This is a genomic window from Pseudomonas sp. LBUM1653, from assembly GCF_059716115.1.
The window spans coordinates 6,456,162-6,571,504 of record NZ_CP166803.1; the positions used below are offsets into that span (position 1 = coordinate 6,456,162).

Below are 115,343 nucleotides of genomic sequence, written 5' to 3' on the forward strand. Positions count from 1 at the left end.
TTCAATGGTCGACCTGTAGCACTCAAGCGCGACCTGTCGCAGGCTGATGCGCAGACCTATCTTCAAGCCCTGAAGAATACTGGCGTCGATGCCCGGATCGAGGCGGAACCTTCGATCGAGCTTGACCTGGCCGATGTTCACGACCATGCCGCCGAGGCTAAGCCGCAATCGCCTTATTCGCCGCCACAGGCCAGCGTCGGCGAAAAACTGCCGGAGTTCGCCGCACTCAAACCCTTCGGCGTCGAAGGTCGAATCGGACGCCTGCGTTTTCTGGCGTGGACGATGGTGCTGAGCCTGGTGACATTGCCCATCGTTGGCGTGTTTGCGCTCATCGCCTTGGGATTGGTCAGTGACAACTCCACCACAGGGCTGATCATCGGCGGCATCTTTGCCTTCTGCCTGTTCCTGGCGTTCCTGGTTGTCAGCGTTCTGTTCTGCGTTCAGCGTTTGCACGATATTGGCTGGTCGGGCTGGCTCTGGCTCCTGAATCTGGTTCCGTTCGTAGGCAGTTTCTTCCCGCTGGTGATCATGGTCATGCCAGGCAACGCCAGTGCTAACCGCTATGGCCCGCCTCCCCCGCCTAACAGCACGGCGGTCAAGGTTCTGTGCGCATTGTGGATTGTGTTTATCGGGTTGTTTTCGGTCGGTGCGATGGTGGGTGGAATCTCGGCAATCCAGCAAGGGTATGAAGACACCCTGGAAAGCAGCTACCAAAGCGGCTCGGTGAGCACCGACGAAATCGATGTCGAAGTCGAACCGCAAGCAAATTCGGCAGCCGAGGCAGCCGAAGAAGCCCCGCCCCCTGTAGACTCTGCGAAAGAATGAACAGCGCTCCCCGCCCGTGACACCTGCGTCGCGGCGCGGAGCTGTTGCGATGGAGAATGGCATGACCCGTTACGCTCTGATCACTGGCGCTTCCAGCGGCATCGGCCTGGCGATGGCCGAAGCGCTGGCCCGGCGCGGCCGCAGCCTGATTCTGGTGGCCCGACAGCGTGATCAGCTGGAAAGTATTGCGATTGAACTGACCCAACGTTTTGGCGTGGAAGTGTTGTTCCGTGCCTGCGATCTGGGCGAGCCGCTGCGCCTGTCGGGCTTCCTGCTGGAGCTGGAGGAAGGTGACCGGCAGATCGACCTGCTGGTCAACTGCGCCGGCATCGGCACTTGCGGCCCGTTCCTGGCTCAGGACTGGATGACCGAGCAGGACCTGATCGAAGTGAACATCCTGGCGCTCACTCGTCTTTGTCATGCCATCGGTAACAGCATGGCGTTGCAGGGTGGCGGCCAGATCCTGAACGTCGCTTCGGTCGCAGCATTCCAGCCCGGCCCGTGGATGAGCACTTACTACGCCAGCAAGGCCTATGTGCTGCACTTTTCCGAAGGCCTGCGCGTCGAGCTGAAAAAATGCGCGGTCAAGGTGTCGGTACTCTGCCCCGGTCCCACTCGCACGGCGTTTTTCCGCACCGCGCAACTGAACAACGACAAACTGGCCAACAGTAAAATGCTGATGAGTCCGGAGGAAGTCGCGCTCTATACCGTGCGGGCCCTGGAGAAAAATCGCGCAATCATCATTCCCGGACGGCGCAACCGCTGGTTCGCCAGCCTGCCCCGGTTCGGTTCGCGCTGGCTGATCCGGACAATCACCGGCATGGTCATCAAGGCTCATTGCCCACGCTGAATTGTCATACGGTAAAACACTGGGCGGGTGCAGCCTCCATGGGTACACTCGGGCCAGCTCAAACAACGGAGAAAACAGCTGTGGATACTCTGTTCACCAAGATCATCAACCGGGAAATCCCGGCGAATATCATTTACGAGGACGACCAGGTACTGGCCTTCCACGACATCGCCCCGCAGGCACCGGTGCATTTCCTGGTGGTCCCGAAGAAACCGGTACGCACCTTGAACGACCTGACTGAGGACGATAAGGCTCTGGCTGGACACATCCTGTTCACCGCCCAGCGCCTGGCGCTGGAACTGGGTTGCGAAAAAGGTTTCCGCGTTGTCATGAACTGCAATGAAGAAGGTGGGCAGACTGTCTATCACATTCACATGCACGTACTGGGTCAGCGCCAGATGCACTGGCCGCCGGGCTGATTCGTAGCGTCCCTTGTAGGAGCCCGGCTTGCCGGCGATGGCGTCACTGAGATCGCCATCGCCGGCAAGCCGGGCTCCTACAGGGCAAGCCTGCGTCGCAATGTCCCAGCGCAAACCTTCCCCGGCCGATTGGGTTAAACTGGCCGCCGAGATTCCTCCGGAGGTCAGCATGACTACCCAACGTCACTACTCGCCGATTGACCGCCTTCTGCTGCAAGCCGACGCCGCGATGCGGACCTTGCTGCCTTTCAGTGGCCAACCCTACCGTCCGTCGCCCGCCATCGTGCAGCCCGATGCGAAATTGAGCGACGATGACACCCGACACGTTGCCGGGCTGATGCGCATCAACCATACCGGTGAAGTCTGCGCCCAGGCGCTGTACCAGGGACAGGCCCTGACTGCCAGGCTACCGCAGGTGCGCGTCGCAATGGAGCACGCCGCCGAAGAAGAAGTCGACCATCTGGCGTGGTGCGAGCAACGGATCCATCAGTTGGGCAGCCACACCAGCATTCTCAATCCACTGTTCTATGGCATGTCGTTCGGGATCGGTGCGGTTGCGGGCCTGATCAGCGACAAAGTCAGCCTGGGCTTTGTCGCAGCGACGGAAGATCAGGTGTGCAAGCACTTGAATGAACACCTGGAGCAACTGCCGGCCGAGGATGAAAAATCCCGGGCGATCCTGGAGCAGATGCGCATCGATGAAGAACAGCATGCCGAAAGCGCACTGGAGGCTGGCGGTTTCCGCTTTCCGGCACCGGTGAAGTTCGGGATGAGCTTGATGGCCAAGGTCATGACCAAGAGCACTTATCGGATCTGAGCTCTCGTTTGTCTATCCGGGCCCCATCGCGGGCAAGCCCGCTCCCACAAGGTTTTGCGACAGACATGAAAAAGGCGACTGCCGTGAGGTAGTCGCCTTTTTTATTGTCAATCAACCGAGTTCGATGATCTCGTAGTCGTGAGTGATCTCTACACCTGCCGCACCGAGCATGATCGAAGCCGAGCAATACTTCTCAGCAGACAGTTCGATGGCGCGCTTGACCTGCGCTTCCTTCAGGCCACGGCCCTTGACCACAAAATGCATGTGGATCTTGGTGAAGACCTTCGGATCTTCAGTCGCACGCTCGGCTTCGAGAAAGGCCTCGCAGCTCTCGACTGCCTGACGGGACTTCTTGAGGATGCTGACCACGTCGAAATTGCTGCAACCGCCTACACCCAGCAGGAGCATTTCCATCGGCCGGACACCCAGGTTACGACCGCCGGCATCGGGCGGACCGTCCATGACCACGACATGACCGCTGCCGGATTCGCCGAGGAACATGGCTTCGCCAGCCCATTGGATGCGTGCCTTCATCGCCAAGACTCCACTGTCTAAAAAAGGGTCGCCAGCTTAGCACAGGCCCCTTGATTGACAGTGATTGGCGTCCTAGGACATAACCATCGGCGCTGTAGGTAAAATCTCGAATATTGCAATAAGTGTCTGGTAAGCTGGCGCCAATTCGCTGGCGCCTGGCCAGCTATGCCGCAATTTCCGCAATTCATAACAAACCCAACACACCGTGCAGTCTTTTCGGGATACAACCATGGTTGCTATTGCCCCCACCCCCAAGATGAAAAACCTCGACAAGCTGTTAATGCATTGCCAGCGCCGTCGATATCAGGCCAAGAGCAATATCATTTGTGCCGGTGACCGCTCGGAGACGCTGTTCTTCATCATCAAGGGTTCGGTCACCATACTGATCGAAGACGACGACGGTCGGGAAATGATCATCGCCTACCTGAACGCCGGGGATTTTTTCGGTGAGCTGGGTCTGTTCGAGCAGGCCGGCCTCGAACAGGAACGCAGCGCCTGGGTGCGGGCCAAGGTCGAATGCGAAGTGGCGGAAATCAGCTACGCGAAGTTCCGCGAATTGTCGCAGCAGGACCCGGACATTCTTTACGTATTAAGCGGACAAATCGCACAACGCCTGCGCAACACCACCCGCAAGGTCGGTGACCTGGCGTTTTTCGACGTCACCGGTCGCGTCGCCCGCTGCCTGCTTGAATTGTGCAAGCAGCCAGACGCCATGACCCACCCCGATGGCATGCAGATCAAGGTGACCCGTCAGGAAATCGGACGGATCGTCGGTTGTTCCCGGGAGATGGTCGGACGTGTGCTCAAGGATCTGGAAGAGCGCAACCTGGTGGATGTCAAAGGCAAGACCATGGTGGTCTTCGGTACGCGCTAAGCTCGTAGACTTAGCCGCTGAACATCTGCGCCAGCATCAGGCGGTAGAGTTCATCGAGACGTTCCAGCGCATCCGGCGCGGTGAACTTCTCATGCAAGGCGATGTGGCTTTCGGCGCGCACCCGCTGCTCCAGACCGCACGCCTCATTGAAGCGATTGACCGCCGCGACCATCGATTCGCGCTCGTTATCCAGCAACATTGCACCGTGCACCAGTCCTACCGGGCGTTGGCCACCCTGGCTCTGGCGCCAACGCTGGGCAGTACCGACCATCTTGCGCCCATCCAGATTGACGTTGAAGCGGCCATCACAGAACGCGCCTTCGATTTCCCCAAGTGACGAAGTCCCGCCAAGCTCATCCAGCAACTGGCAGATCGGATCGCACAAACGCCGGTAGCCGGTCTCGATGCGGTTCAGATCCCCTTCGCTGCGCGGCGGCGCGTAAACCAGGGCGATGTTGATCGTCGAGGCGGATTGCGGCACCGGTTCGCCGCCGGTTTCGCGCAATAGAACCGGCCAGCCGGCAGCGGCGGAGACTTCGCAGGCATGTTCGAAACCCGGCAAACGATTCAAGCGGCGCGGCATGACCAATGCGCGATCGCTTGGCTGCCAGAACAGCAAGCCGAACTCCGCGTCGCCGGCACAGACCGATGCCAACAGATCCTGTTCGGCCTGCAGGCCGGCTTCGATGGTCAGAGAAATAGGTGAGGTCACAAGGTACTCCGTAAGACAAAAAAGTCTATGGTGTTTCTTATGCCGCTATCGCGAGCAGGCTCGCTCCCACAGTTGAGTTCGGCAGTACACATACATTGTGGCCACCCTCAAACCCTGTGGGAGCGAGCTTGCTCGCGATGCTTTTTTAGTCGAGGGTCGAACCGCTGACAGGAATGCCGCGCTCAGGGAAGAACAAGCGTTGCAGTTCAGTCCCCGGATTTTCGGCGCGCATGAACGCCTCGCCCACCAGGAACGCGTAGACGTCGCTGATTTCCATCAACTCGACATCGGCGCGATTGAGGATGCCACTTTCGGTGATCACCAGACGATCGCGCGGGATACGCGGCAACAGGTCCAGTGTGGTTTCCAGGCTGACCTCGAAGGTGTGCAGGTTGCGGTTGTTGATGCCGACCAGCGGCGTGTCGAGGGTTTTCAAGGCCCGCTCCAGCTCATCGCCATCGTGAACTTCCACCAGCACATCGAGGTTGACGCTTTTCGCCACGGCCGCCAGTTCGGCCATTTTCACGTCGTCCAGGGCGGAGACGATCAACAGCACGCAGTCGGCCCCGAGGGCACGGGCTTCAACGATCTGGTACGGATCGATCATGAAGTCTTTGCGGATCACCGGCAGGTTGCACGCGGCACGCGCCTGCTGCAGGTACGCATCGGCGCCCTGGAAATAATCGATGTCGGTCAGCACGGAAAGACAGGTCGCCCCGCCCTTCTCGTAACTCTTGGCAATGTCAGCAGGGACGAAATTCTCGCGGATCACGCCTTTGCTCGGTGAGGCCTTTTTGATTTCGGCAATCACCGCTGGCTGTTTCGTCTTGGCCTGCGCCAGCAATGCATTGGCAAAACCACGGGGTGCATCGGCCGCCTTCGCCAGACTTTCCAGCTCGCTCAGGCTCACACGGGCGCTACGCTCGGCGACTTCCTGAACTTTTCGGGCCAGAATGTTTTCCAGAACCGTCGGTACACTCATCCCTCATTCTCCACTTTGAATACCGCGGTAAATGCACCCAGCTCCTCGAGCTTCTCCCGAGCGAGGCCGGTGTGCAGCGCATCGTGCGCCAGGGCTACGCCTTCTTTCAGACTGCTGGCATGGTCGGCCGCATACAGCGCGGCACCGGCATTGAGCATGATCATTTCGGCAGCTTTCTGACCGTTTTCAGTTTTGCGCTTGCCCAACGCATCGCGAATCAGCTCAAGGGAAGCCGCCGGGCTTTCGACTGCCAGGCCATGCAGGCTCTGGCTTTTCATGCCCAGATCTTCCGGCTCGACCCAGTACTCGGTGATCTGGTCGTTTTTCAGTTCCGCCACGAACGTCGGCGCGGCCAGACTGAACTCGTCCAGACCATCCTTCGAATGCACCACCAATACGTGCTTGCTGCCCAGGCGCTGTAAGACCTCGGCCAACGGCCGGCACAACGCCTGGGTAAATACGCCAACCACCTGATGTTTCACACCGGCCGGATTCGTAAGCGGGCCAAGCATGTTGAACAGAGTGCGCAAGCCAAGCTCCTTGCGCGGGCCGGCAGCGTATTTCATGGCACTGTGATGAGTCTGGGCAAACATGAAACCGATGCCGACGTTATCGATGCAGCGCGCCACCTGGACCGGGGTCAGGTTCAGGTAGATACCGGCCGCCTCCAGCAAATCGGCACTGCCGCTTTTACCCGAGACCGCGCGGTTGCCGTGTTTGGCCACCGTGCAACCGGCCGCTGCGACCACGAAGGACGACGCGGTCGACACGTTGAAGATGTTGGCACCGTCACCGCCAGTGCCGACCACATCGACTACACCGTCGAGGGTCTTGAGTTCGACCTTGTCCGCCAGCTCACGCATGACCGACACCGCACCGACGATTTCGTCGATGCTTTCGCTCTTCATGCGCATGGCCATCATGAACGCGCCGATCTGCGCGTCCGTGCATTGGCCGGTCATGATTTCGCGCATCACGTCGCGCATTTCATCGGTGCTGAGGTCGAGCTGCTCGACGATACGGCCCAGGGCTGTCTTGATATTCATGAAAAGTCCTTAGCGCGTGCCGCCGGTTTGTTTGAGGAAGTTCGCGAACAACTCGTGACCCTGTTCGGTGAGGATCGACTCAGGGTGGAACTGCACGCCTTCGATGTTCAGGGTCTTGTGGCGCAGGCCCATGATCTCGTCGACCGAGCCGTCTTCCAATTGGGTCCAGGCGGTCAGCTCGAGGCAATCAGGCAGGGTTTCGCGCTTGACGATCAATGAATGATAGCGGGTGACCGTCAGCGGCATGTTCAAGCCTTCGAAAACACCTTTGTCTTCGTGGAACACCGGGCTGGTCTTGCCGTGCATGACCTGGCGCGCGCGAACCACATCGCCACCAAAAGCCTGGCCGATGGACTGATGGCCCAGGCAGACACCGAGAATCGGCAGTTTGCCGGCGAAGTGCTTGATGACGTCGATCGAGACGCCGGCTTCGGTCGGGGTGCAAGGACCGGGAGAAACGACGATGCGCTCAGGATTGAGGGCCTCGATTTCGGCGACGGTGAGTTCATCGTTGCGCACGACTTTGACCTGGGAGCCCAGCTCACCAAGGTATTGCACAACGTTGTAGGTAAAAGAGTCGTAGTTATCGATCATCAGCAACATGGCGTTAAGAACCTCTTGAATTCACTGACTTGATACAGCCTTCGAATGATTTACCCGCAGCGTCCTGCTCTTTGACGGTCGCTGGAATCGCGAAGCAAAGGGCAATGTCTTGCGAGTAAAGAAGGCGAAGCGGTAAAGATCCGGCCGGGCCGGCAGAAGGAGTCAGGCGCGCCAACGCCAGCGGGCGTGTGCCTTGATGACTTGATCCAGAAGTTTGCTGACGATCAACACGGGGAAGGTCTCATTTATACGTCCTGGCACAGTAACTTAGCTGGGCAGAGCGTGCAATATGGGGCGATCGAAGCGAGTGAAACATTCGGCAGGTTCGCGCCGAATGGCATCAGGCTCTATAGTTTTTTGGCACTGTCGTTTCATCCACTAAAACAATAAACAAACGGACTTGCTCATGATCAGACAGACGCTGTTTGCACCACTGGCCGGTTGCTTGCTCGCCATGGCCTGCGCTCAGGCGATCGCGGCGCCCAATCCTTATTCGAACTTCATCGTCTTTGGTGACAGCCTCAACGATGCGGGGCAGTTTACCGACACGGGCGGCCCTCCCGGCTCGACCCTGCGCTTCACCAACCGGACCGGGCCGACTTATCAGGACGGCAGCGGCGAAGCCTATTCCGCCAACTCAACCCAGTTGCTTGGGGACAGACTTGGATTCTCCGCGGACCAGACCGCCGCTTCGACTTCAGCCGCACGCGCCGCCCAAGGCTTGCCGGATGGCAATAACTGGGCCGTCGGCGGTTACCGCACCGATCAGATCCTCGAATCAATCACCACGGTATCCGCCACGGGTGAACGTGCGCGAGCGGGATACTTGCCGGCCAACAATTTGCGCGCCGATCCGAACGCGCTGTATTACCTCTCCGGCGGCGGCAACGACTTTCTTCAGGGCCGTGTGCAAAGTGGCGCCCAGGCGAATGCCGCTGCGGACCGACTGGCCAACAGCGTTCAGGTTCTGCAAACCGCCGGCGCCCGGTACATCATGGTCTGGCTGTTGCCTGACCTGGGTTTGACACCTGCCATCAATGGCTCCCCACAGCAGGGACCTACCTCGCAACTGAGCGCGGCCTTCAACCGGCAACTGGTCACTCGACTGGCGGGCATCGATGCCGAAATCATTCCACTGAACATTCCACTGTTGTTGCAGGAAACCTTCGCCGATCCAGCGCGATTCGGTTTTGCTACCGGCCAGAACCTGACGGCGACTTGCTTCAGCGGCGACGGCTGCACCGAAAACGCTACTTTTGGCATCAACAGCGCCACCCCGGACCCCAGCCAGCTGATTTATAACGATGGGGTGCATCCGACCGAAGCCGGGCAAAAGCTAGTGTCCGACTACGCCTATTCCTTGCTCGCTGCGCCCTGGGAGCTGACGCTGCTGCCAGAAATGGCCCACGCCACGCTACGCGCGCATCAGGATGAACTGCGCAGCCAATGGCAATCCGACTGGGAGAACTGGCAGGCCGTTGGCCAATGGCGCGCCATAGTCGCCGGCGGTGGCCAGCATCTCGATGTCGATCACCAAAGCAGTGGCGCCGATGCCGATGGCAGCGGCTACAGCTTGAACATCGGCGGCAGCTATCGCCTCAATGAAGCCTGGCGCGTGGGTGTGGCGGCAGGCTTCTATCGTCAGGAGCTGGAGGCAGGCGATAACGATTCGGACTACAAACTCAACAGCTACCTGGCCACGGCATTCGCCCAGTTCCAGCAGAACCGTTGGTGGGCCGATGCCGCGCTGACCGGAGGCAAGCTGGATTACGACAATCTCAAACGCAAATTCGATCTAGGCGCGGGTGAAGGTGCGGAGAAAGGCGACACCGATGGCTATCTCTGGGCCTTCAGCACACGCCTGGGCTATGACATTGCGCAGCCGGGCAGTGAGTGGCACCTGTCGCCGTTCATCAGCGCCGATTACGCGAAAGTGGAAGTTGATGGTTACTCGGAAAATACCAGTCGCTCCACGGCGCTGACCTTTGATGACCAGAAGCGCGATTCGAAACGACTCGGTGCCGGGTTGCAGGGTAAATACCAAATTACTGCGCAGACTCAAGTGTTTGGCGAATATGCCTACGAGCGTGAGTATGAAGATGACGTGCAGAAGGTGAACATCGCCCTCAATAGCCTGCCTTCCCTCGACTTCACGCTTGATGGCTATACACCGCAGAGCCATTTGAATCGCGTGAGCCTGGGAGTCAGCCACAAGTTGACGGCCGATCTGGCGCTGCGTGGCGGTTACACCTTGCGCAAAGACGATGATTTTACCCAGCAAGGGATTACCGTTGGGGTCGCGCTGGATTTCTGATTCAGCAAACAGCAGCCATAAAAAACGCGGCGCCCTTACAGGTGCCGCGTTTTTTATGCTGGTGAAGTCTTTGTGGGAGCGAGCCTGCTCGCGATAGCGGTGGGTCAGACAGCATCAATGTTGGCTGTGCTGGCCTCTTCGCGAGCAAGCTCGCTCCCACAGGTATTGCACGAACTCAGGCGTCCGGGGTTTGTTCGGCCAGCGCCACCGCACGGAACATCGCGCGGCGTTTGTTCAGGGTCTCTTCCCATTCCAGCGCCGGCACCGAGTCGGCGACGATGCCGCCACCAGCCTGTACATGCAGTTCGCCGTTCTTGATCACCGCCGTACGGATGGCAATGGCGGTGTCCATGTTGCCGTTCCAGGCGAAGTAGCCGACGGCGCCGCCGTAGACACCGCGCTTGACCGGTTCAAGTTCGTCGATGATTTCCATCGCACGGATCTTCGGTGCGCCGGACAAGGTGCCCGCCGGCAGAATCGCCCGCAGTGCATCCATTGCCGTCAGGCCGGCCTTCAATTGGCCGGTAACGTTGGACACGATGTGCATCACGTTGGAGTAACGCTCGATGACCATTTTCTCGGTGAGTTTCACCGAACCGATTTCCGAGACTCGACCGGTGTCGTTGCGGCCCAGGTCGATCAGCATCAGGTGCTCGGCGATTTCCTTGTCGTCCGACAGCAGGTCTTTTTCCAGTGCCAGATCGGCCTCTTCGTTCGCACCCCGTGGGCGGGTGCCGGCGATCGGGCGCACGGTGATCAGATTATCTTCTACCCGCACCAGCACTTCCGGCGAACTGCCGACGACGTGGAAGTCGCCGAAGTTGAAGAAGTACATGTAAGGCGTCGGGTTGAAGCAACGCAACGCCCGGTACAGATCGATGGGTGCAGCCTTGAAGTCAATCGACATGCGCTGGGACGGCACGACCTGCATGCAGTCACCGGCCAGGATGTACTCCTTGATGGTGTCGACGGCTTTTTCGTAATCGTTCTGGGTGAAGCTGGAGCGGAACACCGGGTCAGCCGCTTGCTGCTTGCTGAAGTCCAGGCCACGGCGCGGGGTGATTGGCTGACGGAGTTTTTCCAGCAACTCTTCCAGGCGCGCGCGACCTTGCTCGAAGGCATCTTCCCGGGCCGGATCGGCCAGGACGATCGCATGCATCTTGCCGGCGAGGTTGTCGAACACCACCACCGCGTCGGACACCATCAGCAGGATGTCCGGCACGCCCAACGGGTCCGGGTTCGGGCACTTGCCCAAACGCGTCTCAACATAACGCACGCAGTCATAACCGAAATAGCCCACCAGGCCGCCGTTGAAGCGCGGCAACCCGGCAATGGTCGGCACGTTGTAACGGGCCTTGAAGGATTCGACGAAGGCCAGTGGGTCTTCTACATCGTGGCTTTCAGTCTCGACACCGTCGATGGTCACGCTGACGTGATGGTCATGCACTCGCAGCACGGTGCGGCACGGCAGGCCGATGATCGAGTAACGGCCCCACTTCTCGCCGCCATGTACGGACTCCAGCAAGTAGGAATTGGGCTCGTCAGCCAGCTTCAAGTAGATCGACAGCGGCGTGTCGAAGTCGGCCAGGGTTTCGCAGGCAAGCGGGATGCGGTTGTAGCCGGCAGCGGCCAAACGCAGGAATTCTTCGCGGATCATGAGGTGCCTCGTGGCTTGAGGGTCAAACAGTCAGGTATGCAAACGCGCCGGACAACCGGCCAGGATCAGTCAGGCGCGCCAACGCCAGCGGGCCAGGGCCTTGATGACTTTCATCCAGAGTTTACGAGTGACCACCACGATGGCGTTTCCAGAAGGGGGTTGAACAGCGTCGGCCAACGTTATCTCAGCGGCCGGGTCCAGGCAACCGCGAATTAGCTTGCGCAGATCGTCGATCACCAGCGTCGGTGACTCTTCGGCAATCGGCCGGCCGTGGTTGTAGCCGTAACTGAGCGCCACACATTTGACCCCTGCCGCTTTCGCCGCCTGCACATCGCTGCGCGAATCGCCAACGAACAACGACTGGGACGCCGGAATGTTGGCCATTTTCATCACGAAAAACAGCGCGGCCGGGTCGGGTTTCTTCTGTGGCAGGGTGTCGCCGCCGATGATCCATTTGAAGTACCGGCCGATTTTCATCTGATCCAGCAGCGGTGCTACGAAGCGCTCCGGCTTGTTGGTGATCAGGGCCATTTCCACACCTTGCTTACTCAGCCACTTGAGGGTGTCACGCACGCCGGGGTAAACAACCGTCAGCTCATGACCGTCCTCATAGAAACCGTTGAACAACTCCAGAGCATGCTCGGCCTCGACTTCATCGACACCCTCTGCGTCGATGTGGTTGGCCAACGCACGGCGCACCAGCATCGGGGCGCCGTTACCGACCCACTCGCGCACCAACTCGAGGCCGGCTGGTGCGCGACCGAGTTTGAGCAGCATGTTATCCACAGCCGCTGCAAGGTCAGGGACCGAGTCGATCAACGTGCCATCCAGATCGAACATCACCAGCCTTGGCAGACGTCCCGGGAACAGCTGCTCAAAGCCACTCATGGGCGAGCCAGCGCCAGTTCGGAACGCATTTTTTCAATCACTTCCTGGTAGTTCGGTGCATTGAAGATCGCCGAACCGGCAACGAAGGTGTCGGCGCCCGCCGCAGCGATTTCACGAATGTTGTTCACGTTGACGCCGCCGTCGATTTCCAGGCGAATATCACGACCCGAAGCGTCGATCAGCGCCCGCGCCTCACGCAGCTTGTCGAGGGTGCCTGGGATGAACTTCTGCCCGCCGAAACCCGGGTTGACGCTCATCAGCAGGATCATGTCGACCTTGTCCATCACGTACTTGAGCACGTCCAGCGGCGTCGCCGGGTTGAACACCAGGCCCGACTTGCAGCCGCCTTCGCGGATCAGCTGCAGGGAGCGGTCAACGTGCTGCGTGGCTTCCGGGTGGAAGGTGATGTAGGTCGCGCCGGCTTCGATGAAGTCACCGACGATGCGGTCTACCGGGCTGACCATCAGGTGCGCGTCGATCGGCGCGGTCACGCCGTACTTGCGCAGCGCCGAGCAGACCATCGGGCCGATAGTCAGGTTCGGCACGTAGTGGTTGTCCATGACATCGAAGTGCACGAAGTCGGCACCGGCGGCCAGGACGTTGTCCACTTCTTCGCCCAGGCGGGCGAAGTCGGCGGAAAGAATCGACGGAGCAATTACGAAGGGCTGCATGACGCACCTTTTCTGAGCAGAATCACGATGGCGCGCATTGTAGCCTCATGCTTTGGCGCGCGCACTGTGACTGCGATAATCAGTAGGCCGCTCGGTAAATCTTCTCGATGTCGACGGAGTTCAGTTTGCGCGGATTATTGCGCATCAGACGCTCGATCCCGGCGGCTTCGGCGGCCATGGCCGGAATGGCGTCCTCGGGAACCCCGAAACTGCGCAGTCCCGACGGGATTTCCACGGCCGCGCACAGCTCGGTCATAGCCTCCACGGCTTTGTCGGCGGCTTCATTGGCGCTCAGATGACCAGTCTGTATACCCATGGCCTCGGCAATATCCTGCATGCGTTCAATACAGGCCATCTTGTTCCAGGTCATGACATAGGGCAGCAGCAAGGCATTGCTCACGCCATGGGCAATGTTGAAGCGCCCACCCAAGGGGTAGGCCAGCGCATGCACCGCACCCACCCCGGCGTTGCCGAACGCCATGCCGGCCATCAGGCTGGCGGTGGCCATGTCTTCACGGGCCTGCAGGTTGGACGGGTTGGCGTAGGCCTTGGGTAGCGCCTTGGCTATCAGTTTGATGGCGCCGATAGCCAGGGCGTCGGTAATCGGCGAGGCATTGACCGACAGATAGGACTCAATGGCATGCACCAACGCATCGACGCCGCTGGCCGCCGTGACACCGCGCGGACAGGTCAGGGTCATCTGCGGACTTACCAATGCCACGTCCGGCAACAAGTAATCGCTGACAATGCCCTTCTTCAACTGCGCGACCTTGTCGGAAAGGATCGCCACGTTGGTGACTTCCGAGCCGGTGCCGGCCGTGGTCGGGATGGCAATCAATGGCGGGCCTTTGCGCGGTACCTGATCGACACCGAACAAATCTTCGAGCGCACCGTGGTAGCCGGCGTAGGCCGCCACACTTTTGGCGATGTCGATGGCACTCCCACCGCCCAGGCCAATCAGCCCGTCATGCCCACCGTCGCGGTAAACCCGCATGCAGTCTTCGACGATGGCGATTTCCGGGTCCGGCAGCACCCGGTCGAAGATTTCGTAGGTGCGGCCGCCCAATTGCGCCAGCGCCAACTCTACCGTGCCGGACTTGACCAGGGCGGCGTCGGTGACGATCAGCGGATGGTCGACGTCCAGCCGTGTCAGCTCGGTGGACAGTTGCTCGATGGCCTCTGCGCCGGTGATCAGTTTGTGAGCAATTTTGAAAGAGCAAAGACCCATGTGCGCAGCCTCTTATAGATGTGGGAGCTGGGCACAATAGTAGCTGGGGATTGGGGGATGTCTGGTATTCAGGCCATGAATGACCACAACCCCTGAAAACACCAAAGATCACTGTGGGAGCGAGCTTGCTCGCGATAGCGGACTGTCTGGCGACATCAGTGGTGAATGTCAGGCAGCCATCGCGAGCAAGCTCGCTCCCACAGGAAATGATGTAATCTGTCAGACCTGTGCGGTGCGCAGTTTCTCGCTGCGACCACGCAACCATTCCAGGGTCAGCAACAGGATCACCGAGAAGGCGATCAACAGCGTCGCGGCGGCGGCGATGGTCGGGCTGAGGTTTTCGCGGATGCCGCTGAACATCTGCCTTGGCAAGGTCGCTTGCTCAGGGCCGGCGAGGAACAGCGTCACCACCACCTCATCGAACGAAGTGGCGAAGGCGAACAAAGCACCGGAAATCACACCGGGCGCGATCAACGGCAAGGTCACCCGACGGAACGCCGTCAGCGGCGAAGCACCGAGGCTGGCCGCCGCACGCACCAGGTTCTGGTTAAACCCCTGCAATGTCGCCGACACGGTGATGATCACGAACGGCACGCCCAGCACCGCATGCACCACAATCAGCGAGAAGAAGCTGTTGCCCAGACCCAACGGCGCAAAGAACAGATAGCTGGCCACACCAATGATCACCACCGGCACCACCATCGGTGAAATGACCAGCGCCATCACCAGCGGTTTGCCGGGGAAGTCGCCACGGGTCAGGCCGATGGCCGCCAGCGTACCGAACACCATGGCCAGCACCGTAGCCGCCGGGGCGACGATGATGCTGTTCTTCAGGGCGCGCATCCATTCCGCCGAGGCGAAAAAGTCGTGGTACCACTGCAGCGAGAAGCCTTGCAGCGGGTACACCAGAAAACTGCCGGAGTTGAACGACAGCGGGATGATCACCAGCACCGGCAGGATCAGGAACAACAGAATCAAGCCGCAGAGGATCCGCAAGCTGTAGAACCACACCCGCTCAATGGGCGACATATAAGGACTCAGCATTTCATTCTCCCCTTAGCTCAGGCGCAGGCGACTGGCGCCCACCAGCCAGCTGTAAATCAGATAAAGCACCACGGTCGCCAATAGCAGCAGCCCACCGAGTGCGGTGGCCATGCCCCAGTTGATGCTGGTGTTGGTGTAGAAGGCGACGAAGTAGCTGACCATCTGATCGTTCGGGCTGCCCAGCAACGCCGGGGTGATGTAATAGCCGATGGCGAGTATGAACACCAACAGGCAACCGGCGCCGACACCGGCATAGGTTTGCGGGAAGTACACCCGCCAGAAGCTGGCGAACGGGTGGCAGCCGAGGGAAATGGCGGCACGCATGTAGGTCGGCGAAATGCCTTTCATCACGCTGTAGATCGGCAGGATCATGAACGGCAGCAGGATGTGCACCATGGAGATGTAGACACCTACCCGGTTGAACACCAGCTCTATCGGCTTATCGATGATGCCCATCGCCATCAGGCCGCTGTTGATCAGGCCACCCGATTGCAGCAACACGATCCACGCTGCGACACGTACCAGGATCGACGTCCAGAACGGCAGTAGCACCAGAATCATCAGCAGGTTGCTCTGGCGCGACGGCAGGTTCGCCAGCAGATAAGCCAATGGATACGCGAGCACCAGGCAGATCACGGTGATGATCAGGCCCATCCAGAAGGTGCGGGCAAAGATGTCGAGGTAGATTGCCTGATCCGGGGTAGCCGGGGCGATTTCGCCGAGGTCGTCGATGCGGTGATCGACGGCGGCCAGCAAATAGTACGGAGTAATGCTGCTGGTGTTGCGGCGTACGGCTTGCCAGTAGGCCGGGTCACCCCAACGCTCGTCGAGACCTTCCAGCGCTTCTTTATAAGAGGCCGGTTCAGTGGCGAACGGCAAGGCGCGGGCGGTTTTGGTCAGCAGGCTGCGATAGCCGGCCAACTCCATGTTCAAGCGTTTGGACAAATCGCCCAGGGTCTGATTCTTGCGCGCTTCGGCGAGGTCTTCGCTGGCCGCCTTGTAGACCGGCTCGGCAGGCAGGCCTCGGCCATCCCAGCTGGCAATGGCTGCCACGGTGCGCGGCATACCGCCGACCACTTCCGGGTTACCCACGCTTTTGTAGAGCAGCGCCACGATTGGCACCAGGAACACCAGCAACAGAAACAGCACCAGCGGCGCGATCAACGCCTGGGCCTTCCAGCGGTTGACCCGCTCGGCATGCTTGAGCCGCTGCTTCAAGGTGGGGTCAGTGCCCGCGTTCACGGGAACGGCGATAGCCATGGCGTACTCCGGAAATCTTTGATCGTTACAGAGGTGACATATCACCTCGAACTTTTAGTGTGGGAGCGAGCCTGCTCGCGAAGGCGTCGGCACATGCGAAATCATTGCCGTCAGATCTACCGCTTTCGCGAGCAGGCTCGCTCCCACAGGGTCGTGCGTTTATTTTGCAGCCCAGGAATTGAAGCGCTGTTCCAGTTGCTCTCCGTTGTCAGCCCAGAAGCTGACGTCGATCTGCACCTGGTTGGCGATGTTTTCCGGGGTGGTCGGCATGTCTTTCAGGACATCCTTGGACAACAGTGGAACGGCCTGGGTGTTGGCCGGGCCGTAGGCGATGTTTTCCGAGTAGGTCTTCTGCTGCTGTGGCTGTACCGAGAAGGCGATGAATTTCTTCGCCGCTTCGGCGCGCTTGGGGTCCAGACCTTTTGGAATCGCCCATGCGTCGAAGTCGTAGATGCCGCCGTTCCACACCACTTTCAGGTTGCTTTCTTTCTGCACGGCAGCGATGCGGCCGTTGTAGGCCGAGCTCATGACCACGTCACCAGAAGCGAGGTATTGCGGCGGTTGTGCGCCGGCTTCCCACCACTGGATGTTGGGCTTGAGTTCGTCGAGTTTCTTGAACGCGCGGTCTTGACCGTCTTTGCCGGCCAGCACCTTGTAGACGTCTTTCGGCGCAACGCCGTCAGCCATCAGTGCGAACTCCAGGGTGTACTTGGCGCCTTTGCGCAGGCCGCGCTTGCCCGGGAACTGCTTGGTGTCCCAGAAATCCACCCAACTGGTCGGTGCGGTTTTCAGCTTGTCGGCGTTGTAGGCCAATACGGTCGACCACACGAAGAAACCCACGCCGCATGGCTGGATAGCGCCTTTGACATAGTCTGAAGTCTTGCCGAACAGCGCCGGGTCGAGCTGTTCGAACATGTCTTCGTCGCAACCGCGGGACAGTTCTGGCGATTCAACTTCCACCAGGTCCCAGGACACGCTCTTGGTGTCGACCATGGCCTTGACCTTGGCCATTTCGCCGTTGTATTCGCCCGCCACGATCTTGCCGTTGCCTGCCGCTTCCCACGGTGCGTAGAAGGCTTTGACCTGCGCGGCCTTGTTCGCCCCGCCAAAGGACACCACGGTCAGGTCCGGGCCAGCCGCCATTGCGCTTGCTGCCCCCATCATGCCCAGTGCCAGGGCGGTGAATTTCAGGGATCTCAACATTTATTGTTCTCTCCACGTGCAGGGTTAGTGTTGTTGAAGCCGGGGCGATCAGTGCGCCTCTAGAAGTGGGTCGAGCGCACGAACGTGTTCGACCTGCCAGCCAAGCGGTACCACGTCACCGACCGCGAGCGCAGGATCGAGCTCGGCAATCGGTTGCTTCACGAAGAAGTCGGTCTTGCCACAGACTTCCAGGCGAACCCGGACGTGGTCGCCCAGATAGATGAATTCCGCCACCCTTCCCGAGAAGCGGTTGACGCAGGACTCGCTGGAGCCATTGAGGCTCACGCGTTCCGGACGAATCGACAGGGTGACGGGTTCGCCGGTCTTGCCGACATTCACCGCCAGTGCTTCAACTTTTTCACCACGGCTCAGTTCGACCACACAGCGGTCGCCGGTCTGGCTGTGCAGACGGCCATTGAGGCGGTTGTTCTCGCCGATGAAGTTGGCGACGAAGGTATTTTTCGGCTCTTCATAAAGGGTTCGCGGCGGTGCGATCTGCTGGATTTCGCCTTGATGGAACACCGCCACACGGTCGGACATGGTCAGGGCTTCGCCCTGGTCGTGGGTCACGTAGACCACGGTCACGCCCAGACGCTGGTGCAGGTGCTTGATTTCCATCTGCATGTGTTCGCGCAGCTGTTTATCGAGTGCGCCAAGGGGTTCGTCCATCAGCACCAGCTGCGGCTCGAACACCAGTGCGCGGGCCAGTGCCACACGCTGCTGCTGGCCACCGGACAGTTGCGCCGGATAACGCTGGGCGAACGTATCGAGCTGCACCATGCTCAGGACTTTTTTGACTTTGTCGCTGACGTCGCTTTTGTTCAAACCGCGCACGGTCAGCGGGAACCCGAGGTTCTCGGCGACCGTCATGTGCGGGAACAACGCGTAATTCTGAAACACCATGCCGATGTCACGCTTGTGCGGCGGCACGTTGTTGATGGCGCGTCCGGCCAGCAGGATTTCGCCCGCTGTCGGTGTTTCGAAACCGGCGAGCATCATCAGGCTGGTGGTCTTGCCGGAGCCGGAAGGCCCGAGCAAGGTGAGGAATTCGCCCTTGCGAATGTCCAGGTTGAGGTCCTTGACGATCAGGTTCTCGCCATCGTAGCTCTTCTGCACTCCACGAAAGCTGACCAGAACATCATTGGCCCCTGCGCTTGAATCGACCTGGCTCATACCCACACCCTTGTTGTTGATGACTGCTGTGGACTAAGCCTAGTGGACGCTGGGGACCACGCAAATCGGGGCGCAAGAGAGAATCGCCTCAGCCTTATGGAAGACTGGGGGTAGGGATTGCCCTACAAGGATGGCGCGTTTTGGCAAACGCAGTGGCAAGCTGTCAGCTAGAAGCAGCAAGTAAAGGCAAAAACGCTGTAACTATGTGTCGCAAATGGGTATGCGAACACGAAACCTGTGGGAGCGAGCTTGCTCGCGATGGCGTCCTGCCAGTCAACACATGCATATCTGACAGGACGCCATCGCGAGCAAGCTCGCTCCCACAGGTTCAGAGAAGCTTATGTTCCATCGCGTATTTCACCAGCTCCGCCAGCGAGGTGATGTTGAGCTTCTGCATCAACCGCGCCTTGTGAGTGCTGATGGTTTTGCTGCTCAGCGCCAGTTGCTGGGCAATGTCGTTGACGTTGGCGCCTTGGGCAAGGCGTTCGAACACGGAAAACTCACGTTCCGAGAGCAATGAGTGCAACGGCCGCGAATCGGTCAGGCCGACCTCGAAGACCATACGGTCGGCCAGGTCCGGGTCGATGTAACGACCTCCCGCGGCTACCCGGCGGATGGCCGTCAGCAACAGGGCCGGATCACTGTCCTTGGTGGCATAGCCCGCCGCACCGACCTTCAAGGCCCGTGCCGCCATCTGCGCCTCGTCATGCATCGACAACACCAGGATCACCGGTGGGTTGTTCAAGGCACGAATCCGCGGGATCGCCTCAAGGCCGTTGACTCCCGGCATGGAGATATCCAGCAGCACCACTTCGCAGGGAACATGCCGCAGGGTCTCGAGCAACTGTTCGCCATTGCTCGCCTCCCCCACCACCAACAAGTCCTTGGCCAGGCCGATCAATTGCTTGATGCCTTCGCGGACGATGGTGTGGTCTTCGGCTACCAGTACACGGATCACTTACGTCTCCTTATCCAACGGTACTCGCACAGTCAGGGTCGTGCCCTCACCCGGCTCACTCTCAAGGGACAGTTGCCCGCCCATGATCAACACCCTCTCGCGCATGCCGACCACCCCAAAGGATGTCGGCCTGCAGCTTGAGGGGACAAATCCTACGCCATCATCGCTGACGGTCAGACACAGGTCATTGCCTTCAAGGGCCAGTGTCAGCTCGACAGTATGCGCCTGGGCGTGACGCATGACATTGGTCAGCGCTTCCTGAAGGATACGAAACAGGCCGATGGCCTTGGCATCACTGAGCACCGGTAAATTTTCCGGCACCTGTACCAGACACGGAATCTGCGTGCGCGCCTCGAAGCGGCGCGCCTGCCATTCGATGGCCGAGGCAATCCCGGCATCCAGAATCGGTGGTCGCAACGCCGTCGCCACATCGCGTACCAGCTGGAACAGCTGGGCGATCAAACGCTTCATGCTGTTCAAGCGCTCGTTCAATCCGGGGTCGAGTTGCGAATAAGCCAGCTCGCACATGGACGTTTCCAGCTTGAGCACCGTCAACATCTGGCCCAGTTCGTCGTGAACTTCCCGGGCAATGCGCGCCTTCTCCTCTTCGCGCACGCTCTCCAGGTGCGCGGACAACTCGCGCAATTGCTCACGTGAGCTGGCCAGTTCCAGTTCGATGCGCTTGCTCTCGCTGATATCCCAGACAATGCCATCCCAAACGTAGGCGCCGCCCTCAAGTCGACGGGTAATCGCCTTGATTTCCGCCCAGCGTTGTTCCCCCTGACGCGTGAGAATCCTCCCTTGCCAGGACCAGTCGCTGTCAGTGTCCAGCGCATGGTCCTGGGTCTGGTGATAGCTGGCCTTGTCGTCTGGGTGCACCAGACTGCGCAGGCCTTTGTCGCGATGGGCCAGGGTCGCTGGCGAGTAACCCACCAGACTCTCGCTGCCTTCACTGATGTAGGCAAAGTCGATCTGACCTGTCACCGGCGCCCGCTCCAGGCGAAAGACCAGGCCAGGCACATTCGCCGCGATCCCTTGCAAACGCGCTTCACTTTCCTGCAACGCTGCCAGGGCACGACGCCGTTCGGTGACGTCGGTCAGGTAGACCACCAGGTACTCGCCCTCGCGAAAGCGCAGAAAGCTCAAGGAGACATCGGTCGGCAGGATGCTGCCATCGGCCCGCAGGCAATTGGTTTCGAAACTTTGCGGCGCGTCGTCACTGGCCCTGGCACGCTTCCACAGGTTCAACCAGCGATCCATGTGCAGGCCGGGCTCGAACTCGATCAATGGCCGGTTGATAATCCCTGCGGGCGGATAGCCCAGCATGCTTTCAGCAGCTCGGTTGGCGTAGCGCACGTGGCTGTCCCAGTTCACCCAGAGAATGCCGACGGTGCTCTGGTCGATGGAAAACTGCGTGAGCCGCAGGGCCTCTTCGCTGGCAGCGCGCAAAGCGATGTCAGCCTGCGCCGCCGCCAGTCGTTGCTCCAGGCCGTGCTGCTGGCGCCGCTGCCAGAACACGATGGCCATGGCGCTGAGCGCCAACACCAACAACAGCAGGCAGAGGTTTTGCCAGAACCCCGGGGATTCGCTGAGCCGTGGGTACTTGGGTTGCAGCCACTGGTTGTGCAGCGCCTCCAGGTCCTTGGCCGGGATCGCACGCAGCGCGCTTTCGACAATACCGGCCAACTCCGGCAGGTCGCGCCGCGTGGCCACCCGCAGCAGTTGTGGCAAGCCGACATCACCGACCACCACCAGCCCGGCGAACTCAGGTTCGACGGACAGGCGCCCCAACTGCGCCTCGTCGACCACCGCGTAGGCAGCTTGCTGGCTCAGCAACAGTTGCAACGCCTGGCGTTCGACCGGTACACCCTGCAGGTTCAAATGGGGATAATTGCCGCGCAGGTAGTCGGCGGTGGCACTGGGCATACGCACGGCGACGCGGGTTTGGCTGTCGAGTTTTTCCAGCTCAATCGCACCGGTGCTTTTCTGGTCGCTGACCACCAGCTGCGGCACCCGCATGTACGGATCGGAAAACTGCCACAGGCGCAGACCGCCAGGGGTCTGGGTCAGCCCTGGGGCCATGTCGATTTCGCCTGCGCGCGCGGCCGCTTCCAATTGCTCGAGATCGGGAAAGTTGCGCCAGCTCAGTTCGACCTTGAGCGACTTGGCCAGCCACTTCATCAGCTCGACATTGACCCCGGACAGGCGCTGCAAGCGGCGGTCGTACTGGGCGTAGGGCGCTTGCAACACCAGTCCGACACGCAAATCGCCCTGCTGCGCCAGCCATTGTTGCTGACCTGCCGACAATGGCGCGACATGCGCCGGTAGCGCGGCCGCCGCCCAGCCCATCAAGGGCAACCACAAACAGCCGATAACCCACAGGCAGCGAAAACGCATCATCGAACTCTCACACACTGACAAAAACTGACCAACCCTTTAGGCTGCCGGAATCACTTCTGGCCTGGAATATCCGATGCCCCCTGTCTACCGCCTGGCACTGCCAGCATTGTGCCTGTCGCTGATCCTGCCATGGGCTTTTTCCGTTGAGGCGGCCGATCCGGCAACTGCCGCAGCGGAAAAAACCGAAGGAAAACCGCTCGAACGCCAGCCGTTGCCTGAGCGTAGTCAGGAAGAAGCCACTGCACTGGAGCGAAAAATTCCACTCCAGGAACAGCAACCATTGCAAGCGGGCAGCGATACGTTCCTGGCCCTGTGGAAGCCGGCCAACTCCGCTGACCCCAAAGGCGCAGTCATTATCATCCCCGGCGCTGGCGAAACCGTTGACTGGCCGCAAGCAATCGGTCCGCTGCGTCGCCAATTGCCGGATGCCCAATGGAGCAGCCTGAGTATCACCCTGCCTGATTTGCAACGTGATGCCATTGCGCCACGCGTGGTGGACGCCGTTCCAGCACCCAAGGCGCCAGATGTCGGCAGCAAAGATTCGACCACCGCGGGCCCCATCGAACAGGCGGCGGGCGGTGAAGCCGAAGTGGCAGACAGGGCTGTAGCTGAAACCGCCGACGAGCAGACCAAGGCTGACGCCGAGCGGATTTTCGCCCGAATCGACGCGGCCATCGCTTTTGCCGAACAGCAAAGCGCTCGCAGCATCGTGGTGTTGGGGCACGGCACGGGGGCCTATTGGGCCGCGCGGTATCTGAGCGAGAAGCAGACGGCGCAAGTCGAGCGCTTCGTCATGGTCGCCGCGCAGACGCCAGTCAAAGTGACACCTGAACTGGACGAACTCGCGCCAACCCTCAAGCTGCCCACCGCCGACCTCTTCTATATGGACAAGCAGCTGGATCGCAACGCGGCGCTGGCCCGCTTGCAGGCCAGCAAACGCCTGAAGACCTCGGCCTTCAGCCAGGTCTCGCTCAAGGCTTTGCCAGGTAATAACAAGGCACAACAGGAACAACTGGTACGCCGGGTGCGGGGCTGGTTGAATCCGCAAAATGCGCCGGGCTGATTGACCGAGTCGCCCCCCATTGATCTGTAATCCATACAAATCCCTGTGGGAGCGAGCCTGCTCGCGAAGGCGGCATCACTGGCGAGACAAATCTCTGCTAGCGAAAATCCCGCCGCTGACGAATCAACGTATAGGCATTGTGCAGCTCGCGCGTCTTGTCGGTGGCCTCGCGAACCTGTGACGCCGTTGCGCCACTGCCGGCAATCTTGTCCGGGTGATGGCGACTGAGCAGGCGTCGATAGGCGCGCTTGATCTGGGCGGGCTCACTGGTGGCAGACACACCCAACAGCCGCAAGGCGTCCTGATAGGTTGTCACACTGCTCACCAACGGTCGCTGCTGTGGCTCGTAATCGGCCGCCAACGCCTTGACCTGTCGCTCGCTCCACCCCAGCCAATGGCCCCACTGGAGCAGCAGTTCACGCTCGCGGGTGCCCGCATGCCCATCGGCCCAAACCATCCGCCAACAGGCGCGCAAAACCCCTTCTGCGGCAAAAGGCTGCGAACGCAGCCGGCGTAAATGACCACGCAACCGGTCACTGCCCGATTTGCCACGATTGAACGCGGCAATCGCCCGACGCTGTACAGATTCGGACATTTCCAGGGCACGCATCTCCGCGCGAGCCTGCTGGATATGCCCCTCCACTACCCTTCCATCACACTTGGCCAGGCGCCCCAGCAACACAAACAACAACTCGTCGTTGCGCAGGACAGGTCGACCCCCGAGCTTTTCGCGCAGATGCGCCCAGCTTTGCAGATGCAGGTGCCTATCCAGCACCTGCCCCAGCAAGGCCCCGAGCATGGCCCCCGGAATGCTGGCGATGGCAAAGCCCGCTCCGGCCCCGATCAGAGTCCCTGGCCACAGCATGTCAGCGGCTCGCTTCGATCAGGGCTTCAGCTTCGGCCAAGCGCTCGTGGGTGCCGACATCGACCCAAAGTCCCTTCAGGCGTTCGCCGGTCACTTGCCCGTCCGTCATGGCCTTGCGCAACAGCGGCGCGAGCTTGAAGGCCCCTGCCGAGCAACCATCGAACAGCTGTGGATGCAGCACGGCGATACCGCTGTAGGTCAGGGTTACAGTGTCCGGCTGACCGTCCCGGACCTGGTCGCCGGTCAGGCTGAAGTCACCGGCGAGGTGATGGGGCGGGTTGTCGGCCAGCACCAGGTGCGCCAGCCCGGTGATGGGCTGATGCAACACGCTGAAATCGTAGTCGGTCCAGATATCACCGTTCACGACCAGGAAAGCCTCGTCACCCAACAACGGCAACGCGCGGAAGATTCCGCCACCGGTTTCCAAGGGTTCGCCTTCGGCCGAATACTCAATGCTGACGCCGTAGCGCGAACCATCGCCCAGAAAGTCTTCGATCTGCTGACCGAGCCAGGCATGGTTGATCACGATCTCGGTAAACCCTGCAGCGGCCAGCGCTCGCAGGTGATACTCGATCAGCGGCACGCCACCGGCGCGAACCAGCGGCTTGGGCGTGGTCAGGGTCAAGGGACGCATGCGCTCGCCCTTGCCTGCCGCCAGAATCATCGCCTTCATGCCGTCACTCCAGCACGCAGGCTGGCCAGCAATACATCCAGTTCAGCCAGTTCTGGACGACGCGCAATCACCGCATCTATATACGCAAAGAAGCGTGGCACATCGCCCAGGTAGCGCGGCTTGCCGTCGCGGTGGCAAATGCGCGCGAAGATTCCGATCACTTTCAGGTGACGCTGCACGCCCATCAGGTCGCTGGCGCGCAGGAAGTCTTCGAAGTCGGGCTGCACCGGAATATCCAGAGCACCCGCTTGCTGCCAATAATCTTTCAGCCAGCCGCGCACGCGCTCCTCGGGCCAACTGAGGAAGGCATCCTTGAACAGGCAGGTCACGTCGTAGGTGACAGGACCATAGACGGCGTCCTGGAAATCCAGCACACCGGGATTGGGTTCGCTGAGCATCAGGTTGCGCGGCATGTAGTCGCGGTGCACCAGGACCTTCGGCTGGGCCAGGGCACTGTCGATCAACAGATCGCTGACCTGCTGCCAGAGCACTTGCTGCGCCGCATCGAACTCGATGCCCAACTCATGCTTGACGTACCACTCGGGGAACAATTCCAGCTCGCGTCGCAACAACGCCACGTCGTAACTCGGCAGCGGCGCAACCATCGGCAATTGCTGGAACGCCAATAGCGCTTGCAGGGCATCCTTGAACAAATCGTCGGCGTTTTCGCTGCCGATCACGTCCAGGTACGTCTTGGTGCCCAGGTCGTTGAGCAAAAGAAATCCGCGCTCAAGGTCTTCGGCGTAGATTTTCGGCACATTTATTCCGGATTTCGCCAGTAGAAAGGCGATATCCACGAAAGGCTTGCAGTTTTCCTGGGGCGGTGGCGCGTCCATCACGATCAAGCTTCTACCGGCGCCCTCCCAACGGAAATAGCGCCGAAAACTCGCGTCGCTGCTGGCCGCAGTCAACGTGGCCGGGGGGACGGCACCCCATCCCTGTTGCGCAAAAAGGATTGCCAATTGTTCATCGAGCCAAACTTTCAGGTGTTGCAAACGTATATCTTGGTCAGGCATTGCAAGGGTCTCCGACGGCGCTAGCCGTCAAGCGGGTCATGCTTTATTATCCAGCATCTTTTTCAGACCATCGAGAGGCGTGCGGCCCACACCGCGGGCAGATGGCACGCAGGAAGCCCGGACTAATAAGATGGCATTGAAATCCCCCGCGTTTCGTAAAAAATTTCCGTTGTTGATGACCGGCAGTTTGCTGGCTCTGCAACCCCTGGCCACCCCTTTCGTGGTCGCCGCGGAACAGTATGACTGCTCGGTCTCCGCTTCGGGTGCCTGGAATTGTGCGCCAAAATCGCAGGCGGCTGCATTGCCACCGCGTCCAGTCCATGAAGGCAGCGCAGTCTCCGCCACCGGCGAGTCGCCAGCCCAGACGGGCACCAGCGAAGACACAGGTGCAAAACCTGCACTGGTCACCGAATCCAAAGGCCGTGGCCTGAAGTCGCGTAGCGCAGACTACAGCCACCTCGACTGGGTTCCGCGCGAGCAGCTCACTGCAGCACAATTGGCCGAAACCGGTCCTTATTGCTCTGGCTCCTATATCGAACCGATTCGTCCTGGCATGAATGACAAGACGAATAAAAGTGACGCCCCTACCTTTATCGGCGCCAAAGCCTCCCGCTACAAGCAGGATGAGCAGGTCGCCACCCTGGCCGGTGACGTCGTCATGCGACAGGGCAGCATGCAGGTCGAAGCCGACGAGGCCAACCTTTACCAGGCCGAGAGCCGTGGCGAACTGGCCGGCAACGTACGCATTCGCGACAACGGCGCACTGATCGTGGGCGACCACGCCGACGTGCAGCTCGACACCGGTGAAGCCAAGGTCGATAACGCCGAATACGTGATGCACAAATCCCGTATCCGCGGTAATGCGCTGTACGCCAAGCGTGCCGAAAACGCGATCATCCGCCTCAAGGATGGTACGTACACCACGTGCGAGCCGAACAGCAACGCCTGGCAGCTCAAAGGCAACAACATCACCTTGAACCCGGCTACCGGCTTCGGTACCGCGACCAACGTGACATTGCGGGTCAAGGACATTCCGGTCCTGTACACGCCCTATATCTATTTCCCGATCGACGACCGTCGTCAATCCGGCTTCCTGCCGCCGACCATCGGCACCGGCAGCGATACCGGCTTCCTGCTGGTCACGCCGTACTACTTCAACCTGGCACCGAACTACGATGCCACGTTGTACCCGCGCTACATGAGCGATCGCGGCCTGTTGATGGAAGGCGAGTTCCGCTACCTGACCAAGTCCAGCGAAGGTCAGTTCGGCGCCGCGTACCTCAACGACGAGAACGACGATCGCAAGCTGCAGACCGATTACGAAAAAACCCGCTACATGTACAACTGGCAGCACAAGGGTGGTCTCGACTCGCGTGTATTCTCGGAAGTCGATTACACCAAGATCAGCGACCCTTATTACTTCCAGGATCTGCAGACCGACCAGATTGGCGTGAAGAGTGCCGACTACGTCAACCAGCAGGGCGCCGTTACCTATCGTGGCGACAGTTACACCGCCCGCGTGAATGCCCAGGCTTATCAACTGGCGACTGTGTCGAACATCACTCCGTACGACCGTTTACCGCAGATCACCTTCAACGGTGCGCTGCCGGATCGTCCAGGCGGCCTCAATTTCACCTATGACACCGAGCTCGTGCGGTTCGACCGGGACTTGAAGAACGGCAGCTTCACCGATGAAGACGGCAATGTAGAGCCACGCCTCGACACCAACGTTCAGGGTCTGGCCCGCGCCAATGGCGATCGCCTCAACCTTGCGCCAGCGGTCAGCTTCCCGATGGAGGCCAGCTATGGCTTCCTGACGCCAAAACTCAAGTACCAGTACACGCAGTACCAACTGGACCTGGACAGCATCGGCAAAAGCCAGGTTGCCGCGCAGAATGCAGAACAGGACCGGCTCAACGGCACGTTCGACAGCAACCAGAACCGTGGCGTGCCGATCGCAAGTATCGACAGCGGCCTGTATTTCGATCGCAAGACCAACTGGTTTGGCAAAGACTATAACCAGACCCTTGAGCCACGCCTGTTCTACCTCTATGTACCCGAGAAGGACCAGGAAGACATTCCGGTATTCGATACCAGCGAATACACCTTCAACTATGCGTCGCTGTTCCGCGACAACCGTTTCTCTGGCTCCGACCGTGTCGGCGACGAGAACAAACTGTCCCTGGGCGTGACCAGCCGCTGGATCGAAGAAAACGGCTTCGAGCGCCAACGCATCAGCGTCGGCCAGGCTTTCTACTTCAAGGATCGCGAAGTCCAGCTGCCGGGCATCGATGCAAAAACCCGCGAAGACGCGCACTCTGACGTTTCTCCTTATGCGCTGGAGTACGAATATCGCTGGAACCGCGACTGGCGCACCACTGCCGATTACAACTGGGACCCGGACAGCCGCAGCCCTCGCTCGGGTAGCGCGATGTTCCACTACCAGCCAGAAGACAACCCGAACAAGGTCATCAACGCCGGCTATCGCTATCGCAATGACCAGGTCCGTTACGACCAGAACTCCGGTACATGGCAAGTGGGCGGCGGTGACTACGGCACCCCTGGCCAGCCTGGCTACGTGAAGGACTACTACAAGATCGAACAGCACGACTTCTCGGTGATCTGGCCGGTCGTGCCGCAATGGAACGTCATCAGCCGCTGGCAGTACGACTACAACCGCAACCGTACCCTGGAAGCCTTTGGTGGCTTCGAGTACGACAACTGCTGCTGGAAACTGCGCCTGATCAACCGTTACTGGGTCGATTATGACGAAACCAGTCAAGACGCTCCGGAAAACGAAAAAGGCGACCATGGCGTCTTCCTCCAAATTGTTCTGAAGGGACTCGGCGGCCTCACTGGCTCCAAAGTAGAGAGTTTCCTCGACAAAGGCATCCAAGGTTATCGTGAACGTGAAGACCAAGCTTTCTGATTGTCTGCGCCCGCTGTTGCTGGGCGCGCTGTTCCTGGGTACCGCGGCCAACGCCGCGGTTCAGTCCATCGATAAAGTGGTGGCCATTGTCGACAACGACGTGGTCATGCAGAGCCAACTGGACCAACGGGTTCATGAAGTTCAGCAAACCATCGCCAAGCGCGGCACCGCCGTGCCACCGGCCAGCGTACTGGAGCAACAGGTGCTTGAGCGCCTGATCGTCGAGAACCTGCAGCTGCAGATCGGCGAACGCTCCGGCATCCGTATCACCGATGAAGAACTGAACCAGGCTGTCGGCACCATTGCCCAACGCAACAACATGTCGGTCGAGCAATTCCGCGCCGCCCTGACTCGTGACGGGCTGTCCTATGACGACGCACGCGACCAGATTCGTCGCGAAATGGTCATCAGCCGCGTGCGCCAGCGCCGCGTCGCCGAGCGCATCCAGGTCTCCGAGCAGGAAGTGAAGAACTTCCTGGCGTCGGATCTTGGCAAAATGCAGCTGTCCGAAGAGTTCCGCCTGGCCAACATCCTGATTCCTACACCGGAAAGCGCCAACTCCGACGCAATCCAGAATGCCGCCAAGCAGGCTGACGCGGTTTACCAGCAGCTCAAGCAAGGCGCTGACTTTGGTCAGTTGGCAATCGCCAAGTCCGCCAGCGAAACCGCGCTGGAAGGCGGCGACATGGGCTGGCGTAAAGCCGCTCAACTGCCACCACCCTTCGATCGCCTGTTGAGCACCATGGCGGTTGGCGACATCACCCAACCCATGCGCACGCCGGGGGGCTTCATCATCCTGAAGATCACCGACAAACGTGGCGGTGAGGCGCAGGTGCGTGACGAAGTGCACGTACGTCACATCCTGGTCAAACCAAGCCCGATCCGTGACGAAGCAAAAACCAAGGCCCTGGCCGAGTCGCTCTACACCCGCATCGAAGCAGGCGAAGATTTCGGCGAACTGGCAAAAAGCTTCTCGGAAGATCCGGGTTCCGCTCTCAATGGCGGCGACCTGAACTGGATCGACCCGAATGTATTGGTTCCTGAGTTCCGCGAAGTGATGGCCAAGACCCCGCAAGGTCAGCTGTCCAAGCCATTCCAGACTCAATACGGCTGGCACGTCCTGGAAGTCCTCGGTCGCCGCGCCACCGACAGCACGACCCAGGCTCGCGAACAGCAAGCGATGACCGTGCTGCGTAACCGCAAGTACGACGAAGAGCTGCAAACCTGGCTGCGTCAGATCCGTGACGAAGCGTACGTTGAAATCAAGCTCCCTGGCGCCGACCAGGCAACGCAGTGAAACCCAAACGTTTCGCGCTGACACCCGGCGAACCGGCCGGCATAGGTCCCGACCTGTGCCTGCTGCTCGCCGCGCACGCCCAGCCACATCCCCTGATTGCCATCACCAGCCGCGACCTGCTCCTTGAGCGGGCCGCGCAGCTGGGTGTGGCTGTCGATGTGCTGCCCGTCACGCCGGACAACTGGCCGGATGTTCCCGCTCCCGCCAACAGCCTGTACGTCTGGGATACACCGCTCAACGCCAAGGTGGTCGCCGGGCAACTGGACAAGGCCAACGCCGCTTTCGTCCTGGAGACCCTGACCCGCGCTGGGCAAGGGTGCCTGGACGGGCATTTTGCCGGCATGATCACCGCCCCGGTGCACAAAGGCGTGATCAATGAATCCGGTATCGCGTTTTCCGGGCACACGGAATTCCTCGCCGACCTGACCCATACCGAGCAAGTGGTCATGATGCTCGCCACTCGCGGTCTGCGCGTGGCGTTGGTCACCACTCACCTGCCCCTGCGCGAGATTGCCGATGCAATCACGCCGGAGCGCCTGGAGCGGGTCACGCGAATCCTGCACGCCGATCTGCAGGACAAATTCGGCATCGCCCAGCCACGCATCCTGGTGTGCGGGCTCAACCCCCATGCCGGTGAAGGCGGACACCTGGGCCATGAAGAAATCGATATCATCGAACCCACGTTAGAGCGCCTGCGCGGCGAAGGCATGGACCTACGCGGCCCCTTGCCCGCCGACACTCTGTTTACCCCCAAATATCTGGAGCACTGCGATGCAGTGCTGGCGATGTACCACGACCAGGGCCTGCCTGTGCTGAAATACAAAGGCTTCGGCGCAGCAGTCAATGTGACCCTCGGCTTGCCGATCATCCGTACATCGGTCGACCACGGCACCGCCCTGGACCTGGCCGGCAGCGGCAAAATCGACACCGGCAGCCTGCAAGTCGCCCTGGAAACCGCCTACCAGATGGCCGAGACCCGTTTATGACCGAGCAATACCAACACAAGGCGCGCAAGCGCTTTGGCCAGAACTTTCTGCACGATGCTGGCGTTATCGACCGCATCCTGCGCTCCATCCATGCCAAGGCCGAAGACCGTCTTCTGGAAATCGGTCCTGGCCAGGGCGCGCTGACCCAGGGCCTGCTCAGCAGCGGCGCCCAGCTCGACGTGGTGGAACTGGACAAGGACCTGATCCCGATCCTCAACCAGCAGTTTGCCGGCAAGAGCAACTTCAACCTGCATCAGGGTGATGCGTTGAAGTTCGATTTCACCAGCCTGAACGCTGCACCTGCCAGCTTGCGCGTGGTCGGCAACCTGCCATACAACATTTCCACACCGCTGATTTTCCATCTGCTGCACAACGCCCACCTGATTCGCGACATGCACTTCATGCTGCAAAAGGAAGTGGTCGAGCGTCTGGCGGCAGGGCCAGGCGGCGGTGACTGGGGCCGGCTGTCGATCATGGTCCAGTACCACTGCCGGGTCGAACACCTGTTCAACGTAGGTCCTGGCGCGTTCAATCCGCCACCGAAAGTCGACTCGGCCATCGTCCGCCTGGTGCCCCACGCGGTACTGCCGCACCCGGCCAAGGACCACCGTTTGCTGGAGCGCGTCGTGCGCGAAGCTTTCAACCAGCGCCGCAAAACCTTGCGCAACACCCTCAAGCTGTTGCTGAGCAACGCCGAAATCGAAGCCGCCGGCGTCGACGGCAGCTTGCGTCCCGAGCAGCTCGATCTGGCGGCCTTCGTGCGCCTTGCCGACAAGCTTAGCGAACAGGTCCTACAGAAAGCTGCGGACGCCTGACAGAACTGAAGCGTTATCGGGTAGGACACCAGCGCCCATGTCTGGTTTACTATCCGATACCTGGCCTAGACTGACTTATCAGTTACGCCCCGCGTTCCGCTTCGTTTTTAAGGCCCTTTGCATGTCCGATCCTCGTTATCAGGTCGACGTCAGCGTCGTCACTCGCTATCTGGCAGAACAATCGCAACCCGAGCAAGAGCGTTTTGCCTTCGCGTACACCATCACCGTGCAGAATAACGGCCTGCTACCGGCCAAACTGTTGTCACGGCACTGGGTCATCACCGATGGCGATGGGCATGTCGAGGAAGTTCGCGGTGCGGGCGTGGTTGGCCAGCAACCGCTGATCGAACCGGGTGAAAGCCATACCTACAGCAGCGGCACCGTCATGACATCCAAGGTCGGCACCATGCAGGGCACCTACGAAATGCTCGCCGACGACGGCAAACATTTCGACGCCATCATCGCCCCATTCCGCCTGGCGGTGCCCGGAGCCTTGCACTAATGGCAACCTATGCCGTCGGCGACCTGCAAGGCTGCCTCGAGGCATTGCAATGCCTGCTCAAGAAGGTCGCCTTCGACCCGGCAAAAGATCGTCTGTGGCTGGTAGGCGACCTGGTCAACCGCGGCCCGCAGTCGCTGGAAACCCTGCGCTTCCTCTATAGCATCCGCCACTCGCTGGTGTGCGTACTCGGCAACCACGACCTGCACCTGCTAGCGGCCGGGAAGAACATCGAGCGCCTGAAGAAAGCCGACACCCTGCGCGAGATTATCGAAGCCCCGGATAGCGCCGAGCTGCTGGAATGGCTGCGTCAGCAAAAACTGATGCATTACGACGAACAGCGCAACGTGGCGATGGTGCATGCCGGCATTCCGCCGCAATGGTCGCTGCGCAAAGCGCTGAAATGCGCGGCCGAAGTCGAGACGGCCCTGCGCGATGACAACCTGCTGCCGCCCTACCTCGACGGCATGTACGGTAACGATCCGGCGAAATGGGACAGCGACCTCAAGGGCGTGACGCGCCTGCGGGTGATTACCAACTATTTCACACGCATGCGCTTCTGTACGGCCGAGGGCAAGCTTGACCTCAAGAGCAAGGAAGGCCTGGGCACGGCACCTGCCGGCTACAAGCCCTGGTTCCAGCACAAGGAACGCAAGACCAAGGGCCTGAAGATCATCTTCGGCCACTGGGCAGCACTGGAAGGCAAGATCCAGGAGCCGGGCATCTCGGCCCTCGACACCGGCTGTGTCTGGGGCGGTGCCCTGACCCTGATGAATGTCGACACAGGCGAACGCCTGGCCTGCAAATGCGACGAACACGGCCATGCCGCCGTGCCACCAGTCGCCCCACAGATTTCCGAACCATCGTCAGCCAGCGCCCCGCGCTAGACTGCGCTTTCAGCCGAGCCACAGGAGCCCGCCATGAGCGAATTCAAACGTATCCCCCCGGAACAGGCCCAGGCCCTGCGCGAGCAAGGCGCAGTGGTGGTCGACGTCCGGGATCCTGCGACCTTTGCCGCCCTGCACATCAGCGGCTCGAAGCATCTGGACAACCACACCCTACATGCCTTCATCCAGGGCGCCGATCTGGACGCGCCAACCGTGGTGGTCTGCTATCACGGCAACTCCAGCCAGGGTGCCGCTGCCTACCTGATCAGCCAGGGCTTCTCCGACGTCTACAGCATGGATGGCGGTTTTGAGCTGTGGCGTACGACTTATCCTGCGGAAACGGCGCAAGGCACCAGCGAATAATTTTTTTGTCATGCGCAAGCCCCGGCTACCGCGGGCTCGCGCGGTGGCAGACGAACGGTCTGCCACAACTAATTACGTATCTCGCCTTTACCTCCTGAATTCCCAACTATCCTTAAGCGCAGGCCATCCAAAACAGGGGAGAGCCGGTACACCGGCGCACGGGTCATCGGGAGTAGCTTTCGGGGTAGTCAGCTTCGAAAGAGTTCTGGGGGGTAAACAGCGACTGCCTGTTCGGTTGCTGCCAGCATCGACTGAATGATCCGGCGTCGGCTCCACGTATCGAGCGAGGTGACGTCATGAGTATCTTTAGCCACTTCCAACAACGTTTCGAGTCCACACGCCAGGAAGAACTCTCTCTGCAAGAGTATCTGGAGTTGTGCAAAAAGGACCGTAGCGCCTACGTTTCCGCCGCCGAGCGTCTGTTGCTGGCCATCGGCGAGCCGGAGCTGCTCGACACCTCGACCAACTCGAGGCTGTCGCGAATCTTCTCCAACAAGGTAATCCGTCGCTACCCGGCCTTTGAAGACTTCCACGGGATGGAAGAATGCATCGACCAGATCGTGTCGTATTTCCGCCATGCTGCCCAAGGCCTGGAAGAGAAGAAACAGATCCTTTATCTGCTCGGCCCTGTCGGCGGCGGTAAGTCGTCCCTGGCCGAAAAACTCAAACAACTGATGGAAAGAGTGCCCTTCTACGCGATCAAGGGCTCGCCGGTATTCGAATCGCCCCTGGGTCTGTTCAACGCCACTGAAGATGGCGCGATCCTCGAGGAAGACTTCGGCATCCCGCGGCGCTACCTCAACACCATTATGTCGCCATGGGCCACCAAGCGCCTGGCGGAATTCGGCGGCGACATCAGCCAGTTCCGCGTGGTCAAGCTCTATCCGTCGATCCTCAACCAGATCGCCGTGGCCAAAACCGAGCCGGGAGATGAAAACAACCAGGACATCTCGGCACTGGTGGGCAAGGTCGATATCCGCAAACTGGAAGAATTCCCACAGAACGACGCCGATGCCTACAGCTATTCGGGCGCACTGTGCCGGGCCAACCAGGGCTTGATGGAGTTCGTCGAAATGTTCAAGGCGCCCATCAAGGTGCTGCACCCATTGCTGACGGCCACCCAGGAAGGCAACTACAACAGTACCGAAGGCCTCGGGGCGATTCCGTTTACCGGGATCCTGCTGGCCCACTCCAACGAATCTGAATGGCACACTTTCCGCAACAACAAGAACAACGAAGCGTTCATCGACCGGATCTACATCGTCAAGGTTCCGTATTGCCTGCGGGTCAGCGACGAAGTGAAGATCTACGACAAGTTGCTGTTCAACAGCTCGCTGGCCAAAGCCCATTGCGCGCCCGACACCTTGAAGATGCTCGCCCAGTTCACTGTGCTTTCACGCCTGAAGGAGCCGGAAAACTCCAACATCTACTCCAAGATGCGCGTGTATGACGGCGAAAATCTCAAGGACACCGATCCGAAGGCCAAGTCGATCCAGGAGTATCGCGACAACGCCGGTGTTGACGAAGGCATGAACGGTCTATCGACCCGCTTCGCGTTCAAGATCCTGTCCAAGGTCTTCAACTTCGATCCGCACGAAATCGCCGCCAACCCGGTGCACCTGCTCTACGTGCTGGAGCAACAGATCGAACAGGAACAGTTCCAGGCTGAAACCCGCGAACGCTACCTGCGCTTCCTCAAGGAGTACCTGGCACCGCGGTACATCGAATTCATCGGCAAGGAGATCCAGACCGCCTACCTCGAGTCCTACAGCGAGTACGGCCAGAACATCTTTGATCGTTACGTGCTGTATGCGGATTTCTGGATTCAGGATCAGGAGTACCGCGACCCGGAAACCGGCGAAATTCTCAACCGCGTAGCACTGAACGAAGAACTGGAGAAAATCGAAAAACCGGCCGGCATCAGCAATCCGAAGGATTTCCGCAACGAGATCGTCAACTTCGTGCTGCGCGCCCGTGCCAACAACAACGGCAAGAACCCGACCTGGCTCAGCTACGAAAAACTGCGGGTGGTCATCGAGAAGAAAATGTTCTCCAACACCGAAGACCTGCTGCCAGTTATCAGCTTCAACGCCAAGGCCAGCAAAGAGGACCAGCAGAAACACAACGACTTCGTCACACGAATGGTCGAACGCGGTTACACCGACAAACAGGTACGACTGCTGTCCGAGTGGTACTTGAGGGTCAGAAAGTCCCAGTAAGGGAGCTGCAAGCGGCAAGCGACACTGCACCACCGCGAACGCGTTGTTTGCGTAATTGTGGCCATATGTCGCGCGCCGCTTGTTTCTCAAGCTTCTGTCTTGCAGCTTGAAGCTTATGACTCGAAGCTCCCCGGAGGGCCTATGAGCTATGTGATCGACCGACGTCTCAATGGCAAGAACAAGAGCACGGTGAACCGCCAGCGGTTTCTACGGCGTTACCGTGATCACATCAAAAAGGCTGTCGAAGAGGCGGTCAGCCGGCGTTCCATTACCGATATGGAACACGGCGAGCAAATCAGCATCCCGGGGCGCGACATCGACGAACCGGTGCTTCACCACGGTCGTGGTGGCAAACAGACCGTCGTGCACCCAGGCAACAAGGAATTCACCAGCGGCGAACACATTGCCCGCCCACCTGGGGGTGGCGGCGGCAGAGGACCTGGCAAGGCCGGCAACTCGGGCGAAGGGATGGACGAATTCGTCTTCCAGATCACCCAGGAAGAATTTCTCGAATTCATGTTCGAAGACCTGGAGCTGCCGAACCTGGTCAAGCGCAACCTGACCGGCACCGATACCTTCAAGACTGTGCGCGCGGGGATCAGCAACGAGGGCAACCCGTCGCGGATCAACATCATCCGCACTCTGCGCTCAGCCCATGCACGGCGAATCGCCCTCTCGGGCAGCAGCCGGGCGAAGTTGCGCGATGCCAAGGAAGAACTGCTGCGACTCAAGCTGGAAGAACCGGACAACTTCGGCGATATCCAGGAACTTGAGGCAGAAATCGAAAAACTCAGCGCACGCATTCATCGCGTACCGTTTCTCGACACCTTCGACCTCAAGTACAACTTGCTGATCAAACAACCCAACCCCAGCTCGAAGGCGGTGATGTTCTGCCTCATGGACGTTTCCGGCTCCATGACCCAGGCGACCAAGGACATCGCCAAGCGCTTCTTCATCCTGCTGTACCTGTTTCTCAAGCGTAACTACGACAAGATCGACGTAGTGTTCATCCGTCACCACACCAGCGCCCGCGAAGTGGACGAGGAAGAGTTCTTCTACTCCCGCGAAACAGGCGGGACCATCGTGTCCAGCGCCTTGAAGTTGATGCAGGAGATCATGGCCGAGCGCTATCCGGCCAACGAATGGAACATCTACGCCGCCCAGGCCTCCGACGGCGACAACTGGAACGACGACTCGCCGATTTGCCGCGACATCCTGATCAACCAGATCATGCCATTCGTGCAGTACTACACTTACGTTGAGATCACCCCACGGGAACATCAGGCCCTGTGGTTCGAGTACGAGCGTATCGCCGAAGCCTTTTCCGACACTTTTGCCCAGCAACAACTGGTCTCGGCCGGGGATATCTATCCGGTCTTCCGTGAACTCTTCCAGCGCAGGTTAGTGACATGACCGCCAAAGAGCTGAAGCGCCAACCCATATCTACCGGATCGGAGTGGACGTTCGAGCTGATCCAAGCCTACGACCGTGAAATCAGTCGTATTGCAGCCCGCTACGCGCTCGATACGTACCCTAACCAGATCGAAGTGATCACCGCTGAACAGATGATGGACGCCTACGCCTCCGTCGGCATGCCCCTGGGTTATCACCACTGGTCCTACGGCAAACACTTCCTCAGCACCGAAAAGTCCTACTCGCGTGGTCAGATGGGGCTGGCCTATGAAATCGTGATCAACTCCGATCCGTGCATCGCCTACCTCATGGAGGAAAACACCATCTGCATGCAGGCACTGGTGGTGGCGCATGCGTGCTACGGGCACAACAGCTTTTTCAAGGGTAACTATCTGTTCCGCACCTGGACCGATGCCAGCTCGATCATCGATTACCTGGTGTTCGCCAAGCAGTACATCATGCAGTGCGAAGAGCGCCATGGCATCGATGCGGTCGAGGACTTGCTCGACTCCTGCCACGCATTGATGAATTACGGGGTCGACCGCTACAAACGCCCCTACCCTATTTCCGCGGAGGAAGAACGGCGCCGGCAAAAGGACCGGGAAGAACATCTGCAGAAGCAGATCAACGATCTGTGGCGCACCATTCCAAAAGGCGCGGACAAGTACAGCGACAAGGATAACGCGCGCTTCCCCGCCGAACCGCAGGAAAACATCCTGTACTTCATCGAAAAACATGCGCCTCTGCTGGAGCCTTGGCAGCGGGAAATCGTGCGGATCGTACGCAAGATTGCCCAGTATTTTTATCCACAGCGCCAGACTCAGGTCATGAACGAAGGCTGGGCGACATTCTGGCACTACACCCTGATGAACGACCTGTACGACGAAGGCCTGGTGACCGACGGTTTCATGATGGAATTCCTGACGTCCCACACCAGCGTGGTCTTCCAGCCAGGCTTCGACAGCCCTTACTACAGCGGCATCAATCCCTACGCCCTGGGTTTTGCCATGTACCGCGACATCCGGCGCATGTGTGAAGAACCTACTGAAGAGGATTACCGCTGGTTCCCTGACGTTGCCGGCACCGACTGGCTGGCAGCCATCAAGTTCGCCATGAGCAGCTTCAAGGATGAGAGTTTCATCCTGCAGTACCTTTCACCCAAAGTGATTCGCGACCTGAAGCTGTTCAGCATTCTCGATGACGACCAGAAGGACGATCTACTGGTACCGGCCATTCACGACGAAGGCGGTTATCGCATCATCCGTGAAACCCTGGCGGCACAGTACAACCTGGGCAATCGCGAACCCAACGTGCAGATCTACAGCATCGACAGACGCGGCGACCGCTCCCTGACCCTGCGCCACCAGCAGCACGACCGTAAACCCCTGGGAGAGTCCACCGAGGAAGTGCTCAAGCACCTGCATCGTCTCTGGGGCTTCGATATTCACCTGGAAACCCTGCAGGGTGACCAGGTCATGAAAACCCACCACGTGCCACCCAGAGGAGAACACAGCGAAGGCGATTACGGCCGGCTGGACCTGGCCGTCATCCATTTGTGATCCTGTTTGAGCCTCCGAACGCTCGACGTAACGGTTATCCTGTCGAGCTAACGGAGGTTTTTCATGCAGATTTATAAAGTTGGCGGTGCCGTACGAGATCGCCTGCTCGGCATAGCTGTCACCGATATCGACCGAGTCGTGGTTGGCGCGACCACTGATGAAATGCTCGCCAAGGGTTTTCGGCCGGTAGGTGCTGATTTTCCGGTGTTTCTTCATCCGAAAACCGGCGAGGAATATGCCCTCGCCCGCACCGAACGCAAAAGCGGACGCGGTTACGGCGGGTTCACGTTCCACGCCAGCCCCGATGTGACCCTCGAAGAAGACCTGATTCGCCGCGACCTGACGATCAACGCGATGGCCGAAGACGATCAGCAGAACCTGACCGACCCCTATCACGGTCAGCGCGATCTCGAAGCCCGTGTTCTGCGCCACGTTTCCCCCGCGTTTACCGAAGATCCTCTCAGGGTTTTGCGCGTTGCCCGCTTCGCGGCGCGCTATGCCGATCTCGGCTTCACCGTCGCCCGCGAAACCCTCGAACTGATGCGCCAGCTCAGTCAGTCGGGCGAACTCCAGGCGCTGACGGCGGAGCGCAGCTGGAAAGAAATCTCCCGCGCCCTCATGGAAAATCAGCCACAGGTGTTTGTCGAGGTGTTGCGCGAATGTGGCGCGCTCAAAGTGCTGATGCCGGAAGTCGACGCGCTGTTCGGGGTCCCGCAGCCCGCGACCCACCACCCGGAAATCGACACCGGCGCCCACACCCTGAGCGTGCTGCAGCAAGCGGCACAACACCAACAACCGCTGACCGTGCGCTGGGCCTGCCTGCTGCATGACCTGGGTAAAGGGCTGACGCCAGAGGAGCAATGGCCGCGCCACATCGCTCACGAGTCCACGGGGCTAAAACTGATCAAAGCGGTCAACGAACGCTTCAAGGCACCGAAAGATTGTCAGGAGCTGGCGTTGCTGGTGGGCGAATATCACACCCACGGGCATCGCGCACTTGAGCTGAAGCCTTCGACCTTGCTCGAGCTGCTGCAGAGCTTTGACGTTTACCGTCGGCCGCAACGGTTCGAGGAATTTATCGCAGCGTGTGAGATGGATGCGCGTGGGCGCAAGGGGTTGGAGCAGAGAGGTTATCCACAGGCGGATTATTTGCGTGGGGCGGCGACGGCGGCGCGCAGTGTTGCCGTTCAGCCGTTGCTGGAGCAGGGATTTAAAGGGCCTGAGCTGGGTGAGGCAATCAAGCGCGAACGGCTGAAAGCGTTGAAAGCCTACAAAGAAGCGGCGTCGCCCTGAAAAAGCTTCGTCGGAATGCCGCCCAGACCAAGCCTCGCTCCTACAGGGACACACTTTGTAGGAGCGAGGCTTGCCCGCGAAGGCGTCAGCGGCATCAAAGCAAATTTGATGGCGTCAGCTGTTCCCCACGCCACTCAAACGCCACCGGCGCCAACACCTGATCAATCTGTGCTTCAGCCCACAAGGTCGCAAAGCTTTTGCCTACACCTGGATGCACTCTGTCCGGCGCAATCAGCGACAACGGCCACAACACAAAGGCATTTTTAAGAATTTCCGCCCTCGGCAGCACCAGGCCATCGAAGTTGCCCACCAGGTCACCGAACAGCAAAACGTCGATATCCAGCGGCAAGCCTCGGCGATCAGGTGCGTAACGCCCGTTGTCCGCCTCGATAAATTTCAGCCGGCGATCCAGCTCCATCAGCGGCAAGTCGGTATAGGCCGATACCACGAAATTGAAGAACGGCCCGCTCTTGATCCCCACCGGCTGGCTTTCGAAGACCGCCGAGCAACGTATATCCACCAGAAAACCCGCCAGGGCTTCCAGGCCGGCCTGCAAATGGGTTTCGCGCTCGATATTGCTGCCGAGCCCGAGATACACCTGAGTCAGCGACATCCGCGCTCGATCTCCACGCCCACGCCACCTGTAGCGGCAGGAACCGCACCTGGCTTGGTCAGCTTGAGGCGCACCCAGGTGATCTTGAATTCGCTCATCAGCACTTCAACCAGGCGCTCGGCAAAGGTCTCGACCAGCTGGAACTGTGCCTGCTCGGCAAAGGCCTGGATGCGCGACGAAACGCTCGCGTAATCAAGCGCCAGGGTCAGGTCATCGCCAGCGGCGGCCGGACGATTGTCCCAAGCGAAACTCAGATCAAGCCGCAAGCACTGTCGGATGCCTCGCTCCCAGTCATAGGCACCGATCACGGTGTCGACTTCCAGGCCCTCGATAAACACTCTGTCCAAGCACTTTTCTCCGCTACACGACAAGGGCGCAATGCGCCGTTAGAATCAGGGCGTCCTCGCCCGGAATAGTTAGCATGTTTTGGTTACTGGCGATCCTCGCCTACCTGCTCGGCTCTCTGTCCTTCGCCATCTTGCTCAGCCGCCTGACCGGTAACCCCGATCCGCGAATGAGTGGCTCGGGTAATGCTGGCGCCACCAACATGTTGCGCCTGGCCGGCAAGAAACTCGCCATCCTGACTCTGCTCGGCGACCTCTGCAAAGGCCTGCTGCCCGTACTGGTCGCCGGCCTCGCAGGCTTGTCACTGCAGGATCAGGCCTGGATCGGCGTTTGCGCCGTCATCGGTCACCTGTTCCCGCTGTACTTCCGCTTTCGCGGTGGCAAGGGTGTCGCCACCGCTGCCGGCATGTTGCTGGGGCTATACCCGCCTGCGGCCTTGATGGCAGTCTGCGCCTGGCTGCTGACGTTCTACCTGACCCGTACCAGCTCGCTGGCCGCCTTGATCGCCACGCCCTTGACCCTGCCACTGCTGGCCTGGCAAGAACCGGCAGCACTGCTGCCCATGTGCGCCCTGACCGGCATGATCGTCTGGCGCCACCGGGGCAATCTACGCGACCTGTTTGCCGGGCGCGAACGGCATTTTTAGCGGCCAGGCATGAGCGTCCTTCATCACAGGGGCGACAACTGCTCCATCGGCCACCGCGCCTGCACACTGATCGCCAGGCTTTCCTGCTGACCGGCCTGCAGGCGCTGGCAGCCGGCAAACGCAATCATGGCGCCATTATCGGTGCAGAACTGCGGGCGGGCGTAAAAAACATCGCCCTTCATGTCGCCGAGCATTTTTTCCAGGGAAGCACGCAACGCTTTGTTGGCACTGACGCCTCCGGCGATCACCAGGCGCTTCATGCCAGCCGCTTTCAGGGCGCGCTTGCACTTGATGGTCAAAGTCTCCACCACGGCCTGCTGGAACGCCAGCGAGATGTCGCAACGGGCTTGCTCGCCGTCGTCCCCGGCGCTTACACACTGCTGCCAGGTGTTCAGGGCGAAGGTTTTCAAGCCGCTGAAGCTGAAGTCCAGACCAGGGCGGTCGCACATCGGACGCGGGAAGACGAAACGTCCTGCAACGCCCTGTTCTGCCAGGCGAGCGATTTCCGGCCCCCCCGGATAATTGAGCCCCATCATCTTCGCGGTCTTGTCGAAGGCTTCGCCCGCGGCGTCGTCCAGTGTTTCGCCCAGCAGTGTGTACTGACCGATGCCGTCGACCTGAACCAACTGCGTATGACCGCCTGACACCAACAAAGCGACGAACGGGAATTCCGGTGGTTGCGACTCCAACATCGGCGCCAGCAAGTGACCTTCCATGTGGTGCACGCCCAGCGCCGGAATGCCCCAGGCAAAGGCCAGTGCCTGAGCACAGGAAGCACCGACCAGCAACGCACCAACCAGGCCAGGACCCGCGGTATAAGCGATGGCGTCGATCTCGGTCGGCACGCAGCCGGCTTCGGCCAACACCTGACGAATCAAGGGCAGCATGCGCTTGACGTGATCACGCGAGGCCAGCTCCGGCACTACGCCACCATAGGCACGGTGCAGGTCGATCTGACTAAACAGCGCGTCGGCCAGCAGGCCGCGTTCACTGTCGTAAAGTGCGACACCAGTTTCGTCGCAAGAGGTTTCTAATCCCAGTACTAGCATGGGTTTGCGCCTTGTTTAGGCTGAATTCGAAGGCGCGCATAATAGTCGTCGCGTGATGCCCCGACCAGCGGTTTTCGATCAGAGGCTTTGCATTCCGTGCGATGAGGGGTTAACATCCGCAACCCTTAAAAACCGACGTCTTCAAGTGCTCTTTTGCCGCGAGGATGTTGACCCCGGTAATGAATGAAGGTAGCTCTGGATGCCAGCCGTCAAAGTAAAAGAGAACGAACCCTTCGACGTAGCTCTGCGTCGTTTCAAGCGCTCCTGCGAAAAAGCCGGTGTACTGGCTGAAGTTCGTAGCCGCGAATTTTACGAGAAGCCAACTTCTGAGCGTAAGCGCAAAGCAGCAGCCGCTGTTAAGCGTCACGCCAAGAAAGTTCAGCGCGAACAGCGCCGCGCCGTTCGTCTGTACTAATACACAGACGATCGTAGCAAGCTTCTGCCAAGCCCGGCTCCAAGCCGGGCTAATGGCATTTGCGTAAAACGCTTGATGCTTCACCGTCGAAGCCGCAGACGCGACCGAGACAAATCTGCTTCACTGCGTCAGACCTGGCTCTTTTGCCAGCGGTGCACGTCATTTCTGACGAGCCTTTCAAGGCTACTGACGAGCACACCCACTGATTCCTCTCACGACGATCAGCCCAAGGCACCTGTTTGCGTGCCGAATAACGAGCTATCCGAGGCCATTGACTGGCCGCAGCCGGATTCAGCGCAACATTTTCAAATAGTCGAATACTGATGGGTAATACGTCAGTGGATTTTCGGCAGATACACTTCCCGAAAGCGATCATGCAGGCGATACCGGTCGAGCCGCACACATTGCGCGCCTCAAGCAATGACCCGCGCTCAGCTACCCTTCGCTTCGGTCCCTTTTCAGCGCAGACGACGAGAACGCCATGGCCGGGCTAATTCCCCAGAGCTTCATTGACGACCTTCTGAACCGCACCGACATCGTCGACGTGGTCAGCTCGCGCCTGCAACTGAAAAAGGCCGGCAAGAACCACACTGCCTGCTGCCCGTTCCATAAAGAGAAAACCCCCTCTTTCAGCGTGAGCCCCGACAAGCAGTTCTATTACTGCTTCGGCTGCGGCGCTGGCGGTAATGCCCTGGGCTTCATCATGGACCACGACAACCTGGACTTCCCCCAGGCTGTCGAGGAACTGGCCAAAGCCGCCGGGATGGAAATCCCCCGCGAAGAAAGCGGGCGCCCGCACAAGCCGCGCCAGCCAACCGATTCGCCGCTGTATCCGCTGCTCACGGCCGCCGCCGACTTCTATCGTCAGGCCCTGAAAAGTCATCCGGCGCGCAAAGCCGCCGTGGACTACCTGAAAGGTCGAGGGCTGACCGGTGAAATCGCCCGGGACTTCGGCCTCGGCTTTGCACCACCTGGCTGGGACAACCTGTTCAAGCACTTGAGCAGCGACACCCTGCAACAAAAAGCCATGATCGATGCCGGCCTGCTGATCGAGAACGCCGAAACCGGCAAGCGCTACGACCGTTTTCGTGATCGCGTGATGTTCCCGATCCGCGACAGTCGCGGGCGCATCATCGCCTTTGGTGGCCGGGTGCTGGGCGACGACAAGCCCAAGTACCTCAACTCGCCGGAAACCCCGGTCTTTCATAAAGGCCAGGAACTCTACGGTCTGTACGAAGCACGCAAGAACAACCGCAACCTCGACGAAATCATCGTCGTCGAGGGCTACATGGACGTCATCGCCCTCGCCCAGCAAGGCTTGCGCAATGCTGTCGCGACCTTGGGCACCGCAACCAGCGAAGAGCACATGAAGCGACTGTTTCGCGTCGTGCCCAGCGTGCTGTTCTGCTTCGACGGCGACCAGGCCGGCCGTAACGCTGCCTGGCGAGCCCTCGAAGCAACACTATCGAGCCTGCAGGATGGTCGTCGCGCCCGATTCCTGTTCCTGCCCGAAGGCGAGGATCCGGACACCCTGGTCCGCTCCGAAGGCACCGACGCCTTCCGTGCACGCATCAACCAGCATGCGCAGCCATTAGCCGATTATTTTTTCCAGCAATTAACGGAAGAAGCCGATCCGCGCTCACTCGAAGGCAAGGCCCACATGGCCACCTTGGCAGCACCGCTGATCGACAAAGTCCCGGGGGCCAACCTGCGCATCCTGATGCGTCAGCGCCTGAGCGAAATCACCGGCCTGAGCGGGGAAGCCGTCAGTCAGCTGGTGCAGAGCACCCCGCAAGAAGCGCAACCGGCCTACGATCCCGGCATCGATTACGACGCGATGCCCGATTACAGCGACTATCATCAGCCGCAATCGCAGGAAATGTACGCACCACAGCAGGAATGGACGCCGAAAAAACCCGGCGCGGGCGGCAAGAAGTGGGACAAGAAGCCGTGGGACAAGAACGGCAAACGTGGCGGTGATCGTGATCAACAGAACGCCCCGCGCAAACCGATTGCCGTCGAAGCTCCTACACTGATTGCGCTGCGCACGCTTATTCATCACCCGCAATTGGCCGGCAAGGTAGAAACCGCCAATCATTTCGCCAATGAGAGCAGCACCTATGGGCAATTGCTTGTAGCCCTCGTCGAGGCGGTGCAAAAAAATCCTAAGCTAAACTCTATTCAGCTAATGGCCCGCTGGCACGGGACCGAACAAGGCCGCCTGCTCAAGGCCTTGGCAGAAAAGGAATGGCTGATTGACGGCGACAACCTTGAACAACAGTTTTTAGACACCATTACTAGGTTATCAGCGGGTCAACACACCGATAGCCTGGAAGAACTCATCAGGAAAGCGAGGCAGCCAGGATTGACTGCCGAGGAAGCAAATCAGATCGCAAATCAGATGCGCGACCTATTAAAACGCAATATGGCTGTACCAAACCCGACCTCAACTGGCGCGTGAGGTCATAGCTCAGGTATAATCCTCGGCTTGTTTTTTGCCCGCCAAGACCTTCAGTGGATAGGGTGTTATGTCCGGAAAAGCGCAACAGCAGTCTCGTATCAAAGAGTTGATCACACTGGGTCGTGAGCAGGGCTACCTGACTTACGCGGAGGTCAACGACCACCTGCCGGAGGATATTTCAGATCCGGAACAGGTGGAAGACATCATCCGCATGATTAACGACATGGGGATCAACGTATTCGAGGTTGCGCCAGATAAGGATTCCCTTATGCTGGCCGACGCCGATACCGACGAAGCCGCGGCCGAAGAGGCAGCTGCTGCGTTGGCAGCGGTCGAGACCGACATTGGTCGCACTACCGACCCGGTGCGCATGTACATGCGCGAAATGGGTACGGTCGAGCTCCTCACACGTGAAGGCGAAATCGAAATCGCCAAGCGTATTGAAGAGGGCATCCGTGAAGTGATGAGCGCAATCGCGCACTTCCCTGGCACGGTTGATCATATTCTCTCCGAATACACTCGCGTCACCACCGAAGGTGGCCGCCTGTCCGACGTCCTGAGCGGTTATATCGACCCGGACGACGGTATTGCGCCGCCCGCAGCGGAAGTGCCGCCGCCGATCGACGCCAAGGCCGCGAAAGCGGATGATGATTCCGACGACGATGACGCCGAATCTTCCGATGACGAAGAAGAAGCCGAAAGCGGTCCAGATCCGATCATCGCCGCCCAGCGTTTTGGTGCCGTCGCCGATCAGATGGAAATCACCCGCAAGGCGCTGAAAAAGCACGGTCGCCACAACAAGCTGGCGATTGCCGAGCTGTTGGCCCTGGCCGAGCTGTTCATGCCGATCAAACTGGTTCCGAAGCAATTCGAAGGCCTGGTCGAGCGTGTGCGCAGTGCCCTGGATCGTCTGCGTCAGCAAGAGCGTGCAATCATGCAGCTCTGCGTCCGTGATGCGCGCATGCCGCGTGCCGACTTCCTGCGCCAGTTCCCGGGCAACGAAGTGGACGAAAGCTGGAGCGATGCACTGGCCAAAGGCAAAAGCAAATACGCTGAAGCCATTGGTCGCCTGCAGCCGGACATCATTCGTTGCCAGCAGAAGCTGACCGCGCTGGAAACCGAAACCGGTTTGACGATCGCCGAGATCAAGGACATCAACCGTCGCATGTCGATCGGTGAGGCCAAGGCCCGCCGCGCGAAGAAAGAGATGGTCGAAGCGAACTTGCGTCTGGTGATCTCCATCGCCAAGAAGTACACCAACCGTGGCCTGCAATTCCTCGACCTGATCCAGGAAGGCAACATCGGTCTGATGAAAGCGGTAGACAAGTTCGAATACCGTCGCGGCTACAAATTCTCGACTTATGCCACCTGGTGGATCCGTCAGGCGATCACTCGCTCGATCGCCGACCAGGCCCGCACCATCCGTATTCCGGTGCACATGATCGAGACGATCAACAAGCTCAACCGCATTTCCCGCCAGATGTTGCAGGAAATGGGTCGCGAACCGACCCCGGAAGAGTTGGGCGAACGCATGGAAATGCCTGAGGACAAGATCCGCAAGGTGTTGAAGATCGCTAAAGAGCCGATCTCCATGGAAACCCCGATCGGTGATGACGAAGACTCCCATCTGGGCGACTTCATCGAAGACTCGACCATGCAGTCGCCAATCGATGTCGCGACCGTTGAGAGCCTTAAGGAAGCGACCCGCGAAGTGCTGTCCGGTCTCACTGCCCGTGAAGCCAAGGTACTGCGCATGCGCTTCGGTATCGACATGAATACCGACCACACCCTCGAGGAGGTTGGTAAGCAGTTCGACGTGACCCGTGAACGGATTCGTCAGATCGAAGCCAAGGCGCTGCGCAAGCTGCGCCATCCGACGAGAAGCGAGCACCTGCGCTCCTTCCTCGACGAGTGACACCAGAACCCCCGGCCCAGGCCGGGGGTTTTGTTTTATGCAGATTAAATCCCCCGTTGCGCCCCACCCGCCGATTTGCCCGTCTACACTCGAAACATTCCCAGAGCCATAACGAGACCGTTATGCCCAGACTGCCGACCGTGTTTTTTTTGCTGTCGCTGATAACCTGGACCGCAACGGCTGGCGCGCTGACTCTAACCGACGAAGAACGTAGCTGGATTGCGGCCCACCCGGACCTGCGCCTGGGTGTCGATGCGTCCTGGCCGCCCTTTGAGTTTCGCGACGACCAGGGGCGTTACCAGGGCCTTGCGGCAGACTATATCGACCGTATTCGCCAGCGATTGGCCATCAAGCTCACGCCGATCGAGCCCGTGAGCTGGACGGTCGTTCTGGACCAGGCCAAACAAGGCAAACTGGACCTTTTGCCGGGCATCATGTCGACCCCGGAGCGCCAGGCCTACCTGTCATTCACGCGTCCCTACCTCGACTTCCCGATCGTCATCCTGGCGCACGTCGGAGGCGCCCAGCCGCGCAAACTCAAGGACCTGTATGGGTTGAAAATCGCCGTAGTGGAAAACTACGCACCTCATGAACTGCTGCGCACCCACAATCCCGATTTGAACCTGGTGGCGATGCCCAACGTCAGCTCGGCCTTGCAGGCGCTGGCCACCGATGAAGTGGACGCGGTGGTGGGCGATCTTGCCTCCAGCGTCTGGAGTTTGCGCCAGCTCAAGCTCGACGGGCTGTACGTCAGTGGCGAAACCCCCTACCGCTATCAGCTGGCCATGGGGGTACCCCGGGACAACAAAATACTGGTCGGCATTCTGGATAAAGTCCTGGCCGACATGTCGCCTGCTGAAATCAGTTCGATCCAGGAGCACTGGGTCGGCAACGTCCTCGATCATCGAACATTCTGGTCCGATCTGCTGATCTACGGCTTGCCTGGGCTACTGCTGCTGATCGCCGTGCTGGCAGCCGTGATCCGCGTCAACCGCCGCTTGAGCTCGGAAATTGCCCGCAGGGTCAACCTTGAGCAGGAACTGCGCAGTAGCGAATACCACTACCGCGGGCTGGTGGAGAGCCTGTCGGCCATCGCCTGGGAAGCGCGGGTGAGCGACTTCACCTACAGCTATGTGTCGCCCCACGCCGAAGACCTGCTCGGCTACCCCCTGTCCCATTGGCTGATCCCAGGTTTCTGGCGCAACATCATTCACCCCGCCGACCTCACCCGCGCGCAGAACTTCTGCGACCACGAAGTGTTGGCCGGGCGCGACCACAGCCTCGATTACCGGGTGATCACCGCTGACGGGCGTTGCCTGTGGGTCCGCGACATCGTCAGCCTGATCGAACACGGTCATGAGCCGGTAATGCGCGGCTTGATGATCGATATCAGCGAAACCAAACGTACCGAAGAAGCACTGCGCCTGTCTGAACAGAAGTTTGCCTCAGTGTTCCAGCAGTGCCCGGACATCCTGGTGATCGCACGCCTGAGCGACGGCTGCCTGCTGGAGGTCAACGAGGCGTTCGAGGAGCAGATCGGCCTCAGGGCCGAAGACGTCATCGGCCAGACCGCCACCGACCTTAATATCTGGGGCATCCCGGGTGTCGGGCCAGGGCTGCTACAGCGCTTGCAGGCCGGCAGCATCCGCAACCTGGAGATGCCCTTTCGCCGCAACAATGGCCAGGTGTTCACCGGCCTGATCTCTGCCGAACCGTTCGACCTCGATACGACCCCGGCGCTGGTGGTCGTGGTGCGAGACATCACCCAGCTCAAGGAAACCCAGCAACAACTGCAAACCTCCGAAGAAAAGTTCGCCAAGGCCTTCCACGCCTCCCCCGACGGCTTGCTGCTGTCGCGCCAGAGCGATGGCTTGCTGTTGGAGGTCAACGAGGGGTTCAGCCGCATCACCGGTTTCAACAGCGCGATGTCGGTCGATCGCTCGGCCCTGGACCTGGGGATCTGGGTCAACCTCAACGAGCGCAAACAAATGCTCGACCTGTTGCACCGGGACGGTTTCGTCCGCGATTTCAGCTGCCATATCCGCCGCAGCGACGGGCAGATCCGCCTCTGCGAGGTCTCCAGCCGTCCGCTGCCGATCGGTGACGACGACTGCATGCTGACCATCGCCCGGGATATCACCGAACGCCACCTGATGCAGGAAAAACTGCAACAGGCCGCCACGGTGTTCGAGAGCACCGCAGAAGGCGTATTGATCACCGATACCCAGCAACACATCAGTGCGGTCAACCGCGCCTTTACCGAAATCACCGGCTACAGCGAAAGCGAAGCACTGGGCCATACCCCGCGCCTGCTTGCCTCGGGCCTGCATGACAGCGCGTTCTACGCCGCCATGTGGCATCAACTGACCGACGAAGGTCATTGGCAAGGCGAAATTTCCAACCGACGCAAGAATGGCGAACTCTATCCGAGCTGGCTGACCATCAGCGCCGTGCGCAATCGTGACAACTTCATCACCCACTTCGTGGCCGTGTTCGCCGACATCTCCAGCCTCAAACACGCCCAGGCCAAACTCGACTACCAGGCTCACCACGACCCGTTGACCGGCCTGCCGAACCGCACGCTGTTCGAAAGCCGTTTGCTCAACGCGCTCAGTCACCAGAAGGAAAACGGCGGCCAGGGTGCAGTGCTGTTCCTGGACCTGGACCGTTTCAAGCACATCAACGACAGCCTCGGTCACCCGGTCGGCGATCTTTTGCTCAAGGGCATTGCCGTGCGCCTCAAGGACCAGTTGCGAGATATCGACACCGTCGCGCGCCTGGGCGGCGACGAATTCATCATCCTGCTCCCTGGCCTGCAGCAAGCCAGCGACGCCGACAACATCGCCACCAAACTGCTCAATTGCTTCACCGCGCCATTCCAGGCCGGCGAACATGAATTTTTCATCAGCTCAAGTATCGGTACCAGCCTCTATCCCAAGGACGGCAGCGACGTGGCCACGCTGATCAAAAACGCCGACGCGGCGATGTACCGCTCCAAGGCCAAAGGCCGCAACCGCGTCGAAAGCTATACCTGCGACCTCACCGCACAAGCCAGCGAGCGTGTGGCGCTGGAGCACGAACTGCGACGCGCCCTCGAGCGCAATGAGCTGCACCTGTGCTACCAACCCAAGATCAGCCTCGACGACTATCGCGTGGTGGGGGCCGAAGCGCTGATTCGCTGGCGTCATCCAACCTTCGGCGACGTACCTCCCGAACACTTCATCTCGCTTGCCGAAGAAAACGGCATGATCCTGCAGATCGGCGACTGGGTACTCGAAACCGCCTGCCGGCAGATGTTTGAATGGAACCAGATGTACGAAGGCCTGGGCCCGCTGTCGGTCAACCTCGCCGGTGCCCAGTTGCGCCAACCGAACCTGCTGGGGCGCATCGAGCAACTGCTCAAGGACAACCGCCTCCAACCCGGTTACCTGCAACTGGAAATCACCGAAAACTTCATCATGAGCCAGGCCGAAGAAGCGCTTGCGGTGCTGCACCAACTCAAACATCTGGGCGTGCAACTGGCGATCGACGACTTCGGGACCGGGTACTCCTCACTGAGTTACCTCAAGCGTCTGCCGCTGGACATTCTCAAGATCGACCAGTCCTTCGTCCGCGGCCTGCCGGACGACCCCCACGATGCCGCTATCGTGCGCGCCATCATCGCGCTCGGCCGCAGCATGCAATTCACGGTCATCGCCGAGGGCGTCGAAACCCAGGCGCAGCAGCAATTCCTGGCCGCCGAAGGCTGTGAACAGATCCAGGGCTACATCGTCAGCCTGCCCCTGCCACCCGACGAATTCGCCGCGACGTTTCTTCGTACAGCAGTAATAGATTTTTCGGATAGCACAGCCGCGAAACCGTCGCTATAATCCGCGACCACTGGGGCCTATAGCTCAGTTGGTTAGAGCAGAGGACTCATAATCCTTTGGTCCACGGTTCAAGTCCGTGTGGGCCCACCAAACAAGAAAGCCGCGCAATGCGCGGCTTTTGCGTGTCTGGCGTTTGATTTTCTCGTGCTGTGCGTCACACAGACAACTCACGCAACGCCGCCGTCGCCAAAAAACCTGACCGCGAGGCGTAGCGATGATCTTTTTGAACGCGCTCATCAATGCGGTGCAGTAGCTGCTCCGGTAAAGAGGCGTTGAACCGCACCGACTTACCCAAGTATGGCGTGAGATCAAAGTCGACTATCGCCCATACACCACCGGCAAAATCCGGATTATCCAAATGAGCATCGACCTCTTGTGCCTGGGGAAGCTTTTCCTGGTCGGCAACCAACCCTTCGAGGTGTAGCGCCAGCGCCTCGCGGACGTTGTCCAGCGCTTCGGAGAACGAGGCACCCGCCGAGAAGCAACCTGGCACATCAGGAACTGTCACGCTGTAGTCTGAGGCAGCATCTTTGTGTACTACCACTGGGAATTTCATTGCTCCTCCTCTGAATGAGCCCCTAAGAACTCATTCAACTCATCAGCCAGAACCCTCACTTGAGACCTGCTGATTTGGAAATACCGTAGCGGCACATACTCCATGTCGCCAATGGAATAAAAGGATTCACAGGCCTGGAAAATGGCTCGCCGCACTAGTTTTGATTTACTGAGGGTGTCGCAATATCGGATGACGTCCGTAAATCTTGTAGGCAAACTCCGAATCTCGCGTTTGGGCACTTTGCCGCCTTGTTGCGCTTTTCTTTGACGGGATAGTCTCTGGTCGTCGCTGAACATTCAGCGATCGGGCTTGGAAACCCGTCAGATCACAGTGCAACAGTAACCCTACCGCGATTCCAGACGTTCTTTACGATTGCGAATCCTGTGTTATGGCAGCTGTGCGTGGGACGCCTTCGGGCGTGCCGGTTCTGTGGTCTCCGGTTTTCCAACCTGCGCACAGCCGCCACCTATTCGCTTGGAAACGAACGTGGCGACTACTCTAATTTTGGAGTAAGACCATGACGAAAACAGATTCCTCAGCACCATCAGAACTGAAAACCATCGGCTTCACACCTTTCCTGTATCTCTCGAACCAACCGCTATTCCACGTGTGTCGCGACGTCCCCATCGCCGACGCGTTGGCCCAAGCCTCCGACCTGCTGTTCCTCGCCAAGTCCCTCACTGTGGATGCCGCCTACGCCCAAGACTCTGACCGCCACGCGTTGGCCGCGCACTATCTGACGACGATGAGCAAAGCGGTGATTGATGATGTGGTGAAGGTGCTGACGCGAAGACCCGTTCGAGCAGCGCCGAACCCTAAGGACTAATTTCGGTTCATCTATCGAAAACACGCCCCGACTTTTCGGGGCCTCCAATTCCAATAGACGGAATGGCCTGCACTGCCCGCAGCCGTTCAAGCATCTGCCCCGACAACACAACCTCATACGTATCTGCCGCCCGCCCCCACTGCTCCACGACAACCATGCCGTCTACCAAGACCGCTGCCAATTCGGCAATGGTCCCGGACAGTTCTTCTACGATGTCTTGAGTCCGCTGCCATGCGCGATCCGTCAGCGTTTTAAGCTCAGCCGTGATGCGCTCAGACGCCGCTGGATCGGTCTCGGGGTAGAGGATATTGCGCAGCAGATGCTGCAACTCCCTGATCTTTGCGTAATCCTGTTGCGCCCCCTGCTCGCCTTTGAGGATGGCCGTCGCTTTCGACTTGTCGACGCGTTTTCCGGCTGAATATTTTGCAGGCAGTGTCTGCGCTATCGCACCAGCCAGGAGGACCATCATCCGGGCCTCCAGATGTTGCTTCATGGCTTCTATCGACGAAATCGCCCGCACCAGGCTAATGGTCGCCCCGCCTTGATGCCGTAAGTCCATGGTCACTGTCAGGCTCACGCTGCCCGTGGCGAAACCCAAGGCGCGAGCCACGACGTAGTGGCCCATTTCGTGATGGGCAATCTCCCAGGCGTGATCCCGTACAGCAGGAGGCAATTTCTTCGTCATGACCTGTCCCCTCGCGCCACGGCCTCAATTGAGCATTCCTTTACGAGTTTTCATACATCACAGACCCAATGCGGGTCCAGGGTCAATCATCAAAACCTGAATCGAACCACGGTGCGCCAGATGTTTTTCCACACCGAGCGTTTGTGTTTCTTCCAGTTGCGCTCCCACCACTCATCTTCATTCATGGCGAGCGCCTCGATGTCGCTGCCTGCCACCGCCGCCGCGTGCTGGCGAAACAGCATGGGAAACACGCAATGTTGTTTGATCTGCCGTTTGAACAAGACATCGACTGGCTCTCCGACATAAGGTGTTTGAACCAGTACCTTGCAGCCTTCGCGGGAGATGATGTAGGCATGCAGCGCCACCACGTTGCCACGAGCAATGAACGGGAACCAGGTCAGCCATGTGCGACCCATGCTGTACCCCAGGTGCAGCGCTTGAAACCTGTGGCTGCGAATAAACCGGTTCACCCAGCACACCTGTGCCGGATGAAACCTGTAGGGCTTGGCATCGTCCTCGAAGATCAACACCCGTTGCCAACCTTCGGCCAGGATTTTTCTGGCCAGTGCCTGATGCGACTCGTAACAGCCTCGGATCGGGTCGCTGCAGCGCTGCGCGATGAAGAACTCGATCGGATTGGAAATGAGCGTTGCGACGGTGCTGCGGAATAGTTGCCGCCGATCATGGCGCTCACTCAGGGATATGCAGTACACGTGATCAACATCGAACGAGAGCCTTTTCATCCGCACCTTGGCACCTTCACAAACCTCTCCGCGACACGACGCCACGGAAAAAATCAATGATCGGCAAGTGGGCCCGCCGCGTATGTCAGACACGTCCTGAAATGGCGTTGCTTATTTCTCTCCCCGATTATCGCCCACGAAAAAGCCGCGACATTGCGCGGCTTTTTCGTACCAGGAACTCAGCCTTTATTTAGGCAATGCGTAGGCAATCACATAATCGCCACGGTCCGTCGACTGACGTGCGCCGCCAACGGTGAGCAGGATGTACTGCTTGCCGGTTTTCGGCGAAACATAGGTCATCGGCCCGGACTGGCTGCCCACCGGCAACCGCGCCTTCCAGATTTCGTTACCGTTGCCGGTATCGAAGGCGCGCAGGTAGAAGTCCTGGGTGCCGGCGAAGAACAGTAGGCCCGACTGGGTGGCGAGCGAGGCGCCGAGGGTCGGCATGCCGATCGGGATTGGCAGGTGCATGCGGATGCCCAGCGGGCCGGTGTCCTGCACGGTACCGACCGGTACTTGCCACATCAGTTTGTGGGTTTTGAGGTCAATGGCGGACATGGTGCCAAACGGTGGTTTCTGGCACGGAATACCGACCGCCGAGAGGAAGCGCTCGCGCATGGCGCCGAACGGCGTGCCTTCCTGGGGTACCACGCCCATTTCGATGCCACTGGCCCCGGCGCCGATCTTGTCGCGCGGGATCATGTAGTTGGCCAGGCCCAGGCGCATGTCGTTGACGAACATGTAGTGGGTGTTCGGGTCGACCGAGACACTGCCCCAGTTCATCCCGCCCAGCGAGCCCGGGAACTGCAGGGCGCGATCCATGCCCGGTGGGGTGTAGACGCCTTCATGGCGCATGCCTTTGAACTGGATGCGGCACATCAACTGGTCGAACGGGGTGGCCCCCCACATGTCGGATTCGGTCAGTGTCTTGTTGCCGATTGACGGCATATCCACCGAAAACGGCTGCGTCGGCGAGTAGCGTTCGCCAGGCACATGGCCCTGCGGCACCGGACGCTCTTCGACCCGCGCTATCGGTACGCCGGTTTCGCGATTGAGCAGGAAAATCTCGCCCTGCTTGGTGACTTGCGCCAAGGCAGGCTGGGTGCCGCCCTTGTCGTCGGGCACGTCATATAGCAGCGGTTGTGCGGGCAGATCGAAGTCCCACAGATCGTTGTGGGTGGTCTGGAAGTGCCAGCGTACCTGACCGGTTTTCACGTCGATGGCAACGATGGACGAGTTCCACTTGTCGTCCATGGCGGTACGCTGACCGCCGAAGAAGTCCGGTGTCGCGTTGCCGGTAGGCAGGTAGACCAGACCGAGCTTGGCGTCGTAGGACATTGCCGACCAGACGTTCGGTGTCCCCCGGGTGTAGGTCTCGCCGGCCGGTGGGCGTTTGGTGATGTTCGGGTTTCCCGGATCCCACGCCCACACCAACTCGCCGCTGCGCACGTCGTAGGCGCGGACCACACCTGGCGGTTCGCCGGTGGAGTAGTTGTCGGCGACACGGCCACCGACGATCACCACGTCCCCTGCGACCAACGGCGTCGAGGTCTGCTGGTAGTAGCCGGGCTTCACTTCACCCATGTCGGTGGTCAAGTCGACGGTGCCCTGGTTGCCGAACTCTTCGCATGGCTTGCCGGTTCCGGCATTGATGGCGATCAGGCGGGCATCGCCGGTCGGCAGGAACAGACGTTTCGTACAAGCGCTTGGCTGCTCGGCTACAGGTGCAGCGCCAGCATCGAAGTAACCCAGGCCACGGCAGCGCTGCCAGTTGGGCGCGGTGCCTTGCGGGTCAAACTTCCAGCGCTGGACGCCGGTGTCGGCGTCCAGGGCGAAAACCTTGCCGTACGCGGTGCAGGTGTAGACCGTGTCACCGATCTGCAACGGGGTGTTTTGGTCCTCGGCTCCGGCGCCGGTGCTTTGCGGGATATCCCCGGTGCGGAAGGTCCAGGCCACCTGCAACTTGTCGATGTTGCCTTTGTTGATCTGGTCCAGCGCGGCAAAGCGGTTGCCGGCGGTGGTGTTGCCCCAATGCGCCCAGTCTTTCTGTTCGGTACCCGGTACCACCGGCGTTACCGCCGGCTCAGTGGTGGCCTTGACCACCGGAGTCGGTACGAACATGTAAGCCAGCGTCGCGACAACACCGACACCCAGCAGCCCGGCCAGGCCATAGGCGCCTCGCCCTGTGGTTGCGCCCGAAGCGCGTACCAGCGTCGGATAAATCAAGGCGACAACCAGGCCGATGACGGTAAACGTCAGCACGCGCGAGACCAGTGGCCAATACTCGAAACCGGCATCCCACACCGCCCACACGGCCGTTAGGATCAGCGCCAGACCATACAACCACGCCCCCAGCGGTCTACGCCGGGAGATCATCAGCCCCGAGACCAGCATCGCCAGGCCCATTAGCAGGAAATACCAGCTGCCGCCGAGCGCGATCAGATAGCCGCCGCCACCGGCCAGGCCGAGCCCGATCAGTGCTATCAGGACACCCAGCCCCGTCAGCAGCCATTTGCTGCCGGCGGCAGCCCCAGAATTATTCATGTCGGAAATTTTCCCCATTTGTGACAAGGCGGAATAATGTACTACCTAGTTACTTATGGCAATTTGTCGCAGGCAGAAATGTCATGAACGGTACTGAGACTAGATCAGACAGCCGTCGCGAGCGCTGTGCGGGATGTGCCTGTAACATGCCTGGACATTGATCCATGCCGCTGGAGACCGCCCTTGCCTGACATTCGCCCGCCCGCTCTTGACGAAATCGACCGTCAGTTGATTGCGGCCCTGCAGATCAACGCCCGCGAAAGCGTGGCCATGCTCGCCCGGCAACTGGGCATCGCCCGGACCACCGTCACCTCGCGCCTGGCACGCCTGGAAAAGGCCAAGGTCATCACCGGCTACGGCGTGCGGCTCGGCCAGCGCGTGGTCGATGGCGGGCTGCAGGCGTATGTGGGGATTACCGTGCAGCCGCGCTCCGGCAAGGAAGTACTGCGGCGCCTGAGTGCGATGGCCCAGGTGCAGCAGTTATGTGCGGTGAGTGGCGAATTTGATTATGTGGCTTGGTTGCGCAGCGATTCGCCGGAGCAACTGGATCAGTTGCTGGATCAGATTGGCAGTGTCGATGGGGTGGAGAAGACGACGACGTCGATCATCTTGAGTAGCAAGATTGATCGGGGACAGCCTGTTTGAGTTTTCAGGCCTGGATTCATCGGTGAATGAACTAGCGCTATCGCGAGCAAGCTCGCTCCCAGATTGGTCGGTGTGCACATCCACATCGTCATATTGACCAATAAAATTGCAAAATGACGACACTTTGCTTCTTATTAACGAGTTCTACGCTCTCTAGAATGGCTGACATCTTTTCCTATACTCAGATGCGCATTCCGCGTCGGGTCGCCAGCAAGGTCAGCCATGAACAAGAACAATCGCCATCCTGCAGACGGTAAAAAACCAGTCACCATTTTCGGTCCGGACTTTCCTTTCGCCTTCGACGACTGGATCGAACACCCGGCCGGCCTGGGCAGCATTCCCGAGCACCATCACGGTGCCGAAGTGGCGATTGTCGGCGCCGGTATCGCAGGATTGGTGGCCGCGTACGAATTGATGAAGCTTGGCCTCAAGCCCGTGGTCTATGAGGCCTCGAAGTTGGGCGGTCGCCTGCGCTCCCAAGCGTTCAATGGCACCGATGGCATCGTCGCCGAGTTGGGCGGCATGCGCTTTCCGGTATCGTCCACCGCGTTCTATCACTATGTCGACAAGCTGAACCTTGAAACCAAACCCTTCCCCAACCCGCTGACACCTGCCTCCGGCAGCACCGTCATCGACCTGGAAGGCAAGACCCATTACGCACAGAAACTGGCGGATCTTCCTGCACTGTTCCAGGAAGTGGCTGACGCCTGGGCCGATGCCCTGGAAGCTGGCTCGCAGTTCGCTGATAGCCAGCAGGCCATCCGCGACCGCGACGTACCGCGCCTCAAGGAACTATGGAACACCCTCGTGCCGCTGTGGGACGACCGCACCTTCTACGATTTCGTTGCCACCTCCAAAGCCTTCGCCAAGCTGTCGTTCCATCACCGCGAAGTGTTCGGCCAGGTCGGTTTCGGTACCGGTGGCTGGGACTCGGACTTCCCCAACTCGATGCTGGAAATCTTCCGCGTGGTGATGACCAACTGCGACGATCACCAGCATCTGGTGGTCGGTGGTGTGGAACAAGTGCCGCAGGGCATCTGGCGCCATGTCCCGGAACGCTGCGTGCACTGGCCGCAGGGCACCAGCCTCAAGTCGTTGCACAGTGGTGCCCCACGTTCCGGCGTGAAGAAAATCGCCCACGCGCCGGACGGCCGTTTTGCGGTCACCGACAACAACGGCGACACCCGCGAATACGCCGCGGTACTGACCACCTGCCAGAGCTGGCTGCTGACCACCCAGATCGAATGCGACGAAACCCTGTTCTCGCAGAAGATGTGGATGGCCCTGGACCGCACCCGCTACATGCAGTCGTCGAAAACCTTCGTGATGGTCGACCGCCCGTTCTGGAAGGACAAAGACCCGGAAACCGGCCGCGACCTGATGAGCATGACCCTCACTGATCGCCTGACCCGCGGCACTTACCTGTTCGATAACGGCGACGACAAGCCCGGGGTGATTTGCCTGTCGTATTCGTGGATGAGCGACGCGTTGAAAATGCTCCCGCATCCGGTGGAAAAGCGCGTAAAACTGGCGTTGGATGCGCTGAAAAAGATCTACCCGAAAGTCGACATCGCCGCGCGAATCATCGGCGATCCGATCACCGTGTCCTGGGAAGCCGACCCGCATTTCCTCGGCGCCTTCAAGGGTGCCCTGCCCGGCCACTACCGCTACAACCAGCGCATGTACGCGCATTTCATGCAGGACGACATGCCGGCCGAGCAGCGCGGGATTTTCATCGCCGGCGACGACGTGTCATGGACGCCGGCCTGGGTCGAAGGCGCGGTGCAGACCTCGCTCAATGCGGTGTGGGGCATCATGAAACACTTCGGCGGTGCAACTCACGCCGAGAATCCGGGTCCAGGAGATGTGTTCAACGAGATCGGTCCGATCGCCCTGCCCGAGTAAGAGGAATCCGAAATGCGCGTAGCCCTTTACCAATGTCCACCGTTGCCCCTGGATGTCGCCGGCAACCTTCAGCGCCTGCATCAGCTGGCACTGGAGGCAAAGGGCGCCGACTTGCTGGTACTGCCGGAGATGTTCCTGACCGGCTACAACATCGGCGTCGATGCCGTCAGTGTACTGGCGGAGGTGCACAACGGTGAATCGGCGCAACAGATTGCGCGCATTGCCAAGGCCACCGGGATCGCCATTTTGTATGGCTATCCCGAACGCACCGGGGACGGACAGATCTACAACGCCGTGCAACTGATCGACGCCAATGGCGAGCGTCTGTGCAATTACCGCAAGACGCACCTGTTCGGTGACCTCGACCGTTCGATGTTCAGTGTCGGCACCGACGACTTCCCCATCGTTGAACTCAACGGCTGGAAGCTCGGGTTCCTGATCTGCTACGACCTCGAGTTTCCGGAAAACGCCCGGCGCCTGGCCCTGGCCGGTGCCGAACTGATACTGGCACCGACGGCCAACATGATCCCGTTCGATTTCATCGCTGACGTCACCGTCCGCGCCCGGGCTTTCGAGAATCAGTGCTATGTGGCGTATGCCAACTATTGCGGGCACGAAGGCGATATCCACTACTGTGGCCAAAGCAGCATCGCCGCACCGGATGGCAGCCGCATCGCCCAGGCGGGACTCGATGAGGCGCTGATTGTCGGTGAGCTGGACCGCCAGTTGATGGTCGACTCCCGCGCCGCCAATCGCTACCTGACCGATCGCCGCCCCGAGCTTTACGGCGCGCTGAACAAGCGCTGAACCACCGTTATCCGCTAGCATTGGCACTTCTCTGTTCTGGAAGTGCTCATGCCTGCGCTGAATCACCCTCGCCCCCACACTGAAACCCTGGCCAACGGCTTGCGGGTGACGCTGCGTCATGCCCCGGATTTGAAGCGCTGCGCGGCGGCGTTGCGGGTTGCCGCCGGCAGCCATGATGTGCCATTGGCGTGGCCAGGCCTGGCGCACTTTCTGGAACACCTGCTGTTTCTCGATACCGAGCGCTTTGCCGCCGATCAAGGGCTGATGGCCTACGTCCAGCGTCACGGCGGCCAGGTGAATGCGCAAACCTGCGAGCGCACCACCGATTACTTTTTCGAGCTGCCACCCCAGGCGTTTGCCAAGGGCCTGGAAAGACTGGCAGACATGCTCGCCCATCCACGCATGAACCTGGATGACCAGCGCCGGGAACGGGAAGTGTTGCACGCGGAATTCATCGCCTGGTCGCAGGATGGCGCGGCTCAGCAGCAGCTGGCCTTGCTGGGCGGGCTTAGCGACGCTCATCCGTTGCGCGGTTTTCATGCCGGCAACCGCGACAGCCTGCCGGTGCCGCAACCCGATTTCCAGCAGGCCTTGCAGGATTTTTATCAGCGCTATTACCAGACCGGGCAAATGACCTTGAGCCTTGCCGGTCCCCAGAGCCTTGATGAGTTGAGGCTGTTGGCCGAAGCATTCGGCAAGGTCATTGCCAAGGGCGAGAAGGTCGCGCAACAAGCCCCCGCACCGCTGATGGCTGGGGCGGGGAACCGTTATCAACAGGCTGGCGAGCATCGGCTGGACCTGCTGTTTGCCCTTGAAGCACTGCCCGACTCATCGCCCGAGGCGCTGGACTTTCTGTGCCATTGGCTGAACTCTGCGAAACCCGGTGGACTGCTGGCTGAATTGCGAAAACAGGACCAAGTTGAAAACCTCAAGGCAAGGCCCTTGTATCAGTTCGCCGGACAGGCCTTGCTGCACATTGAATTCACACTGCCTGCCAATGCACCGGCGACCGGCATTGGCGAGCAATTGCAGGACTGGCTGGGCTTTTTCGCCCGCCAGGACTGGCGCGGGTTGCGCGAGGAATACGCGGCGCTGCGCCAGCGCCAGCGAGGTGTCAGCAGTGCCTTGCAGCTGGCCCGGCAGGACAGCGAAGAGCGCGAAACAGGGTTATCCGAAGTCGGTGTGATTGTCCTCAAGGCTATTCTGGAACAAATCGGCGCTGTGGATAACTTCCACGGCCCGTGGCAGCTGCCCGCACCCAATCCGTTCCTGCACACCGATGCGGCTACTCCCAACGCAGGCCTGATTCGCGGACAAACCAGTGCCCACCGGGGCCTGCGCACTTTTGCTCAAGACCGCTCGCGCAGTCGCCGCGAACGTTCACCGATGCAATTCAGCCAGGCGCTGCCGGATAACGGCACTGAAGGCGCGGTGTACCTGCGCTGGCGCCTGGAGGCGGCCCCCAGCGCCAGCCTTCAATCGCGCCTGGACAACAACCTGCAAGCGTTGCGCGAAGACGCCGGTCAGGCCGGTGTGGATTTTTCCTTCGGTGCATCGGGCAATCAATGGCTGTTGAAATTGACCGGCCTGCAAGCGCCGATGCCCACCGTCCTCGAACACGCGCTGAACTTGCTCACCCAACCTGATGCCGCGCTCTCACAGCAATCACCGGCCCGCCCCGCCTTGATGCCGATACGACAACTACTCAAGGTGCTGCCCGATCTCTGCCTTGAGCCATCGGCCGAATCGGACAACCTGGAGCAACTGTGGTCGAGTGCTCGCTGGACCGGCCTTGCAACCGGTTTTTGCGCCCAGACTCAAGCGGTCATGGGGCTGGCTTTGAGCCGAGTGCCGGGCACTGCGGATACGCAACTAGCAGCGACATCGACAATTCATGCGCAGCACCTGTGGAGCACCGTAGAAGCCGACTCCAGCGACCACGCGCTGTTGCTGTTCTGTCCGACAGCCAGCCAGGAATTAGCCGACGAAGCCGCATGGCGTTTGCTCGCCCATGTCTGTCAGACGCCGTTCTATCAGCGCCTGCGGGTGGAGTTGCAACTGGGCTATGCGGTGTTCAGTGCCCTGCGACAGGTTCACGGGCAGACCGGGTTGCTGTTCGGTGTGCAATCGCCGAATGTTGCCGCGGCGGTACTCTTGCAGCACATCGAACAGTTCCTGAACGGATTGCCGGCACTGATTCAGGCCCTCGACGAGAGCGCCTTCGTCGCCCAACGCCAAGCCTTGGTGGATCAGTTTTCCAGCGCCACCCTGACCACAAGCCAAACCGCCGAACTGCTCTGGCAGGGCAAGTTGGCTGGCCGCCCGTCGGATTATCTGACGCAGTTGCCCCAGGCCATTCTCCTGACCGATCGCGTCGCGCTGCTGGCCGCGGTTCAGCGCTTGAATCGGGCCGCAGGGGGCTGGCGCTGCCTGGCGAACAGCCCTGCACCCGGCGCGCCCTGGCAAGCGACAAAATGATCATTACCCAGACTGTAAGGAGCTTTTTCAAAGTTTCACGGGCAATCCCTGTGAAATTTTGAGTAACATAGCAGCCTAACTATTTGGAACATCTCTGACTGGAGGTGGACTATACATATAGATAGCGCTGTCCAACCCTACCTGAAGGAGTTCAACTGATGGCCTGGACCAAACCGGCTTACACCGACCTGCGTATCGGCTTTGAAGTCACCATGTACTTCGCAAGCCGCTGATCTCTGCCCTGGCAGAAATGCAGCACAACGCCTCGGATATCCGAGGCGTTTTATTTTCAGCGTTGAAATGATGGAGCGCCCATGTTTGTCCAGATCCTAGGTTCCGCCGCTGGCGGCGGTTTTCCTCAATGGAACTGCAATTGCGAGAACTGCGCAGGTTTTCGCAACGGCAGCCTGCGGGCCAAGGCGCGCACCCAATCGTCCATCGCGATTTCCGATAACGGCGTGAATTGGGTGCTGTGCAACACCTCCCCGGACATCCGTGCCCAGCTCCAGAGCTTCGCGCCCATGCAACCAGGGCGTGCACTGCGCGATACCGGGATCGGCGCGATCATCCTGATGGACAGCCAGATCGATCACACCACCGGCCTGCTCATGCTGCGTGAAGGTTGCCCGCACCAGGTCTGGTGCACCGACATGGTCCACGAAGACCTGAGCACCGGTTTCCCGCTGTTCAACATGCTGACCCACTGGAACGGCGGCTTGAGCTGGAACCGCATCGAACTCGACCAGAGTTTCACCATTGCGGCCTGCCCGAACCTGCGGTTCACCCCGCTGCCCCTGCGCAGCGCTGCCCCGCCCTACTCGCCGCATCGCTTCGATCCCCATCCGGGCGACAACATCGGCCTGATCGTCGAAGACCTCAATACCGGTGGCAAACTGTTCTACGCCCCGGGCCTGGGTAAAGTCGACGCGCCGCTGCTGGAGATCATGGCGGCCAGCGATTGCCTGTTGGTCGACGGCACGCTGTGGGACGACGACGAAATGCAGCGCCGTGGAGTCGGCACCCGTACCGGCCGGGAGATGGGGCACCTGGCGCAAAACGGTCCCGGCGGCATGCTCGAAGTGCTGGAGCAACTGCCCAAGCAGCGCAAGGTACTTATCCACATCAACAACACCAACCCGATTCTCGATGAAGATTCGCCGCAGCGGGCGGAGCTGGATCGGCGCGATGTTGAAGTGGCGTATGACGGCATGAGTATTGTGTTGTAGCGGATGGCCCAATCGCCTGTAGGAGCCAGCGATGCGGCGACCCGACTTGCCGGCGAACCAGGCGCTGCGGTGCACCTGTTGCACCGCGTAATCGTTCTTCGCCGGCAAGCCTGGCTCCTACAGGCGATGAGGCCAGTGCAGACACCCAAGAATCCACCGGACGTTCCCCGGAGAACCGCAATGACTGACACCCCAATGTCCCCCGCCGAATTCGAAGCCGCCCTGCGCGCCAAGGGCGCCTACTACCACATCTATCACCCGTATCACGTGGCGATGTATGAAGGCCGGGCGACCCGCGAGCAAATCCAGGGCTGGGTCGCCAACCGTTTTTACTATCAAGTAAATATTCCACTCAAGGATGCGGCCATACTGGCCAACTGCCCGGACCGCGAGATCCGCCGCGAATGGATGCAACGCCTGCTGGACCATGACGGCGCCCCCGGCGAAGACGGCGGCATTGAAGCCTGGCTGCGCCTGGGCCAGGCCGTCGGCCTCGACCCGGACCAATTGCGCTCCCAGGAACTGGTGCTGCCCGGTGTGCGTTTCGCCGTCGATGCCTACGTCAACTTCGCCCGCCGGGCCAGTTGGCAGGAAGCGGCCAGCAGCTCGCTGACCGAACTGTTCGCACCGCAGATCCATCAGTCGCGCCTGGACAGTTGGCCGCAGCATTACCCGTGGATCGACCCCGCCGGCTACGAGTATTTCCGCACGCGCCTGAGCCAGGCGCGGCGCGATGTCGAGCACGGTCTGGCAATCACCCTCGAGCACTACAAGACCCGGGAAGGCCAGGAACGCATGCTGGAAATTCTCCAGTTCAAACTGGACATTCTTTGGAGCATGCTCGATGCCATGAGCATGGCCTACGAACTCAATCGCCCGCCGTATCACAGCGTGACCGAGCATCGGGTCTGGCATAAAGGAATCACCTTATGAGTTTCGATCGCAGCAAGACCCCGTCATGGCGCCCTGGCTACCGTTTCCAGTACGAACCGGCGCAGAAAGGACATGTGCTGCTGTATCCCGAAGGCATGATTAAACTCAATGAAAGCGCCGCGCTGATTGGCGGTTTGATCGATGGCGAGCGTGATGTCGCCACGATTATCAATGAGCTCGACAAGCAGTTCCCGGGCGTGCCTGAGCTCGGTGACGACATCGAGCAATTCATGGAGGTTGCCCGTGCGCAGCACTGGATCGAACTTGCCTGATTCATCGAGGCAAGTGCCGCCCAAACCCGAGATCGGCCTGCCCCTGTGGCTGCTGGCCGAGCTGACCTACCGCTGCCCGCTACAATGCCCGTACTGCTCCAATCCGCTGGATTTTGCCGAACAAGGCAAAGAACTCAGTACTGAACAATGGATCAAGGTGTTCCGCGAAGCACGCGAGATGGGCGCGGCACAGTTGGGCTTTTCCGGTGGTGAGCCACTGGTGCGCCAGGACCTTGCCGAGCTGATTGCCGAGGCGCGCAAGCTGGGTTTCTACACCAACCTGATCACCTCTGGCATCGGCCTGACCGAGCAGAAAATCAGCGACTTCAAGAAGGCCGGCCTCGATCACATCCAGATCAGTTTCCAGGCCAGCGACGAGCAGGTGAACAACCTGCTGGCGGGCTCGAAAAAAGCCTTCGCGCAAAAGCTGGAAATGGCCCGTGCAGTGAAAGCCCACGGCTATCCGATGGTGCTGAACTTCGTGACCCATCGGCACAACATCGACAAGATCGACCGCATTATCGAGCTGTGCATTGCCCTGGAAGCCGACTTCGTCGAACTCGCCACCTGCCAGTTCTACGGTTGGGCGCAGCTCAATCGAGTCGGGCTATTGCCGACCCAGGAACAACTGGTCCGCGCCGAACGCGTTACAAACGAGTACCGCGCCAGGCTCGAAGCCGAAGGCCATCCGTGCAAGCTGATTTTCGTCACGCCGGATTATTACGAAGAACGCCCGAAAGCCTGTATGAACGGTTGGGGCAGTATTTTCCTGACGGTCACACCGGACGGAACGGCGCTGCCTTGTCACGGTGCCCGACAGCTGCCGGTGCAATTTCCCAACGTACGCGACCACAGCATGCAGCATATCTGGTACGACTCGTTCGGCTTCAACCGCTTTCGCGGTTACGACTGGATGCCCGAGCCGTGCCGCTCATGCGATGAGAAGGAAAAGGACTTCGGCGGCTGTCGCTGCCAGGCGTTCATGCTCACGGGTGACGCGAGCAATGCCGACCCGGTGTGCAGCAAGTCGCCTCAACACGGCGTGATCCTCAAGGCCCGCGAAGAGGCGGAGCACGCGACCCAGACCATTGAACAACTGGCCTTTCGCAATGAACGAAACTCACGCCTCATCGCCAAAAGCTGAACCCTTCAGCGCCGCCAACGCCGTCGCGGCCGGCATCGATTTTGCCGAACTGCAGATCGGCCCCCATGGCTTGTTCTGGAACGAATATCGCCCGGAGGATGCCGCGTGTCGGATCTGGCACTGGCGTGATGGCGTGGCCAACTGCCTGACGCCATCCCAGTTCAGCGTGCGCAGTCGGGTGTACGAATATGGCGGTGGTGCGTTTTGCCTAATCGACGACGGCGTGGTGTTCGTCAACGAGGCGGATCAGCAGCTGTATCGCCAATCACTGCAAGGCGAGACGCCCGAGGTGCTGACGTCCGGCGTGTGTCGATACGGCGATCTGCAGTTCGCCAGTGGTCAGGTGCTGGCGGTCGAGGAAAATCGCAATGAACACCGCCTGGTGGCGATCGACCTGGTGGATGGCGCGCGGCATTTGCTGGCCGAAGGCGCGGATTTTTACGCCGCACCGACCTTGAGCCCCGATGCGCAACGCCTGGCCTGGATCGAGTGGAGTCGCCCGGATCAGCCGTGGACCGCGACCCGTTTAATGGTCGCTCAACGCCAGACAGATGGCGGTTTCGCTGCGCCCTGCTGCCTGGCAGGCGACCAGGCGCAAGAGTCGCTGCAACAACCTCGCTTCGATGGTAACGGCCGCTTGTACTGCCTGACCGATCGCGGTGGTTACTGGCAGCCCTGGATGGAATCGGCCGATGACCTGACGCCATTGCCAAGCGCCGCCGCCGACCACGGCCCGGCGCCGTGGCAACTGGGCGGTTGCACATGGTTACCACTGAGCGAGGGCAGCTATCTGGCCAGCTGGACAGAAGGCGGCTTCGGCCGATTGGGGCTTTGCGCTACCGCGTGCGACGATTTTACCGGTGACTACAGCCGCTTCCGCCATCTTGCCGTGGATGAGCAGTTCATCTACTGCATTGCGGCTTCACCCGTCAGTTCATCGGCGGTGATCGCCATCGATCGCCAGACCCGCCAAGTGAAGGTCCTCGCAGGCGGCATCGCGCCGCTGCCTGCGGAGCGAATCAGTCGCCCGCAAACCCTGCGCTACCCAAGCGGCTCGGGCGAAGCCCACGGTTTCTTCTATCCGGCGATGACCGGCGACGCCAAGCCGCCTCTGGTGGTGTTCATCCATGGCGGCCCGACTTCGGCGTGCTATCCGATGCTCGACCCGCGCATCCAGTACTGGGCGCAACGCGGTTTCGCCGTGGCCGATCTCAACTATCGCGGTAGCAGCGGTTACGGTCGGGACTATCGCCAGGCCCTGCATCTGAGTTGGGGCGAAGTCGATGTCGAAGACGCTTGCGCGGTGGTCAGCCATCTCGCCGAACGTGGTTTGATCGACGGCGACCAGGCCTTCATTCGCGGTGGCAGCGCCGGTGGCTACACCGCGCTGTGCGCGCTGGCGTTCCACCAGGTGTTTCGTGCCGGCGCCAGCCTTTATGGGGTCAGCGACCCTGTGGCGCTGGGCCGGGCGACGCACAAGTTCGAGGGAGACTACCTGGACTGGCTGATCGGTGATCCACGACAGGATGCCGATCGCTACGCCGCACGCACGCCGTTACTGCATGCCAGCAACATCCGCGTGCCGGTGATCTTCTTTCAAGGCGAGCTGGATGCCGTGGTGGTGCCGCAGCAGACCCGCGACATGGTCGAGGCCCTGCAGAACAACGGTATTCTGGTCGAAGCCCATTTCTACGCGGACGAACGCCACGGCTTTCGCAAAGCCGGCAATCAGGCGCATGCGCTGGAGCAGGAATGGTTGTTCTATCGGCGGGTGATGGCGTTCACAAATTGAAAACGCGGTGCATCATTCGCTGGCGAATCGGCCGACGCGGTGTGTCATGTAGGAGCCAGGCTTGCCGGCGAAGAACATAACGCGGTGAGACAGATACACCGCGGCGTCTGGTTCGCGGGCAAGCCTCGCTCCTACAGGGCAAACGCCTCAACGCTTGGCAATGATGTACACCGCATGCACGATCCCGGGAATGTAGCCGCACAGCGTCAGCAGAATATTCAGCCAGAACGCTCCGCCGAAACCCACTTGCAGAAACACACCCAGTGGCGGCAACAGAATGGCGATGATGATGCGGATAATGTCCATGGAAGCAGCTCCTGATTAAAGTGGGCTCACGCGAGCCCCATAGTTAATCGACCGTTACCGTTGGTCAGGGTTCAGCCCGACTTTCCAGGCCAGTGTATCCAGGCCATGTTTCTGAACGATGCAACCGCCACAAAAAAACGCCCCACGCCAAAAGAATCAGGCGTGGGGCGTGCGTTATACCGCGAGACGGTTCGGGAATTCGTGCAGGACGCGTCTGCTCAGACGGCAACCCCTTTGCGGCATTGCAGCTGCGCGGTGCGCACGCGGGAAAAGGCGCGGGCCAGGCGCAGCAACATTTCATCGATGTTGGATTTGCTGACCGTCAGCACCGGGGTGAAACGCAGGCAATCGGCTTGCGGCGCATCGAGCAACAGCCCTTCATACAGCGCGGCTTTGACCACGGCGTCGGCCGAGTCGTCGGACACGGTCAGCCCCCAGAGCAGCCCTTGTCCGCGTAATTCGCCGTGGCCATAGCGATGGGACAAGCGCTGCAGGCCTTCGCGCAGGTGCTGGGCCATTTCCCCGACATGCTCGAGAAAGCCCTTGTCCTGCACGCTGTCGAGCACTGCCAGGCCGGCGGCGGTCAGCAGCGCATTGCCATGATGGGTACCGGTCATTTCGCCCGTTTCGAAGCAGCAGGCCTTGCCCCGCGCCAGCAGCGCCGCCACTGGCACACCACCGCCAAGCCCTTTGCCGAGCACGACAATATCTGCCCGGACGCCGTAGGACTGTTCAGCCAGCAAGCTGCCACAGCGACCGACACCGGTTTGCACCTCGTCGAAGATCAGCAGGATGCCCAGTTCGCGACACAGGCGCTCGACCCCTTTGAGGTAATGCGCAGTGGCCGCGATCACCCCGGCTTCACTCTGGATCGGCTCGAGCATGATCGCCACGGTCCGTTCATCCACCGCCGCATTCAGCGCCGCAAGATCGTTGAAGGGGACGCGGCTGAAACCCGGAAGCTGCGGCTCGAAACGGTTGACCAGGGTCGAACTGTCCGACGCCGAAAGCGTCCCCAGGCTACGACCATGGCAAGCCTGATTGGCAACGATGATCCGCGAAGCGCCGCCGCGATGCCATTGACCCCATTTGCGCGCCAGCTTGATCGCCGCCTCACAGGCCTCGCTGCCGCTGTTGAGCAGATACGCCTGGTCGCTGCCAGTGCTGGCACACAGTCGCTCGGCGAGCTTGAGCATGCCACGGTTATGCAGGCCGAAACCGGGATTGATCAGCGCTTGCGCCTGCGCGGTAATGGCACTGACCAGCGCCTTGGGGCTGTGGCCGAGGCTGTTGGCGCCGCCGCCCTGGGAGAAATCCAGATACGCGCGGTCATCGCTGTCCCACAACCAGGAACCCTGGCCACGGACAAAAACCTGTTTGGGCCGATCGACACTGGGCATCAGGTACTCACTGCAAAGATTGTCGTCTGTGGGCGGGAAGGAACTGTCCGCCAGCAAATCATCGAGACTGGGCGAATGTCGACGCAGGCTGAACAGATTCATGGGTTCAACCCTCGCAGCAGTTTTTTTGCGTTACCTATGCAAACGCCATCGAAGCAAAGGGTATTCATCGTGTTCCGGGGCCCTGTAAGCCTTGTGAATACGGTTAGACTAGGCCCAGGCGAGGCGATGAGCCATTTCGATTTCCCAGTATTTTCGATAAGTATTACTTATGGATTTCAAGCAACTGCGTTATTTCGTCGCGGTCTATGAAGAGGGCCATGTGGGCCGGGCTGCCGAGCGACTGTCCATTTCACAACCGGCGCTGTCCCAGCAGATCCGCCACCTCGAACAAACCCTCGATGTGAGCCTGTTCGAACGCAGCAGCAAACGCCTGTTGCCGACACTTGCGGCCCATACGCTGTACAACCATGCCCTGCCATTGCTCGATGGCATGCAACGGGCACGCGAAGCACTGGGCAACTTCAAGGGGCACGCGCTGCGTACCCTGGCCATTGGTGTACTGCAAACCGTCCATACCAGCCTGGTGCCACAAATGCTCGAGCGGGTGCGCAAGGCGCAGCCCCATCTGGTGGTGCAGATCTATGAACTGACGGGGCTGGAAATCGAGCGTCGACTGCTCAATGGTTCGCTGGACATCGGCATCAGCTACTTGCCACCGCGTCAGCCGGGCTTGCATGGGGTGCTGTTGTACGAGGACGAACTGACACTCGTCATCCCGGCAGACCATCCATTGCGCGAATTCAAGAAAGTCTCCATGAGCCAGGCCGCCGAATTGCCGATGTTGTTGCTGGGCGAAGAGTTTCAGATACGGCAGATCTGGCAGGCGCAACTGGCCAGCCTGGGACGCCGTCCGCAGGTGCAGGCCGAGCTGAACAACATGGCAGGCATTCTCGACAGCCTGCCGCATACGCGACTGGCGACGGTGCTGCCCGGACGCTCGCAGAAGACCCATGGCAACCAGGAATTATTGTGGAAGCCCCTGAGCGAGCCGCGGGTGCCGCTGAAAGTCGGGTTGGTCTGTCGCGATGTGCAACGGCAACAGGCATCGCTGGCCTTGCTGCGCACGTTGCTGGAGGAGGTAATCAATCGGCCGGATGAGCGCTTGAACAGCCCGCCTGCACTGGATGGCCTGAGCTGAACACTTTTCTCGAGAACACTTTTCTCGAGGCCAAAGAAAACCCCGCCGAAGCGGGGCTTTGCAGACTGTTTCCCTGACATCCATTTCACTCCGCCGTCCTGGCAGAATCCTACGTGTCCGTGTTGTTACTTTGCGCTTCCTGCGCTACGTCCATGAGAAGTAGATTAGCCGTGGATCCAATTTACGACTATGGGAGAACAGCAGCACGTCATGTAAGAGAATGCTTACATCAGGTTACAACGTCAGAATTGACCGGCGTCCAACAGGAACAGCGACTCGCTACCAGCCTTCACCGACGCGCTCAGCGAGTGAATACGCGGCAGCAAGCGGGCGAAATAGAAGCGTGCGGTGCCCAGTTTGCTGGCGTAGAAATCGTCCTGCGTTTCTTTGCCCAAGGCAGCCTTGGCCATCAACGCCCACATGTAGGCATAGGCCATGTAGCCAAAGGCTTGCAGGTACTCGACCGACGCCGCACCGATTTCATTCGGGTTGTTTTTCGCCCGGTCCAGCAACCATGCAGTCAGCTCGTCAAGGGTCGTCACCGCATCGTTGAGCGGCTTGGTGAATTCCGCCAGGTCAGCACTGGCGGTGGCGGTGAAGTGACGAATCTCGTCGGCAAACAGGTTGTAGAACGCCCCGCCCGTACCGACGATCTTGCGCCCGACCAGGTCCAGCGCCTGGATGCCATTGGTGCCTTCGTAGATCTGGGTGATGCGCACGTCACGCACCAGTTGCTCCTGGCCCCACTCACGAATGTAACCGTGACCGCCGAACACCTGCTGGCCGTGAACCGTGGTTTCCAGGCCGAGATCGGTCAGGAACGCCTTGGCCACTGGAGTCAGCAGTGCAACCAGGTCTTCCGCGCGCTTGCGCGTGGTGGCGTCTTCGCTGAACTTGGCGGTGTCCAGTTGCATGGCCACGTAGGTCGAGAAGGCGCGGCCGCCTTCGTTTGAGGCTTTCATGGTCAGCAACATGCGACGCACGTCCGGGTGGACGATGATCGGGTCGGCGACCTTGTCCTTGTTCTGCGCGCCGGTCGGCGAACGGCTTTGCAGACGATCGCGGGCGTACTCGACGGCGTTCTGGTAGGAGCGTTCACCGGTGGCCAGGCCCTGGATACCGACGCCCAGGCGCTCGTAGTTCATCATGGTGAACATCGCCGCCAGGCCTTTGTTCGGCTCGCCGACCAGGTAACCCACGGCTTCGTCGAAGTTCATCACGCAGGTCGCAGAGGCCTGGATGCCCATCTTGTGTTCGATCGAGCCGCAGTTTGCCGGGTTGCGCGCGCCCAGGCTGCCGTCGGCATTGACCATGAACTTGGGCACCAGGAACAGCGAAATCCCTTTCGGCCCCGCCGGTGCATCCGGCAGTTTGGCCAGCACCAGGTGGATGATGTTCTCGGTCAGGTCGTGTTCGCCGCCGGTGATGAAGATCTTGGTGCCGCTGACCTTGTAGGAACCGTCGGCCTGAGGCTCGGCCTTGGTGCGAATGATCCCCAGGTCAGTACCGGCGTGCGGCTCGGTCAGGCACATGGAGCCGGCCCAGACCCCGGCGTACATGTTCGGCAGGTAGGCGGCCTTCAGCTCTTCACTGGCGTGGGCGTTGATCGACAGGCACGCGCCGGCGGTCAGCATCGGGTACAGACCGAACGCCAGGCTGGCGGAGTTGACCATTTCCTCGACCTGGGCCGAAACGGCCTTGGGCATGCCCATGCCGCCGTAGGTCGGATCACCACCAACACCGACCCAACCGCCTTCAGCGTAGGTCTGGTAAGCCTGAGGGAAACCAGCCGGCGTGGTGACGGCACCGTCCGCCCAACGGCAACCTTCTTCGTCAGCCGCACGGCTCAGGGGCGCGATGCTTTTGCTGGTGACCTTGCCGGCTTCTTCGAGAATGGCTTCGACCGTTTCAGCATCAATGGAATCGGCCAGTGCTGGCAGCTCGGCCCAGAGTTTGGCGACCTCGAACACTTCATTGAGGACGAAGCGCATATCGCGCAGGGGGGCTTTGTAGTCAGCCATGGCAAACCTCGCAGGATCTATACAGGGTGGTTCGTAGGAGTGGTGTTTTCGTTGGGTCCGAGTGTAACCCAACAACTTTTGCGACACATAGGGTCAGCCAGTGACCGATTTGTAATGTTTAGTCACTGACTATTCGGTCATAAAAAAGCCCGCAATTCAGCGGGCTTCCTTTGTGGTTCATTTTTAAAAGATTAAAGCGCAAACAAATCCGCTGGCAGCTTCATCAGGCAATCACTGCCTGCTTCGATTGCTGCCCGATGAGCGGCAGTACGCGGTAGCAAACGCTTGAAGTAAAACTCGTTGGTCGCGAGCTTGCCCTGACAATAACCGGCGTCACCGCTGCCCGCATCCAGCTGCGCCTGCGCCACCAACGCCATGCGCAACCACAGATAGCCGAGGATGATGTAACCGCTGTACATCAGGTAATCCACCGATGCGGCGCCGACTTCATCCGGGTTTTTCATCGCCGCCATGCCGACCTTGGTCGTCAACTCGCCCCATTGCTGATTCAGCTCATTGAGCTGCGCCACATAGCTGGCCAACTGCGGATGCCCGACGTTGGCCGCGCAAAACTTGTGGACGATTTTGGTGAAGCCGCGCAGCAGCTTGCCCTGGCTGCCGAGGACTTTACGCCCGAGCAGGTCCAGCGCCTGGATGCCGTTGGTGCCCTCATAGATCGGCGCGATCCGGCAGTCGCGGACCAACTGCTCCATACCCCATTCACGAATGAAGCCGTGGCCACCGAACACCTGCATGCCATGGTTGGTCACTTCCAGTCCCGTTTCGGTCATGAAGGCTTTGCAGATCGGCGTCAGGAACGCCAGCAGGTCTTCGGCATCCTGGCGCGCCGTTTCATCCGCGCTCAGGTGCGCAACGTCGAGCAACTGCGCAGTGAAGTAAGTAAGTGCCCGGTTGCCTTCGTTGAAGGCTTTCATGGTCAGCAACATCCGGCGTACATCCGGATGCACGATGATCGGGTCGGCGGCTTTTTCCGGTGCTTTCGGGCCGGTCAATGCGCGCATCTGCAAACGGTCGTTGGCGTACTTGATCGCGCCCTGGAAACTCGCTTCGCCCAGACACAAACCCTGCATGCCCGTGCCGAGTCGCGCGTGGTTCATCATGGTGAACATGCAGTTGAGGCCCTTGTTCGCTTCCCCGATCAAAAAGCCCTTGGCCCCGTCGAAGTTCAACACGCAGGTGGCCGAGGCCTTGATTCCCATCTTGTGCTCGATGGAGCCACAGGAAACACCATTGCGCTCGCCCGCTTCACCCTCTGCATCGGGCAGGAACTTGGGCACGATAAACAGCGAAATACCCTTGGTCCCGGCCGGTGCATCCGGCAGTTTCGCCAGAACCAGGTGAATAATGTTGGCGCTCATGTCGTGCTCGCCGGCGGAGATGAAAATCTTGCTGCCGGAGATCGCGTAACTGCCGTCGGCCTGAGGCACGGCGCGTGTCTTGATGAGGCCCAGGTCGGTGCCGCAATGAGCTTCGGTCAGGCACATGGTGCCGGTCCATTGGCCGGCGGTGAGTTTGCTCAGGTAGGTGTGTTTCTGCTCTTGTGTGCCATGGGCGTGGATCGCCGACATGGCGCCGTGAGTCAGGCCGGGATACATGCCCCAGGACGTGTTGCTGGAACCGACCATTTCGCTGATGACCAGCCCCAGTGAGCTGGGCAGACCCTGACCGCCATACGCCGGATCAGCCGCCAGGCCATGCCAGCCACCCTCGACGTATTGGGCGAAAGCCTGCCTGAAGCCCCTAGGAGTCGTGACCACGCCGTTGTCGAAATGGCAGCCCTCTTCGTCGCCGCTACGGTTGAGCGGCGACAGCACGTTTTCACAGAATCTGGCGCCCTCTTCGAGGATCGCACTGATCATGTCCGGGCTGGCATCGGTAGCGCCGAGGGTGGCGTAGTTGCTGTGAAAATCGAAAACGTGGTCAATCAAAAAGCGCATGTCGCGCAGGGGAGCCTTGTAGTCGGGCATGGTCATTTCTCCGGCAGCAGATGACTCAAACCTACTGCCACCGCCCCGCCCTTCACAATCACAGTCCAGACGCTGAATGCGCCGTCATCACTCAACCGTAGCGGCGTCCATGCGCACGGCGCCACGGCGGCTCTGACCGAACGCCATCACGCAGTTGCGCCCGGCGCCCTTGGCGCTGTAAAGCGCCTGGTCCGCGGACTTGAGCACTTTCTCGGGCGTGCGTTGTTCCACTCGTTCGGCAACGCCGATGCTGACAGTCACCGACACACTCGAGGCACTGGCGCCGGCGCGACGCTGGCGGCCCTGATTATCATCCTGTGGACGGCTGTCCTGATTGCGCAGATGAATGTTGTAGGTGGCGATGGATTCGCGAATGACCTCCAGGTGCGGCATGCACTCTTCGAGAGTCTTGCCTGCAAACACCAGGGCGAATTCCTCACCGCCATAGCGATACGCCTTACCGCCTCCGCCGATTTTCGACAGTTTGCTGGCGACCAGTCGCAGCACCTGGTCACCGACGTCATGCCCGTGGGTGTCGTTGAATTTCTTGAAGTGGTCAACGTCACTCATGGCCAACACATAGTTGCGCCCCAGGCGCTGCATGCGCTCATTCAACGCACGGCGCCCCGGCAGTCCGGTCAGTTCGTCACGGAAGGCCATTTGATAGGCCTCATGGGCAACGGCGGCCGCGATCATCAGCATCACCTGGCTGCACATGATGTTCAGGGTGAAGGGCAGGATGAAGGTTTTCGGCAACATCCAGAACAGCCCGAGCAATCCCACCAGCTGTGCCGCATGCAGGGGTCTGGGGTGACGCCAATACTGGTAGGCCAGCAGCACGAACGATGCGATGAACACCGGATAGGACAACTGGATCAGGCTCATCCACGCGCCGTGCAAGGCAGGCCAGCGAATCTCCGCCAGCCACGCCAGCAACGCCTGTGGGTAACTTTGTTCAAGCGCCAATGCGACGCTACCGACGGCCAGTAACACGGCGAAACGGGCGACCATGTCCTGAAACAGATGCGTGCGCTCCTGCCACGCGGCGAACACGCCGAACAGCAACGGCACCAGCAGGCAACACAAATGAAAAACCACTGCGGCGTCGTCACGTACCTTGCCGTTGTCACGGTAGTAATCGGTCTGGGTGTCGAGCAGGAAGTAGGCGATGTACACCGTGGCCATCAGAAACAGCTCGCGCTGGCGTCGGTAAACCGCACAGTAAGCACCGCCGAGCAACAGCACCAGGGTTGGAAGCACGTGGAACAACGACGTGAAGAAAACGTTCAGGTCCTTGATGTAGGCAGCCGCGAGCCCCGCCAGTAACAGCAGCAATGACGGCAAAAAGTGACTCACACGTACAGGGGAAGAACGTTGCAAGGGTAAAGCTCCGACCCGTCATTTCAATTGATGGCAATGTGCCAACAACTGTAACGGCACCAACCCCGACTTGCTGAGTCAATTGCCGAGATTTTTATTCAATAAAAACCTCTGAACAAAAAAAAGCCGCTGCTCCCAAAGGAACAGCGGCTTTTTGAAGAACAGCGTTAAGGCTTAGTAGCCCAGCGCAAAGTCTTCTTCTTTCATGTCCATCAGGTTGTTGGCGCCCGACAGCATGGTTACAACGTGAGTGCGGGTACGCGGCAGGATGCGCTGGAAGTAGAAGCGCGCCGTCTGCAGCTTGGCGGTGTAGAACGCCGCGTCGGAGGTGCCGGCAGCCAGTTTTTCGGCAGCCAGGCGCGCCATGTCAGCCCAGAAGTAGGCCAGGCAGGCGTAACCGGAGTACATCAGGTAGTCCACGGAGGCCGCGCCAACTTCTTCGCGATCTTTCATGGCGGCCATACCGACCTTCATGGTCAGCTCGCCCCATTCTTTGTTCAATGCAGCCAGCGGTGCGACGAACTCTTTGACAGCTTCGTTGCCTTCGTTGGTCTGACAGAACTTGTGGACGATCTTGGTGAAGCCTTTGAGGGCCTCGCCTTGAGTCATCAGCACTTTACGGCCCAACAGGTCGAGTGCCTGGATGCCGGTGGTGCCTTCGTACAGCATCGAAATGCGGCTGTCGCGAACGTTCTGCTCCATGCCCCACTCGGCGATGAAGCCGTGGCCGCCGTAAATCTGCACGCCGTGGTTGGCGGATTCGAAACCGACTTCGGTCATGAACGCCTTGGCGATTGGGGTCATGAACGCCAGCAGTGCGTCGGCCTTCTTCTTCTCTTCCTCATCCACACCGTACTTGACGATGTCGACTTGCTTGGCGGTGAAGTAGACCATCGCGCGGTTGCCTTCGGCGAATGCCTTCATGGTCAACAGCATGCGACGTACATCCGGGTGCACGATGATCGGGTCAGCGGCTTTTTCCGGCGCTTTCGGGCCAGTCAGCGAGCGCATTTGCAGACGATCACGAGCGTATTTCAGACCGCCCTGGAAGCCGATTTCGGCGTGGGCCAGACCTTGCAGCGCGGTACCCAGACGTGCGGTGTTCATGAAGGTGAACATGCAGTTCAGGCCTTTATTCGCCGGGCCGATCAGGAAACCGGTAGCCTCGTCGAAGTTCATCACGCAGGTGGCGTTGCCGTGGATGCCCATCTTGTGTTCCAGGGAACCACAGGACACGGCGTTACGCGCACCGATCGAACCGTCTTCATTCGGCATGAACTTCGGCACGATGAACAGCGAAATGCCTTTGGTGCCAGCCGGCGCATCCGGCAGGCGGGCCAGCACGATGTGCACGATGTTGTCGGCCATGTCGTGTTCACCGGCCGAGATGAAAATCTTGGTGCCGGACACTTTGTAGGAGCCGTCGGCCTGAGGCTCGGCCTTGGTGCGCAGCATGCCCAGGTCGGTGCCGCAGTGCGGTTCGGTCAGGCACATGGTGCCGGTCCATTCACCGGATACCAGCTTGGTCAGGTAAGCCTCTTGCTGCTCAGGCGTGCCGTGCTCGGAGATGGTGTTCATCGCGCCATGGGACAGACCTGGGTACATGCCCCACGACCAGTTGGCTTCGCCAACCATTTCGCTGACCGCCAGACCCAGAGACTCCGGCAGGCCTTGGCCGCCGTGCTCAACGTCGTGGGCCAGGCTTGGCCAGCCGCCTTCGACGAATTGTTTGTAGGCTTCTTTGAAGCCGGTCGGAGTCTTAACGCCGGACTCGCTCCAGGTGCAGCCTTCGGTGTCACCCACGCGGTTCAGCGGAGCCAGCACCTGCTCACAAAACTTGGCGCCTTCTTCGAGAATGGCGTCAACCATGTCCGGAGTTGCGTCTGCACAAGCCGGAAGGCTCTGATAGTGCGCTTCGTAGCCGAGCAGTTCGTCACGAACGAAGCGAATATCACGCAAGGGGGCCTTGTAGTCAGGCATAGCGATAAACCTCTGCTGATGTAACCGGGAATGAGCGACCGTTGTCGAAACGATCAAACAGTTGTTTGAAACATACGTTTACGCCCAAATCTTGTCAAGCACCGATCTTTCGCCATTCGTCATTCGACGACCAATCAACGCGCACGCAGGCCTGACGCCGTTGACCTAAGCAACGCGCAGCGCGAGAAAGATGATGGGTAACAGGACTCACGCTGAAAGCGTACCGTCAGGCGGTGCGCTTTCAGCGTGAGTTCAGGCGTAGGTGTCGATCAGGGTGCCAAGCATTTCGTCGGAAGCCTTGGCGACTTTTGCGCCCAGCTCCACCTGAAACCGGCCTTCGGCCATCTCGATAATATTGCTCACGAGGCCCGACTGCCGACTGCGGTCGACCGAACGCAGGCGATCGACCTGAGCTTCGGAAGACTGGCTGGTCACCGAACGCTCAATCGTCGTGTTGGCGATTTGTCCGGCGGCTTGATCGACACGATTCTGCCCCGTCTGAACAGTGCTCAGACCGGCATAAAAAGCGGTATTTCCCGAGATTTCCATGGAAGAGCTCGTCCTTGCAAAGAGTCATCAACGCTTAAAGAGCCAACAACACTCATTGAAGCAGACATACCGAGAAATCGCCCGTCAAAAACGCTAATGGCACAGTGCCGCGCCATAGCCAATACCTAGTCCAGGAGATCCAGTTGCAGGTGCTCCGCCACCGCTTCGGCCGTGACCACCTTGAGCTTCGGCACCCGACCCAGGCATGGCGCCGGGAGGCGTTCAGCGAGGGTTGCGAGGTTTTCTTCCAGGCGCGAGGTCTTCGGATCGATGATGTTCGCCACCCATCCCGCCAGCTGCAAACCGTCTTGGGCAATCGCCTCGGCCGTCAGCAACGCGTGGTTGATGCATCCCAGGCGCACACCGACCACCAGGATGACTGGCAGGCCCAGCGCCATCGCCAGGTCCGACAGGTTGTCCTGGTCCGCCAATGGTACGCGCCAGCCTCCAGCACCCTCGATCAGAGTGAAGTCGGCCTGCATGTCGAGTATCTCTCGCATCGGCGTCAGCAGCGATTGCACGTTCAACACGATGCCTGCCTCACGCGCGGCCAGGTGCGGCGCAATCGCCGGCTCCAGTGCCACCGGATTGACCTGGGTGTAAGTCAAGGGCACCGAACACTCCGCCAGCAACGCCAGCGCGTCAGCGTTGCGCAGGCCCTTGGGCGTTACCGAGCAGCCAGAGGCCACCGGCTTGCCCGCTGCCGTGCTTAACCCGGCTGATCGCGCCGCATACAGGAGACCAGCGGCAATCGTGGTTTTTCCGACATCGGTGTCGGTACCGGTGATGAAATACGCGGAGCTCATAAGGGTTTCTCCAAAACGGCATACACCACTTGATAAGTCGCCGGCAGACCTCGGACCTGACGAAACTGCTCATAAGCCTCGACCAGGCCGAGAATCCGCGCCCGACCGGTCAAGCCGCCCGGCCGCCCAGGGTTCAGGTTGTGCGCCCCCAAGGCCTTGAGTTCATGGGTCAGGCTGCGCACGTCCGGGTAATGCAGCACATGCGGTTGGTTTTCCAGGCTGATCGCCCGCAAGCCGCTGGCCGCGCACAGCTGTTGATAAACGCTGAACCCGCGGAAACGGTTGACGTGCACCATGCCATCCACCTGACGCCAGCTGTCACGCAGCTCGAACAACGTGCCCACACAGAGACTAGCAAATGCAAACACACCGCCCGGTTTGAGTACCCGATGCGCTTCGCTGAGCACCGAAGCAAAGTCCGCGCACCACTGCACGGCCAGGCTGGAGAAAACCAGGTCGCACGTCGCATCGCGCAACGGCATTCGCTCGGCGTCGCCGGCGATGAAGTGCGTGGCGCCACCTAACGGCCGGGCGTGATTGAGCATGCCTTCGGCGATGTCCAGCGCCACGCCCTGGCCGTCGGGAAATCGCTCACCCAGCGCACGACTGAAATGGCCGGTGCCGCACCCAAGATCGAGCCAGCGCTGCGGCACGAACGCCTCTGGCAAACGGCGGAGCAACTGGCCACCGACATCACGTTGCAACTCGGCCACGCTGTCGTAGCTTGCCGCCGCACGGGAAAACGAAGCGGCTACCTGGCGTTTGTCGGGCAAACCGCCGGGCAATTTGGGAAGGGATAAATCAGTCATCACCGCACTCATGCAAAAAGGCCTGGATCGCCCCCGCGACACCGTGGGGATTTTCCAGGAGAAACGCGTGGCCGGCCTGTTCGATCAGACCGATTTCGACATCCGGTAGCAACGTCAATAACGCCTCGGCGGCTTCGGCCGGCACCAGCCCGTCAAGGCCGCCATACAGATGCAATTGCGGACCGCGGAATGTCTGCAGGGCCTGACGGGTGTCCAGTTGCGCGAGCAACTCCAGGCCACTCATGAGCACCGCCGCTGCGCAGTGTGGCGCGCCCCCCAACAACAGCCTCGACAAGCCGCGCGGGTCTTGCGCACCTTGGGCGCAGAGCAATGAAAAGCGCTTCAAGGTCATGCGCGGATCGGCAGCGCAACCCGCCAGAAAGGCATCGAACGTTTCGCCGGGCATTGCGTTTGGCCATTGTTCATGGCTGACGAAAGAAGGGTTGCTCGCCAGGGTCAGCAGGCCACAACAACGGTCGCCACGGCGCGCCGCCAACTCGGACGCGAGCATGCCACCCAGCGACCAGCCACCCAGCCAGGCGTCCTGTGGCACGCTGGCGTCGAGTTCATCGAGCCATAGCTCAAGATTGCTCGAGTCCAGCTCAGGCAGCGGCTCGATTTCCACCCGCAGGTGTTCGTCCAGGCCTTGCAAGGCTGCGGCCAACGGTTGCAGCGGCGAAATTCCGAGGCCCCAGCCGGGCAACAGAATCAGTCGATCACGCATGGCCAGGCTCCGCTCCCAGTCGTTGATAACAATCGGCCAGTCCCTCTAACAATAGCTGTACCTGCGCTTCGCTATGGGCAGCAGTCAGGGTCACGCGTAGTCGGGCGCTGCCGGTCGGCACGGTTGGAGGGCGGATCGCGCTCACCATCAAGCCGCGTTCACGCAGCATCTGCGACAAGCGCACCGCGCGCCCGGCGTCACCGATCATGATCGGCTGAATCGGCGTGAAGCTGTCCATCAGCTCCAGGCCGATCTGCTCGGCGCCTTGGCGGAACTGGCGGATCAGCGTCTGCAAATGCTCGCGGCGCCAATGCTCGCTGCGCAGCAGTTCCAGGCTTTTCAGGGTCGCGCAGGCCAGGGCCGGTGGTTGGCTGGTGGTGTAAATGTAGGGGCGGGCGAACTGGATCAGACTCTCGATCAACTCTTCGCTGCCGGCTACAAAAGCACCCGCCGTTCCGAACGCTTTGCCGAGGGTGCCGACCAGTACCGGCACGTCTTCCTGGCTCAGGCCAAAATGCTCGACGCTGCCGCCACCGTGGGCACCCAAGGGACCGAAACCGTGCGCGTCATCAACCAACAGCCACGCACCTTTGGCCTTGGCTTCTCGCGCCAGCGCCGGCAGATCGGCGATGTCGCCGTCCATGCTGAATACGCCGTCAGTCACGACCAGCGTATTGCCGGTGGCTTTCTCAAGACGATTGGCCAGGCTCGTCGCGTCGTTGTGCAGATAGCGGCTGAAACGTGCGCCGGACAACAGTCCGGCGTCCAGCAACGAGGCGTGATTGAGCCGGTCTTCGAGCACCGTATCGCCCTGCCCCACCAACGCCGTGACCGCCCCGAGGTTGGCCATGTAGCCGGTGGTGAACAGCAGGGCACGCGGACGACCGGTGAGGTCGGCCAAGGCTTCTTCCAAGGCGTGATGCGGACCGCTATGGCCGATGACCAGATGCGAAGCCCCGCCACCCACACCCCACTTTGCCGCCCCTGCGCGCCAGGCTTCAATCACTTGCGGGTGATTGGCCAGGCCCAGGTAGTCGTTGTTGCAGAACGCCAGCAATGGCTGGCCGTCGACCACCACCTGCGGGCCTTGCGGGCTTTCGAGCAATGGACGTTGGCGGTAGAGGTTTTCAGCACGACGGGCAGCCAGGCGTGCGGCGAGATCGAAAGACATGCAGGCCTCGGAGCTCAATCACAGAAATCAAAATGAATGCGATCCCTGTGGGAGCGAGCTTGCTCGCGATGGCGGCGTCACATTCACATCTGATGTCGACGGACCTGACGCAATCGCGAGCAAGCTCGCTCCCACAGTGTTTTGCATTCCAACCAGAGAAGTTGGTGGAAGACTCAAACAGCCGCGTTATAGAACTGCTCGCTGCTCTTCTGCTCCACCAGCGCCTGTTCAATGGCGGCCTGGTGCACTTCGTCAGCGTGTTCTTCGCGGGCTTCCGGCAGGATGCCGAGACGCGAGAACAGTTGCATGTCCTTGTCCGCCTGCGGGTTGGCGGTGGTCAGCAGTTTTTCGCCGTAGAAAATCGAGTTGGCGCCGGCAAAGAACGCCAGGGCCTGCATCTGCTCGTTCATGGCTTCGCGGCCAGCGGACAGGCGCACGTGGGATTTGGGCATCAGGATCCGCGCTACCGCGAGCATGCGGATGAAGTCGAACGGGTCGACGTCGTCGGCATTTTCCAGCGGCGTGCCAGCGACTTTCACCAGCATGTTGATCGGCACCGACTCCGGATGCTCCGGCAGGTTGGCCAGCTGGATCAGCAGGTTGGCGCGGTCATCGAGGGACTCGCCCATGCCTAGGATGCCACCGGAGCAGATCTTCATCCCCGAATCACGTACGTAGGCCAGGGTTTGCAGGCGCTCGCTGTAGGTGCGGGTGGTGATGATGCTGCCGTAGAACTCAGGTGAGGTGTCGAGGTTGTGGTTGTAGTAGTCAAGGCCAGCCTTTGCCAGCGCTTCGGTCTGGTCCTGATCGAGGCGGCCGAGGGTCATGCAGGTTTCCAGGCCAAGGGCTTTAACGCCTTCGACCATCTTCAGCACGTAAGGCATGTCTTTGGCCGACGGGTGTTTCCACGCCGCGCCCATGCAGAAACGGGTCGACCCGATGGCCTTGGCACGCGCGGCCTCTTCGAGGACCTTCTGCACTTCCATCAGCTTTTCTTTTTCCAGGCCGGTGTTGTAGTGACCGGACTGCGGACAATATTTGCAATCTTCCGGGCAGGCACCGGTTTTGATCGACAGCAGGGTCGATACCTGGACGCGGTTGGCGTCGAAATGCGCGCGGTGCACCGTCTGTGCCTGGAACAACAGGTCATTGAATGGCTGAACGAAGAGTGCTTTGACTTCGGCCAAAGACCAGTCATGACGCAGGGTTGCAGAGGTGCTGGCGCTCATGGGCGTTTCCTTTGTTTTATGCTTTGGCAGGCGACCGGGAAATGGAATTTCCACAGGCGCATCACAGATGTTTCGGCATATTTAAGGAAGAGTCATGCGCTGTCAACCACGATACGACGAGCAGGTTTACATCTGGTTAAAAAACAACCAATACTGTTTGCTGTGCGATGAAGCCGCCGATGGCACCACGCCGCTTTGCATGGCCTGCGAAACCGAGCTGCCCTGGCTCGGCGATCACTGCCAGACCTGCGCCCTGCCCTTGCCCGCTGCCGGCATGACGTGCGGCCAATGCCTCAAGCAGCCGCCGGCCTTCGAGCGAGTGGTCGCTCCCTGGACTTACAGCTTCCCGATCGACAGCCTGATTACCCGCTTCAAGCACAGCGCGAAATGGCCGTTTGGCCACCTGCTCGGCGAACTTCTCGCTCAATCCCTGCAACATCACTACGACGATGACCTGCCGCGCCCCGATGCGCTGGTACCCGTGCCGATGGCTACCCGGCGTCTACGCCAACGAGGGTTCAATCAAGCGGCGATGCTGGCGCGCTGGCTCAGCGAGTACCTCGACGTACCTTCCGATGAACGGCTGCTAGTGAGACCCCAAGACACCGACGCCCAACAAGACCTGAACGCCGCAGCACGCAAAAAGAACCTGCACCACGCCTTCGCCCTGGCACCCGACGCATCGGTGAAGGGTCGCCACCTGGCGCTGGTGGACGACGTACTGACCACTGGAGCCACGACGCAAGCACTGGCCCGCCTGTTGATAGACGCAGGCGCCAAACGGGTCGACGTCTATTGCCTGGCGCGTACACCCAAGCCTGGCGAGTCGCCGTGACTTGACTCCCGGGCCTCCAGCCGCCAACGTCCTTCCCATCGTCATAGCCCAAAGCGTCTTGCCATGTCCTTGCCTACGTTGTTGTCCCAGCACATTGTCCGCCGCCCGCAACGCATTGCCCTGCTGCAACACATCGCCGAGCAGGGGTCGATCACCCGCGCGGCAAAAAGCGCGGGCCTGAGCTACAAGGCCGCCTGGGATGCCATCGATGAGCTGAACAACCTTGCGCAGAAACCGCTGGTGGAACGCAGTGTCGGTGGCAAAGGGGGTGGCGGCGCCAAGCTGTCCGCCGAAGGCGAGCGGGTGCTGCGCCTCTATCAAAAGCTGCAGGCGCTGCAAGCCCAGGTACTGGAAGCCGCTGAAGACGCCAGCGACCTCGACCTGCTCGGTCGCCTGATGCTCAGGACCAGCGCACGCAATCAGTTGCACGGAAAAGTCGCGGCCATTGAAACCCAGGGCCATAACGATCGGATTCGCCTTGAACTGGCCGAAGGCTTGAGCATCGCTGCGCAGATCACCCACGACAGCACCCTGCGTCTTGACCTGCAAACCGGCACCGAAGTCGTCGCCCTGATCAAGGCCGGTTGGCTCGATGTGCTCGGCAGCGGCGACGAAGCAACACCCGGACACAATTGCCTCGAAGGCATCATTGAGGAGGTCCTCGACGCCGAGGACGGTCCCTGCGAAGTACGCATTGGCCTGCCTAATGGCCAGACGCTCTGCGCCCTGGTTGAACCCTGGCATTTGCAATCGCGCAAGCTGACCAGCGGAAAACCGGTACGCGCGCAGTTCTCGCCCTCCAACGTATTGCTCGGCACGCCGCTTTAAATACAACTGCAACAAAAGCTTCATCGCCCACGATTAAGGTGACTGCAAAAATCGCAGGGAGCCTGATGTGAGCCTATTAGAAGACAACCAACCCACCGACCTCGAACAGATGGTCGGCCTCAGCCGTCGTGGCTTTATCAGCGCAGGTGCCTTGTGCGGTGCCGCCATGTTCCTCGGCGGCAACCTGCTGAGCCGCAGCGTACTGGCCGCCAGTGTCAACGCCGGCACCAGCCAGTTGCTGGGTTTCGAAAGCATTCCCGCCGCGACCAGCGACGCGATCAGCCTGCCTCCCGGCTACAAATCTTCGGTACTGATCAGTTGGGGTCAGCCCCTGCAGAAAAACGGCCCTGCCTTCGACGCGAGCGGCAACGGCACCGCTGAGCATCAGGAAGTCCAGTTCGGCGACAACAACGATGGCATGAGCCTGTTCGCCTTCCCCGATGACAACAACCGGGCGCTGATGGCGATCAACAACGAATACACCAACTACCGCTACCTCTACCCCCATGCGGGCATGCCGCAATCGGCGCAAGAAGTGCACAAGGCCTTGGCCTGCGAAGGTGTGACGGTGATCGAAGTGCAGCGCAAGGACGGGCATTGGCAGTTCGTCCAGGGCTCGCCCTACAACCGGCGCATCCACGGCAATTCGCCGATCAGCCTGAGCGGCCCGGCCGCCGGTCACGCACTGCTGAAAACCAGTGCCGATGCGCAAGGCAAAACAGTCCTCGGCACGTTCCAGAACTGCGCCAACGGCAAGACGCCGTGGGGCACCTATCTGACCTGCGAAGAGAACTTTACCGATTGCTTTGGCAGCAACGATGCCGGGCAGAAGTTCGACGCCGCGCAGAAACGTTACGGCGCGGTGGCGACCAGCAAAGACATCAATTGGCATCAACACGATCCGCGCTTCGACCTGGCAAACAATCCCAACGAACTCAACCGTCACGGCTGGGTGGTCGAGATCGACCCGTTCGACCCGCAATCGACCCCGGTCAAGCGCACCGCACTGGGTCGCTTCAAACATGAAAACGCCGCCCTGGCTGAAACCAGCGACGGCCACGCCGTGGTGTACATGGGCGACGATGAGCGCGGCGAGTTCATCTACAAGTTCGTCAGCCGCGACAAGATCAATCACCAGAACCCCAAGGCCAACCGCGACCTGCTGGACCACGGCACCCTGTACGTGGCACGTTTCGACGCGGGCGACGGCAATGCCGATCACCCCAAAGGCCAAGGGCAATGGATCGAACTGACCCACGGTAAAAACGGCATCGACGCCAGCAGCGGTTTTGCCGACCAGGGCCAAGTGCTGATTCACGCGCGCCTGGCGGCCAGCGTGGTGAAGGCCACGCGCATGGACCGTCCGGAATGGATTGTCGTCAGCCCCAAGGACGGTCAGGTTTACTGCACGCTCACCAACAACGCCAAACGCGGCGAAGACGGGCAACCGCTGGGCGGGCCGAACCCGCGCGAGAAGAATGTCTACGGGCAGATCCTGCGCTGGCGCACCGATCGCGACGACCACGCTTCGAACACCTTTGCCTGGGATCTGTTCGTGGTCGCTGGCAACCCGCAAGTGCATGCCGGTACGCCGAAGGGCGGCTCGTCGAACATCACGCCGCAAAACATGTTCAACAGCCCGGATGGGCTGGCTTTCGATGATGCCGGGCGATTGTGGATTCAAACCGACGGGGATTCGAGCAATGCCGGTGATTTCGCCGGCATGGGCAACAACCAGATGCTTTGCGCCGACCCGGTGACGGGGGAGATTCGTCGGTTCATGGTCGGGCCGGTTGGCTGCGAAGTGACAGGCATCAGTTTCTCGCCGGATCAGAAGACGTTGTTCGTCGGGATTCAGCATCCGGGGGAAAGCGGTGGTTCGACCTTCCCTGAGCATTTGCCCAATGGCAAGCCGCGGTCTTCGGTGATGGCGATTACCCGGGAGGATGGCGGGATCATCGGTGCCTGATCGGCCCTCATCGCGAGCAAGCTCGCTCCCACAGGTTTTGTGAACGACACAAATCACTGTGGGAGCGAGCCTGCTCGCGATGGCGTCAGCCCAGACACCACACATCTCAAGCCCAGCCCCTAAAGAAGCCCCGTCTGCGCTACCATGCCTGGCCGGACGCAGCAGCCTGCTGCGCGCAGGAGTCAGCATGGCCCACCCGTTTGAAACGCTCACCCCAGACCTCGTGCTCGATGCCGTCGAAAGCATCGGTTTTCTCAGCGATGCCCGCATTCTGGCACTCAACAGCTACGAAAACCGTGTCTACCAGGTCGGTATCGAAGACGCAGAGCCGCTGATCGCCAAGTTCTACCGCCCGCAGCGCTGGACGAACGAAGCGATTCTGGAAGAACACCAGTTCACCTTTGAACTCGCCGAAGTCGAGGTGCCGGTCGTCGCGCCGATGATCCACAACGGTGAAACCCTGCACGAGCACAACGGCTTTCGTTTCACCCTGTTCCCCCGCCGCGGCGGACGCGCGCCGGAACCTGGCAATCTCGATCAGCTGTATCGCCTGGGACAACTGCTCGGTCGCCTGCATGCGGTAGGCTCGACCAAGCCGTTCGAGCACCGTGAGGCGTTGGCGGTGAAAAACTTCGGCCATGATTCGCTGGCTACCTTGCTTGAAGGCAATTTCATTCCCCGCAGCCTGCTGCCGGCCTACGAGTCCGTGGCCCGCGATCTGCTCAAGCGTGTGGAAGATGCCTACAGCAATACACCGCATCAGAACATTCGCATGCACGGCGACTGCCACCCCGGCAACATGATGTGCCGCGACGAGATGTTCCACATCGTCGACCTTGACGACTGCCGCATGGGCCCGGCGGTGCAGGACATCTGGATGATGCTGGCCGGTGATCGCCAGGACTGCCTGGGTCAGTTGTCGGAATTGATGGACGGCTACAACGAATTCCACGACTTCAATCCCCGGGAACTGGCGCTGATCGAACCCCTTCGCGCGCTGCGCCTGATGCACTACAGCGCCTGGCTCGCCCGGCGCTGGGACGACCCGGCATTCCCCCGCAGTTTTCCGTGGTTCGGCACAGAGCGATATTGGGGAGATCAGGTGTTGGCGTTGCGCGAGCAACTCGCGGCGCTGAATGAAGAACCGCTGAAACTTTTTTAAATGCGATCCCTTGTAGGAGCGAGGCTTGCCCGCGAAGAACGATGACTCGGTATCACAGACAAATCGCGTAATCATTCTTCGCGGGCAAGCCTCGCTCCTACAAGGGATCAGCACATCACGGCAAATCTCCTTACAATCCCCTCTTTGTTAGCTGCCTAAGCAAGGATTCTGCATGCAAGCCGCCAACCCGCGTCGCGGGTACATTCTGGGCCTGAGTGCCTACATCATCTGGGGACTTTTCCCGCTCTACTTCAAGGCCATCGCCAGCGTGCCCGCGGTGGAGATCATCATTCACCGCGTGCTGTGGTCGGCGCTGTTCGGCGCCTTGCTGCTGATGGTCTGGAAACACCCAGGCTGGTGGCGCGAACTGCGGGAGAACCCGCGTCGGCTGGCGGTCCTGGCCCTGAGCGGCACGCTGATCGCCGCCAACTGGCTGACGTATGTGTGGTCGGTGAATAACGGGCGCATGTTGGAGGCCAGCCTCGGTTACTACATCAACCCCTTGGTGAACGTGCTGTTGGGGATGTTGATACTCGGCGAACGGCTGCGACGCATGCAATGGATCGCGGTGGGGCTGGCGGCGGTTGGCGTGGCGCAACAGGTCTGGCAAGTCGGCAGCCTGCCTTGGGTGTCGCTGGTGCTGGCATTGACCTTCGGTTTCTACGGGCTGATTCGCAAGCAGGCGCCGGTCAAGGCACTCCCGGGACTGGTGGTCGAAACCTGGATGCTGGTGCCGATCGCGCTGGGCTGGTTGGTGCTCAATCCCACCGCCAGCAGCGCCCAGGCTGAATTCTGGTCCACCTCCGAAGCCTGGTGGCTGGTGGCTGCCGGTCCGGTAACGCTGGTACCGCTGGTCTGTTTCAACGCGGCCGCGCGGCATCTGCCCTACACGACCCTGGGATTCCTCCAATACCTGGCGCCGACCCTGGTGCTGCTGCAAGCCGTCCTGCTGTTTGGCGAGCACTTGTCGTCCAGTACGTTGGTGGCGTTCATCTTCATTTGGGCCGGCCTGGCGGTTTACAGCGTCGATGCCTGGCTCAGCCTGCGCCGTCGCAGCTGATCAAAAAACGCACAAACCTCTGCAGGCCACGCTCTCCGTGGCCCGCATCGATCCTTCCCAAGGTTATCCACAGCGTGATCCCCGCCGTTTGTGCGCAAGTTACTGAAACTGCTGGTTTTTTGATCAATGTTTGAAAAGCCCCGGCTGGCGTGGCCTAGCGGGCTGTCTCTACAGGTTATCCACAGGCAGGTGCACGTTTAATCTGGATAACCTGGATCAAGGCTCACTGCGCAGCACCAATTCCACCATCAGATCGTCCGCCAGAGTTTCCAGGCGCGATTGCAGCACGTCCAGAGACAGCGTCAATGGCACCGCCAGTATCGCTTCGGCGTGGAACAGCGGCTCGCTGCTCATGGGGGCTGGACGCACTTCAGTCACCAGTCGTTCCAGGTTTACCCCCTGCTCAGTGAGCAAGCGAGTGATGTCGCGCACGATCCCTGGCCGGTCATTGCCCACCAGTTCCATGGCGATCGGTTTCCAGGTGCACGATTGTTCGATACCGCTTTCGGCAATGAGTACGCGAATGCCGTGAGCCGACAATCCTTGCAAGGCATCGACCAATGAATCGTAGGCTTCCGCCGGTACCCCTACCCGAAGAATCCCGGCGAATTGTCCGGCCATGCGTGACATGCGGCTTTCCAGCCAGTTGCCGCCATGCTCGGCGATGCATTGGGCTATGCGCTCGACCTGCCCAGGCTTGTCCGGTGCAAAAACAGTGAGTACGAGGTGGTCCATGGCGCAGCCCTCTTTTGTTATTGAAAGAGAAGTATAGGCAAGGGATGTTTCGGCGCTGGCAGGTCTGACGTCTTCGCGAGCAGGCTCGCTCCCACAAGGTTGGCGCAGGCCTCTGTGGGAGCGAGCCTGCTCGCAAATGGGACTCCGCCCATGAACCTGCGAAACACAAATCGTGTACAACTTTTTATATTTAACTGGAACAATCTCATGGTTTTTTGAGAACATCCCGATCCCCGACGTGACTGCAATGCGTCATGGGGTCGCAGAACGACGTAATTAGTCTAATTTTCACAACCGCAACTCATCATGTAGTATGCCGCTGCGCGCACTACATAACGTTGGATCGATGTCCGCCACAGGCGCAGTCGCATCCCTGAAAGCCCTGTCAGCAAGGCCCTAAAGCCGTTGATTGGTCCCCACCCAGCCGTCAGAAATGGCATGTACTGGTCGCAGGGTTTGTGGTTTAAATGGCCAGAGGCTTCATTGTTAAATTGAAGAGCTGAAAAGCGAAATAGCTGAGCAGAGTGAGGCAAGCAATGACTGAACACGTTCAAGTCGGTGGCCTGCAGGTCGCCAAAGTCCTGTTCGACTTCGTGAACAACGAAGCCATTCCCGGTACCGGCCTCACCGCCGATAAGTTCTGGGCCGGTGCCGACAAGGTCATTCATGACCTGGCACCGAAGAACAAAGCCCTACTCGCCAAACGCGATGATTTCCAGGCTCGTATCGATGGCTGGCACCAGTCGCGTGCCGGTCAGGCGCACGACGCCGTGGCTTATAAAGCCTTCTTGCAAGACATCGGTTATCTGCTGCCAGAAGCGGCCGATTTCCAGGCAACGACGCAAAACGTCGATGAAGAAATCGCCCGCATGGCCGGTCCACAGCTTGTGGTGCCGGTGATGAACGCCCGCTTCGCGCTTAACGCTTCGAACGCCCGCTGGGGTTCGCTGTACGACGCGCTCTACGGCACCGACGCCATCAGCGAGGCTGACGGCGCGGAAAAAGGCAAAGGCTACAACAAGGTCCGCGGCGATAAGGTCATCGCCTTCGCCCGTGCCTTCCTCGACGAAGCGGCGCCATTGGCGGCCGGCTCCCACGTCGATTCGACACACTACAGCATCGTTGACGGCAAACTGGTCGTCGCCCTCAAAGGCGGCAGCGACTCGGTTTTGAAGAGCTCTGGCCTGCGTAGCGACGCTCAGCTGATCGGTTTCCAGGGCGATGCGGCGGCGCCGACCGCGATCCTGTTGAAAAACAATGGCCTGCATTTCGAAATCCAGGTCGATGCCAGCACCCCGGTCGGTCAGACCGACGCTGCCGGTGTCAAAGACATCCTGATGGAAGCCGCACTGACCACCATCATGGACTGCGAAGACTCGGTCGCCGCCGTCGACGCCGATGACAAAGTGGTGATCTACCGCAACTGGCTCGGCCTGATGAAGGGCGACCTGTCGGAAGAAGTCGTCAAGGGCGGCAAGACGTTTACCCGCACCATGAACGCCGACCGCACCTATACCGCGGTCGACGGCAGCGAACTGAGCCTGCACGGTCGTTCGTTGTTGTTCGTGCGCAACGTCGGTCACCTGATGACCATCGACGCGATCCTCGATAAAGATGGCAACGAAGTGCCGGAAGGCATCCTCGATGGCCTGGTGACTTGCCTGGCGGCGCTGCACAACCTCAACGGCAACACCTCGCGCAAAAATACCCGCACCGGTTCCGTCTACATCGTGAAGCCGAAGATGCACGGTCCTGAAGAAGCGGCGTTCACCAACGAGCTGTTCGGGCGCATCGAAGACGTGCTGGGCCTGCCGCGCAACACCCTGAAAGTCGGGATCATGGACGAGGAGCGCCGTACCACGGTCAACCTCAAGGCCTGCATCAAGGCTGCCAGCGAGCGCGTGGTGTTCATCAACACCGGCTTCCTCGACCGCACCGGCGACGAAATTCACACCTCCATGGAAGCCGGCCCGATGGTGCGCAAGGCCGACATGAAGGCGGAAAAATGGATCGGCGCCTACGAGAACTCCAACGTCGATATCGGCTTGAGCACCGGCCTGCAAGGCCGTGCGCAGATCGGTAAAGGCATGTGGGCGATGCCTGACCTGATGGCGGCAATGCTGGAACAGAAAATCGCTCACCCGCTGGCAGGTGCCAACACCGCGTGGGTGCCTTCGCCGACCGCCGCTGCGCTGCACGCGCTGCACTACCACAAGGTCGACGTGTTCGCTCGTCAGGCCGAATTGGCCAAGCGTGCCCATGCGTCGGTGGACGATATCCTGACCATCCCGCTGGCAGTGAACCCGCAGTGGACCGCCGAACAGATCCAGAACGAACTGGACAATAACAGCCAGGGCATTCTTGGTTATGTGGTGCGCTGGATCGACCAGGGCGTTGGTTGCTCGAAGGTGCCGGACATCAATGACGTCGGCCTGATGGAAGACCGTGCCACGCTGCGTATTTCCAGCCAGCACATCGCCAACTGGCTGCGTCATGGCATCGTTACCGAAGAGCAAGTGATGGAAAGCCTCAAGCGCATGGCGCCGGTGGTTGACCGTCAGAACGCCAACGATGCGCTGTACCGTCCGCTGGCACCGAACTTCGACAGCAACATCGCCTTCCAGGCGGCAGTCGAACTGGTGGTGGAAGGCACCAAGCAGCCCAACGGCTATACCGAGCCGGTTCTGCACCGTCGTCGTCGCGAGTTCAAGGCCAGGAACGCGCTGTAAAAAACAGCCTGCTCGATAACAATCCCCCGGCCTAACGACCGGGGGATTGTTGTTTCTGACCCGTTATTTCCTGTGGCGCAAGGCGCTTTCAGTGATGCAGCTCGCGATTTTCGGTGCACACATGAACAGGGCAATACCCAGGACCGTAAGCACGAGGGCAAACAATTTCTCGCCGCCAATGGGTTCGTCGAGCACATACCAGGAGGTCACGATGCCGGATATCGGAATGATGACCGACAACGGGGCAACCTGGCTCGCCGGATATTTCCTGATCAAGCGGTTCCATGCCCAATAACCGAAAATCGTCGCCACGTACGCCTGGAACAGGATGGACAGCAGCACTGGGGCGTTGAAGTCCGTCAACAACGCCTGAAAAGGCGCAGCCCCCTTGGCCCAGTAAGTCATCAAATACAGCGGCGGAATTGCATACAGACTCGACCAGACAACGAATGCAAAGATGTCGATTACCTTGCTTTTCTTGATCAGGACATTGCAAAGGCTCCAGCACAAAGCTGCCAGCAGTATCAGAAACAGACCATGGCTCTGACCTTGCGTCTCGGTCACATGAATGATGAACATCAGCCCCACCAATGCCAGGAGAATTCCTGCAACTTGTATCCCCGACATTTTTTCGCCGAACAACATCACTCCCCAGATGACCGTAAAAAAGGCACTGAATTGCAGGAGCAAAGAAGTCACACCGGCACTGACTCCTAGAAACATGCCGTAGTTCATCAGCCAGGACATCCCGACCCCAAACAACAAACCATATAAAGCGATAGTTGCAGAACTGATGTTTTTCGGCTTGCGAACGAAGAACACCAATGGAAATGCACAAAAAGTGAAACGCAAGGCAGTCAGCATAAACGGATCTATACCATCTAGGCTGATATCAATAACCGAATAGTTACTTCCCCACATAACAGTCACCACGAGGATCAGGAGCAGGTCGCGCGAATCCATTTTTATCATGTTGTTTCCTGGTTATCACTCACACGCATGCAACCCAGAAAAGTCGAACTTCCTGGTAAAGCCACAGTTTTTCCAGCAGCATGAGAACAAGCGCTCGTTCCATAACGCTCCTCAGGAAGCTCGTTTCTCCGGGCGTAAATGTCAGCGTGGAATAATTAATTATTATTTTTTTTGAAACAAACGACGACTACAAACAGCCATCCGCATTTCAATACTCAGGAAGATATCTGAAACTGCATCAGCAACCGCCAGACATTTATGAAGGGATATTTCTCAACCCAGGCAGACAAACTTAATTACACCCAACAGAAGCAAACTCAACTCAAATACGCTGTTCCCGGGTTTACAGGCAACTATCATTTACAAATCTTTGGTTACTCAATTCCCAACTCATGTTTGACCAGCGCTAACAGCTTGTCGGTATCAATAGGCTTGAGCAAAAAGTCGACCACGCTCAAATGCATCGCGGCAATGGCATCTTTCACGTCGGCATCGCCGGAAACGATGATGATCGGGAGCGCTGCTCGTACGGTTTCACGAATCTGACGGACCAGATCCAGACCATCTACGTTGCCCATGCGCAAATCAGTAATCAGCAGGCCGATAGAAGGCTTCTTGATCTCCGCCTCTGCCACCAAAATTTTGAGTGCGCTTTCTCCACTGGCTGCCGTCATGCAACGAATACCGTCCAGTGCCAGAATCTCCGACAGCAGCTCCCGGGCGTCCTTGTCGTCGTCGACGATCAGCACCCGCTGCGCAGGCAGGTCGGGTTCCAGCATGACGTCACTGAGCGCCTGGCGCTCGGCGTCACTCAAAATATCGTGGTCGGACATGGCATTCTCTACATGTTCAATTCAATTCCCTAGCACAGTGGTGAGACATCGCTAAGCACACCATCAATGTGCACTCCGTCGGATAATTTTCCAATAGGGGCAACGTGAGGTTTTTCTCACATTTAGGTAGGGTTTTTCCGACACTGCATCACGTTTCCAGCCTACCTAGACTTACGTCCAATGGGCACCCCGCCCGTAGGGGTCGACCATAGGTGAGTCATCCGACAACAACAATTCAAAAAAGACTGCGGTAATGGTTATGAGTAAAGCGGACGCCTTCACACAGGCAGGGAAAACCGCGGTGTTGCAGAACATCCAGGGCACTTTGCAATTCCTTCAGCGCTTCCCGCCCTTCAACCAGATGGAACACGCCCACCTGGCGTACCTGGTCGAACAATGCCAACTGCGCTTCTACGCCCCCGGCGAGAGCATCATCAAGCCCGTGGACGGCCCGGTTGAGCACTTTTACATCGTTAAACAGGGTCGGGTTGTCGGCGAACGTCCGCACTCGGCCAAGGGCGGGACCGAAACCACCTTCGAAATCACCACGGGCGAGTGCTTCCCCCTCGCCGCGCTGCTGGGGGAGCGGGCGACACGCACTGAACACCTGGCTGCCGAAGATACCTTTTGCCTACAGCTGAACAAACTTGCATTCATCAAGTTGTTCGCCATTTCCGGCACCTTCCGCGACTTTGCCTTACGGGGCGTGAGCAGCCTGTTGGATCAGGTCAATCAGCAGGTCCAGCAAAAAGCCGTGGAAACCCTCGGCACCCAATACTCGCTCAATACCCGTCTGGGTGAATTGGCCATGCGCCATCCGGTGACGTGTAGCCCAACCACGCCCCTGCGTGAAGCCGTGACCCAGATGCACGAGCAGCAGGTCGGCAGCATTGTGATAGTCAACGAACATAAAGCGCCGCTGGGAATTTTCACCCTTCGCGATTTGCGCCATGTGGTGGCGAACGGCACCGGCGATTTCAACGAGGCGATCGAGCGGCACATGACCCGGTCGCCGTTTTACCTGTCTCCGGACCACAGCGCCTTCGATGCCGCGATTGCGATGACCGAGCGGCATATCGCCCACGTCTGTCTGGTCAAGGATCAGCGCCTGTGCGGCGTGGTCTCGGAACGCGATCTGTTTTCCCTGCAACGGGTCGACCTGGTGCACCTGGCGCGCACCATCCGCAGCGCCCAACGTGTGGAAAACCTGGTGTTGCTGCGTGGCGAGATTGGTCAACTGGTGGAGCGCATGCTGGCCCACGGTGCGTCTTCGACCCAGATCACCCACATCATCACCCTGCTCAACGACCACACCGTGTGCCGGGTGATCGAGCTGACCCTGGCCGAGAAAGGCGATCCCGGCATCCCGTTCAGCTGGCTGTGTTTCGGCAGCGAAGGGCGCCGTGAACAAACGCTGCACACCGACCAGGACAACGGCATTCTGTTCGAAGCACGGGACGCGGCCCACGCCGCCGAGATTCGCGGAAAATTGCTGCCCATCGCCCATCAGATCAACCACAGCCTGGCACTGTGCGGTTTCACCCTGTGCAAAGGCAACATCATGGCCGGCAATCCCGAGCTGTGCCTGTCGCGGGTCGAATGGGCGCGACGCTTTTCCGCGTTCATTCGCGAAGCCACGCCGGAGAACCTGCTGGGTTCGAGCATCTATTTCGATTTGCGCGTGGTCTGGGGCAGCGAGCAAGGCTGCGAACAATTACGCCGCGCGATTCTCGACCAGGTGGCCGACAACCGCCTGTTCCAGCGAATGATGGCTGAAAACGCGCTGCGCAATCGTCCTCCCGTAGGACGTTTCCGCGAGTTCGTGTTGGCGCGCAAAAATGGCGAAAAAGCCACGCTGGACCTAAAGATCCAGGGCCTGACCCCCTTCGTCGACGGGGCGCGATTGCTCGCCCTCGCCCACGGCATCGAATCGAACAATACCCTGGAGCGCTTTCGCCAGCTGGTTGCCAAAGAGGTCATCGAGCCACTGGACGGCGCGGCGTACGAAGAGGCCTATCACTTCATCCAGCAAACCCGCATGCAGCAACATCAGCTACAGACCCGGGAGAATCTGCCCTACTCCAACCGGGTCGACCCCGACAGCCTCAATCATCTGGATCGACGCATCCTGCGTGAATCACTGCGCCAGGCCCAACGCTTGCAAAGCAGTCTGACCCTGCGGTATCAACTATGAGCTATCAGCTATGAGCCTGTTTTCATGGTTGCGCCCGGCCGGCCCGAGCTTGTCCGCAGACCTGCAACAACGCCTTCAACGCCTGCCTTTGGCTCCCGGATTGAGTGAATGCAGCCTGCGCGAGCAGCGCTGGGTAGTGCTCGACCTGGAAACCACCGGGCTGAATATGAACAAGGACCGGGTGCTGTCCATCGGCGCCGTGGTGATCGAGGATGGCGCGATCGATTTCAGTCGGCAGTTCGAGCGCACTTTGCAATGCGACGAACTCAAACTCGGCCCCAGTGTGCTGATTCACGGCCTGGGTCCCAGTGCGATTGCTGCCGGCAGCGACCCCGCTCAGGCGTTGCTCGAATTCATGGAGTTTGTCGGCGACAGCCCGGTACTGGCCTTTCATGCGCCGTTCGACCAGCACATGCTTGGACGCGCATTGAAAGATCATCTGGGCTACAAATTGCAGCATGTTTTTCTGGATGTGGCGGACATCGCCCCGCTGCTGTGTCCGCAGGCCAACATCCGCGAGGCCGGCCTGGACGAATGGATCGACTGGTTCAAGCTGGAAGTCTTCGAGCGTCATAACGCCAGTGCCGACGCCCTGGCTACCGCCGAACTGGCGCTGATCCTGTTCAGCCGCGCGCGGCAGCAGCAGATTCATAGCCCGTTGAACCTGCAACAGCGGTTGAGTCAGTGGAAGCGGCGGCAAAATACTCCGTCCTTTTAATCTTCGGCGTCTGTTCTGACGCCTTCGCTTTGTAGGAGCGAGCGGGCGGCGATCCGACTTGCCCGCGAAGAACGATAACGCGGTTCAACAGATATACCGCGGCGTCCGGTTCGCCGGCAAGTCGGATCGCCGCACCGCTGGCTCCTACAGGCGAAGAACGATAACGCGGTCCAACTGAACTCACCCCACCCGACCAACGCCAATTGCTTTACCTCCCCCGCCTCTGACACAATCGCGAACAATTCTCGTTAGTTAACACTTCCCAATCGGTGATGCTGCGTGTCGTCAGTCCCAAGCCCTCAAAGTGAGCTCGTCGGTGCGCTATATCGCGACCATCGCGGCTGGCTATTGGCCTGGCTGCGTCGCAATGTCGCCTGCCCGCAACGAGCCGAGGACCTGAGCCAGGACACCTTCGTGCGCTTGCTCGGGCGTGAGGAGCTGAAAGAACCGCGCGAGCCGCGGGCGTTTCTGGTGGCGATTGCCAAGGGCTTGCTGTTCGACTACTTCCGCCGCGCCGCGCTGGAACAGGCCTACCTCACCGAACTGATGCTGATTCCAGAAGCCGAACAACCGTCGGTGGAAGAACAGCAAATGATCCTCGAAGACCTGAAAAACATTGATCGCCTGCTGGGCAAGTTGTCGAGCAAGGCCCGTGCGGCGTTTCTTTACAACCGTCTTGATGGCCTCGGCCACGCCCAAATCGCCGAGCGCCTCGGTGTATCGGTGCCGCGGGTGCGCCAGTACCTGGCCCAGGGCATCCGTCAGTGCTACATCGCCTTGTACGGCGAGCCAACATGAGCCCGCTCAGTTCCAAGCCGGTGTCGGCACAAGTGCTCGACGCCGCCATCGCTTGGCAACTGTCGCTGGACTCCGGCAACCCGGTGGAACGCGAAGAGTTCGCCAAATGGCACGCCGCCCACGAAGAACATGCCCGCGCCTGGCGTCAATTGGGCATGCTCGACCAGCGTTTCAGCGTCGCCAGCGGCCCGGCACGCACCGCCCTGCTGCAATCGCGCGAAGGCATTCGCCGCCGGGTGCGCAAACTCGGCAGCGGCCTGGCCAGTGTCGTCGCAGTGATTGGCCTGGCGGTGTTTGCCGGTGAGCGTTACCTGCCGATCGACTATTGGCTGGCCGACCAGCGCACCGCCACCGGCGAGCAACGCACGATTCGCCTGGACGACGGCACCCTGATCAACCTCAACACCCACAGTGCCGTGGACGTGCGCTTCGATGAGAAGCAGCGGTTGGTCATCCTTCAGGAAGGCGAAATCCTTATCGAAACCGGTCACGGCGATGCCCGGCCGTTTATCGTTGAAACCCGCGAAGGCAGCATGCGCGCCTTGGGCACACGGTTCCTGGTCAAGCGTGAAGAGCAAGGCACGCGTCTCAGCGTATTGCAGTCCGCGGTGGCCGCCCATCCGCAATCGAGTCCTGAAGAGCTGATTCTGCGCGAAGGCCAGCAAATGCTGATCCGCAGCGACAGCCTGGGCCCGATTGCCGCGCTCAACCTCGGCGCCGATGCCTGGACTCGCGGCATGCTGGTGGTGGACAACGCGCGGTTGGAAGATCTGGTAAACGAACTCGGTCGCTATCGCCACGGGCATCTAGGCGTTGCACCGGAAGTGGCCAACCTGCGGATTACCGGCAGCTTCCCGCTCAAAGACACCAACCTGGCCCTGAGCGCCCTACTTCCGACCCTGCCGGTGCAGATCGAACAGCACACGCAGTGGTGGGTAACGGTCGCGGCGAAGACCGAGGTCAAGCCCTGAGAGGAGGTGGGTCAGTGAAGCCGCCTTCGCGGGCAAGTCGGATCGCCGCCCGCTCGCTCCTACAGGTTTCACGTCGTTCGTTAATTTTGTGAGCGACACCAAACTTGTAGGAGCGAGGCTTGCCCGCGAAGAGGCCATCAGCCTTAGCACAATTGATGAATCGAAATTATTTTCATCCAGCCCTATCACTTTTTGATTTTCGTTCGGCACCTAGGCAATTGAGAAGTATTCCCTTTCAGGAGCCGCTGTATGTCCCGTTCGCCAGGTAACTTGTTGCGCCCCAGTTTGCTGGCCGTAGCCCTTGCTTTTTGCACCCCTTTGGCCAGCAGCCAACTGATCGCCGCTGAACAGGCGTCCAGCGTTCGCACTTACAACCTGCCGGCTGCGCCACTGGCCAGCACCCTGAACCAGATTGCCAGCCAGGCCGGTCTGGCGCTGTCGTTGAACCCGTCGCTGGCCGCAGGCAAGACTTCGGCCCCGGTCAAAGGCCAGTTCGACGCTGCCGACGCCCTGCGCGAAGCCCTGCGTGGCACCGGTCTGCAACTGGAACAGAGCGGCGGCACCTACACCCTGGTGGCCGTGCCCGAGGGTGTCATGGCCTTGCCAGCCACCAGCGTGATCGGCGTGGAAAACTCTGAAAGCGCGTGGGGCCCGACCAACGGTTACCTCGCCAAGCGTACCGCCGCCGGCACCAAGACCGACACCGCACTGGTTGAGGCACCACGCTCGATCTCGGTGGTAACCCGCGAGCAGATGGACGATCGCAACGTGCACACCCTCGATGCCGCCGTGCGCTACTTGCCGGGCACCACCGGCGCCAGTTTCGGTAGCGACACCCGTGCCGACTGGTTGCGCGTGCGCGGTTTCGAGCCAACTCAATTCCTGGACGGCCTGCCGTTGCCCAAGGGCGTCTATGCCAACCCCAAGCAGGAAACCTGGAACCTGGATCGTCTCGCCGTGCTGCGCGGCCCCGCTTCGTCCGTGTATGGCCAGACCCCGCCGGGTGGCTTGCTGGACATGGTCAGCCGTCGTCCCAGCGCCGAGTCGAGCAATGAAGTCCAAGTGCAATACGGCAGCGACAATCACCGCCAGATCAACTTCGCCAGCACCGGCAAGATCGACGATGAAGGCCAGTTCCTGTACGGCCTCAGCGGTGTGGTGCGTGATGGCGGCACGCCCATCGACCATATCGACGACAAGCGCTACAACATCGCGCCGAGCCTGACCTGGAACATCGACGAAGACACGCGGCTGACCCTGCTCACCCAATTCACCCGTGACGATACCGGCATCACCAGCCAGTTCCGCCCGATCCAGGGCACCAAGATCGACTCGCCCCAGGGCGATATCTCCCATCACAAGAACCTGGGCGATCCGGACTGGGAGTTCTACGACCGTACTTACTACGCACTGGGCTATGCCTTTGAACATCGCTTGAACGATGTCTGGCAGTTCCGGCAGAACCTTCGCTACACCAAGTCGGACCTGTCCTTCCAGGCCCTCACCCCCGGCGCCTACCCGTTCACCCAGGTCGATGCCGACGGCAACGTCGGCCGTACCAGCACCACGACCGACGAGGACATCAGTCAGTTCGCCGTGGACAACAACCTGCAGGCTGACTTCTCCACCGGCGACATCAGCCACACGCTGCTGATCGGCCTCGATCACCAGCGCACCAACACCAACTACACCTCGATCTTCGGCGACGGCCTGACCACCAACGTCAATAACCCGATCTATGGTCAGCCAATCGTGCGTCCGCCACGCTCGCAGGCCTTCTACGATTACAACCAGAAGACCTATCAGACCGGCCTGTACGTTCAGGACCAGATGGCCCTCGATCAATGGCGCCTGACGCTGGGTGGTCGTGAGGACTGGGTTCATACCAGCACCAAGTTCTTCAACAAGGGCGATGCCACCAACACTGACCGCAACAAAAACTTCAGTGGCAACGCAGCGATCAGCTACGTATTCGACAACGGCTTCGTGCCGTACCTGTCCTACGCCGAATCGTTCCAGCCGGCGAGCAACGCCGATACCTCCACCACCGAATCGTTCAAGCCGACCGAAGGCAAGCAGTGGGAACTGGGTATCAAGTACCAGCCACCGGGCAGCAGCACGTTGCTGACCGCCGCGGTGTATGACCTGACCCAGAAAAATGTCTCGGTCACCAACAACGTCGGTGGCATTCCAGTCACCAACCAGACCGGTGAAGTGAAGGTCAAGGGCCTGGAGCTGGAAGCCGTCTCCGATGTGACGGAAAACCTCAAGCTCACCGCCGCGTACACCTTGGCTAAATCCGAAGTGCAAGATGGCACGTTCAAAGGCAATCGCCTGCAACTGATGCCTAACCAGACAGCGTCGATGTGGGCTGATTACACCTGGCACAACGGCGTGCTGGACGGTTTCGGTATCGGCGGTGGCGTTCGCTATACCGGCAACACTTATGGCGATCAGGCCAACACCGAACTCGGCAAGGCAGATGCCTATACCGTGTTCGACGCAGCGGTCCACTATGACCTCGGCCGCCTCGACAACAGCCTCAAGGGCGCGTCGTTGGCCGTCAACGCGACCAACCTGTTCGACAAGGACTACCTCTCCACCTGCGACAGTTTCTATTGCTACTACGGCGATGAACGCAGTGTCGTCGCCAGTGCCACCTACAAGTGGTAACCACTTGACCTGACATGCCCAACGACCAGGCCGTCCTTCGAGGACGGCTTTGGTGTTTCTGAAGGCTACGAAATGAAAAGTAAAACAATCCGCCGCTGGTCCTTCGTCCACACCTGGACCAGCCTGATCTGCACGGTCTTCCTGCTGATGCTGGCACTGACAGGCCTGCCGTTGATCTTCCACCACGAGATCGACCACTTGCTGGGCGATGCCGCCGAGTTGAAGCAAATGCCGGCCGACACCCCGCCGCTGAATTTGCAGCAGCTTGTGCAGGCGGCTGAAAAACATCGTCCCGGCGAAGTCATGCAGTACTTCGGTTTCGACGATGACGAGCCCAACGGCGCAATCGCGATTATGGCGGCCACCGCCGGCACCGAGCCGAACTCGTCCCACACCTTCATGCTCGACGCCCGTACCGGCGAAGCGCTGGAGATGCCGTCGGCCAATGGCGGCTTCATGATGGTCATGCTGCGCCTGCACGTGGACATGTTCGCCGGGCTGCCGGGCAAGTTGTTGCTGGCGTTCATGGGTTTGCTGTTCGTCGTCGCGATTGTCTCCGGCACCGTGTTGTACCTGCCGTTCATGCGTCGCTTGAAATTCGCCACCGTGCGCCAGGACAAATCCACCCGCCTGCGCTGGCTCGACCTGCACAACCTGATCGGCGTGGTGACCCTGACCTGGGCCTTGGTGGTTGGCGTGACCGGCGTGATCAGTGCCTGCGCCGACCTGCTGATCGCGGCGTGGCGCAACGACAGCCTGAGCGCGATGGTTGCGCCGTATCGCGATGCACCACCGCTGACGCAACTGGCGCCGGCCACGCGTTTGCTCGACATCGCCAAAGAAGTCGCACCTGGCATGCAGCCGGATTTCATCGCCTTCCCTGGCACGCGGTTCTCCAGCGAGCACCATTACGCGGTGTTCATGAAAGGCAGCACGCACCTGACCTCGCACTTGCTGACGCCGGTACTGATCGACGCCAGCACCCTGCAAGTCACCGCCGTGGCCGAGCGACCCTGGTACATGGACGCCATGGGCATGTCGCAACCGTTGCATTTCGGTGACTACGGCGGCATGCCGATGCAAATCCTCTGGGCGACCCTGGACGTGCTGACGATCATTGTGCTCGGCAGTGGCGTTTACCTGTGGGTGGTGCGGCGCAAGGCTGCGAAACCCGTGCTGGAAAAAGCGGAGAGCGTGGCATGAGGCCCCGGCAGTCGAATTTCTGGAAGGTGTTCGCCACCCCTACCGTTATCGCCTTGTTCAGCGCGGCGGGTTTGTTTGCCGCGTTGCTCGGCGATGGACTGTGGGATGCCTTGAGCTGGCTTGGCCTCGGCATTCCTGCTGCACTTGCGTTGCGCGGCTTCCTGCAACGCCGATAAAGCGACACACCCCTGTAGGAGCTGCCGCAGGCTGCGATCTTTTGACTTTGGTTTTTCAAGATCAAAAGATCGCAGCCTCCGGCAGCTCCTACAAGTTCCATGCATCGACCTGGTTGCCAGCCCGTACACGGCGATTGCGTTGCTGTGCATCGGCGGTTTCGCTTACCAGACCTTGTCCGGTGCGCTGTACGCAATCACCTCTGACTCGTTCGGAAAAAACGTAGTGGCCACGGCCACCGGCATGGGCGGCATGTTCGGCTACCTCGGCGCGGCCGCCTTCACCCTGGTGTTTGGCGTGATGGTGACCAAGATCGGCTACAGCCCACTGTTCGTGACCCTGGCGATCTTCGACAACGTCGCCGCGTTCATCGTCTGGACAGTTGCCCGCGAACTCAAGCCTCAGCAGGCTGCTCCGGGCCCACAGGCTGCATTGCAACCGGCTGGCTGAACGAGCCCCCCTGTGGGAGCGAGCCTGCTCGCGATAGCGGTGTGTCAGACAGCATTGATGTCGACTGACACTGCCCCTTCGCGAGCAAGCTCGCTCCCACAAGTTCGTCTGTGCTTGTCATCTTGAGCTCTCGCATCAACGCGCTATGCTGCCCGACACCCCCTCTGACCGAGACGTCGCCATGTCCGCCCCGAGCATGACCCTGTACCACAACCCCCTCTCCCCCTTCGTGCGCAAAGTCATGGTGCTGTTGCACGAAACCGGGCAACAGAACCGCGTGGCCCTGCAGAACTGCGTGCTGACGCCGGTCGACCCGGACCAGACGCTGATCAACGACAACCCCCTGAGCAAGATCCCCGCCCTGCGCCTGGCCGACGGCACCATCATTCACGACAGCCGGGTGATTCTCGACTACCTCGATCACCAGCACGTCGGCAACCCGCTGATCCCCCGCGAAGGCTCGGCCCGCTGGCGGCGCCTGACCCTGGCCTCCCTGGCCGACGGCATCATGGACGCGGCGGTACTGGTACGCTACGAAGTCGCCCTGCGCGCTCCGGAAAAACACTGGGACCAATGGCTCGACGGCCAGCGCGACAAAATCCGCCGCGCCCTGGCGCTGCTGGAAAAAGACGCGATGGCCGAGCTGACCAGCCATTTCGATGTCGCAGCGATCAGCGTGGCCTGTGCGTTGGGGTATCTGGATTTACGCCATCCTGATCTGGACTGGCGCACGGCGAATCCGCAGTTGGCGGCGTGGTATTTCGAGGTGAGTCAGCGGCCTTCGATGTTGGCGACAATGCCGAAGGTTTAAAGCCTGCAAGGGTGGACGACTAGCAGTTCTGATAGTAGGCAGAAGTTGAAGAATCTCCGACACTGATACCGCTCCCTCTTGGGCCAGATTCGGAGATCAGCCAATGCCTACTTACTCTCGCACGACGATTTTGTTAGCAACCGATCATTCGGGCTCGGTGTTGAATGCAATCGACACGACCAAAAATAATACCATTGCCTACACTGCCTTCGGTGATAGCCCAATGGACGGAGACCCACAAAGTCAGCTTCGATTCAATGGCGCATTTCGGGAATCAATAACAGGCTGTTATTCGCTGGGTAATGGTTATCGAGTGTATAGCCCAATACTGATGCGGTTTCTAAGTCCGGATAGATGGAGTCCGTTCGGAGCGGGTTGGTTAAATGCCTATGCGTATTGTGGAGGGGATCCAAGAAATCGGTACGATCCAAACGGACAGGCATTTCAATATTTCCTGAAACTTAAAATTCTGCGACCAACATTCAAATACGCAAGTAAGACATCCAATGAATTAACACGAACACCTCTTTCAACAACATCCAGAACAGGATCCGCATACGATAGTATCGGCTTACCCAATAGCAGGGGAAGTTTCTCCTCAAACTACGAATCCATCAAATCATATTCGAGCGCAGCTACTATCCCTTCAGTGCCAGCGCGCTCTCCTCCCCCAAGTCTAAGCGATCTTTCCAGTATTGGCTCTCATTCCTTTCCCTCTCTTCGCAGTGAAAATCCAATGTATGTCTCGATACATGGAACTACGAACAACAGAGCGAGTCACGGGATCAATAAAACAAAAATTAAGGAATGGGCTGAATCGACTGAAAAATTTACTCCTTATGAGCCATTTGAAACACTTGTACAAAACCCCCGGAATGACATATTACAAAAAAAGAACCTGATCCTGAGAGATAAGTACATACAAAAAGATAATAAGCGGAAATTGTACGCTGCATTGGCAACACCCTCTTCGAAACTTCCTTATTGGTTGGATTTTTAAATTTCAAACGCGAGATCTGCGAGATGGAAATAAACTGGCGATCAACACAAAGGATAAGGGGACGGATTTATTTTAAATCAATAAACCTGCCCCCTCGTTTCTCTATCTCCTATTGATTTTCCTGGCAACAGGAAACAACCCAGCAATCAGTACCGCCAAAACCCGACCCTCCCGCTGATCCTCCCTCAACCCCAACGACCGACTCATTTCACTACCCCAATATCAAACTCCAACGGCTTCCCAGCCTTCTGCCCAACCCCATACCAATCCAACTTGCGCGTCAGCACCATAAACACACCCAGCACCCCAAACAGCAACAACGATCCCATCAACAGCGCGTAATCCTCGGCGCTCAACAACCCATAAAGCAGCCCATACAACGCTGCCAAACCCGCCGAAAAACTCAAGCCGTGGCGCACACTGCGCAGCACATGGCAGACATAGAACCCGATCAACAACACGCAGCCGCCGGCCGACAGCAGATAAGCCAAGGCAAAGCCGATGTGTTCGGACAGCGACAACAACAGCAGATAGAAAAATGCCAATGCCACACCCACCAACGCGTACTGCACCGGATGCACCGCCAGGCTTTTCAGCACTTCGAAAAGGAAGAAACCGGCGAAGGTCAAAACGATGAACAACAGCGCATATTTGATCGCCCGATCGCTTTTCAGGTACTGGTCCACCGGATCGATGAAGCTCACACCGAAGCTGCGGCTGGACAACGCCTCACAACCGCCACGGGACACGCAGCTGTTCAGGGTTTCTTGCAGGTTGGTGGAGAAAAACGAGGTTTGCCAATTGGCGGTGAAGCCCTGATCGGTGATTTCGCGCTGCGCCGGCAAGTAGTTGCCGATGAAGCTGGGATGCGGCCAGTTGGCAGCCAGCGAGACGTTGCTGGTCTTGCCTACCGGCAGGATCTGCAGCTGGCCAGTACCTTGTAACTTCAGGTCGAAACCGAAGGTCAATTCAGTGTTTTGCTTAGGGTCCAGCGCCGGCAGCGTCACATGAACGCCCTCGCCCAGCCAGCCGACCTGACTGCCTGGGACGAAGTCCAGCTTCTGGTCGTTCAGTTCGAGTTTCAAGGCATTCTCGATGCCGCGAATGTCGCTGATGCCGACCGCAAGAAATGGCTGGTCGAATTGGTAATCGGCGAAGTCTTCCTTGATACCCAGTTGTGCTGGCAGGGAAAAATGCCCGCTGATGCGGTTGTCGGCATGGAACAGCCGGGCCTGGTAAATGCCCCGGGAACGCAGTTCGGTTTGGACCTGGCCGTCGAGTTCGAAGCGCTCCGGCAGGAAGTACAAACGACCGCGTTCTTCACCGATTTCCTCATAGTGCTCGTTGGTTTTTTCGTGGGTCTTCCAGGTGCGCACGACTTTGCGATAGGGCACCACCATCAACGGCCCGCTCAATTGCTGGCTGTAACTGGAGCTGCGGGCGATGTCTTCAAGCACGCCGTCGCGCAGCTGCTGGCGGTCCTCGATCACGCCGTTGATCATCAGCAGCGGGATCAGCAATAACAGAATCAGCAGGGCAATCGCCCCGAGTTTCAAGGTCAGGCTTCGGTTCATGGGACTCTCCCTGTTTTGGATGGGCAGAGTCTGGATTGGCTGTGTGGGGGATTTATGGGGGGAATGTGGAGATTATGTGGAGACTGGGCCGGCCTCTTCGCGAGCAAGCCCGCTCCCACAGGGAAATGCATTGCTAATGTGGGAGCGGGCTTGCTCGCGAATGGCCGCGACTCGGTTCTAAGCCAGGCGCAACCTGACTTCAACCCCGCCTTCGACATTACCGATGCTAATCGTCCCACCGTGCAAGCTGACGACTTCTTCAACGAAATTAAGCCCCAGCCCGGTGCTCTTGCGCCCGCTGTCCGGCCGCGGCAGTGAATAGAAACGCTCGCTCAATCGCGCCAGCGCATAGTCAGGAATTGCCTCGGCCTGATTGAACAGCTTGAACTCGATCTGCTCGCCAATTCGTTCGGCGGTGAATCGCAGCACGCCCTGAACAGGGGTGAAATCCAGCGCATTCTCCAACAGATTTCCCAGCGCCTGGCGCAATAGAAACGGCTCACCGAGCAACGTCAGGTCCGCCGCGATGGTCTGTTCAACGCGCAACTGCCTGCCTTCGATTCGCCCGGCCTGAGCGATCAACAGCTCTTGAACCAATGCCGCCAAAGGCACTGCGACCTGCTCTTCCAGCCCCTGACGCTGTTCAACCTGCGCCAGATTCAACAGCCGCTCGATCAACTGTTGCATGCGCGCGCTTTCACTGTCGATGTTGCCGACAAAACGCTGCCGTTGGGCCAACGGCATCTCGCCCTGCAGCAGTTCCGCGGCGCCGCGAATTGCCGCCAGCGGGCTCTTCAGTTCATGGGTGAGCGTATGCACATAGCGCTCGACATAGGCCTTGCCTTCGAGCTGCGTGCGCATCTGTTCCACCGCCGTCGCCAGTTGCTCCAGTTCGCCACCGCGATAATGCGGCACCTCGATTCGACGGCCTTCGCTCACTGCCTGGGCATAAGCGGTCAACCGCCGCAGCGACCGACTCAACCACCAGGACAACAGCGCACCGAACAGCAAGCCGAGGCCGATCAGCCCCGCGCCATAAGCCAGCAATCGCCGTTCAGTGCGATCCACATAAGGCTGCAACGAGCTGTTGGGCTTAGCCACGGTGACCACGCCGATGATCCGGCCGTTATCGCGAATCGGCGCGCCGACGTGCATCACCGAAGAGCTCGCATCAGTGGGGTCACTGCGGGTCGAGCGAGCGCCGTATTCGCCACGCAGGGTCAGGTAAACGTCGTTCCAGCGCGAATAATCCTGACCGACCGCTGCGCCACTGGAATCCAGCCCCACAATGCCGTTGGCATCGGTGACGTAGATGCGGTGGTTGACCTGATTTTTCGGCAAACCCCAGATGTTCGCCGCCGGTTGCCGCTCGCCGTAAGCCTTGAGCAGTTCCGGCCAGCGGCTCTGGTTGAGGGTGCCGGCCTTGAAGTCATCGCGCAGGATTTCCGCCATCAGGTTGGCGGTGTCGACCAGGGTTTCTTCGGTGGACTGGCGCACACCGGGGCGGATTTCTTCCATCACCGTGTTGAGCACGAAGTAGCCGGTCAAGCCGATGAACAGCACATAGACCAGGAAAATCCGTATCCCCAACGGCATCAGCTGTGTCCCGGGCTGTAGCTGTAGCCGAGGCCGCGATGGGTCTGAATCGGCTCTGCATCGGCCTTAACCAATCGCAACTTGGCGCGCACGCTCTTGATGTGGCTGTCGATGCTGCGCTCGTAGCCGGCATCGGCGGCCACACCCAACGCATCGAGCAATTGCTCGCGGCTGAACACGCGCTCGGGTTGTTCCAGCAGGCATTGCAGCAAACGGAATTCGTGGCGGGTGAGGGTCAGCGGATGGCCGCGATAACTGATCTGTATGCGTTCGTTATCGATGCGAAACAGTGCTGGTGCGATTTCGGTCAGGTTTTTTGGCGCCATGCGCTTGAGAATCGCCCGAACCCGCGCCGCCACTTCACGGGGGCTGAACGGCTTGACCACATAATCGTCGGCACCTATCTCCAGGCCGACGACACGGTCTATTTCGCCATCGCGGGCGCTGAGAAACATCACTGGTACTTCGCTGAAACGCCGCAACTGCTTGCAGGTTTCGAAGCCGCTGATGTCGGGTAGGCCGATGTCGAGGATGATCAGATCCGCCGGGGTCAGACGCTGATGCTCCAGCGCCGCCGCGCCAAGGGTCAGCCAAGTAGTGCTGAACCCCTCGCCTTGCAAGGCAAAAATCAGCGTGTCGGCAATCGCCGCTTCGTCTTCGACAATCAGGATATGAGGCATGGCGTCCGAGCCTGGTGGTTGAGTGGGCGAACGGTGACTCAAGGCTGAATCGACGTCAATCGGACTGAGTCAAATCAGCGGGGTCTGTAGGACCTAGCAGTTCTGATAGTGGGCAATGGCTGAAAAAGGACCGATGCTGAAGGAACAGCTTTTTGGACCTTGCTCGGAGTTCAGCCGATGTCTAATCAATCACGCAAAACGAAACTGCTGGCAACCGATCAACAGCAGTCGGTGTTGAACGCCCTTGACGCGAATCAGCCCCATCCCATTGCCTACACACCCTATGGCCACCGTCCACGGGAAAACGGTTTGCTCAGCTTGCTCGGATTTAATGGCGAACTGCCGGACCCGCTAACCGGGCATTATCATTTGGGGAAAGGGTATCGGCAGTTCAATCCGGTGTTGATGCGATTTAACAGTCCAGATAGTTGGAGTCCGTTTGGGGAGGGCGGGTTGAATGCGTATCTATATTGCATGGGAGATCCAGTGAATAGCATCGATCCGTCAGGGCACACACCTAAATTCTTGAAAATAACACTTAGAAAGTTGAAACTCATGAGAGCACCCAAAACTGATTACGCAAACAAAGCAAGCACGGTGGTACCCCGTTCAAGAGAGGTCAAAGCTCAAGAAATCGACCTGATCACCACCCCTAAGCCTTCTCTCCAACAAAACCGCAAACCCAATGGACTAACCCCAACTGAATCAAACCTTAAATTAAACTCCAAGTATAAAAACCAACCAAAAAAACCCACCAATCTTCCTCATGAAGGTAAACACTTTCCTCCAAAACCGTCACCATCAATCCATGACAGTGTAGATACTGAAAGCTACAAAGAATTCGCGACACTTGAACAATTACATCTTGATCACATCAATAGCGGAGCAATACTTGACACTCTAAAAAACCAGCCGTCAACATCAAAGCCTCTGCAAGATTTGGCAATAATTCAGAGGGCAATCAATATACGGTTCGCTCAGTAAAATGACATACACTCAAACTAATTTTCACTTCCGAACAGTTCACTCACCCGATCTAAGCACAATTCTGTTCGGAATACTCAGCACCGCTATCAACAATCCGGCTTATCCGCCGTAAACCTCCGAGCCGGATTCACCGCCGCGCCAAACTCACGCAACGCCTTGGCGCCGATCAACAATGGGTAATTGAAGCTGCTGCGGTCAGTGAGGTTGACCTCGACCGTGCGTTTTACATTACCCAGGCACAACTCCAGATCGACCACAGGGCGCTTGGTGGGCGCAATCACTTCGCTGTCATCCTCATCCTCTTCGGAGCGGGTCTTGATCTTGCTGATCCGCGCCACCTTGTGCTCGTAAACCTTATTGCTCGCATCCTTGGTAGCCAGGCGGAAACGCACCCAGTCTTCGCCGTCGCGAGTGAAGGTTTCGATGTCCTTGGCCGACAGCGACGCGGTCAGAGCGCCGGTGTCCATTTTGGCCTTGAGCACTTCGCCACCAATTTCCGGCAATGCGATGTATTCGTAGCGACCGTACAGGGTCGGCTCGGCGGCCATGACCGGCAGGGCAATGAGTGAAAGCAGTGCAAGAAGGGATTTCACGTACTGGGAGTCCTTGAGGGTTGGCAACGCAATTTTAGACTGCTGTTGAATAGATCGTTCCCATTCTCTGCAAAGGACTGCCTCAACTGACGCTCTGTGTTCGGCTCTTGATTTGGGACGCAGAGCGTCCCGGGCTGCATTCCCACGCAGAGCGTGGGAACGATCAGTCTCCGGAGGTTAGCGCGTCAGAGGTGAAACATTCGTCACCCGCGATTTGGCCTGTCGCCCGAAGCTGCTTATCATGGCGCGCCCAAACGCTTCCAAGAGTTCTTTATGCGCCGCCTGCTCACCGGCTGTTTCGTCACATTGCTGCTGTTGCTCAACACGCTGGTCCTGTTCGGACCATTGATGGTGTTTGCCCTCCTCAAACTGGTTCTTCCCGGGCGCTTTCGCGATTACGCCTCATGGGCGGTGATGTGGATCGCCGAGACCTGGGCCGAGATCGACAAGCTGATCTTCCGCCTGTGCATTCCCACTCAGTGGGACATTCGTGGCGGTGACGATCTTCGCACCGACACCTCGTATCTGGTGATCAGCAACCATCAATCCTGGGTCGATATCCCGGCGCTTATCCAGACGCTGAACCGCCGCACGCCGTTCTTCAAATTCTTCCTCAAGAAAGAACTGATTTGGGTGCCGTTCCTGGGCCTGGCGTGGTGGGCGCTGGATTACCCGTTCATGAAGCGCTACAGCAAGGCGTTTCTTGCCAGGCATCCGGAGTTGGCGGGCAAGGATCTGGAGATCACCAAACAAGCCTGCGAACTGTTCAAGCGCCAGCCCGTGACGGTGGTCAACTATCTGGAAGGCACTCGCTACACCCCCGCCAAAAGCAACCAGCAACAATCACCCTTCACCCACCTGCTCAGGCCCAAGGCGGGCGGCGTGGCCTTCGTGTTAGCGGCGATGGGTGAACAGCTGGATGCGGTGCTGGACGTGACTGTGGTGTATCCGCAGCAGGTAATTCCGGGGTTCTGGGACTTGATCAGCGGCAATGTGCCGAGGGTCATCATCGACATCAAGACCCGCGAACTCGACCCGGCGCTATGGCAGGGTGATTACGAAAACGATCCGCTGTTTCGTGAGGAAGTCCAGAACTGGGTCAACCAGCTCTGGATCGAGAAGGACCGGCGTATCGACGCCTTGCGCACCGAGCGCCGCTGAATTAGCTACCCGTGCCGATGCCGGTGCCCGTGCCCGTACCCCAAATGCTGCCCAGACTGCTCAGCAGCGAACCGCCGACGCCCTGCTGACCGAGGTACTGCAGGATCACCGGGGTAAACAACCCGATCATGCCGGTGTCCATGCCTAGGGCGCTGAAGGCGTTGTTCAGGTCATTGGTGTCCTTGACGTTGCCCAAGGCGTTATCCAGGCCTGCGGCCTTGCCGTTCGAACCGAGCAAACCGGCAAGCGCGCCCAGTTCACCCCCACCCGAGAGAATGTCGATCCCCGGCACGCTTTTGGCCAGCTCCGAGTAGTCGGTCGAACTCAGCTGATTCTTCGCCAACCCGAGCATCGCCCCGGCACCGCCAACGGCTTGCTGTGGCGTCACGTTCAATTGACTCAGCGCGCCCAGCAGGTCTGCTGTCTCTGAAGTCGGCGCAGCCTCAGTTGCCGCGTTGCCTTTCATCCCGGAAATGGCATTGGCCGCATCGCTCAGGCTGAACTGGGCAAAGACCGGGCTGGCTGCCAGGGTCATGAGCGATGCCAGTGCAAAACCGCGTGAAATCTTCATCCAGACATCCTCTTGTGCCATGAAAACCGTCTGCTTGAAGGACGGCAAAGCTGCCGGTTTGACCGGGTATGAGCGGGCATGTTCCTCAGGCCGACACCCATTTTCAACCCGCTCGTCGAAATACGGATCTGAGGGTTAAAAAACTATCAGATCTGCTAGTAGGCAGCCTTGGTCAGTAGCGCCACAGTAATCCCTGAATCGACGAACCTGCACAGGAAGACCGGCCATGTTGTCCAATCGCGAAACGTTGCTCTGCCGCTACGCCTACGACCCTTTGGATCGACTGGTCGATTGCACTCCCTCGGCGCAAGCCGCCGCCCAGCGTTTTTACATGAAAGATCGCGTGGCTTCCGAAATTCAAGGCACGGTGCAGCGTTCGATCATGCAGCACAACGATCAATTGCTGGCACAGAAACAGCGTCAGGGCAGCACGACTGCGGAGACATCCTTGCTCGCTACCGATCAACAACGTTCGGTGTTAAACGTGCTCGACCCGTCCCGATCTCATTCCTTCGCCTACACGCCGTATGGTCACCACCCTGCGGCAAAAGGATTACTCAGCCTGCTCGGCTTCAACGGCGAACCGCCGGATCCGGTTTCGGGGTGTTATTTGTTGGGGAATGGTTATCGGGCGTTTAATCCGGTATTGATGCGATTTAACAGTCCGGATAGTTGGAGTCCGTTTGGGGAGGGCGGGTTGAATAGCTATGCCTATTGCTACGGAGATCCTAGCAATAGATCAGATCCTACTGGACACAAAGCAAAAGCTTTATGGGCAGCCCTGAGAAATAATTTGAAATTTTTAATCGGTAATGGTGAGCAAGTAACTATTCTTGTTCTTCGACCCCTTAAAATGACAGCCCGAGCAACAAAGCGTTCAGCTGGAGATGCTTTTCAGTTGGCAATAAAAGAGATACCTATACAAAAAGTCGCTCCTATCCAGCGCACGCCTGTCTTGGCGGTGCAGTCGACACTTTCCCCAAACCTGCAGAACTCCATTGTCAATCAAACAGCGAATTCAGCGACCATTGCAAACCAACATCAAGCCAATCAAGGCACCTCCGCTCTAATGGGGCAAAGCTCTAACGCAACATCTCGGCTTGATATAGAAAGAGGTATAACAATAAGAACATTAACAGACAGCGGTTACTCTCCACCCTTCATCATGAGTATGCTAAATCGAAATTTAAGAGTAACCCGGAGCCCACGCGGGACCAGAGGGAGCCTCTCCCGCCACCCTCGAAACAGTGGAGCCGACCACTAAACATTTGTCCTTCAATTAATTAGATCCTCTCAGTAAAAGGGCGACTCTACGTCGCCCTCTCACCCCAGCAAAAAGCCCTACGCCGCACTAAACAACTTATGCGGATCAATCACAAACTTCTTCGGCACACCCGCATCAAATTCGCCATACCCTTCCGGCGCCTGATCCAGGCTAATCACCTGCACCCCCACCACTTCAGCAATGTTGATACGGTCCCACATGATCGCCTGCATCAATTGGCGGTTGTACTTCATCACTGGCGTCTGGCCGGTGTGGAAGCTGTGGGATTTGGCCCAGCCCAGACCGAAGCGGATGCTCAGGCTGCCCATTTTTGCGGCGGCATCGACAGCACCTGGATCTTCGGTGACGTAGAGGCCAGGGATACCGATTTTGCCGGCTACGCGCACCACGCCCATCAGCGAGTTGAGCACGGTGGCCGGGGCTTCGTGTTTCACGCCGTCATGGCCGTGGCCGCGGGCTTCGAAGCCTACGGCGTCGATGGCGCAATCCACTTCCGGTTCGCCTAGCAGTGCGGCGATTTGTTCGTGCAGCGGGGTGTCGAGGGACAGGTCGGCGATTTCGAAACCCTGGGCCTTGGCGTGTGCCAGGCGCACGGTGTTGACGTCACCGACGATCACCACTGCCGCGCCCAGCAGGCGAGCGGAAGCGGCAGCCGCCAGACCGACCGGGCCGGCACCGGCGATGTATACGGTGCTGCCTGGGCCTACGCCGGCAGTCACGGCGCCGTGGTAACCGGTCGGCAGGATGTCGGAGAGGCAGGTCAGGTCGCGGATTTTTTCCATCGCGCGATCGCGATCAGGCAATTTCAGCAGGTTGAAGTCGGCGTACGGCACTAGCGCGTATTCCGCTTGGCCACCGGTCCAGTCGCCCATGTCGACGTAACCGTAGGCACCGCCAGGCCGCGCCGGGTTAACGCTCAGGCACACGCCGGTGTGCATTTCCTTGCAGGAGCGGCAGCGCCCGCACGCCACGTTGAACGGTACGGACACCAGGTCGCCGATTTGCAGGTTTTC

98 protein-coding genes, 1 tRNA gene and 2 pseudogenes (2 of these 101 cut by a window edge) are annotated in these 115,343 nt (G+C 59.6%); 55 read left to right on the plus strand and 46 right to left on the minus strand.

Features of this window, described 5'->3' with window-relative positions; translation table 11 throughout:
- From ACA054_RS29250 to coq7, 4 genes are all read left to right on the plus strand, one after another.
- A protein-coding gene (locus tag ACA054_RS29250) for a DUF805 domain-containing protein (RefSeq protein WP_497687245.1) crosses the window boundary here: on the plus strand, positions 1–825 show its 3' portion. Its footprint begins 123 nt before the window's first position; only the last 825 of its 948 coding nucleotides appear in the window; the start codon falls outside the window, past its left edge; the stop codon is at positions 823–825.
- 61 nt (positions 826–886) lie between these two features.
- Positions 887–1,675 carry an SDR family NAD(P)-dependent oxidoreductase gene (locus tag ACA054_RS29255; RefSeq protein WP_497636799.1) on the plus strand — a complete coding sequence of 263 codons (789 nt, stop codon included), beginning with the start codon at positions 887–889 and terminating at the stop codon, positions 1,673–1,675.
- A gap of 80 nt (positions 1,676–1,755) precedes the next feature.
- Positions 1,756–2,094 carry a histidine triad nucleotide-binding protein gene (locus ACA054_RS29260; RefSeq protein WP_191489645.1) on the plus strand — a complete coding sequence of 113 codons (339 nt, stop codon included), beginning with the start codon at positions 1,756–1,758 and terminating at the stop codon, positions 2,092–2,094.
- 169 nt (positions 2,095–2,263) lie between these two features.
- Positions 2,264–2,911 carry a 2-polyprenyl-3-methyl-6-methoxy-1,4-benzoquinone monooxygenase gene (gene coq7, locus ACA054_RS29265; protein WP_497687246.1) on the plus strand — a complete coding sequence of 216 codons (648 nt, stop codon included), beginning with the start codon at positions 2,264–2,266 and terminating at the stop codon, positions 2,909–2,911.
- Between the two features lie 111 nt (positions 2,912–3,022).
- Here coq7 and ACA054_RS29270 read toward each other — a convergent pair whose 3' ends face one another.
- Entirely contained in the window at positions 3,023–3,445 is a 423-nt protein-coding gene (locus ACA054_RS29270) for an OsmC family protein (protein WP_008061600.1), read from the minus strand.
- Positions 3,446–3,674: 229 nt separating this feature from the next.
- Between ACA054_RS29270 and crp the strand changes: the two genes are divergently transcribed.
- A complete protein-coding gene (gene crp / locus ACA054_RS29275) occupies positions 3,675–4,319 on the plus strand; it encodes a cAMP-activated global transcriptional regulator CRP (protein ID WP_046818165.1) in 645 nt (214 codons plus the stop codon).
- A gap of 10 nt (positions 4,320–4,329) precedes the next feature.
- On the opposite strand, the gene ACA054_RS29280 is transcribed toward crp, so the two are convergent.
- The 4 genes from ACA054_RS29280 to ACA054_RS29295 form a co-directional block, all read right to left on the minus strand.
- A complete protein-coding gene (locus tag ACA054_RS29280) occupies positions 4,330–5,031 on the minus strand; it encodes a lipoate--protein ligase family protein (protein WP_497687247.1) in 702 nt (233 codons plus the stop codon).
- Positions 5,032–5,176: 145 nt separating this feature from the next.
- Positions 5,177–6,013 carry an indole-3-glycerol phosphate synthase TrpC gene (gene trpC / locus ACA054_RS29285; RefSeq protein ID WP_497687248.1) on the minus strand — a complete coding sequence of 279 codons (837 nt, stop codon included), beginning with the start codon at positions 6,011–6,013 and terminating at the stop codon, positions 5,177–5,179.
- On the minus strand, positions 6,010–7,059 hold the full coding sequence (gene trpD / locus ACA054_RS29290; RefSeq protein WP_497687249.1) for an anthranilate phosphoribosyltransferase: 1,050 nt from the start codon (positions 7,057–7,059) through the stop codon (positions 6,010–6,012). The genes trpC and trpD overlap by 4 nt, the downstream gene beginning before the upstream one ends.
- Before the next feature lie 9 nt (positions 7,060–7,068).
- Positions 7,069–7,662 carry an aminodeoxychorismate/anthranilate synthase component II gene (locus ACA054_RS29295; protein ID WP_020798793.1) on the minus strand — a complete coding sequence of 198 codons (594 nt, stop codon included), beginning with the start codon at positions 7,660–7,662 and terminating at the stop codon, positions 7,069–7,071.
- A 406-nt stretch (positions 7,663–8,068) separates the two neighbouring features.
- On the opposite strand from ACA054_RS29295, the gene estP reads away from it, so the two are divergent.
- Positions 8,069–9,976, plus strand: coding sequence for an esterase EstP (estP, locus tag ACA054_RS29300; RefSeq protein ID WP_497687250.1), 1,908 nt, complete (start codon positions 8,069–8,071; stop codon positions 9,974–9,976).
- Positions 9,977–10,151: 175 nt separating this feature from the next.
- Here estP and trpE read toward each other — a convergent pair whose 3' ends face one another.
- The 10 genes from trpE to ACA054_RS29350 all read right to left on the minus strand — a co-directional run bounded on the left by trpE (position 10,152) and on the right by ACA054_RS29350 (position 22,458).
- On the minus strand, positions 10,152–11,633 hold the full coding sequence (gene trpE, locus ACA054_RS29305; protein WP_497687251.1) for an anthranilate synthase component I: 1,482 nt from the start codon (positions 11,631–11,633) through the stop codon (positions 10,152–10,154).
- Positions 11,634–11,702: 69 nt separating this feature from the next.
- Positions 11,703–12,521 (minus strand): phosphoglycolate phosphatase, encoded by an 819-nt coding sequence (locus tag ACA054_RS29310; protein WP_497687252.1) that lies wholly within the window; start codon positions 12,519–12,521, stop codon positions 11,703–11,705.
- Positions 12,518–13,192 carry a ribulose-phosphate 3-epimerase gene (gene rpe / locus ACA054_RS29315; RefSeq protein WP_008061583.1) on the minus strand — a complete coding sequence of 225 codons (675 nt, stop codon included), beginning with the start codon at positions 13,190–13,192 and terminating at the stop codon, positions 12,518–12,520. Before rpe ends, ACA054_RS29310 begins: the two co-directional genes overlap by 4 nt.
- A gap of 79 nt (positions 13,193–13,271) precedes the next feature.
- Entirely contained in the window at positions 13,272–14,420 is a 1,149-nt protein-coding gene (locus ACA054_RS29320) for an iron-containing alcohol dehydrogenase (RefSeq protein WP_497687253.1), read from the minus strand.
- Positions 14,421–14,639: 219 nt separating this feature from the next.
- Positions 14,640–15,464, minus strand: coding sequence for an ABC transporter permease (locus tag ACA054_RS29325; RefSeq protein WP_008061581.1), 825 nt, complete (start codon positions 15,462–15,464; stop codon positions 14,640–14,642).
- Positions 15,465–15,476: 12 nt separating this feature from the next.
- Positions 15,477–16,724, minus strand: a complete 1,248-nt coding sequence (locus ACA054_RS29330; RefSeq protein WP_459730600.1) for an ABC transporter permease — start codon at positions 16,722–16,724, stop codon at positions 15,477–15,479.
- A gap of 159 nt (positions 16,725–16,883) precedes the next feature.
- Positions 16,884–17,927 (minus strand): ABC transporter substrate-binding protein, encoded by a 1,044-nt coding sequence (locus tag ACA054_RS29335; protein ID WP_497687254.1) that lies wholly within the window; start codon positions 17,925–17,927, stop codon positions 16,884–16,886.
- Between the two features lie 48 nt (positions 17,928–17,975).
- The gene (locus ACA054_RS29340; RefSeq protein ID WP_497687255.1) at positions 17,976–19,100 is read right to left on the minus strand and encodes an ABC transporter ATP-binding protein; all 1,125 of its coding nucleotides are present in this window, start codon (positions 19,098–19,100) and stop codon (positions 17,976–17,978) included.
- A 328-nt stretch (positions 19,101–19,428) separates the two neighbouring features.
- On the minus strand, positions 19,429–20,058 hold the full coding sequence (locus ACA054_RS29345; RefSeq protein ID WP_020798801.1) for a response regulator: 630 nt from the start codon (positions 20,056–20,058) through the stop codon (positions 19,429–19,431).
- Positions 20,059–22,458 (minus strand): PAS domain-containing sensor histidine kinase, encoded by a 2,400-nt coding sequence (locus ACA054_RS29350; protein WP_497687256.1) that lies wholly within the window; start codon positions 22,456–22,458, stop codon positions 20,059–20,061.
- 73 nt (positions 22,459–22,531) lie between these two features.
- On the opposite strand from ACA054_RS29350, the gene ACA054_RS29355 reads away from it, so the two are divergent.
- Complete coding sequence (locus ACA054_RS29355) at positions 22,532–23,521, plus strand: alpha/beta hydrolase family protein (protein WP_497687257.1); 990 nt, start codon at positions 22,532–22,534, stop codon at positions 23,519–23,521.
- 97 nt (positions 23,522–23,618) lie between these two features.
- On the opposite strand, the gene ACA054_RS29360 is transcribed toward ACA054_RS29355, so the two are convergent.
- From ACA054_RS29360 to ACA054_RS29370, 3 genes are read right to left on the minus strand one after another with little or no spacing between them, the layout of a single operon-like run.
- A complete protein-coding gene (locus tag ACA054_RS29360; protein ID WP_497687258.1) occupies positions 23,619–24,386 on the minus strand; it encodes a DnaJ domain-containing protein in 768 nt (255 codons plus the stop codon).
- Between the two features lies 1 nt (position 24,387).
- Positions 24,388–25,059, minus strand: coding sequence for an N-acetylmuramate alpha-1-phosphate uridylyltransferase MurU (gene murU / locus ACA054_RS29365; protein ID WP_497687259.1), 672 nt, complete (start codon positions 25,057–25,059; stop codon positions 24,388–24,390).
- A complete protein-coding gene (locus ACA054_RS29370) occupies positions 25,056–26,075 on the minus strand; it encodes an aminoglycoside phosphotransferase family protein (RefSeq protein ID WP_497687260.1) in 1,020 nt (339 codons plus the stop codon). Before ACA054_RS29370 ends, murU begins: the two co-directional genes overlap by 4 nt.
- Positions 26,076–26,205: 130 nt before the next feature.
- Between ACA054_RS29370 and ACA054_RS29375 the strand changes: the two genes are divergently transcribed.
- The 11 genes from ACA054_RS29375 (at position 26,206) to ACA054_RS29425 (ending at position 40,335) form a co-directional block, all read left to right on the plus strand.
- The gene (locus tag ACA054_RS29375; protein ID WP_497687261.1) at positions 26,206–29,004 is read left to right on the plus strand and encodes an LPS-assembly protein LptD; all 2,799 of its coding nucleotides are present in this window, start codon (positions 26,206–26,208) and stop codon (positions 29,002–29,004) included.
- Positions 28,985–30,301: a peptidylprolyl isomerase SurA gene (gene surA, locus ACA054_RS29380; RefSeq protein ID WP_497687262.1), complete on the plus strand. Its 1,317-nt coding sequence runs from the start codon at positions 28,985–28,987 to the stop codon at positions 30,299–30,301. Before ACA054_RS29375 ends, surA begins: the two co-directional genes overlap by 20 nt.
- Complete coding sequence (gene pdxA / locus ACA054_RS29385; RefSeq protein ID WP_497687263.1) at positions 30,298–31,287, plus strand: 4-hydroxythreonine-4-phosphate dehydrogenase PdxA; 990 nt, start codon at positions 30,298–30,300, stop codon at positions 31,285–31,287. The genes surA and pdxA overlap by 4 nt, the downstream gene beginning before the upstream one ends.
- The gene (gene rsmA, locus ACA054_RS29390; protein WP_497687264.1) at positions 31,284–32,102 is read left to right on the plus strand and encodes a 16S rRNA (adenine(1518)-N(6)/adenine(1519)-N(6))-dimethyltransferase RsmA; all 819 of its coding nucleotides are present in this window, start codon (positions 31,284–31,286) and stop codon (positions 32,100–32,102) included. Before pdxA ends, rsmA begins: the two co-directional genes overlap by 4 nt.
- A 121-nt stretch (positions 32,103–32,223) precedes the next feature.
- Positions 32,224–32,604 carry a Co2+/Mg2+ efflux facilitator ApaG/CorD gene (apaG, locus tag ACA054_RS29395; RefSeq protein WP_497687265.1) on the plus strand — a complete coding sequence of 127 codons (381 nt, stop codon included), beginning with the start codon at positions 32,224–32,226 and terminating at the stop codon, positions 32,602–32,604.
- Positions 32,604–33,488, plus strand: coding sequence for a symmetrical bis(5'-nucleosyl)-tetraphosphatase (locus ACA054_RS29400; RefSeq protein WP_497687266.1), 885 nt, complete (start codon positions 32,604–32,606; stop codon positions 33,486–33,488). Before apaG ends, ACA054_RS29400 begins: the two co-directional genes overlap by 1 nt.
- A gap of 33 nt (positions 33,489–33,521) precedes the next feature.
- Complete coding sequence (gene glpE, locus ACA054_RS29405; RefSeq protein WP_497687267.1) at positions 33,522–33,851, plus strand: thiosulfate sulfurtransferase GlpE; 330 nt, start codon at positions 33,522–33,524, stop codon at positions 33,849–33,851.
- A 296-nt stretch (positions 33,852–34,147) separates the two neighbouring features.
- The gene (locus ACA054_RS29410; RefSeq protein ID WP_008061555.1) at positions 34,148–36,070 is read left to right on the plus strand and encodes a PrkA family serine protein kinase; all 1,923 of its coding nucleotides are present in this window, start codon (positions 34,148–34,150) and stop codon (positions 36,068–36,070) included.
- A 141-nt stretch (positions 36,071–36,211) separates the two neighbouring features.
- On the plus strand, positions 36,212–37,483 hold the full coding sequence (locus ACA054_RS29415) for a YeaH/YhbH family protein (protein WP_497687268.1): 1,272 nt from the start codon (positions 36,212–36,214) through the stop codon (positions 37,481–37,483).
- On the plus strand, positions 37,480–39,042 hold the full coding sequence (locus ACA054_RS29420) for a SpoVR family protein (RefSeq protein ID WP_497687269.1): 1,563 nt from the start codon (positions 37,480–37,482) through the stop codon (positions 39,040–39,042). The genes ACA054_RS29415 and ACA054_RS29420 overlap by 4 nt, the downstream gene beginning before the upstream one ends.
- 63 nt (positions 39,043–39,105) lie before the next feature.
- Positions 39,106–40,335, plus strand: coding sequence for a multifunctional CCA addition/repair protein (locus ACA054_RS29425; protein WP_497687270.1), 1,230 nt, complete (start codon positions 39,106–39,108; stop codon positions 40,333–40,335).
- A 94-nt stretch (positions 40,336–40,429) separates the two neighbouring features.
- Here ACA054_RS29425 and folK read toward each other — a convergent pair whose 3' ends face one another.
- Positions 40,430–40,948: a 2-amino-4-hydroxy-6-hydroxymethyldihydropteridine diphosphokinase gene (gene folK, locus ACA054_RS29430; RefSeq protein ID WP_497687271.1), complete on the minus strand. Its 519-nt coding sequence runs from the start codon at positions 40,946–40,948 to the stop codon at positions 40,430–40,432.
- Complete coding sequence (folB, locus tag ACA054_RS29435) at positions 40,939–41,295, minus strand: dihydroneopterin aldolase (protein WP_007993198.1); 357 nt, start codon at positions 41,293–41,295, stop codon at positions 40,939–40,941. The genes folK and folB overlap by 10 nt, the downstream gene beginning before the upstream one ends.
- A gap of 74 nt (positions 41,296–41,369) precedes the next feature.
- Between folB and plsY the strand changes: the two genes are divergently transcribed.
- A complete protein-coding gene (plsY, locus tag ACA054_RS29440) occupies positions 41,370–41,939 on the plus strand; it encodes a glycerol-3-phosphate 1-O-acyltransferase PlsY (protein ID WP_497636829.1) in 570 nt (189 codons plus the stop codon).
- A 23-nt stretch (positions 41,940–41,962) separates the two neighbouring features.
- On the opposite strand, the gene tsaD is transcribed toward plsY, so the two are convergent.
- Positions 41,963–42,988, minus strand: coding sequence for a tRNA (adenosine(37)-N6)-threonylcarbamoyltransferase complex transferase subunit TsaD (tsaD, locus tag ACA054_RS29445; protein ID WP_497687272.1), 1,026 nt, complete (start codon positions 42,986–42,988; stop codon positions 41,963–41,965).
- A 199-nt stretch (positions 42,989–43,187) separates the two neighbouring features.
- On the opposite strand from tsaD, the gene rpsU reads away from it, so the two are divergent.
- The 5 genes from rpsU (at position 43,188) to ACA054_RS29470 (ending at position 51,738) form a co-directional block, all read left to right on the plus strand.
- On the plus strand, positions 43,188–43,403 hold the full coding sequence (gene rpsU, locus ACA054_RS29450; RefSeq protein ID WP_002551877.1) for a 30S ribosomal protein S21: 216 nt from the start codon (positions 43,188–43,190) through the stop codon (positions 43,401–43,403).
- Between the two features lie 481 nt (positions 43,404–43,884).
- Entirely contained in the window at positions 43,885–45,864 is a 1,980-nt protein-coding gene (dnaG, locus tag ACA054_RS29455; protein ID WP_497687273.1) for a DNA primase, read from the plus strand.
- A 67-nt stretch (positions 45,865–45,931) separates the two neighbouring features.
- Complete coding sequence (rpoD, locus tag ACA054_RS29460) at positions 45,932–47,779, plus strand: RNA polymerase sigma factor RpoD (RefSeq protein ID WP_497687274.1); 1,848 nt, start codon at positions 45,932–45,934, stop codon at positions 47,777–47,779.
- Between the two features lie 122 nt (positions 47,780–47,901).
- On the plus strand, positions 47,902–51,648 hold the full coding sequence (locus ACA054_RS29465) for a bifunctional diguanylate cyclase/phosphodiesterase (protein WP_497687275.1): 3,747 nt from the start codon (positions 47,902–47,904) through the stop codon (positions 51,646–51,648).
- Positions 51,649–51,661: 13 nt separating this feature from the next.
- Positions 51,662–51,738: transfer RNA gene (locus ACA054_RS29470), tRNA-Ile, on the plus strand.
- A gap of 64 nt (positions 51,739–51,802) precedes the next feature.
- On the opposite strand, the gene ACA054_RS29475 is transcribed toward ACA054_RS29470, so the two are convergent.
- Entirely contained in the window at positions 51,803–52,204 is a 402-nt protein-coding gene (locus ACA054_RS29475; RefSeq protein ID WP_497687276.1) for a type II toxin-antitoxin system HicB family antitoxin, read from the minus strand.
- A gap of 517 nt (positions 52,205–52,721) precedes the next feature.
- Here ACA054_RS29475 and ACA054_RS29480 point away from each other — a divergent pair.
- On the plus strand, positions 52,722–53,030 hold the full coding sequence (locus ACA054_RS29480; RefSeq protein WP_497687277.1) for a DUF3077 domain-containing protein: 309 nt from the start codon (positions 52,722–52,724) through the stop codon (positions 53,028–53,030).
- A gap of 7 nt (positions 53,031–53,037) precedes the next feature.
- Here ACA054_RS29480 and ACA054_RS29485 read toward each other — a convergent pair whose 3' ends face one another.
- From ACA054_RS29485 to ACA054_RS29495, 3 genes are all read right to left on the minus strand, one after another.
- Entirely contained in the window at positions 53,038–53,715 is a 678-nt protein-coding gene (locus ACA054_RS29485; protein ID WP_497687278.1) for a zinc metalloprotease, read from the minus strand.
- A gap of 89 nt (positions 53,716–53,804) precedes the next feature.
- Positions 53,805–54,458, minus strand: a complete 654-nt coding sequence (locus tag ACA054_RS29490) for a glycosyltransferase family 25 protein (protein ID WP_497687279.1) — start codon at positions 54,456–54,458, stop codon at positions 53,805–53,807.
- 186 nt (positions 54,459–54,644) lie between these two features.
- Positions 54,645–57,002, minus strand: coding sequence for a glucose/quinate/shikimate family membrane-bound PQQ-dependent dehydrogenase (locus ACA054_RS29495; protein ID WP_497687280.1), 2,358 nt, complete (start codon positions 57,000–57,002; stop codon positions 54,645–54,647).
- A 183-nt stretch (positions 57,003–57,185) separates the two neighbouring features.
- Between ACA054_RS29495 and ACA054_RS29500 the strand changes: the two genes are divergently transcribed.
- The 10 genes from ACA054_RS29500 to ACA054_RS29545 all read left to right on the plus strand — a co-directional run bounded on the left by ACA054_RS29500 (position 57,186) and on the right by ACA054_RS29545 (position 68,204).
- Positions 57,186–57,647, plus strand: a complete 462-nt coding sequence (locus tag ACA054_RS29500) for an Lrp/AsnC family transcriptional regulator (protein WP_497687281.1) — start codon at positions 57,186–57,188, stop codon at positions 57,645–57,647.
- Positions 57,648–57,869: 222 nt separating this feature from the next.
- Complete coding sequence (locus ACA054_RS29505) at positions 57,870–59,552, plus strand: flavin monoamine oxidase family protein (protein ID WP_497687282.1); 1,683 nt, start codon at positions 57,870–57,872, stop codon at positions 59,550–59,552.
- A gap of 12 nt (positions 59,553–59,564) precedes the next feature.
- The gene (locus tag ACA054_RS29510; RefSeq protein WP_497687283.1) at positions 59,565–60,359 is read left to right on the plus strand and encodes a carbon-nitrogen hydrolase family protein; all 795 of its coding nucleotides are present in this window, start codon (positions 59,565–59,567) and stop codon (positions 60,357–60,359) included.
- A 48-nt stretch (positions 60,360–60,407) separates the two neighbouring features.
- Positions 60,408–62,837, plus strand: coding sequence for a pyrroloquinoline quinone biosynthesis protein PqqF (gene pqqF, locus ACA054_RS29515; protein WP_497687284.1), 2,430 nt, complete (start codon positions 60,408–60,410; stop codon positions 62,835–62,837).
- 158 nt (positions 62,838–62,995) lie between these two features.
- On the plus strand, positions 62,996–63,070 hold the full coding sequence (pqqA, locus tag ACA054_RS29520) for a pyrroloquinoline quinone precursor peptide PqqA (protein ID WP_003444522.1): 75 nt from the start codon (positions 62,996–62,998) through the stop codon (positions 63,068–63,070).
- Between the two features lie 81 nt (positions 63,071–63,151).
- A complete protein-coding gene (pqqB, locus tag ACA054_RS29525; RefSeq protein WP_497687285.1) occupies positions 63,152–64,063 on the plus strand; it encodes a pyrroloquinoline quinone biosynthesis protein PqqB in 912 nt (303 codons plus the stop codon).
- A gap of 180 nt (positions 64,064–64,243) precedes the next feature.
- On the plus strand, positions 64,244–64,996 hold the full coding sequence (pqqC, locus tag ACA054_RS29530; RefSeq protein ID WP_497687286.1) for a pyrroloquinoline-quinone synthase PqqC: 753 nt from the start codon (positions 64,244–64,246) through the stop codon (positions 64,994–64,996).
- Complete coding sequence (gene pqqD, locus ACA054_RS29535; RefSeq protein ID WP_497687287.1) at positions 64,993–65,268, plus strand: pyrroloquinoline quinone biosynthesis peptide chaperone PqqD; 276 nt, start codon at positions 64,993–64,995, stop codon at positions 65,266–65,268. Before pqqC ends, pqqD begins: the two co-directional genes overlap by 4 nt.
- Before the next feature lie 13 nt (positions 65,269–65,281).
- Positions 65,282–66,412, plus strand: a complete 1,131-nt coding sequence (pqqE, locus tag ACA054_RS29540; protein ID WP_497690390.1) for a pyrroloquinoline quinone biosynthesis protein PqqE — start codon at positions 65,282–65,284, stop codon at positions 66,410–66,412.
- Positions 66,378–68,204 (plus strand): S9 family peptidase, encoded by a 1,827-nt coding sequence (locus tag ACA054_RS29545; RefSeq protein WP_497687288.1) that lies wholly within the window; start codon positions 66,378–66,380, stop codon positions 68,202–68,204. Before pqqE ends, ACA054_RS29545 begins: the two co-directional genes overlap by 35 nt.
- Before the next feature lie 147 nt (positions 68,205–68,351).
- On the opposite strand, the gene ACA054_RS29550 is transcribed toward ACA054_RS29545, so the two are convergent.
- Positions 68,352–68,510 (minus strand): YqaE/Pmp3 family membrane protein, encoded by a 159-nt coding sequence (locus ACA054_RS29550; protein WP_033050408.1) that lies wholly within the window; start codon positions 68,508–68,510, stop codon positions 68,352–68,354.
- Between the two features lie 218 nt (positions 68,511–68,728).
- Positions 68,729–70,012, minus strand: coding sequence for an aspartate aminotransferase family protein (locus tag ACA054_RS29555; protein ID WP_497687289.1), 1,284 nt, complete (start codon positions 70,010–70,012; stop codon positions 68,729–68,731).
- Between the two features lie 169 nt (positions 70,013–70,181).
- Between ACA054_RS29555 and ACA054_RS29560 the strand changes: the two genes are divergently transcribed.
- Positions 70,182–71,111: a LysR family transcriptional regulator gene (locus tag ACA054_RS29560; protein ID WP_497687290.1), complete on the plus strand. Its 930-nt coding sequence runs from the start codon at positions 70,182–70,184 to the stop codon at positions 71,109–71,111.
- Positions 71,112–71,353: 242 nt separating this feature from the next.
- Here ACA054_RS29560 and ACA054_RS29565 read toward each other — a convergent pair whose 3' ends face one another.
- From ACA054_RS29565 to bioB, 10 genes are all read right to left on the minus strand, one after another.
- Positions 71,354–73,132 (minus strand): acyl-CoA dehydrogenase C-terminal domain-containing protein, encoded by a 1,779-nt coding sequence (locus ACA054_RS29565; protein ID WP_497687291.1) that lies wholly within the window; start codon positions 73,130–73,132, stop codon positions 71,354–71,356.
- Positions 73,133–73,323: 191 nt separating this feature from the next.
- Positions 73,324–75,120, minus strand: a complete 1,797-nt coding sequence (locus ACA054_RS29570; RefSeq protein WP_497687292.1) for an acyl-CoA dehydrogenase C-terminal domain-containing protein — start codon at positions 75,118–75,120, stop codon at positions 73,324–73,326.
- Positions 75,121–75,207: 87 nt separating this feature from the next.
- Complete coding sequence (locus ACA054_RS29575; RefSeq protein ID WP_497687293.1) at positions 75,208–76,500, minus strand: GGDEF domain-containing protein; 1,293 nt, start codon at positions 76,498–76,500, stop codon at positions 75,208–75,210.
- A gap of 174 nt (positions 76,501–76,674) precedes the next feature.
- The gene (locus ACA054_RS29580; RefSeq protein WP_497687294.1) at positions 76,675–78,480 is read right to left on the minus strand and encodes a phenylacyl-CoA dehydrogenase; all 1,806 of its coding nucleotides are present in this window, start codon (positions 78,478–78,480) and stop codon (positions 76,675–76,677) included.
- A 252-nt stretch (positions 78,481–78,732) separates the two neighbouring features.
- Complete coding sequence (locus ACA054_RS29585; RefSeq protein WP_497687295.1) at positions 78,733–79,029, minus strand: pyrroloquinoline quinone biosynthesis protein PqqE; 297 nt, start codon at positions 79,027–79,029, stop codon at positions 78,733–78,735.
- 125 nt (positions 79,030–79,154) lie between these two features.
- Positions 79,155–79,835: a dethiobiotin synthase gene (gene bioD, locus ACA054_RS29590; protein WP_497687296.1), complete on the minus strand. Its 681-nt coding sequence runs from the start codon at positions 79,833–79,835 to the stop codon at positions 79,155–79,157.
- Entirely contained in the window at positions 79,832–80,644 is an 813-nt protein-coding gene (bioC, locus tag ACA054_RS29595; RefSeq protein WP_497687297.1) for a malonyl-ACP O-methyltransferase BioC, read from the minus strand. The genes bioD and bioC overlap by 4 nt, the downstream gene beginning before the upstream one ends.
- Positions 80,637–81,368, minus strand: a complete 732-nt coding sequence (locus tag ACA054_RS29600) for an alpha/beta fold hydrolase (protein ID WP_497687298.1) — start codon at positions 81,366–81,368, stop codon at positions 80,637–80,639. Before ACA054_RS29600 ends, bioC begins: the two co-directional genes overlap by 8 nt.
- Positions 81,361–82,539 (minus strand): 8-amino-7-oxononanoate synthase, encoded by a 1,179-nt coding sequence (gene bioF, locus ACA054_RS29605; RefSeq protein WP_497687299.1) that lies wholly within the window; start codon positions 82,537–82,539, stop codon positions 81,361–81,363. Before bioF ends, ACA054_RS29600 begins: the two co-directional genes overlap by 8 nt.
- Before the next feature lie 173 nt (positions 82,540–82,712).
- Complete coding sequence (gene bioB, locus ACA054_RS29610) at positions 82,713–83,768, minus strand: biotin synthase BioB (protein WP_497687300.1); 1,056 nt, start codon at positions 83,766–83,768, stop codon at positions 82,713–82,715.
- 94 nt (positions 83,769–83,862) lie between these two features.
- Here bioB and ACA054_RS29615 point away from each other — a divergent pair, with 94 nt between their 5' ends.
- From ACA054_RS29615 to rarD, 5 genes are all read left to right on the plus strand, one after another.
- Positions 83,863–84,603, plus strand: coding sequence for a ComFC family protein (locus ACA054_RS29615; RefSeq protein ID WP_497687301.1), 741 nt, complete (start codon positions 83,863–83,865; stop codon positions 84,601–84,603).
- Between the two features lie 63 nt (positions 84,604–84,666).
- On the plus strand, positions 84,667–85,431 hold the full coding sequence (locus ACA054_RS29620) for a TOBE domain-containing protein (RefSeq protein ID WP_497687302.1): 765 nt from the start codon (positions 84,667–84,669) through the stop codon (positions 85,429–85,431).
- A gap of 67 nt (positions 85,432–85,498) precedes the next feature.
- Positions 85,499–87,400 (plus strand): PhoX family protein, encoded by a 1,902-nt coding sequence (locus ACA054_RS29625; RefSeq protein ID WP_497687303.1) that lies wholly within the window; start codon positions 85,499–85,501, stop codon positions 87,398–87,400.
- A 187-nt stretch (positions 87,401–87,587) separates the two neighbouring features.
- Positions 87,588–88,562, plus strand: a complete 975-nt coding sequence (locus tag ACA054_RS29630) for a serine/threonine protein kinase (RefSeq protein WP_497687304.1) — start codon at positions 87,588–87,590, stop codon at positions 88,560–88,562.
- 172 nt (positions 88,563–88,734) lie between these two features.
- Positions 88,735–89,622 carry an EamA family transporter RarD gene (gene rarD, locus ACA054_RS29635; protein WP_497687305.1) on the plus strand — a complete coding sequence of 296 codons (888 nt, stop codon included), beginning with the start codon at positions 88,735–88,737 and terminating at the stop codon, positions 89,620–89,622.
- 216 nt (positions 89,623–89,838) lie between these two features.
- Here rarD and ACA054_RS29640 read toward each other — a convergent pair whose 3' ends face one another.
- Positions 89,839–90,357, minus strand: coding sequence for a glycine cleavage system transcriptional repressor (locus tag ACA054_RS29640; protein WP_497687306.1), 519 nt, complete (start codon positions 90,355–90,357; stop codon positions 89,839–89,841).
- Positions 90,358–90,893: 536 nt separating this feature from the next.
- Here ACA054_RS29640 and ACA054_RS29645 point away from each other — a divergent pair.
- Entirely contained in the window at positions 90,894–93,086 is a 2,193-nt protein-coding gene (locus ACA054_RS29645; protein ID WP_497687307.1) for a malate synthase G, read from the plus strand.
- Positions 93,087–93,149: 63 nt separating this feature from the next.
- Here ACA054_RS29645 and ACA054_RS29650 read toward each other — a convergent pair whose 3' ends face one another.
- Together ACA054_RS29650 and ACA054_RS29655 are read right to left on the minus strand one after the other, a co-directional pair.
- Complete coding sequence (locus ACA054_RS29650) at positions 93,150–94,058, minus strand: EamA family transporter (protein ID WP_497687308.1); 909 nt, start codon at positions 94,056–94,058, stop codon at positions 93,150–93,152.
- A 374-nt stretch (positions 94,059–94,432) separates the two neighbouring features.
- Positions 94,433–94,891: a response regulator gene (locus ACA054_RS29655; RefSeq protein ID WP_497687309.1), complete on the minus strand. Its 459-nt coding sequence runs from the start codon at positions 94,889–94,891 to the stop codon at positions 94,433–94,435.
- 253 nt (positions 94,892–95,144) lie between these two features.
- On the opposite strand from ACA054_RS29655, the gene ACA054_RS29660 reads away from it, so the two are divergent.
- The 10 genes and pseudogenes from ACA054_RS29660 (at position 95,145) to ACA054_RS29705 (ending at position 105,883) form a co-directional block, all read left to right on the plus strand.
- A complete protein-coding gene (locus ACA054_RS29660; protein ID WP_497687310.1) occupies positions 95,145–97,085 on the plus strand; it encodes a putative nucleotidyltransferase substrate binding domain-containing protein in 1,941 nt (646 codons plus the stop codon).
- A 10-nt stretch (positions 97,086–97,095) separates the two neighbouring features.
- Entirely contained in the window at positions 97,096–97,803 is a 708-nt protein-coding gene (locus ACA054_RS29665; protein ID WP_497687311.1) for a 3'-5' exonuclease, read from the plus strand.
- 279 nt (positions 97,804–98,082) lie between these two features.
- Positions 98,083–98,601 carry an RNA polymerase sigma factor gene (locus tag ACA054_RS29670; protein ID WP_497687312.1) on the plus strand — a complete coding sequence of 173 codons (519 nt, stop codon included), beginning with the start codon at positions 98,083–98,085 and terminating at the stop codon, positions 98,599–98,601.
- Positions 98,598–99,572 carry a FecR domain-containing protein gene (locus ACA054_RS29675; protein ID WP_497687313.1) on the plus strand — a complete coding sequence of 325 codons (975 nt, stop codon included), beginning with the start codon at positions 98,598–98,600 and terminating at the stop codon, positions 99,570–99,572. Before ACA054_RS29670 ends, ACA054_RS29675 begins: the two co-directional genes overlap by 4 nt.
- Before the next feature lie 249 nt (positions 99,573–99,821).
- The gene (locus tag ACA054_RS29680) at positions 99,822–102,245 is read left to right on the plus strand and encodes a TonB-dependent siderophore receptor (RefSeq protein WP_497687314.1); all 2,424 of its coding nucleotides are present in this window, start codon (positions 99,822–99,824) and stop codon (positions 102,243–102,245) included.
- A 72-nt stretch (positions 102,246–102,317) separates the two neighbouring features.
- A complete protein-coding gene (locus tag ACA054_RS29685) occupies positions 102,318–103,448 on the plus strand; it encodes a PepSY-associated TM helix domain-containing protein (RefSeq protein WP_497687315.1) in 1,131 nt (376 codons plus the stop codon).
- On the plus strand, positions 103,445–103,624 hold the full coding sequence (locus tag ACA054_RS29690; protein WP_497687316.1) for a hypothetical protein: 180 nt from the start codon (positions 103,445–103,447) through the stop codon (positions 103,622–103,624). The genes ACA054_RS29685 and ACA054_RS29690 overlap by 4 nt, the downstream gene beginning before the upstream one ends.
- A 100-nt stretch (positions 103,625–103,724) precedes the next feature.
- Positions 103,725–104,072: pseudogene (locus ACA054_RS29695) on the plus strand (MFS transporter); the annotation flags it as partial.
- A 181-nt stretch (positions 104,073–104,253) separates the two neighbouring features.
- Entirely contained in the window at positions 104,254–104,883 is a 630-nt protein-coding gene (locus tag ACA054_RS29700; protein WP_497687317.1) for a glutathione S-transferase, read from the plus strand.
- Between the two features lie 103 nt (positions 104,884–104,986).
- Positions 104,987–105,883 (plus strand): RHS repeat-associated core domain-containing protein, encoded by an 897-nt coding sequence (locus tag ACA054_RS29705; protein WP_497687318.1) that lies wholly within the window; start codon positions 104,987–104,989, stop codon positions 105,881–105,883.
- A 203-nt stretch (positions 105,884–106,086) separates the two neighbouring features.
- On the opposite strand, the gene creD is transcribed toward ACA054_RS29705, so the two are convergent.
- The 3 genes from creD to creB all read right to left on the minus strand — a co-directional run bounded on the left by creD (position 106,087) and on the right by creB (position 109,733).
- Complete coding sequence (gene creD, locus ACA054_RS29710) at positions 106,087–107,457, minus strand: cell envelope integrity protein CreD (RefSeq protein WP_497687319.1); 1,371 nt, start codon at positions 107,455–107,457, stop codon at positions 106,087–106,089.
- A 177-nt stretch (positions 107,458–107,634) separates the two neighbouring features.
- A complete protein-coding gene (gene creC, locus ACA054_RS29715) occupies positions 107,635–109,053 on the minus strand; it encodes a two-component system sensor histidine kinase CreC (RefSeq protein WP_497687320.1) in 1,419 nt (472 codons plus the stop codon).
- Positions 109,053–109,733 (minus strand): two-component system response regulator CreB, encoded by a 681-nt coding sequence (gene creB / locus ACA054_RS29720; RefSeq protein ID WP_497687321.1) that lies wholly within the window; start codon positions 109,731–109,733, stop codon positions 109,053–109,055. The genes creC and creB overlap by 1 nt, the downstream gene beginning before the upstream one ends.
- Positions 109,734–109,931: 198 nt before the next feature.
- On the opposite strand from creB, the pseudogene ACA054_RS29725 reads away from it, so the two are divergent.
- A pseudogene (locus ACA054_RS29725) lies at positions 109,932–110,279 on the plus strand (RHS repeat-associated core domain-containing protein); the annotation flags it as partial.
- 527 nt (positions 110,280–110,806) lie between these two features.
- On the opposite strand, the gene rloA2 reads toward ACA054_RS29725, so the two are convergent.
- Positions 110,807–111,313, minus strand: coding sequence for a retropepsin-like aspartic peptidase RloA2 (rloA2, locus tag ACA054_RS29730; protein ID WP_110750450.1), 507 nt, complete (start codon positions 111,311–111,313; stop codon positions 110,807–110,809).
- 273 nt (positions 111,314–111,586) lie between these two features.
- Here rloA2 and yihG point away from each other — a divergent pair, with 273 nt between their 5' ends.
- Positions 111,587–112,474 carry a 1-acylglycerol-3-phosphate O-acyltransferase, YihG family gene (gene yihG / locus ACA054_RS29735; protein WP_497687322.1) on the plus strand — a complete coding sequence of 296 codons (888 nt, stop codon included), beginning with the start codon at positions 111,587–111,589 and terminating at the stop codon, positions 112,472–112,474.
- A gap of 1 nt (position 112,475) precedes the next feature.
- Here the strand turns inward: yihG and ACA054_RS29740 are convergent, their stop codons facing one another.
- On the minus strand, positions 112,476–113,045 hold the full coding sequence (locus ACA054_RS29740; protein WP_497687323.1) for a DUF2780 domain-containing protein: 570 nt from the start codon (positions 113,043–113,045) through the stop codon (positions 112,476–112,478).
- A 226-nt stretch (positions 113,046–113,271) separates the two neighbouring features.
- Between ACA054_RS29740 and ACA054_RS29745 the strand changes: the two genes are divergently transcribed.
- Positions 113,272–114,309 carry an RHS repeat-associated core domain-containing protein gene (locus tag ACA054_RS29745; RefSeq protein WP_497687324.1) on the plus strand — a complete coding sequence of 346 codons (1,038 nt, stop codon included), beginning with the start codon at positions 113,272–113,274 and terminating at the stop codon, positions 114,307–114,309.
- Positions 114,310–114,386: 77 nt separating this feature from the next.
- Here the strand turns inward: ACA054_RS29745 and fdhA are convergent, their stop codons facing one another.
- Positions 114,387–115,343 carry the 3' portion of a formaldehyde dehydrogenase, glutathione-independent gene (gene fdhA / locus ACA054_RS29750; RefSeq protein WP_150705250.1) on the minus strand. Its footprint extends 243 nt past the window's final position, so 957 of the gene's 1,200 nt are visible here — the last part of the coding sequence; its start codon lies beyond the right edge, outside the window; the stop codon is at positions 114,387–114,389.

Excerpts from the sequence above, each read along its gene's own strand:
- ACA054_RS29615 (WP_497687301.1), top strand. The coding sequence starts at position 83,863 with ATGCGCTGTCAACCACGATACGACGAGCAGGTTTACATCTGGTTAAAA.
- ACA054_RS29400 (WP_497687266.1), top strand. The coding sequence starts at position 32,604 with ATGGCAACCTATGCCGTCGGCGACCTGCAAGGCTGCCTCGAGGCATTG.
- estP (WP_497687250.1), top strand. The coding sequence starts at position 8,069 with ATGATCAGACAGACGCTGTTTGCACCACTGGCCGGTTGCTTGCTCGCC.
- ACA054_RS29475 (WP_497687276.1), bottom strand. The coding sequence starts at position 52,204 with ATGAAATTCCCAGTGGTAGTACACAAAGATGCTGCCTCAGACTACAGC.
- ACA054_RS29465 (WP_497687275.1), top strand. The coding sequence starts at position 47,902 with ATGCCCAGACTGCCGACCGTGTTTTTTTTGCTGTCGCTGATAACCTGG.
- ACA054_RS29335 (WP_497687254.1), bottom strand. The coding sequence starts at position 17,927 with ATGTTGAGATCCCTGAAATTCACCGCCCTGGCACTGGGCATGATGGGG.
- ACA054_RS29580 (WP_497687294.1), bottom strand. The coding sequence starts at position 78,480 with ATGCCTGACTACAAGGCCCCCTTGCGTGATATTCGCTTCGTTCGTGAC.
- ACA054_RS29675 (WP_497687313.1), top strand. The coding sequence starts at position 98,598 with ATGAGCCCGCTCAGTTCCAAGCCGGTGTCGGCACAAGTGCTCGACGCC.
- ACA054_RS29255 (WP_497636799.1), top strand. The coding sequence starts at position 887 with ATGACCCGTTACGCTCTGATCACTGGCGCTTCCAGCGGCATCGGCCTG.
- rarD (WP_497687305.1), top strand. The coding sequence starts at position 88,735 with ATGCAAGCCGCCAACCCGCGTCGCGGGTACATTCTGGGCCTGAGTGCC.
- ACA054_RS29550 (WP_033050408.1), bottom strand. The coding sequence starts at position 68,510 with ATGGACATTATCCGCATCATCATCGCCATTCTGTTGCCGCCACTGGGT.
- folK (WP_497687271.1), bottom strand. The coding sequence starts at position 40,948 with ATGTCGCTGACTCAGGTGTATCTCGGGCTCGGCAGCAATATCGAGCGC.
- ACA054_RS29320 (WP_497687253.1), bottom strand. The coding sequence starts at position 14,420 with ATGGGTCTTTGCTCTTTCAAAATTGCTCACAAACTGATCACCGGCGCA.
- ACA054_RS29600 (WP_497687298.1), bottom strand. The coding sequence starts at position 81,368 with ATGCGTGATCGACTGATTCTGTTGCCCGGCTGGGGCCTCGGAATTTCG.
- ACA054_RS29655 (WP_497687309.1), bottom strand. The coding sequence starts at position 94,891 with ATGTCCGACCACGATATTTTGAGTGACGCCGAGCGCCAGGCGCTCAGT.
- ACA054_RS29415 (WP_497687268.1), top strand. The coding sequence starts at position 36,212 with ATGAGCTATGTGATCGACCGACGTCTCAATGGCAAGAACAAGAGCACG.
- ACA054_RS29310 (WP_497687252.1), bottom strand. The coding sequence starts at position 12,521 with ATGAGTGGCTTTGAGCAGCTGTTCCCGGGACGTCTGCCAAGGCTGGTG.
- creB (WP_497687321.1), bottom strand. The coding sequence starts at position 109,733 with ATGCCTCATATCCTGATTGTCGAAGACGAAGCGGCGATTGCCGACACG.
- bioC (WP_497687297.1), bottom strand. The coding sequence starts at position 80,644 with ATGACTGATTTATCCCTTCCCAAATTGCCCGGCGGTTTGCCCGACAAA.
- ACA054_RS29620 (WP_497687302.1), top strand. The coding sequence starts at position 84,667 with ATGTCCTTGCCTACGTTGTTGTCCCAGCACATTGTCCGCCGCCCGCAA.
- pqqC (WP_497687286.1), top strand. The coding sequence starts at position 64,244 with ATGACTGACACCCCAATGTCCCCCGCCGAATTCGAAGCCGCCCTGCGC.
- bioD (WP_497687296.1), bottom strand. The coding sequence starts at position 79,835 with ATGAGCTCCGCGTATTTCATCACCGGTACCGACACCGATGTCGGAAAA.
- ACA054_RS29630 (WP_497687304.1), top strand. The coding sequence starts at position 87,588 with ATGGCCCACCCGTTTGAAACGCTCACCCCAGACCTCGTGCTCGATGCC.
- crp (WP_046818165.1), top strand. The coding sequence starts at position 3,675 with ATGGTTGCTATTGCCCCCACCCCCAAGATGAAAAACCTCGACAAGCTG.
- ACA054_RS29650 (WP_497687308.1), bottom strand. The coding sequence starts at position 94,058 with ATGATAAAAATGGATTCGCGCGACCTGCTCCTGATCCTCGTGGTGACT.
- tsaD (WP_497687272.1), bottom strand. The coding sequence starts at position 42,988 with ATGCTAGTACTGGGATTAGAAACCTCTTGCGACGAAACTGGTGTCGCA.
- plsY (WP_497636829.1), top strand. The coding sequence starts at position 41,370 with ATGTTTTGGTTACTGGCGATCCTCGCCTACCTGCTCGGCTCTCTGTCC.
- ACA054_RS29495 (WP_497687280.1), bottom strand. The coding sequence starts at position 57,002 with ATGAATAATTCTGGGGCTGCCGCCGGCAGCAAATGGCTGCTGACGGGG.
- coq7 (WP_497687246.1), top strand. The coding sequence starts at position 2,264 with ATGACTACCCAACGTCACTACTCGCCGATTGACCGCCTTCTGCTGCAA.
- ACA054_RS29640 (WP_497687306.1), bottom strand. The coding sequence starts at position 90,357 with ATGGACCACCTCGTACTCACTGTTTTTGCACCGGACAAGCCTGGGCAG.
- ACA054_RS29570 (WP_497687292.1), bottom strand. The coding sequence starts at position 75,120 with ATGCCCGACTACAAGGCTCCCCTGCGCGACATGCGCTTTTTGATTGAC.
- ACA054_RS29660 (WP_497687310.1), top strand. The coding sequence starts at position 95,145 with ATGGTTATGAGTAAAGCGGACGCCTTCACACAGGCAGGGAAAACCGCG.
- ACA054_RS29490 (WP_497687279.1), bottom strand. The coding sequence starts at position 54,458 with ATGAAAAGGCTCTCGTTCGATGTTGATCACGTGTACTGCATATCCCTG.
- ACA054_RS29555 (WP_497687289.1), bottom strand. The coding sequence starts at position 70,012 with ATGAATCTGTTCAGCCTGCGTCGACATTCGCCCAGTCTCGATGATTTG.
- ACA054_RS29705 (WP_497687318.1), top strand. The coding sequence starts at position 104,987 with ATGCCTACTTACTCTCGCACGACGATTTTGTTAGCAACCGATCATTCG.
- ACA054_RS29685 (WP_497687315.1), top strand. The coding sequence starts at position 102,318 with ATGAAAAGTAAAACAATCCGCCGCTGGTCCTTCGTCCACACCTGGACC.
- ACA054_RS29745 (WP_497687324.1), top strand. The coding sequence starts at position 113,272 with ATGTTGTCCAATCGCGAAACGTTGCTCTGCCGCTACGCCTACGACCCT.
- yihG (WP_497687322.1), top strand. The coding sequence starts at position 111,587 with ATGCGCCGCCTGCTCACCGGCTGTTTCGTCACATTGCTGCTGTTGCTC.
- rpoD (WP_497687274.1), top strand. The coding sequence starts at position 45,932 with ATGTCCGGAAAAGCGCAACAGCAGTCTCGTATCAAAGAGTTGATCACA.
- glpE (WP_497687267.1), top strand. The coding sequence starts at position 33,522 with ATGAGCGAATTCAAACGTATCCCCCCGGAACAGGCCCAGGCCCTGCGC.
- ACA054_RS29545 (WP_497687288.1), top strand. The coding sequence starts at position 66,378 with ATGAACGAAACTCACGCCTCATCGCCAAAAGCTGAACCCTTCAGCGCC.
- ACA054_RS29690 (WP_497687316.1), top strand. The coding sequence starts at position 103,445 with ATGAGGCCCCGGCAGTCGAATTTCTGGAAGGTGTTCGCCACCCCTACC.
- ACA054_RS29360 (WP_497687258.1), bottom strand. The coding sequence starts at position 24,386 with ATGCTGTGGCCAGGGACTCTGATCGGGGCCGGAGCGGGCTTTGCCATC.
- pqqB (WP_497687285.1), top strand. The coding sequence starts at position 63,152 with ATGTTTGTCCAGATCCTAGGTTCCGCCGCTGGCGGCGGTTTTCCTCAA.
- creC (WP_497687320.1), bottom strand. The coding sequence starts at position 109,053 with ATGCCGTTGGGGATACGGATTTTCCTGGTCTATGTGCTGTTCATCGGC.
- ACA054_RS29350 (WP_497687256.1), bottom strand. The coding sequence starts at position 22,458 with ATGATGCGTTTTCGCTGCCTGTGGGTTATCGGCTGTTTGTGGTTGCCC.
- trpE (WP_497687251.1), bottom strand. The coding sequence starts at position 11,633 with ATGATCCGCGAAGAATTCCTGCGTTTGGCCGCTGCCGGCTACAACCGC.
- ACA054_RS29340 (WP_497687255.1), bottom strand. The coding sequence starts at position 19,100 with ATGAGCCAGGTCGATTCAAGCGCAGGGGCCAATGATGTTCTGGTCAGC.
- ACA054_RS29565 (WP_497687291.1), bottom strand. The coding sequence starts at position 73,132 with ATGGCTGACTACAAAGCCCCCCTGCGCGATATGCGCTTCGTCCTCAAT.
- pqqF (WP_497687284.1), top strand. The coding sequence starts at position 60,408 with ATGCCTGCGCTGAATCACCCTCGCCCCCACACTGAAACCCTGGCCAAC.
- pqqD (WP_497687287.1), top strand. The coding sequence starts at position 64,993 with ATGAGTTTCGATCGCAGCAAGACCCCGTCATGGCGCCCTGGCTACCGT.
- ACA054_RS29680 (WP_497687314.1), top strand. The coding sequence starts at position 99,822 with ATGTCCCGTTCGCCAGGTAACTTGTTGCGCCCCAGTTTGCTGGCCGTA.
- rsmA (WP_497687264.1), top strand. The coding sequence starts at position 31,284 with ATGACCGAGCAATACCAACACAAGGCGCGCAAGCGCTTTGGCCAGAAC.
- ACA054_RS29330 (WP_459730600.1), bottom strand. The coding sequence starts at position 16,724 with ATGGCTATCGCCGTTCCCGTGAACGCGGGCACTGACCCCACCTTGAAG.
- bioB (WP_497687300.1), bottom strand. The coding sequence starts at position 83,768 with ATGAGCGCCAGCACCTCTGCAACCCTGCGTCATGACTGGTCTTTGGCC.
- ACA054_RS29585 (WP_497687295.1), bottom strand. The coding sequence starts at position 79,029 with ATGGAAATCTCGGGAAATACCGCTTTTTATGCCGGTCTGAGCACTGTT.
- ACA054_RS29480 (WP_497687277.1), top strand. The coding sequence starts at position 52,722 with ATGACGAAAACAGATTCCTCAGCACCATCAGAACTGAAAACCATCGGC.
- ACA054_RS29370 (WP_497687260.1), bottom strand. The coding sequence starts at position 26,075 with ATGCCTGACCAAGATATACGTTTGCAACACCTGAAAGTTTGGCTCGAT.
- ACA054_RS29560 (WP_497687290.1), top strand. The coding sequence starts at position 70,182 with ATGGATTTCAAGCAACTGCGTTATTTCGTCGCGGTCTATGAAGAGGGC.
- ACA054_RS29700 (WP_497687317.1), top strand. The coding sequence starts at position 104,254 with ATGTCCGCCCCGAGCATGACCCTGTACCACAACCCCCTCTCCCCCTTC.
- ACA054_RS29740 (WP_497687323.1), bottom strand. The coding sequence starts at position 113,045 with ATGAAGATTTCACGCGGTTTTGCACTGGCATCGCTCATGACCCTGGCA.
- murU (WP_497687259.1), bottom strand. The coding sequence starts at position 25,059 with ATGAAGGCGATGATTCTGGCGGCAGGCAAGGGCGAGCGCATGCGTCCC.
- creD (WP_497687319.1), bottom strand. The coding sequence starts at position 107,457 with ATGAACCGAAGCCTGACCTTGAAACTCGGGGCGATTGCCCTGCTGATT.
- ACA054_RS29645 (WP_497687307.1), top strand. The coding sequence starts at position 90,894 with ATGACTGAACACGTTCAAGTCGGTGGCCTGCAGGTCGCCAAAGTCCTG.
- dnaG (WP_497687273.1), top strand. The coding sequence starts at position 43,885 with ATGGCCGGGCTAATTCCCCAGAGCTTCATTGACGACCTTCTGAACCGC.
- ACA054_RS29410 (WP_008061555.1), top strand. The coding sequence starts at position 34,148 with ATGAGTATCTTTAGCCACTTCCAACAACGTTTCGAGTCCACACGCCAG.
- bioF (WP_497687299.1), bottom strand. The coding sequence starts at position 82,539 with ATGTCTTTCGATCTCGCCGCACGCCTGGCTGCCCGTCGTGCTGAAAAC.
- ACA054_RS29355 (WP_497687257.1), top strand. The coding sequence starts at position 22,532 with ATGCCCCCTGTCTACCGCCTGGCACTGCCAGCATTGTGCCTGTCGCTG.
- rpe (WP_008061583.1), bottom strand. The coding sequence starts at position 13,192 with ATGCAGCCCTTCGTAATTGCTCCGTCGATTCTTTCCGCCGACTTCGCC.
- ACA054_RS29505 (WP_497687282.1), top strand. The coding sequence starts at position 57,870 with ATGAACAAGAACAATCGCCATCCTGCAGACGGTAAAAAACCAGTCACC.
- ACA054_RS29270 (WP_008061600.1), bottom strand. The coding sequence starts at position 3,445 with ATGAAGGCACGCATCCAATGGGCTGGCGAAGCCATGTTCCTCGGCGAA.
- ACA054_RS29295 (WP_020798793.1), bottom strand. The coding sequence starts at position 7,662 with ATGTTGCTGATGATCGATAACTACGACTCTTTTACCTACAACGTTGTG.
- ACA054_RS29485 (WP_497687278.1), bottom strand. The coding sequence starts at position 53,715 with ATGACGAAGAAATTGCCTCCTGCTGTACGGGATCACGCCTGGGAGATT.
- ACA054_RS29510 (WP_497687283.1), top strand. The coding sequence starts at position 59,565 with ATGCGCGTAGCCCTTTACCAATGTCCACCGTTGCCCCTGGATGTCGCC.
- ACA054_RS29420 (WP_497687269.1), top strand. The coding sequence starts at position 37,480 with ATGACCGCCAAAGAGCTGAAGCGCCAACCCATATCTACCGGATCGGAG.
- rpsU (WP_002551877.1), top strand. The coding sequence starts at position 43,188 with ATGCCAGCCGTCAAAGTAAAAGAGAACGAACCCTTCGACGTAGCTCTG.
- ACA054_RS29375 (WP_497687261.1), top strand. The coding sequence starts at position 26,206 with ATGGCATTGAAATCCCCCGCGTTTCGTAAAAAATTTCCGTTGTTGATG.
- apaG (WP_497687265.1), top strand. The coding sequence starts at position 32,224 with ATGTCCGATCCTCGTTATCAGGTCGACGTCAGCGTCGTCACTCGCTAT.
- trpC (WP_497687248.1), bottom strand. The coding sequence starts at position 6,013 with ATGAGTGTACCGACGGTTCTGGAAAACATTCTGGCCCGAAAAGTTCAG.
- ACA054_RS29665 (WP_497687311.1), top strand. The coding sequence starts at position 97,096 with ATGAGCCTGTTTTCATGGTTGCGCCCGGCCGGCCCGAGCTTGTCCGCA.
- ACA054_RS29325 (WP_008061581.1), bottom strand. The coding sequence starts at position 15,464 with ATGCTGAGTCCTTATATGTCGCCCATTGAGCGGGTGTGGTTCTACAGC.
- trpD (WP_497687249.1), bottom strand. The coding sequence starts at position 7,059 with ATGAATATCAAGACAGCCCTGGGCCGTATCGTCGAGCAGCTCGACCTC.
- ACA054_RS29425 (WP_497687270.1), top strand. The coding sequence starts at position 39,106 with ATGCAGATTTATAAAGTTGGCGGTGCCGTACGAGATCGCCTGCTCGGC.